A 114170-nucleotide genomic window follows, 5' to 3' on the forward strand; every position below is an offset into this window, starting at 1 on the left:
AGGTCAGGAACCGCTGGTCGCCCTCCAGCCGGGTGTCCATGACACGGCCCGGCAGCAGGCGCTCGTGCACGGCTCCGACATCGCGCAGCACATCCCAGATGTGCTCAGGGGACGCGTCGATGACGATCTCGTGGCGGATGGAGGCCATGACGTCGGGAACTCCTCTTGGGATGGGGTAGCTCCCTAGCCGGCAGGCAAGGAAGGCGACCCATGGCTGACATCTTCTTCGGCTGCCCTGGGCACCACGCCCGGCGCAGACCAGAACAGCCGTATCCGTCCTGTGACGGCTGCGAACCTGTACTCGCGTTCAGCTCTGTACGGTCCTCGGCACACCGACACCAGCCACCCGCGATGCCGCCGCCGCGGACACCTCGCCGCGGAAGCGGGCCTCGTGATAGCCGCGCACGGTGCGACGGGTCTGTTCCTGAGCTGTCGTGGTCATGGTTGCTGTCCGATCTGGCGCAGGTGATCGGCGAGGCGATGCTGGTTGGCGGCCAGCCGCAGGCACAGGTCGCGCAGAACGACCAGTTCTTCGGGAGCGAACCCGTGGAACATCGCCCGCATGGCAAGCTGCGACGGCCTGCGGAACGCCTCCATCCACGCCCGCCCGGCAGGTGTGATCTCGGCCAGAACCGAACGTCGATCCTTCGGGTCGGCGACCCGGCGGGCCAGCCCGTCGTGCTCCAGCGTGTCGACCAAGCCGGTGACATTGCGGGAGCTGACCCCGGCGGCCCGGGCCAACTCGCCGATGCTGATGCCCTGCTCGCTGCTGTTGAGGCGGATCAGCAGGTCGAGCGCGCCCGCGCTGACCCCCCGTCCCTGGGAGCCGTGGGCGCGCATGCGCTCGACGGCATGGTTGGCGGTGCGGACGGCGGCGCCTGCCTCGAAGGTGAGCAGGTCTCCGTCGTCATCGGTGAACTGGGTCATCGCGGCCCTGACCCGAGGGTCGTAGAGGAAGCCGTCAGGGTCGCTCTCGTAGATTGTTACGTCCTTCATTATGAAGGAGGATAATAGTACGTGCTTCCAGTCTTTGCCACCCGTTGCTTGACGCCCACTCTCGGGTAGATCGACAAGGGCCGCCACCGGGATCTTCCCCACCGGCAGGACCGACCTCGTCGGCACGATCGGCCGTGCCATCCCGTGGCCTTTCGCGGAGCGCTGTCCCCTGCGGCCTTGCCTGGGCCGGGACGCGTGTTCGCCGGCGGGGCCGGCCAGGGGCGAACGGCGACCGGCCGCCGAGGTGGGTGCCTGGGCGGCCGGGAGTGTCGGAGGGTTAGGGGAGGTTGAAGTCGTCGGCCTTGATGGTGTTGATGAAGGTGGTCCACTCGGTGGGGGTGAAGAAGAGGTTGGGGCCGTGGGGGTCTTTGGAGTCGCGGATGGCGATCAGGTGGGGGTGTCCGGGTTTGTGGGTGGGGCCTTCGGTGAGGTTTTCGAGCTCCGCGACCTCAACACAATTGCCGCCGTTGTTGCCGCTGAGGCTTGATTTGCGCCACCGTGCCTTGCTCGGGTCCATACCCCGCTGATCAGGCACTCGCTGAAGTGGATCAGCTCGGCGAGCTCTCCCTAGGTGAGGCCCGCCGCCTTGTCGCCGCGCAACAGGTCGGCGACCGACCAGATGAAGTCCGCGTACTTCTGGTGGTTACCGCTCAAGATTTTTCCTTCATGTCGTTCTCGGAGTTCTCGTCGGTGGACGGCCGGACGGCGCCGTGGGTCAGGCCGTCGGATATCAGCTGGAGCAGATCCTCGCCGAGGGCGGCGGCCCGGCGCAGCGAAGCCTCGAATTCCGCCAGCTTCCGGAACGCCTCGCCGTACCCGCGCTGCTCCTCGATCGGCAGCAGCGGGAGTTCCGCGCGACGTACGTCCACCTGGGCGCGGCTGCCCACGGTGGCGTAGTTGCGCAGGTTGACCGAGCCGCTCAGGAAGCCCGCCACGAAATGGGGATCGAGCAGGGCCGGGTCGGGGCGGAGCAGGGAGAGGCGGAGGCCGAGGACGGGGCCGCCCTCCCCGGCGACCCGCGCCACCGGGCGCCGCGCGATGTTGGGTACCAGCACGTCACCGGGCCGCACGATGATCTCGTGCTGTACGGCGATGTCCGGCGTGGTCGCGGTCGGCGGGGTGCCGTCGACGACGTCCTCGGCGGTGAGGACGGTCAGCCCGCCCGCGACCTCGGACGGCTCGCCGGGTCTGGCCGGGCTCTGGTGGTGGATCGTCAGCATGCCGCGCCGCAGGAGTTCGGCGAGCGGGACCATCGGGAGGTCCTTCGGTCCCCGAGACGACTCGACGGTCGGCACCAGCTCCGCGGCGAGGCGGAGGAGGTCGGCCACTCGGTTCCGCTGCCCGGTGACGCGCGCGGGCGACAGGTCCGCAGGCGGCGGCGCGAGATATCGGGCGGGGGTGAGGTCGACGTCGTCGTCGAGCAGTTCGACGGCGGGGACGGCCCGGCTCACGCCCGGTTCATCGATGTCCGCACCGGCCTCGAAGCGTTCCCAGGCATCGGCGGCGACCCGCGCGAAGTCCTCCGGCCGGTCGGAGGTGTCGACCATCAGGACATGGCCGGGCGTACGGGAGTCCGCCGGTCTGCGCAGCACCCACAGGGCCAGGGCGACCGCCATGTTGGGGATGCTGCCGAGCGGGAGCGTGATCACCGCGCTGAGTGCTCCCCGGCGGATCAGCTGGGCGCGGATGCGGCGGCCGGATCTGCGGCCGGCGACGGCGGGCGGCATGAGCATGACGGCGGTGCCGCCGGGTTTCAGATGGCAGAGGGCGTGCTGGATCCAGGCGAGTTCCGACTCCATCCGGGGCGGTAGACCGTACTCCCAGCGGGGGTCGGCGGTCAGCTCCTCGTATCCCCAGGCGCGGTCGTTGAACGGCGGGTTGCACACGACCGCGTCCACCAGCGTGCCGGGGAACGCGTCCTGGCGGAGTGAGTCTCCATGCGAGACGCGTACGGTGGCGGCGTGCAACGCGAGATGCGCGGCGGTCAGCCGGGCGGTCGCCGCGTCGGCGTCCTGGCCGAGGAGCAGGTGTACACCGCGGTCGCGCAGTGCCTTCAGCAGCGCTCCCGAGCCGCAGGCCGGGTCGAGGATGACCTCGGGGGAGGGGCCGCAGAGCTCCGCCATGAGCCGGGCGACCGGCTCGGGGGTGGCGTACATCCGCTTGGTGTGCAGTTCGAAGTAGCGCTCGCGCAGGAAGGCGAAGGTCCCCTTCGTGCCGTTCTCGACGGCGAGGGCGGCCACCCGGCGCAGCAGCGGCAGCCGGTCCCGGATGAGGCATTCCGGCGGCAACGGGCTCCGCATCGGCCCGGCGCACGCTTCTCGGACGCGGTCGGGAAGCACGGCGGCCACGGCCGCGTCGTCGGCGGCGGAGAGGGCCGTCCAGTCGTCGCCCTCCCGGTCCAGGTAGACCAGGAAGGCGCCGAGGTCGGCGATCAGGTCGGCGAGATCCTCCTCCGGCACGCCCGCGCGCAGGTCCTGCCAGAGCCACTCGCGCGCCGGGAGCGACCTGCCCTCGCTGTGGCCGAGCAGCCACTCCTTGATCTCGCCGAGGGAGAAGGCGGGGCTGGTCGCGGTGCCGCCGACGGGCTGGGGGAAGTCGTCGTGCCGACGGCGCCAGTTGCTCACCGCGGCCCGGCCCACATCACCCAGCCGGGCGATGTCCGCCGCGGTCACCTGGACGTCCCTGTCCACCTGGTCCTCCGTGTCGGTCGCGGTCGCCCGGACGTCCTTGTCCACCGGCTCCCCATTATCCGCCGTGGTCACCTGGACGTCCCAGTCCGTCCGGTCCTCCGGCCGGCCGGACGTCCCGGTTCATCGGCTCCTTCATATCGGTCTCGGTCTGCCCGGTCGTCCCGTTCACCGGTTCTTCGGGCTCGGTGTCCGTGTCGATTGGAACGTACCTGAGTTTGTCACCTCCATACAGCGTCCCCAAAATTATTGGTCGATTCCATCAACACGTGTTTTACTGAACTTCATTGGACACTAAAAATCATCGTCATGGAAGGAACCGATGACCCGTGATCACCCCCACCACGCGCATCGACCGGTTCCAGGCCTCCACGTCACGCGGCAGACGGCGCCTTCGCTCAGGGCGGGCCATGCACCTGCTGGACATCGAGAACCTGACAGGGGCCAGTCGCCCCACCACCTCCGAGGTCGCCGAGGTCATGGTCCTCTACCGGCGGATCGTCCCGATCGGCCCGATGGACCAGTTCGTCGTCGCGGTCAACCACGGCGCGCTCGTCGCGGTCGGGATCGCCTTCCACGGTGTGCAGTTGCTGGCCCGTTCCGGCCCCGACGGCGCGGACCAGGCCCTGGCCGAGGCCGCCCGGGGCGACCGGATGGACCAGCGGTTCGACCGGGTCGTGATCGGCTCGGGCGACGGCTACTTCGCCGACCTGGCCTGCTGGCTCGCCGAGTGCGGTGTGCACGTCACCGTCGTCTCCCAGCGTGAGTCACTCAGCCGCCGCCTGCGCGCCGAGGTGTCCGCCGTCATCACGCTGGAACCGCCGGCGGCACAGGTGGCCTGACCTTCGGGAGCGTCGTCACGACCGGGGCGCGGCCGATTCCAGGATCTTCGCGATTCTGCCGAGGTCGGCCTCGGTGGTGCGCCAGTTGCTGAACGCGGCACGCAGCGCGGGCACCCCGGCGTAGACCGTCGGGGTGAGGAAGGCCTCGCCGGACTCGATGATCGAGTCGACCACCTCCCCGATCCGTTCGGGGGAGGGGGAGGAGGCGAGGGTGAAGCAGACCACGTTGAGCCGTACCGGGGCGAGCAGCCGGTAGGCGGCCATCGAGGCGATCCGCGCGCCGAGCCCGGCGGCGAGGGCGATGTCGCGGCGGACGATCTCCGCGTGCCCCTCGCGCCCGTAGGCGGCCAGCGTGAACCAGGCCGGTAGCGCACGCAGGCGCCGTGAGTTCTGCGGGGTCAGGTGCGCGAAGTCGGGCTCCTCGCTCAGCGGGGTGAGATAGGCGGCCGAGTTCAAAAAGACGCGGGCCTGCAGGTCGCGGCGGCGGGTGAACTGGATCGCGCTGTCGTAGGGCACGTTCAGCCACTTGTGCAGGTCCGCACAGACCGAGTCGGCCTCGCCGAGGCCCGCGACGAGGTGGGCGTGCTCGGGGGAGAGCGCGGCGAAGGCGCCGAAGGCGGCGTCCACGTGCAGCCAGAAGGGATGATGCTCGCGCAGGGCGGCGATGGCGCGCAGGTCGTCGAAGTCGACGGTGTTCACCGTGCCGGCATTGGCGACCACGATCGCCGGTGCGCCGTCCAGCCGGTCGAGTTCCTCGGCGAGCAGGGCCACGTCCACCGCCTCCCGCCCCGGCAGGACGCCGACGTGCCGGATCGCCGACCGTCCCAGCCCGAGCATGGACAGCGACTTGACGATGCTGGAGTGCGGGCTCGCCGACAGCACCGTCACCGGCCCGAGCGCGGCCGCGCCCGCCTCGGCCACCGACACGCCGCGCAGTTCGCCCAGCCACTCCCTGGCGATCGCCAGGCCCGCGAAGTTGGACATGGTCGCGCCGCTGACGAACGTCCCCTCGTGCTCCGGCGGCAGGCCGAAGAGGTCGCGCAGCCAGGCGACCGTCTCCCGTTCGAGGTCCGGGGCGAGGGAGTCCAGGCCGGAGGTGGGGTTCTGGTCGAGGGTGCCGGTCAGCCAGTCGCCCGCCAGCGCCGCAGGTGTCGCGCCACCCGTGACGAAGCCCAGGTAGCGGGGGCCCGCGCTGGCCGCGAAGCCCGGTTCCCAGCGCCGCGCGAACATCTCCATCGCCCCCTCCAGGCCGACCCCCGTCTCCGGCAGGGACTCGGGCGCCGGTCGCACCGGCGTCCGCGCCGCCGGGCGGTCGTCGAGCCCGGCGAGGAGACGCACGGCGTACGCGCGGGTGGCCTCCATCAGTTCGGGTACGCGGGCGCGATCGGCTCCCAGGGGTCCGCGGATGTGATCGGCCTCCGGCACACCGGACAGGTGGTCGTTCCCGCCGCCGGACGGTCCGGGCTCCTGGTCGCCGTCGGCGCTCGATGGTCCGTGCCGATACTCTCCGCCGCTGTGTGACGGTCCGGGCCGGGGGCCGCCGCCGAGGTGCGGAGAGCCGGGAATGGGAGCGGTGCCCGCGTCGGGTCTGGTGTTCATGCTTCGACGCTAGGAAGCGGAGCATGTTCGCGTCGTGGTCCAATCACGGCAAACTGGACTAGTGCTCAAGGATGTTCTGGCAGGATGGCGGCGATTCGGCGGCCCTCTCGCGGGTGCGCTGGCCGCCGCGCTGCGCGAGGCGGTGCTCGACGGGCGCGTACGCGTCGGGGACCGGCTGCCCTCGGAGCGGCGCCTGGCCGGTGAGCTCGGGGTGAGCCGGGGAACGGTCGTCGCCGCCCTGTCCCGGCTGCGCGAGGAGGGCTGGCTCGTCACCGAGCGCGGCAGTGGCAGCAGGGTGCGGCTGCCGCGGAACCTCGGTGAGCGCTACGCGCCCCTGTCGGTGGACGGCCGGGGCTCGCTTCTCGACCTGCGGCGCGCCGTTCCCGCCGCCCCGCGCGCGATCGTCACCGACGCCGTCACCCGCGCGCTCGGCAGGTCGGCGGGGCTGCTGCTGGAGAGCGGCGAGCCCGGACCCGGCCTGCCCGAGCTGCGCGAGCTGATCGCCCGGCGTCACACCGGAGAGGGATCGGCCACCCGCCCCGAACAGATCCTGGTCACCTCGGGAGCCCGTGCCGCGCTGGCGCTGCTCGTCACCCATCTCGGCCCGCGCAGAATCGTGGTGGAGAACCCCACCTTCTTCGACACCCTCGCCACGCTCAGGCGCTTCGGCATCCGTACCGTCCCCGCGCGGGTCACCGCGGCGGGATGGGACGGCGACCAGCTCGCCACCGCGTTCCGCGAGGCCGCGGGGGGAGCCGCCCTGCTGACCCCCGACTTCCAGAACCCGACCGGGGTGCTGATGGGTTCCGAGGACCGCCGGAAGGTCGCGGAGCTGGCGGCCAGGTACGGGGTGACCGTGATCGTGGACGAGACCGTGCGCGACCTGGACCTGCGCGACCATCCGGTGCCCGAGCCCCGGATCGACCGGGCCGTCACGATCGGTTCCCTGAGCAAGACCGTGTGGGGAGGGTTGCGGGTGGGATGGATCCGGGGTCCGGCCGCGCTGATCCGTGAACTCCTCCTCGACCCGATCAGCGGTCTGTACGCCCCGCCGCCCATGGAGCAGCTCGTGGCCTGTGAGGTCTTACCCCTCATGGGCCGCTTGCTGGGCCAGCGCAGGAGCGAGCTGCGGCGCCAGCGCGACCATCTGGCCAGAAGCCTGGACGGGGACGACGCCTGGAGCTTCTCCCTCCCGCAGGGCGGCCTGGCGCTCTGGCTGCGCCTGAACGGTGTGTCCGGTGAGGCACTCGCGGGGAAGGCGGCCGAGGCAGGGCTCAGCCTGCTCCCGGGGCCGGTGTTCTCACCTGACGGCACCCGGGCCAACCGGCTGCGGGTGCCGTACACAGCCCCGATCGAGACCCTCGACCGGGTCGTCGAACAGCTCAGGCGAGCCCACCGGTCCTGAAAGGCACGTGTCGACGCCCGGTGCCTTCGGCGTGGTTCGGCTCCGGGGTCGTCCTGCCGACCGGTGGCGGGGGCCGGTGCCTTTCACCCGGCGCCCCGGCCAACCGGCGGCCGGTGCCTTCAGTACGGCGGCCCGGCTAACGAGTTCCAACAGGCGTGGTGGGGGCACAGGCGGTTTCACATGGTTGCCCGTCCTCGATTCGCAGGATGGGTGCGCCGGCGAGATGCCGTAGCGCGCTCCTCAGCGCCGCCCGTACCGGGGCGTCGAGATCGGTCAGCAGCTGGTCCTCGATCGCCTTGATGTCATCGCGGGCGGCCTCGAGCGCGAGGCTTCCTTGAGGCGTGACCTCGATGATGCGGGCCCTGCGGTCCGCGGGATCCGGCCGACGGAGAACCAGGCCGGCGCCTTCCAGCTCGTCGAGGATGACGACCAGTTTGCTCTTGTCGACCGACACGGCCTGGGCGAGGGCGAGCTGAGTGCGGGCGGGAGCTTCGACGACCGCCATCAGCACCGTGTAACCCCAGAGGCTCATGCCGTGCTCCCGCACCGCTACGGCCTCCGCCCCGGCGAGGCCCTGCTTCAACCGGGCGAACAGCCAGTGCAGATCCTCGTGCAGCCGGCTGCCGGGCGAGCTTTCGGAGGCAGGAGAGATGGCCATGGCTCCATGATAGCGAGTCGATATGTTCTTGACTTGAAACTATCTTGTTCTATATTGATTGCGAATCCAGATCATATTGAATGTGAGGCAATCTTGTGACGCATCTGCTGCACCTGGACGCCAGCGCACGAAGCGACTCGTTCTCGCGCAGGCTCGGCGAGAGTTTCGCAGCCGCCTGGAAAGCGGCCAATCCTGAAGGGATCTACACCTACCGCGACCTGGTCGCGGAACCGGTACCGCCCGTCGACGAAGCCCGTGTCCAACTCGCCACCCAGTCCTCCCTGAACGGGGTACGCGGCATCCAGGCCATGGACGAGGTGGCCAACACCACCTCCGAACTGGCCGGGGCCTGGGCAGCCACCCGCCCGCTGGTGGAGCAACTGCTCGCGGCGGACGTCCTGCTCGTCGGCGCCCCCATGTACAACTTCTCGGTGCCCGCCGCGCTCAAGGCATGGATCGACCGGGTGGCCCTGCCCTGGTTGCCGCTCCGGGGAAAGTCGGCCGTGATACTGAGCGCGCGCGGCGGCGCCTACGGACCGGGCACTCCCCGGGAGCCCTTCGACTTCCAGGAGCCTTACCTGCGCGCCTTCTTCTCCTCGCTCGGACTGGACGATGTGGAGTTCGTCCATACCGAGCTCACGCACGCCAGGGTCATGCCCTTCCTCGTCCAGTTCCGCGAGACGCACGAGGCATCCCAGGCCGCAGCGCTCGACGCAGTGCACACCCTGGCCACCCGGGTGCGTGCCAAGGCGCCGTCTTGAGCCTGACGTACATCCCGCACTGGCCGTACCCGATCAGCAAGGACGAGAGGACCCCCCACACAATGGACACCGAACTCAGAGACCGCGTGGTCCTGGTCACCGGCGCGTCGAGCGGGATCGGAGCCGCGACCGCCCGCGCCTACGGGCGGGAGGGCGCCCGGGTCGCGATCACCTACCGAAACAACCCGGACAAGGCCGAGAAGGTGGCCGCGGACATCGAGGCCCTGGGCGGGCAGGCGCACGTCGTACGTCTCGACCTCGAAGACCTGCCGACCATCGACCAGGCCGCCGCAACCGTCATCGAACGCTGGGGCGGGATCGACGTCCTCGTCGCCAACGCCGTCCGCTGGGGCGGTGACGGCCCGCCGGATCCCAGCGTCCGGTTCGAGGACGTACCGATGAAGGAGTGGGAGGCGATGATCAACGCCAACCTGGTCGGAACCGCCGCGTCGATCCGCGCGGTCCTGCCCGGCATGCGCGCCAGGGGCTGGGGCCGCATCGTGCTGATCTCCTCAAGCGTCGCGGAGGAGGGACTGCCCGGGCCAGGTCCGTACGGGACCGCCAAATCGGGCCTGTACGGACTCGCCCGCAGCCTCGCCTGGAACGGCGGCCGGGACGGAATCCTGGTCAACGTCGTGGCCCCCGGCTTCACCCTGACCGACAGCCGGGACGTTCCGGAGTTCGTCACCGATGCCCTCGCCGCCGCCACGCCCAGCCGCCGACTCTCCAACTCCGGCGACGTGGCCAAAATTATCGTTTTCCTAGGCTCGGGAGCCAACGGCAACCTCACCGGTGAAGTGATCCGAGACGGCTCCTCCGCCGCACGCGCACCACACCTCGGCGGGTAACCGGCCGCGACCTGGTGGCGGCGGAGCGACTCCTCGCGGAAGACCTTGTTCCGCGCGTCGTCGCGGCGGCCGTGGGAACCCTGTCGGTCACGACCAGTGCCACTCGATCGAGGCCGTGGCGCGGCGCTCGGCCAGCCATTCGGTGAACGCCACCCGCCCGGCCGCGGCCAGGGTCCGCTCGTCCGCCGACGAGGCCGCACGCCCCAGGATGACCCCGGCGAGGAAGGCGGTGCCATGGGCCGTCGGCCCGACGACGTCTCCGGGCGCGCCCTCCTGCAACGGTTCGGGCAGCTCGAAGGCGAAACGCTCGGCGATCGTCGTCTCCACCTCGCCGGCCGGACCCGCGAGCGCGGGGAGGAGGCCCTCCGGTGAGTCACCGCCGAGGTCCTCGAGGGCCCGCTCCGGCCCGATGCTCCAGAGCGCACGCACCCGGTCGAAGCGCTCGGCGTGCGCGGCCAGGTAGGCCGGGCCGAGCTCGGCCTCCCTGCGGCGGCGGAAGCTCCGGCGCCTGGCGATACCGCCGATGTAGGCGTCGAACTGCTGGAGGGTCATCCCCATCTCGGCCGGCCAGGCCGGCATCGTCGCGCGGTCGTGCAGGCCCCGCCCCCGGCGGAACTCCTCCGAGGCGGCCTGCAGGTCCTCGTCGCTGACCGGCGTGTCGTCGTGCTGGATCTCGTTCAGGATCAGGCACTGGTCGACGATCTCGTCGTGCGGCGTCGCGTCGCGGCATGACAATGAGCGGATCATGGTGAGCGCCTGGGCGACCGACAGGTGTATCTCGTCCACGCTGACCAGCCGGCCCGCCGCCCAGCGCGTGGAGTGGTCGATCAGCCAGGGGACGCCGTCGCTGGCCCGCGCGGTGAGCGCGATCGTCCCGCCTTCCGGGTCCTGGAGCAGCAGATCGAAGTCGACCACCGAGGTGCCGGGACGCTCGTCGACGACGAGTTCCGCCTTCAGCTCGGGGTGGTCGGCCGCCCATGCGGCGGCCGTCCGACGGGCCTGCTGCACCTGTGCGTGGCCGCGAGGCAGGCCGCGCAGCAGCCGCACCCCGGAGGCGAGCGTCGTTCCGAGGTCAATCATCGAATACCTCCAGCGTGGAGACCCCGAGCCTTGGCTCCGGGAAATCAGGCTCGTCTCGTCATGAAGGCGCGGCGGAACGGGAATCCTGCTCCGCCGCGCCAGATCGATCAATATCCCGTCCGGCCGGCCCGTGCCGGGAGAGCGGCGTGTGCCGCGCCTTCCTCTCTCCCGGCACGGCCGGTTCGGCGCCTTCCGAAAGGAAGGGCGCCGGGCCGTTTGTCAGCCGATGTACCTCCGGCGGGTCTGGCACCCTGGAAGAGGTTTCTCTCCCGGGCGCCCGACGTACCTTTCGGCACCCTCGGCCGGTGGGGCGCCGCCCCGGGCGGGGTCTGATCCCACCCGGGGCGGCGAGCCGATCGTCAGCTGACCCACCACTCGCCGGCCTGGCCCTTGCTGTTGCGCCAGGACACGGTCATCCGGCCGCCGGCGACCTCGTCCAGCTCGGCACCCTCGAACGGGATGTCGTCAATATTGATCCCGGACATGCCCGGTCCCCTCCGTGGACCGGGTGCGGCGTGCGGCGCCCGGTGTTCTCCGTTACGTCGAGAACGCTAGGTACCGGCTCTTGTGGTCATCTGAAAAATAACTTGGTAACCACTGGCCGCGCTGGTCACGACGGCGAACTGGGCCGTGGTGGGGCGGTGCGGCGGGGGTGACGCCGGAGTGAGCCCGGAGCCCCGAGGGCGGGTGATCCTTACTCGTCCCCACCACAACTGTGTTCTCTTCTGTCACTCGCGTGAGCGCCTGTTTGGCGAACAGCGCGCCGACATTCTGGAATGATCGCCTAGATATCCTGTCGGACATCGAGACTGACGGACAGTGACTGATGCCCCCCATCGATCAAATCACCACCTTCGCATCCGACCAGCCGGTGTTGACGAGCTTCATCGGCGTGTTCGCTCTCGTCCTCCTGGTCGCGGCCTACTTCGCGCTCCGCGCCATCCAGCGAATGGCGGTCCGCTTCTTCCACTCTCACGTCGCGCCCCGTCCGGTGGAGGACATCCTCACCATCGTCGCCGCCAGCATCGCGACGGGTGTCTCCGCCCAGGGCATGTGGCGCTTCTCCGGTGACGTGCTCGGCTTCGACGGTCCGCTGCGGCTGCTGCTCTTCGCCTTCATCGAGGTCGCCGTCATCACCAGCGCGGTCCGGGCCCGCCGCAACATGCGGGAGAACTTCTCGGCAGGCATCGACGGCATCGCCGTGTGGGCGCTCACCGGCCTGACCGCGGTGCTGTCCAGCATGGACGCCCGCAGCATGGCCGAGGCCATCTTCCGGCTCGCCGCGCCCCTGGTGGCGGCGTGGCTCTGGGAGCGCGGCATGGCGATCGAACGCCACCGGATCAGCGGGCGCTCGCGCATCAACTGGCGGCTCACTCCCGAGCGGGCACTGGTCCGCATCGGGCTGGCCGAGGTCAGCGACCGTACGGCGAGTGAGGTCGACGCCCACCGCAGGCTGACCCGGGTCGCGCTGGCGGCCAAGCGCGCCCGCGCGCTCCGCGAGTCCGGGGCGTCCGACCGGAAGATGCGCGCGGCCCTCACCAAGCTGGACCGTGCCATGGACCGGGCGGTGGAGCACACCGGCCTGGCCGTCGACTCGGTACGCCAGGAGGCCCTGCTCTCCCAGATCGGCGCCCTCTACAACACCTCCGCGCTGATCGACCTGACCCCGCCGGTGCCGTGGGACCCGGAGCCTGAGCCGGTGCGTCCCGCGGTGGCCGCGGGGCGATCGGTCATCGACGATGACGATGACGAGGTCCAGGTGCTGGACGGCCCGCCGCCGGTCGTCGACACGGCACAGCGCGCGGCCCTGATGCGTGCCGCGCGGGAGTACTGGGACAAGCAGATCGAGCGGAAGTTCGTGCCCCGGGCGACGGACATCGCCCACGAGACCGGCGTCTCCCTGGCCACCGCCCGGGAGTACCGGGCGCTGTGGAAGCTGGAGCCCAAGGCTCACGCGTTGCTGGAGGCGGCCTTCCACGAGCACGGGATCATCGACACCGGCACCTTCCCCGCCATCGAGACCGAGCAGGTCCTGACCGTGAACGGCTCGTCCGCCGCTCGCTGACCTCGCGCGGAACGACGTACAGCACGACACACCGCACGACTCGCCACCGCCCTCCGTCCGCGTACCCCGGCCGGGGGGCGGTCCGCGTCGCGGGCCGTCCGCTCACACCGGCTCAGGTCGACTCGCGGACGATGAGGTCGGTGGGCAGTATCACCGGCTCCACCTGCTCGGCGCCGTCGATCAGGGCGAGCAGCAGGCGGACCGTCTCCTCGGCGACCCGTTCCAGGGGCTGGCGGATGGTGGTGAGCGGCGGATGGGTGGTGAGTGCCACCGCCGAGTCGTCGAAGCCGCCCACCGCGACGTCCTCGGGCACCCGCCGCCCGGCGGCGCGCAGCGCGGAGAGCGCGCCCGCGGCCATCAGGTCGGAGGCGACGAACACCGCGTCGATGTCGGGGGCACGTTCCAGCAGCCGGGCCATCGCGCTCTCCCCGCCCAGCTGGGTGTAGTCGCCGTGCTCGATGAGCCTCCTGCTCGCCTTCCTGCCGAGGATGTCGGCGAAGCCCTCCAGCCGCAGCGCGCCGCCGGGGGTGTCGAGCGGGCCGGTGATGGTGGCGATCCGCCTGCGGCCCCGCTCGACCAGGTAGCGCGTCATCTGCCGGGCGCCCTCGCGGTCGTCCGCCGCCGCGTAGGGGATCACGTTCTCCCTGCCGATGACAGCCCCCTGGGCGACGGCGGCCACCGGGATGTCCACCAGCGCGTCCACCAGCCTGTCGCCCGCGTGGGTGGAGACCAGGAAGACCCCGTCGGCGTGGCCGCCGCGCAGGTAGCGGACCACCCGGTCGCGGTCGCCGTCGTTCCCGGCGATCATCATCACCAGCGATATGTCCCGCTCGGCGAGCCGCCGGGTGGCGGTGCGCAGCAGCACGCTGTAGTTGGGGTCCTCGAACAGTCGCTCCTGCGGCTCCGACAGGACCATCACCACCGAACCGGTCCGCTGGGTGACCAGGCTGCGGGCGGCCCGGTTGAGCACGTAGCCGGTCTCGGCGATGGCCCGCTTGACCGCGGCGTGCGCCGCGGGACTGACGTACCGGTCGTCGTTGAGCACCCGGGAGACCGTTCCCCGGGAGACCCCCGCCACCGCCGCGACGTCATGGATGGTCGGACGCTTCGCCATGCTCCCATTTTCCCCTCGACCGGGCGAGGCCCGGTCGGGCCCGGCCACTAGCTTTTCACGGCCCCGCCGGCCAGGTCGGTCCGCCAGTAGCGCTGCATGGTGAGGAAGAGCGCGATCAGCGGGATGATCGACAGCAGGGTGCCGGTGAGGATCAGGTTGTACAGGGAGGGCTGGTTGGCGCCGGCCGCGAGCAGCGTGTAGAGCCCGACGGTCAGCGGGAACCTCTGGTCGTCGCCCAGCATGATGAACGGCAGCAGGAAGTTGTTCCAGATCGCGACGAACTGGAACAGGAAGATGGTCACCATGCCCGGGATCATGAGGGGCAGCGCCACCCGGCGCAGCAGCAGCCAGTGCCCGGCGCCGTCGATGCGCCCGGCCTCCAGCAGGGCGTCGGGGACGGCGGCGGTGGCGTAGATGCGCGCCAGATAGATGCTGTACGGGTGCAGGATCTGCGGGAGCAGGACCGACCAGTAGGTGTCGGCGAGCCCGATCCGGGAGAAGAGCAGGTACTGCGGGATGGCCAGCACCACGGCGGGCACCAGGATGCCGCCGATCAGCAGGTTGAAGATCAGGTTCCGGCCCCGGAAGCGGTACTTGGCCAGCGTGTAGCCGGAGACCGCGGAGACGCCGGTGGAGAGCAGGGCGCCGCCACCGGCGTACAGCAGCGTGTTGAGCATCCACAGCCAGAACACGCCGTCGCGGTAGGCGGCCAGGTCGGCGAGGTTGGCGAGCAGCCCGGTGCCGGGGGCGAAGGTCGAGGTGGAGAAGAGCTCCGCCTTCGACTTGGTGGCGGCCACCAGCACCCAGCTGACCGGCAGCAGGCAGTAGAGCGCGCCCAGCAGCAGGATCGCGGTCGGTGCGATCCCGTACGGGCGGCGTCGCGCGGCCGCTCTCCGGCGTCCCCTCGTGGTGAGGGTCGTGGTGGCCATCAGCTCTCCCCGAAGGCGCGGTCGCGGACGACGCGCAGGAAACCAAAGGACAGGACGAGGGAGATCGCCGCGATGACGATCGAGGTGGCGGCGGCCGAGTAGAGGTCGCCGGTGACGAAGGCGTCGCGGTAGACCTTCATGAGCGGGCTCCAGGTCGAGCTGATCGTGTTGGTCAGCGGCCGCAGCGTGGTCGGCTCGGTGAACACCTGGATCGTGGCGATGATGGAGAACACGGTGGTTAGGATGATCGCGGGCAGCAGGATCGGGATCTTGATCCGCAGCGCTATCTGGATCTCGCTCGCCCCGTCGATCCTGGCGGCCTCGTAGTAGGTCATGGGCACGGCGCGCAGGGCGGTGTAGAGCACCAGCATGTTGAAGCCGACGCCGCCCCAGACCGCGATGTTCGCCATGGAGAGGACCACGGTGCCCGAGCCGAGCAGGTCGACGTCGAGCACCTGGCGGATCGGGCTGAGGCTCGGCAGGTAGAGGAAGCCCCACAGCAGGGTGGCGGCCACCCCGGGCACCGCGTACGGCAGGAAGACGGAGACCCTGGAGAAGCGCGCGAGCCGCACGTGCGCCGAGTCCAGCAGCAGCGCGAAGAGCAGGGCGAGCCCGAGCATGACGACGAGCACCAGCAGGCCGTAGCCGAGGACGCGCAGCCAGCCGGCCCACAACTCGCCGTCGGCGAGCGTCGCGGTGTAGTTGTCGAGGCCGGCGAAGACCTCGCGGCGCGAGCCCTTGCCCAGGCCGAGCCCGGAGACCTTGGTGCGCCGCAGGCTGAGGTAGGCCGTGTAGACGATGGGGACGGCCATGAAGAGCGTGAACAGCGCCATGGCCGGTGCGAGGAAGAGGTAGGGGACGGCGCTCGCGGTGCGGGCGCCGCCGCCGAGGCGTCGTGTCATTGGGCGAGCTGGAATCCGGACTTCTGCATGTCGGCGACCGTCGCCTCCTGCATCTTGCCGATGGCGTCGGAGAACGCGGACTTGTCCTGTACGGCCTTGTCGAAGGCGTCCTTGAAGGCGTTGTACGTCACGTTGACGTTCGGCCCGAAGGTGAAGCCCCGCGCGGTGGCGGAGATCGCGGCGGCCTGCTGCCAGAAGTCGGGCTGGTTGGAGAAGTAGTCGGGGGCCTCGCCGAGCATGGTGCCGCCCTTGGCGGCGGCCGGGTAGACCGCGCCCTCCTTGACGAGCAGGCCGAGCGCCTCGGGGTCGGTGTTGAGCCAGGTCGCGAACTTCGCGGCGGCGGCCCGGTTGGGGGACTTGGCGGCGACCGCGGTGGAGGAGCCGCCCCAGAAGCCGCTGGCGTTCTCGCCGGCGCTCCACTGCGGCAGCGGGGCGATCGCCCACCTGCCCTTGGCCTTGGGGGCGTTGCTGGACAGCACGCCCGGCGCCCAGACGGCCGAGGGCCAGGTCAGCAGCTTGCCGTCGTTGAGCGCCTTGTTCCACTCGGGGGTGAAGTACGGCTGGTCGTCGATGGCGCCCTCGGCGACGAGACCGCCCCAGTAGTCGGCGACCTTCCTGGTGGCGTCGTCGTTGACCGCGACCTTCCAGGACTCGCCGCTGATCGACCACCACTGGGCGCCGGCCTGCTGGGCGAGGCCGACGAAGGCGCCGGGGTCCTTGCTGGAGAAGGTGCCCAGGAAGACCTTGGGGTCCTTCTTGCGTACGGTGCGGGCGGCCTCGGCGTACTCGTCCCATGTCTTGGGGACCTCGATGCCGTACTTGTCGAACAGGTCCTGGCGGTAGTAGAGCATCATCGGGCCGCTGTCCTGGGGAAGCGCGTAGACGGCGTCGGTGCCGAGCGTGACCAGCCCCCAGATGCCCTCGCCGAACTCGCCCTTCGCCTGCGCCACGTCGCCGGAGAGGTCGGCCACCGCGTCGGCGGCGACGAAGGAGGGCAGCATCTGGTACTCGGCCTGGACCAGGTCAGGGGGGTTTCCCGCCTTGGCCGCGGTCAGGAACTTGGCGGCCGCGTCGTCGCCGCCGGCCTGCTTGCTGACCGTGACCTGGATGTCGGGGTTGGCGCTGTTCCAGGCCGCCGCGATCTTGTCCATGTTGGGAACCCATGTCCAGTAGGTGAGCTTGACCGGCCCTGCGGGGGCCGAGCTCTGCGCGACCGGGACGGCCGGCTCCTGGGCGGCGCCGGAACATCCGGCGGCCAGGGTGGCGGCGAGAGCCGCGGCCGCCACTGCGAGCCGGTTTCTCTGCATGCGTTCCTCCGTGTCAGGGATGCCGTGTCGGGGGGTGCTGTGCCGGGGGTGCTGTGCCGGGGGTGCTGTATCGGGGTGTCGCGCCGGGGCTCGGGGGCCTGCCATGCGGACATGTCTGTGAACGTTCACAGACTGAAATCCGAGATGTCGCCCTGTCAATGCTCGTTACGCTCTTGTTAATCGCCTGTCCGCGCTGGCGTTCCCGTGGCGACTCTTCCCTGGGTGTCGGGTTTCGATTACTGTGCACGTTCACAGAGATGAGCCAAGGGGGAGCAGTTGCCTGGATATCCCGTCCTGCCGGAGGGCATCGCGTACGGAGGGGACTACAACCCCGAGCAGTGGCCGGAGGAGGTCTGGCACGAGGACGTCCGGTTGATGCGTGAGGCCGGGGTGAACCTGGTCAGCCTCGGCATCTTCGGCTGGAGCCTGCTGGAGCCGGAAGAAGGGGTCTACGACTTCGGCCGGCTGGATCGGATCATCGACCTGCTCGGCTCCTCGGGCATCAGGGTCGACCTCGCGACACCGACCTCCTCCCCGCCCACCTGGTTTCGGGCCGCCCACCCGGGCAGCCACCTGGTCGACCGCGCGGGCCATGTCATCGCCGGAGGCTCCCGGCACAGCTTCTGCCCCAGCTCCCCGGAGTACGCCGCCGCCTCGGAACGGATCGCCGGCCGGCTCGCCGCCCGCTACGCCGGGCACCGGGCGGTCGTCATGTGGCACGTCCACAACGAGTACGGCTGGGCGAACGCGCGCTGCTACTGCGAGACCTCGGCGGAGGCGTTCCGCGACTGGCTGCGCGAGCGGCACGGGGACGTGGCGGCGCTCAACGCGGCGTGGGGGACCACGTTCTGGGGGCTGACCTACGGCTCGTTCGACGAGGTGGAACCCCCGAGGCTCGCACCGGTCGGCCAGCTGACGGCCCTGCAACTCGACTACGCGCGCTTCTCCGTCGACGCGCACATCGCCAACTTCCGCCGCGAGCGCGACGCCATCCGCCGCTTCAGCGACCTGCCGGTCACCACCAACTTCATGATCCCCAACTGCGAGCCGATGGACTACTGGCGGTGGGCGGGCGAGGTGGACGTCGTCTCCAACGACCACTACCTCGACGCCGGGCGGGCCGAGGGCCACATCGAGCTCGCCATGGCGGCGGACCTCACCCGCTCGGTGGCGGGCGGCCGACCGTGGATGCTCATGGAGCACTCCACCGGCGCCGTCAACTGGCAGCCGCGCAACCTCGCCAAGCGGCCGGGGGAGATGCGGCGCAACAGCCTCGCCCACGTCGCCAGGGGATCGGACTCGGTGCTCTTCTTCCAGTGGCGTGCCTCCCGCTACGGCGCGGAGAAGTTCCACTCGGCGATGCTGCCGCACGCCGGGACCGGCTCCGAGCTCTGGCGCGACGTGGTCGCCCTCGGCGCCGAGCTGCGCGAGCTGGCGCCGGTGCGCGGCTCCCGCGTCGAGGCCGAGGTCGCGCTGGTGTGGGACTGGGAGTCGTACTGGGCGCTCGAACTGGAGTGGCGGCCCTCGGTGGACCTGAGGTTCCGCGAGCGGGTGGAGGCGTACTACGAGGCGCTCTGGCGCGAGCACGTCACCGTCGACTTCGTCCACCCCGCGGCCGACCTCTCGGCGTACCGAATGGTCGTCGTACCGAGCTCCTACCTGCTCACCGAGGCCGCGGGCAAGAACCTGCACCGCCACGTGGAGGCCGGGGGCCACCTGGTCGTCTCCTGCTTCTCCGGGATCGTCGACGAGAACGACACGATCCACCCCGGTGCCTACCCCGGCGTGCTGCGCGACGTGCTCGGCCTGTCGGTGGAGGAGTTCCACCCGCTGCCGGAGAACGGCACGGTCGCCGTCGGCGACGACGGGCTGACCGGCCGGATCTGGTCCGAGCGGGTCCGCCTCGCCGGAGCGCGTACCGTGCGCGCCTTCACCGGCGGACCGGACGCGGGCCACCCCGCGGTGACCCGCCACGAGCTGGGAGCGGGCACCGCCTGGTACGTCGCCACGGCCCTCGACCCCCGGGCGGGCCAGGACACGGACGGAGACCTGCGCGCGATCCTCCGCGCGGTCCTCGACGCCGCGGGTGTGTCCCGCCCGCGCGGCCTGCCCGACACCCTCGAACTCCTGCGGCGGGGCCGCCACCTCTTCCTGGTCAACCACGGCGACGAGCCGGTCACCGTCCCGGGTGTGAGCGGGGCCGGGGTTCTCGACGGCGCCGAGCACGCGGGTTCGGCGACGGTACCGGCCGGCGGCGTCACCGTCGTCGAGCTGGCACCGGACGCATGAGCTCCCCCGGTGCCGTGCCGGCCACCTGACCGCGGCACGTCACCGGGGGTCTTCGGGGGTTGTCCGCACCACTCCATCCCAGAGCGAGGACAGATGAAGAAGATCCTGGTGGCGCTGCTGCTCTGCGCCGCCGCAACGCTCACCCCCCTGGCGGCCCTGGCCGCCTCGACGGTCACCAACGGCGGCTTCGAGACGGGAAGCCCGACCTCCACGCCGACCGGCTGGAGCACCACCGTCGGCAGCGGTTCCGCCGCCGCCGACTTCACCGAGGCGGGCGGCCACGCCAGCTCCTACCGCCTGTCCCACTGGGCCTCCGGCGCGTACACCGTCGAGACCCACCAGACACTGACCGGCCTGACCTCCGGCACCTACACGCTCCGGGCCTGGGTCAGGTCGGGAGCCGCGAGCCAGAGCTGGATCGCGCTGCGGAACTGCGGTCCCGCCGAGAGGAGGACCTACCTGCCGGTCAGCTCGTCCGAATGGATCCAGATCGCGGTCACCCAGACCGTGACGGGCGGCCAGTGCACGGTGAGCCTCGGCTCCGCCGCCGCGGCGGGCGGCTGGGCCAACTTCGACGACGTCACCTTCGCCACGGGGTCGGCGACGTTGGCGATCAAGGGCGCCGACACCTCCAGCCTGCCCAAGTCCGAGGCCCTCGGCGGGAAGTACCACAGCGCCACCGGCGCGCAGGGTGACGCGCTGGCCATCATGCGCTCGGCCGGGCTCAACTACGTCCGGCTGAAGGTCTGGGTCAACGCGGCCGACGGCTACAACGACAAGGCGCACGTGCTGGCCCTGGCGCGGCGGATCAAGGCCCAGGGCATGGGGCTGCTGATCGACTTCCACTACTCCGACACCTGGGCCGACCCCGGCAAGCAGTACAAGCCCGCCGCGTGGGCGGGGTACACGCTCGCCCAGCTCAAGACCGCCGTCTACAACCACACCTATGACGTGCTGAACGCGCTGAAGGCGCAGGGCACGACCGCCGACATGGTCCAGGTCGGAAACGAGATCAACGACGGCATGCTCTGGGAGGAGGGCCGCAGCTCCAACTTCGGCAACCTCGCCCAGCTCCTCAACTCCGGCCACAGCGCGGTCAAGGCGGTCTCCGGCTCGACCAGGGTCGTGCTGCACGTGGCCGAGGGCGGCAACAACTCGCTCTTCCGCTGGTGGTTCGACAGCGCCGCCGCCCACGGCGTGAACTACGACGTGATCGGCGTCTCCTACTACTCCTACTGGCACGGCACGCTCGGCGCGCTGCAGACCAACCTCAACGACATCGCCTCCAGGTACGGCAAGCCGGTCCTGGTCGTCGAGACCGCCTACCCCTTCACCACGGGCAACGACGACGGCCTCACCAACATCATCACCGCGGCGACGCCGTACCCCGGCTACCCGGCCTCCGCCGCGGGCCAGTCGGCGATGCTGCGCGACGTGATGAGCGTGGTGCAGGCCGTGCCGAACGGCCGGGGCCTGGGCGTCGTCTACTGGGAACCCACCTGGACCGCGGTGCGCGGCAACGGCTGGGACCCGGCCGACGCGTCCTCGGGCAACGGGTGGGAGAACCAGGCACTGTTCGACTTCTCCGACAGGGCGCTGCCCGCGCTCACCCAGTTCACCCACCAGTGATACGTACGGCTCCCGCGGGCGATGCCCGCGGGAGCCGTTGGAGGTGTTCCGTCTCAGGCCCTGACGGGCCCGCGCCAGGTCCGGGTCAGGGGCAGACCTGGAGCAGTCCGGATCAGACCGAGATCCGGCCGGCGCCGGCGCCGCCGGTCACGATCGACTTGACGCTGGAGGCGGTGTCGAGCGAGTAGGAGTAGGGGATGGAGGCGACGCTGCCGCCCGCGTCCCCGGCACCGGAGTTGACGAAGTGGTTGTTGCGGGCGACCAGGTTGGCGGCGGGAGAGGAGCCCTCGCCGCGGTGGTAGGGGTCGGGGGTGTTCTCGAAGTAGTTGCCCTCGACCAGGACGCCGGCGTTCTTCGTGGACGCCACGCCGTACCCGCCGCCGCTGCCGACGTTGCCGTAGTAGTTGTTGTAGACGTGCACCGGGTTGCCGAAGCGGACCCGCGGGTGGCGCTGGTTGGTGCCGTCGAACCAGTTGTGGTGATAGGTGACGCGCAGCTTGCCGGTGTCCTCACTGGCGTTGCCGTCGTCATGGCCGAGCAGCATGGTCTTGTCGTGGCTGGAGACCCGGTTCCAGGAGATCGTGACGTAGTCGCTGGCGCGCTTGACGTCCACGGCTCCGTCGTAGCCGTTGCTGAAGGAGTTGTGGTCGATCCAGACCCGGGTGGAGTACTGGACCTGGATGCCGTCGTCGTTCCAGTTGCGGAAGGTCAGGTTGCGGACGATGACGTTGGACGCCTCGGAGATGTTGAAACCGCAGCCGGAGATGACGGCGCCGGAGTTGCCGAGGATCGTCTTGTTGGAGGTGACCTTGAGCATCCCGGAGCAGGAGATCGTGCCCGACACCCGGATGACCGCCGCGCCGCTCGCCGAGAGCGCGCTGGTCAGCGCGGAGGCGCTGCTGACCGTGGTCGCCGGGGTGTTGCCGCCGCCGGTGGTGCCGCCGCCCTGGGTCGCCCAGCCGACCAGGCCGGTCTGGCCGCTCGGCGGAGGCGTCGTGGGATTGGAGGTGGGGGTGACGGTCGGCGTCGGGTTCGAGCCGCCCGCGGGGACGAGCCGCCACTGCTTGGTCGCCACCGAGTCGCAGGAGTTCTGCTGTACGAGGGCGCCGGAGGAGGTGGAGTTGTCGGCGGTGTTGAGGCACTTGCCGCCGCCTGCGTTGACCACCCGGTAGTTCGACCCCGACTCGGTCAGGTTCCAGGTCTGGGAGGACGCGCCCGAACAGCTCTCCTGCTGGACGGCCTTGCCGGCGGAGGTGCTGGCGTCCTTGACGCCCGCGCACTTGCCGCTGTGCGTGGCCTTGAGCTGGGTGCTGCCTCCGGACACGGCCCAGGTCTGCCCGGCGCCGCCGCAGCCGCTCTGGGTGAGCTGGACGCCGTCGGACGAGCTGCCGCCCGGAACGGTCAGGCAGAGGCCACTGCCGTCGTTCACCAGTGTGTAGTTTCCCGCGGCGGGAGCGGCGGCCGCGGCGGCGGAGACGCCCGCCACCGTTCCCGACAGGGCGAGGGCCGTGGCGGCGATGACCGCACCGGCCGTTTTCCTGTTGAATCTGTACAGCACAGTTGAGCTCCTTGCTGGTCCGGCAGGCCGGTGCGGCCTGCGTTTCGGAGTCCCCCCAGCGAGCACTCGCCGTTCACATATGCGATCCGCGGACATGTGAGCGAACAATCCACAAGCTAGGTAAGCGCTTTCCCGCTGTCAACCCGCCAGTGAAACTTTCATGACAGATGCTGTTGCCGCGTCGTTCGCCGTCACGTTCCGTGACCGGCGGAGGCGGCCGGGCGGAGGAGGTGACGGCGCCCGGATGCTCTTTGGATCTTCCGCCTACCGCGGTCGGCCGGACCGCGCCTCGGTGTCGTCGCCGGTCACGGCGGCCTCGGGGGCAGGGCCTAGTCGACCTCGGCACTCCCGTTGACGCGGAGCTTGCGGCGGGCACGCTCGTAGAAGCTCGTGGTGCCGAGCCGGACCACCCACGCGGCGGCGCGCATCGCGGTGACGGTGAGCTCGTCCCCCGGCGACAGGTGCGCGCCCACCGCGCCGTCCACCTCCAGGGCCAGCCGGCCGCTCGCCGGCAGCAGGCCGAGCACGACCCGCTCGTCCGCCGACAGCACGAGGGCCCGGTTGAACGACGAGTGCGCCGCGGCCGGGACCACGAGGAAGCCCTCGACCGTCGGCGACACGATGGGGCCGCCCGCGGAGAAGCTGTAGGCGGTCGACCCGGTGGGGGTCGCGACGATCACCGCGTCGGCCGCGTAACGCACGAAGGGATGCCCCTCCACGGTGATCGACATCGCGGACAGCCCGTGGCCCGGTATCCGCACCAGGGCGATGTCGTTGAACGCGGTCACCGAGGTGCCGTCGGGCAGGGTGGCCCGCACCGCCATCCGGGGTTCGACCGTGTAGGCGTTGTCGTCGATGGCCGACAGCGCGAAGGGCAGCTCGTCGACGTCGATCTCGGCGAGGAACCCCAGCTTGCCGAGGTTGACGCCGAGGATCGGAGTCCGCCGCCCTGAGATGAGCCGCATGGTGCGCAGCATCGTGCCGTCGCCGCCGAGGCTGACGAGCAGGTCGGCGCGGTCGACCAGGGTGGCGCCGTCGACGGACACCGCGCTGCAGTCGATGCGCCCGACCTCGTCGGGCAGCCCGAGCACCGTGACGCTGCGGGCGCGGGCCCACTCCACGATCGTGTCGATGGCCACCTTCGAATCGCGCTGCGGGTGCAGAACCAGTCCCACGGTCTTGACCATCCCCATGGCTCACACTGTACGGCGATTCGCCGTCGGTCCCGCGCGGTGAAACCCCGGCGCGCTGCCACCCGCCCGCGGCCCGGTGCTCGCCGGGGCCCGGCGGGAACGGGGGGTGTTCCAAACTGAACACACAGTGAAATGCCAGGAAAGATGGGTAGCCTGCCTGGGCATGAAGTGGCAGCGTAAGGCCAACGACGCCCTTGTCAGGCTTACCGGATTCCAGCTTAATCGAGTAGGAAAAGTCGGCTCGTCGGCGGATGCGGGGGCCCCGGCCGCGGAGGAGCCGTTCGGTCCGCCCGCCGACCCGAAAGTCGACCGGCTGCTGGTGGCGCCGGTCTTCGTCCTCTCGCCGGTGAGGTCCGGCTCCACGCTCCTGCGGGCGATGCTCAACGCCCACTCCATGCTGCACGCCCCGCACGAGCCGCACGTGCGGAGGCTGAGGGTGGAGTTCGGCACCTCGCTGGCGGAGCGGGCGATGAAGGCGCTCGGCCACAACCGGGCCGACCTGGAACACCTGCTGTGGGATCGGGTGCTCCACCGCGAGCTGGTCAGGAGCGGCAAGACGTTCTTCGTGGACAAGACACCGGCCAATGCCTTCGCCTACCGGCGCGTCGCCGCGTGCTGGCCGGACGCCAGATTCGTCTTCCTGCTGCGCCACCCGGCGTCCATCGCCAGGTCGTGGTACGAGGCGGGGGCGGGCAGGCGGACGCCGGAGGAGGCGGCACTCGACGCCCTGCGTTACATGAAGGCGGTGCAGCGGGCGCGGGGGGCACTCAGCGGGTGCACCGTGCGTTACGAGGACCTGACCGCCGACCCCGAGGCCGAGGCGCGCCGCGTCTGCGACTTTCTGGGAGTTCCCTGGGAGCCGGAGATGCTGGCCTACGGCGAGCAGACCGTGCTGGAGAAGGGGCTCGGCGACTGGAAGGACAAGATCCGGTCGGGACGGGTGCAGCCCGGGCGCGACCTGCCGGGGCCGGAGGAGATACCCGACTCGCTCCGGCCGATGTGCGAGAGCTGGGGATATCTGCCGCCTGTCACGGAGCCCACATGACGGCGCCGGAGACCACGAGGATCCGCTACCTGCTGCTGCACGCGTACGGCATGGGCGGGACGATCCGCACGGTGATCAACCAGGCGAACGCGATGGCCGCGGCCGGCCATGAGGTCGAGATCGTCAGCGTGGTACGGCGGAAGGAGAGACCCCAGTTCGAGATCGACCCGCGCATCCGTCTCCTGACGCTGTCGGACCAGCGTGAGGGCAGGCCCGTCGACTCCATGGGGCGGCGGGTGTGGCGGTGGATCCGAGGCAGGATCGTGCCCGCCGGCGAGTTCGCGGCCTCCTACTTCACCGAACGCGTGGAGCGGGCCGTCATCGACTACGTCTCCGCGCTCACCGACGGCGTCCTGGTGACCACCCGCCCCGCCCTGAACCTCATCTCGGCCCGCCGTGCTCCCGCGAGCGTCGTCAAGGTCGGGCAGGAGCACATGAACCTGGCCACCCACTCCGAGGCGGTCCGCTCGGAGATCGGCCGCCATTACGGCAGGCTGGACGCGGTGGTCGTGCTCACCGAGACCGACAGGAGGGAGTACCAGGCGCTCCTGCCCGCCACGCGCGTCGAGCGCGTCCCCAACGCGGTCGGCTCCGTGCGCCGGACACCCTCCAGGAAAGACGACAGGCTCGTGGTCGCGGCCGGGAGGCTGGTCGGGCAGAAGGGCTTCGACCTGCTGATTCCCGCGTTCCGGCAGGTTGTGGCCCGTCACCCGGACTGGCGGCTGCGCATCTACGGCACCGGCAAGAAGAAGGGGCAGTTGCGCGCGCTCCTGAAGGAGTACCGGCTGGGGGACAACGTCACCCTGATGGGACGGACCGATCGTCTCGACGAGGAACTGGCCAGGGCCTCCTTCTACGTCCTCAGCTCGCGGTTCGAGGGGTTGCCGATGGTGATGATCGAGGCGATGACCCACGGGCTGCCCGTGGTGGCCTTCGACTGCCCGACCGGCCCGGCCGACGTGCTCACCCCTGAGGTCGACGGGCTGCTCGTCCCTCCCCGCGACATCGACGCGTTGGCGGCGGCGATGGTCCGGCTCATCGAGGACAGGGAGCTGCGGCGGCGGATGGGAGCGGCCGCGGCCGTCGCCGCGCACGACTACACCCCCGAAGCGGTCATGCCGCTCTGGGAGAAACTGTTCGCCGAACTGCTGGACCGAGGACCGAAACAGTCAGGCTGACCTGATCCGCTGGCTTCCCTCGCTTCTCGTGAATTTAGCGAAAAATCCATTCTTTAGTGCCTGCCGGCGCCCTGCTGCGAGGGTGCCTGCGGGATGAAGGCGACCTCCGTGCCGCGGACCCTGCCGATCGTGGGTGCTTCCTGGCGTTTTCCCTGTTCTGTCGGTGAATGACGGGTGCGTGGCTGAGATGAGAAATATCAGCCGGCCTGGCGGGCGGGGGGAATCGAGGCGGATCCGCAGCCTGCCGGGACTCCGGTACGGGCCTGGGTGGCGTCGAGAATAAGACATTCAATATTTTTCGGGCATTTGACGATGGAGTCTTTGTTTATTGTTGGCTCGATCGTATTCAATGCTTGACAATATATTTAAGGGCAACCCAAAATTGAGGCGTCCATGATGGCGGGTCGAATTCGGATCCGCGCATCGGGAGGTCAGTATTTTGCCGTTTCTGTCGCGGTTGACTGACGTTTCCTCCTGGTTGATTCATGTCTTCGCTTCCCCTGTTGGTACGAGCACGGATCGGTGGTGTGTGTTGTGACGGAGTTCGAGGCTGGCCGGTCGCAGCTGAGTCTGAGTACGGACGCCGCGCGTAACCTGGCGACGACGACCAAGTCGACTCCCCAGATGCAGGAGATCACCTCGCGGTGGCTGCTGCGGATGCTTCCCTGGACGCAGGTGTCGGGCGGCACCTACCGCGTCAACCGGAGGCTGACCTACACGATCGGCGACGGGCGGGTGAGCTTCACCAATGCCGGATCGCAGGTGGCGGTCATCCCCGCCGAGCTGTGCGAGCTGCCCCTGCTGCGCGGGTTCGACGACTCCGACACCCTCGACGCGCTGGCGGGCCGGTTCGTCCAGCGGGAGTTCCGGGCCGGCGACGTGCTCGCGGAGTCGGGGCAGCCGGCCGACGAGGTGGTGCTCATCGCGCACGGCAAGGTCAACAAGGTCGGCACCGGGCCGTACGGCGACGAGATCGTGCTGACGGTGCTGGCCGCGGGTGACCACTTCGGCGACGAGACGCTGGTCGGCACGGACGGCGAGTGGTCGTTCACCGCGAGGGCGGTCACCAGCGGCACGGCGATGGTCCTGCCCCGGCACGCGTTCCTGGAGCTGGCCGAGCGTTCCGAGGAGCTCCAGGCCCATCTGCGGCGGCGGGAGACCGCCACCAGCGGGCCGCAGAACAAGTACGGCGAGGCCGCCGTCGAGGTGGCCGCCGGGCATGCGGGAGAGGCCGACCTGCCGGGCACGTTCGTCGACTACGAGCTCAGCCCGCGCGAGTACCAGCTGAGCGTCGCGCAGACGGTCCTGCGGGTGCACAGCCGGGTGGCCGACCTCTACAACGACCCGATGGACCAGGTCGAGCAGCAGCTCCGGCTGACGATCGAGGTGTTGCGCGAGCGGCAGGAGCACGAGCTGATCAACAACCGCGAGTTCGGGCTGCTGCACAACGCCGACCTCAAGCAGCGGATTCACACCCGCAGCGGGCCGCCCACCCCCGACGACCTCGACGAGCTGCTCAGCCGCCGCCGGAGCACGAGCTTCTTCCTGGCACACCCGCATGCCATCGCCGCCTTCGGCCGCGAGTGCAACGCGCGCGGGCTCTACCCGCAGGGCGTCGACGTCGGCGGTAGCGGGGTGCCCGCCTGGCGTGGCGTCCCCATCTTCTCCTGCAGCAAGATCCCCATCACCGGCACCCGCACCACGTCGATCCTGGCCCTGCGCGTCGGCGAGGACAACCAGGGCGTCATCGGCCTGCACCAGACCGGCATCCCCGACGAGTACCAGCCCAGCCTGTCGGTCCGGTTCATGGGCATCAGCGAGAAGGCGATCATCTCCTACCTGGTCAGCGCCTACTACTCCGCGGCCGTCCTGGTGCCCGACGCGCTCGGCATCCTGGAAGACGTCGAGATCGGCCACTGAGGCCGGAGTCTCCGGTCCTGACGGACGCGTTTCCCGCGGGCCCGCCCGGGCCCGGCACCTCGGCCGTGCTGGCCGCATCGCTTCTTGGAACGGCCGAGTTAGGAAGAGCAAGGATGACGACCACTGAGATGAGGACGGACGGGCGGTCCGCGGACGAGGTGCTGATCTGGAGCCGGAACATGGTCGAGGCGACCCTGCGTCCGGCGATCGACAGGCTGTCGGCCCCGATGAGGCGCATCGCCGGTTATCACTTCGGCTGGTGGGACGAGCAGGGCCGGTCGTCCGCGACCGGTGGGGGCAAGGCGCTCCGTCCCGCGCTGGCCCTGCTGTCGGCCGAGGCCGTCGGGGGTGCCGCGGCCCTGGCGCTTCGACCGGCGGCGGCGGTCGAGCTGGTGCATGACTTCTCCCTGTTGCACGACGACGTGATGGACGGTGACCGGACCCGCCGCCACCGTCCCACGGCCTGGGCCGTCTTCGGTGTCAGCCCGGCCATCCTGGCCGGTGACGCGCTGCTGACGCTGGCCTTCGACGTGCTCGCGACCGGCGGGCACGCGATCACCGCCGAGGCGACCCGGGTCTTCGGCACCGCGGTTCAGGAACTGCTTGAGGGCCAGAGCGCGGACGTCGCGTTCGAGGAACGTCACGACGTCGGGCCGGCCGAGTGCCTGGGCATGGCGGCCGGCAAGACCGGCGCCCTGCTGGGGTGCGCCTGCGGGCTCGGCGCCCTGTTCGGGGGTGGCGGTCCAGAGCAGGTCGAGCACTTCACCGCCTTCGGCAGGGACCTGGGGCTGGCGTTCCAGCTCGTCGACGACCTGCTGGGCATCTGGGGAGATCCCGAGGTGACAGGCAAGCCAACCCACTCGGATCTGCGTAGCCGGAAGAAGTCCATCCCGGTCGTCGCCGCCCTGACCTCGGGCACCCCTGCCGGTCATGAGCTGGCCGGTCTCTACCACCGGGAGCGGCCGCTCTCCGGCACCGACCTGGTCCGCGCGGCCGAGCTCGTCGAGGCCGCGGGTGGGCGGGCCTGGACCCAGCTGGAGGCCGATGAGCTGCTCGCGCGGGCCCTGCGTCACCTGGGGGCCGCAGGCGCGCTGCCCCGGCCCGCCGCCGAGCTGGCCGCACTCGCCCGTCTCGTCACCCGCCGCGACCGCTGATCGGAACCGTCACAGGTTCACGTCACCTGCCGTGACCGTGGGCCGGAGCCGTTCCACGGTTCCGGCACGGTCGCGGCCGCCGGTCGGCGCCGCTACCGGGCGGCTTCCCTCCGGTCGTCGTGCCCGCTCACCTGCCCAGGAGGTGGGGGATCAACCGGTGACACCACTCACAGACCACGGGCCGGGCCATCACCGTCAGGAGACGACGGCGGAGGCCCGGGTCGCCCCGGGCCTCCGCGTCGGCTGCCGTCAGGCGGGACTACCGGCGGTAGTAGTTGTACACGCGTACCCGGTCGGACCGGCTCCTGCTCTCGGAGAGGTCGTCGGTCCCGTCGAAGATCGCGCGGTACTCACCGCTCTTGGTGGCGCGGGCCTTGGCGCGGAACGTGCCCTTCCAGCCGGTGTCGGCGGAGGTCACGAACTTCCAGGCACTGGAGCCGCGCTTGCGGAAGTAGATCTCCACCTCCTCGCCCCGCACGTCCTTCCAGCGGTGGTCGTTGACCTGGAGGCGACCGGTGAAGTAGACCCAGCGGCCCTTGCGGACGGACTCGGGACTGGCGGAGAACTGGTAGACGCGGGTCTCGGCCTTCTCCTTCTTCTCGTGCTTGACGGAGAAGTTGACCTCGTCGGTGACCTTCTTGCCGTCCTTGTCGTACGCGTCGGCGATGGCGACCCAGCGGCCCTCGAAGTCGGAGGCGTCGAAGCTGGTCGTGAAACGCCACAGGTCGCCCTGGTGGAAGATCCGGGGCTCGCGCGCGTCCTGGGTGCGCAGCTGGTCGGAGACCGGCTTGAGGCGCAGTTCGACGCGCTCGGCCTCGGTGGTGCGGACCTCGATGGTGACCCTCGTGTCGTCGTCACCCTGCACGACGACCGGATTGGGGTTGACGCTGTCGATGCGCACACTGAGGGCGGCTCGCTCCGCGTAGGCCGTTCCGGCGGACATGAGCAGCGAGCCGCTCACGGCTGCGGACAGCAGGCCGATGGCGATTCGTTTCATCAAGATTATTTCCTTTTCTCCCCGTTGGCGGAGGCGGTCGGGAGTGACCGTCTCCTCCCCATAAGACGGCTCAGAAGTAAGTGATGTTGCCCAAAGCCCCAAAAAAAGTAGCTTTAAGTCTCCGTAAGGTAATGTTTCTCTGCGGGAATGGGCAGGTCAATGGCCGGTCGCCGCCGTCAGAAAAGTTTTTTCCACAAAAAGAGATATGTCCGATTTGCCGGGAATAAGGGCCGGGGTGGCGCGCGGTGCCCGCTCGGGGTGGCCCGACACTAAATCGGACATATCGGACATGACGTCGCGGCCGCCGAGGGCGGATAACGTTTACGCATGAGTGCCACCATCGTCGCCAAGGATCTGGCCGCCGGACACGGCGACCGAGCGCTTTTCACCGGGCTCGACCTGGTGGTCGCCCCAGGCGACGTCGTCGGCCTGGTCGGGGTGAACGGCGCGGGGAAGTCCACCCTGATGCGGATCCTCGCCGGGCTGCTGCCTCCCGAGCACGGCGCCGTACGGCTCAGCCCGCCCTCGGCGTCGGTCGGCTACCTGCCGCAGGAGCGCGAGCGCCGGGCGGACGAGACGGTCGCGGACTTCCTGGCCCGCCGCACCGGGGTGGCCGCCGCGCAGCGCGCGCTGGACGCCGCGACCCAGGGGCTGGTCGAGGGCCGTCCGGGGGCCGACGACGAGTACGCCGCGGGTCTGGAGCGCTGGCTGGCCCTGGGCGGTGCCGACCTGGAGGATCGCGCGGGGGAGGTGGTCGCCGAACTCGGCCTCGCCGTGGAGCTCGACCGGCCGATGACGGCGCTCTCCGGGGGGCAGGCGGCGCGGGCGGGCATGGCCTCCCTGCTACTCAGCCGCTACGACGTCTTCCTGCTGGACGAGCCCACCAACGATCTCGACCTGGAGGGGCTGGAGCGGCTCGAACGCTTCGTCACCGGTCTGCGCGCCGGGACCGTCCTGGTCAGCCACGACCGCGAGTTCCTGGCCAGGACCGTGAACCGGGTCGTCGAACTCGATCTCGTCCAGCGGTTGATCCGCCTGCACGGCGGCGGCTACGAGGCGTACCTCGCCGAGCGTGAGGTCGCCCGCCGGCACGCTCGCGACGAGTACGAGGAGTACGCCGGCACCGTCGCGGCCCTCAAGCAGCGCGCCGGGATCCAGCGTGCCTGGATGGAGAAGGGCGTCAGGAACGCGCGGCGCAAGGCGACGGACAATGACAAGATCGGCCGTAACCTCCGTGCCGAGACGACCGAGAAGCAGGCCGCGAAGGCCCGCCAGACCGAGCGGATGATCGAGCGGCTGGAGGAGGTCGAGGAGCCCCGCAAGGAGTGGGAGCTCCGGATGGAGATCGCGGTCGCCCCCCGCTCCGGAGCCGTCGTCGCGACGCTGCGCGAGGCCGTGGTCCGGCGCGGCGCGTTCGCTCTCGGCCCGGTGAACCTGCAGATCGGCTGGGCCGACCGGGTGGCGGTCACCGGTGCCAACGGCTCGGGCAAGTCCACGCTGCTCGCCGCGCTCCTGGGCCGGATCCCGCTTCAGGAGGGAGGTGCCTCACTCGGTCCCGGCGTGGTCGTCGGCGAGGTGGACCAGGCACGCGGGCTGTTCCTCGGAGACGAGCCCCTGGTGGACGCCTTCGGGGCCGCCGTGCCCGACATGGCCCCCGCCGACGTCCGTACGCTGCTGGCCAAGTTCGGGCTGCGCGCCGCGCATGTGCCGCGCCCGGCCGTCACCCTGTCGCCGGGGGAGCGGACCAGGGCGGCGCTGGCGCTGCTCCAGGCGCGCGGGGTGAACCTGCTCGTGCTCGACGAGCCGACCAACCACCTGGATCTGGCCGCGATCGAACAGCTGGAGTCCGCGCTCGCCTCCTATCCCGGTACGCTGCTGCTGGTCACCCACGACCGCCGGATGCTGGACGCGGTGCACACCACCCGGCGCATCCACGTCGACGCCGGTCGGATCACCGAGAGCTGAACGGGACGGCTACCGGCACCTTGACTCTTGACGTAACTTTCGCAAGTTTACGCAAGTAATTGCTTCCCTTGCCTTATAGTTTCATCATGACGCGACGGCTTGCAGAAGTGGCCAAGAAGGTCGGGATGAGCGAGGCGACGGTCAGCCGCGTGCTCAACGGGAAGCCCGGGGTGTCCGAGGCGACCCGCGAGGCCGTTCTCACCGCGCTCGACGTGCTCGGCTACGAGCGGCCGACCCAGCTGCGGGGTGACAGGGCGAGGCTGGTCGGGCTCGTCCTCCCCGAGCTGCAGAATCCCATCTTCCCCGCTTTCGCCGAGGTGGTCGGCGGGGCGCTGGCCCAGCAGGGGTTCACCTCCGTGTTGTGCACCCGCACGCTGGGCGGCGTCTCCGAGGCGGAGTACGTCGACCTGCTGCTCCAGCAGCAGGTGTCGGGTGTGGTGTTCGCCGGAGGTCTGTTCGCCCAGGCGGACGCCTCGCACGAGCACTACGAGCTGCTGCGGGAGCGGCGCCTGCCGACCGTGCTGGTGAACGCCGCCGTCGCGCATCTCGCCTTCCCGCAGGTCTCCTGCGACGACGTGGCCGCCGCCGAGATGGCGCTGGGCCATCTGCGGTCGCTGGGCCACGAGCGGATCGGCATGGTGCTCGGCCCCCCCGATCACGTGCCCTCGCGGCGCAAGCTGGACGCGGCGGGGCTCGACCCGGAGTTCGTGGAGCACACCATGTTCTCCCTGGAAGGCGGGCACGCGGCGACCGCGCGGCTGATCCGCAAGGGCGTGACCGGCGTCATCTGCGCCAGCGACGTGATGGCCCTGGGGGCGATCAGGGCGGCCCGCAGGGCGGGGCTCTCCGTGCCCGGAGACGTCTCGGTGATCGGCTATGACGACTCCGCGCTGATGAACTGCACGGACCCGCCGCTGACGACGCTGCGCCAGCCGATCGACGCGATGGGGCGCGCGGTCGTCGACCTCCTCGCGGCCCAGATCGACAAGGCGCTGGTCCCGGCCGACGAGCTGCTGTTCGAGCCCGAACTGGTGGTCAGGGCCTCGACCGGCCCGGTGAAACGCTGAGGGAACTCGCTGTTCCCACAGTCGCTTGTCGCTGACTTCCTTATTTGCGTTAAAGCATTGCGGAAACATGCTTTAAAACAGGGATTTAGTGTTCAAGAATTCCTGAAATTTGCAGCTCAGGTGTTGGCCTCCGCCGCCGGTCAGTCCATCGGCGGGCGATGTGCTCACTCTGGGACGTCGTGGGGCTTGTCCGGCACTTTGGTCGTTACTGAGCCATCTACGGGCCGCCCTTTTACCGTTTTGGTCACGCTGCGTAGTTACTGATCTCTTAAGGTGATCGCAGCGGGTGTGGAAGATCCATTACTTGCTCATCCCCCCGAAGACTCCGTCATTCGGAAGGAAGAGACCTTGCGTAAGAGATTCGCCGCACTCACCTCGGCGGGGGCGGGCGCCTTGCTGTTCATCCTGGCGGCGCCGGCGGTGGCGGCCCCCAGCGCCGACACCATCGTCACGTTCACCGTGACGGCGGGAAGCCTGGACATCACCGCGCCGGCCGGTCCGACCAACATCGGCTCCGCCGCTCCCGCTGGCACGGTCACCGGGCAGATCGGCCCGGTGTCGGTCTCCGACACCCGCGGCGGGGCCACCTCGCTCTGGACCGCGTCGGTGTTCGCGACGGACTTCACCGTCGACGACCTGACCGTTCCCTTCGCCGCGGTGCAGTACTGGTCCGGCCCGGCGACCGCCACCACCGGCGGCGGCACCTTCACCCCCGGCCAGCTCACGGCAGGCGACGCCGTCACGCTGACCGGTACGACGGAGACCGCCGTGACGGCCTTCGGCCACACGGGGGGCACCGGCGGTAGCACGGCCACCTGGAACCCCACGTTGATCGTCAACGTCCCCATCACGGCCGAGCTGGGCGCCTACAGCGGGACGGTGACACATCAGGTGGCGTAACCGGCTCGCTGGAGCGTTCATACCGACGCTGCTGGCCGCGCTGTTCTCCGGCGCGGCCGGCGCGAGCCCGGTCACCACCGACCCCCGGGGCACGATCGGCATCCGCCTCCTTGAGGCGCCGGTCAGCCACCGCAACGACCCGCGCGCGCTCTCCTACATCGTCGACCATCTCCATCCGGGCACCACCATCCGGCGAAAACTGGAGGTTTCCAACACCTCCAAGAGGACCCAGCACATCCGCCTGTATCCGGCCAGTGCCGACATCGTGCGGAACACTTTCAGCGCGCCGCCGGGACAGGTCCAGAACGAGCTGGCGAGCTGGATATCACTCGACCGCCCCTCGATCGACGTGGCACCGGGCGGCAAGGAGGTCGCGCAGGTAAAGATCACAGTGCCGCCCGCCGCCTCGCGCGGCGAGCGGTACGGCGTCGTCTGGGCGGAGAGCGTGGCCGAACCCGACGTCACCAACCCCGTGCGCGTCATCAATCGTGTCGGGATCCGCGTCTACCTCGACGTCGGGAACGGTGGCGACCCGCCTTCGGACTTCCGGGTCGAGAATCTGACCCCCAAGCGCGGCACGGACGGCAGCCCGCAGGTGGCGGCACTGGTCCGTAACACCGGTGAGCGGACGCTGGACATGAGCGGGACGCTGGCGCTGTCGGACGGACCGAGTGGCCTGCAGACCGGGCCCTTCCCCGCCGACCTGGGAGTCACGCTGCTTCCGGGGGCCGCCGCTCCGGTGATCGTGACCCTGGACCCGCAGGTGCCGGCAGGGCCCTGGAAGGCGAAGCTGACCCTGATGAGCGGCATGGTGAAACGGGCGGTCACCGCCACCATCACCTTCCCCGCGACGGGCACGGGCCCGCCTGTCACGCCCGACCAGGACTACCTGCCCATGGCGGGGCTGATCGCGGGACTGGTCGTGCTGCCCGCGACGGCACTCGGATTCATGGTGCGCCGCAGGCGCCGGGCCGCCTCCCCGGTGAGCTGACGCTCTCACCGGGGAGGGCGGCTCCGGCCGTCGGTCACTTCGAGACGTAGAGGACCTTCCAGGTGCCCTCGTACAGGCAGTTCAGCGAGGGCTTGGAAGCCTTGGCCTCCGAGCAGACCTTCAGCTCGACCTCGTAGAGGTCGCGCTGGGTGAACGAGAACGACTTCGGAGTGCCGTACGAGCAGTCGACGACACTGTGGTGCTTGAACGGCAGGTTCCCGTCCGCGGTCCGGTAGGTGAGGCGGAAGACCGCCCAGCCGCAGGAGGGCCCCTTGGTCAGGTCGTAGACCTTGCCGGAGATCCGGCCCGTCGCGGCGGCCGGGATGTCGGCGTGGTCCTCGCCGGTGACCGTCAGCGAGCCGTGTGTCTTGGCCTTCCGGCCGGGAGCGTACCGGACGCCCCACTGAATGGTGCCCTGGGTGGCGCTCTGCGCGGCCGTCGTGTCCTCGGTGGGGCCGGTCGAGGCCTGGGCGGCCACCGGGGCGATCGATATGAGAGCGGCGGCGAGGGCGAGTGCTGTCAGGGAACGGGCGATCGTCATGGGAGGGGTTCCTTTCCGGCTGCGATGCCCACAGTCTGAGTTGGGCTGCTTTCAACCGGGTTGACCGCCATCTGCAAACGAGTATCAGCTGCCTATCAGGGGGAAGGGGAACCGGCAGGAGGTAGGCACATGGAAGCGCTGGGAATCGACATCGGCGGGTCGGGAATCAAGGGTGCGCCGGTGGACGTCACCACGGGACGGCTGACGCGAGAGCGGTTGCGCATTCCCACACCGAAGCCCGCCAAGCCCAGAGCGGTGGCCGAAGTGGTGGTGCGGATCGTCCGGCACTTCGACTGGGACGGGCCGGTGGGTGTGACCTTTCCTGGAGTCGTGGTCGACGGGGTCGCCGGCTCGGCCGCGAACGTGGACAAGGACTGGATCGGCACGAACGTGCGAGAGCTGTTCTCCGTGGAGACCGGCCTGCCGACGACGGTGCTCAACGACGCCGACGCGGCGGGCCTGGCCGAGGTGGGGGCAGGGGCGGCCAAGGGCAGATCGGGGGTGGTCATGCTGCTGACCTTCGGCACCGGGATCGGCAGTGCCCTGCTCATGGACGGCCGTCTGGTGCCCAACACCGAGCTCGGCCACCTGGAGATCAGGGGCAAGGAGGCGGAGAAGCATGCCTCCGCCCACGCGCGAGAGGCACACGACCTCGGCTGGGACGAGTGGGCCGACCGGGTGACCGAGTATCTCGAACACCTTGAGGTGCTTTTCTCTCCCTCGCTGTTCGTCATCGGCGGAGGCATCAGCAAGAAGGCCGACAGGTTCCTGCCCCGGATCAAGATACGTACCCCGATCGTCCCCGCGGCTCTCCAGAACGAGGCGGGCATCGTGGGCGCGGCCATGGCGGCCTTGCGAAAGCAGCAGAACCGGCCCGCCTAGCCGGCCGCGGTGACGCTGCTGTCAGAACGCGGGACTGTGCCGGCCGCTGAGCGCCGCTGCCGCCGACGCCTGCTGAGCGGGGCCGGTCACGCTGTTTCGGCGCTGAGGGTCTGTGCCACGGGTCGGCGGGCCGCCAGGCGTGCGGGCAGGGCGGTGAGTGCCGCCGTCGCCAGGAGAGTCGCGAGTGCGGCGCCGAGCAGCCAGGAGGAGGGGGGTTCCGTCGCATTCCTGGCGGCGAAGAGCGAGAGCAGGCCGATGCCCAGAGGGACGCCGATGATGGCGCCGGCCAGCGCGGGCAGGAGCTGGGCGGTGGACAGTCCCGCGGTGATCTGCCCGGGGGTGGCGCCGAGCGTACGTGCGATGGCCATGTTCGCCCGGGCCTCCATGGCAGTGGTCCAGGTGAGCGTGATGGTGTTCACGACGGCGAGTGCGATCAGCAGGATGGTGACGGCGAGCATCAGCCGGCGGTCGTGCTCGCCGCGCAGGTTGGGCAGGACGGAGGAGCCATCCAGGCCGTAGCCCCTCTCCTGCTGGGCGTAGAGGGTCAGCAGGGCGACGATCGCGATCACCGTGGTGGCGGTGGAGCACGCCTGCAGCACGGCGCGGCCCGGCCGGCGGGCGGTCAGCCGCAGCCCGAGCAGCAGCGGCGTGGGCAGCAGCGCGGACAGCGCGGTGAGCCAGGGTCGGTGACGGGGCTGGTGCGCGGTGGCGGTCAGCGCCGTGACGGTCGCCGTACGACTGGCCCGCAGCGTGGGACGCAGCGTGGACAGCACCGCCACCGCCACGGCGAGGACGGTCGCCGCCGCGACGGTGGCGGCGGTCACCCCGACCGCGTCGCCGATCCGGCTGGCGGTGGGGCTGGCGATGGCGGGCACGGCCAGGCGGGCGATCACCAGCCCCAGCGCGTCGCCGACCAGCGCCAGCGCCAGGTACTCGGTGAGCAGGACGGCGGCGATCAGACCCGGGGCGGCGCCGACGGCCTTGAGCAGCCCGGCCCGGCGCGTCTGCTCGACGGCGCGTCCCGCGGCCAGCGCCGCCACTCCGGCGATGGCCAGGAAACTGAGCAGCCAGCTGCCGACGACCAGGATCGGCTGGCTGTCCTTGAGGATGACCATGTCCTGTTCGGCGGTGAACTGCCAGGAGCGGAAGTTGATCCAGATGGTGGAGTCGCGGTGTGCGTCGCGGAAGGCCTCGGTGGCGGCGGGGTCGCGCAGCTTGAGGTCCAGGGCCATGGTCACCGGGAGATCTTGGGACGATGCCAGTGTCCGGGCATCCGATCGGGTCATCCAGGCCAGGCCGCTGTAGTCGCTCCCCCCGCCGTACGGGCCGATCTGCGCCGCCCAGGGGTAGATGGAGGTGGCCGCGGTGACAGCGATCCCGACGACGGGGTACGACCGGCCGGCGATGATGACGCGGTCGCCGACGCCGACGCCCAGCGCGGTGGCGAAACCGCGTTCGAGGACCGTGCCGCCGGAGCGTACCCAACGACCCGAGGTCACCAGCGGCCGGTTGACCGCGCCGGGCGTCTCGGCGAAGCCCTGCACCACCACTGAGGACGAGGTGGAATCGCGCGCGGTCAGGTCGGCGTAGACGATGCGATAGGGGCCATGGTGGGCGACTGCTTCGGGATCGTCCGCCAGCGAGGCCAGAGCCGGGGTCACGGCCGGGCCGGAGGCGGGGGAGAGCGCCACCACGTCCGGCCCGGCGGTGGCCGCGCGGGTCTGCTCGTACAGCGCGTCGCTCACGCCGCGCAGGGACAGGCCCAACGCCAGGGTGGCGGTTGCCACGGTGACCGCGAGCAGAAGCATCGCGGCCTGGACCTTGTGCCGGCGCACGTCGGCCAGCACCAGGCGCACGACGAGCACGATGGAGCCCATGACGTTCAGCCCTCCAGCCCGATCAGGCCGCCGAGCCCGCGCGTGGGGGAGCCGGCCAACCGGGTGTCGTCGACGAACATCCCGTCGCGCATCGAGATCAGCCGGTCCGCGGTGGATGCGACCCGTTCGTCGTGCGTGACGATCACGAGGGTCTGCCCCGCGGCACGCAGATCTTCGAAGATCCTCAGCACATCGAGGGTCGCCGCGGTGTCGAGGTTGCCGGTCGGCTCGTCGGCCAGGACGACCAGCGGGTCGTTGGCCAGCGCACGGGCGATGGCGACCCGCTGACGCTGCCCACCGGACAGCTGCGACGGCAGATGCCGGGCACGGTCGGCGAGCCCGACCCGTTCCAGCAGCAGGCTCGCGCGGCGCCTGGCCTGGCGGCGCGAGCGCCCGGCCAGCAGCACGGGCAGCTCCACGTTCTCGGCCGCCGACAGCTCCTCCACCAGATGGAAGGCCTGGAAGACGAACCCCACCGACCGGCGCCGCATGCGCGCCAGAGCCCGCTCGCTCAGCGTGTCGACGCGCCGCCCGGCCAGCCACACCTCTCCATCGGTAGGCCGCTCCAGGCCACCCAGCAGGTGCAGCAGAGTGGATTTCCCGCAGCCGCTGGGGCCCATCACCGCCAGCATCTGTCCCTGCGGCACCTCCAGGTCGACCTCGTCCACCGCGCGGACCCGGCTCTGCCCCTGACCGTGCGTCTTCACCAGGCCGCAGGCCCGGACCGCGGCACTTGACACGTTCATCCACCCTCAACTTCGTCATCGACCTTGGACCAGGCCCGCTCACAGGCATCCAGCCAGCGCAGGTCCGCCTGCAACCGCAGCACGACCCCTTCCAGCAGCAGGCCGGCGCCCGACCCCGCCGGCTCGGCCAGCGCCGCCTGCTGCGCCTCACGCAAGCGGCGCAGCAACTCACGGCGCTGCGCCGCCACCAGCTCCACCGGGTCGGCCAGCCGGGCCGCGGCGGCAGCGGCGAGCTTGAGATGAAACTCCGCCAGGTCCGGTTTCGGCCAGCCCACCTCGGCCAGCCAGGCGGCCACCCGCTGCTGCCCGGCCGGCGTCAGCGCATAGACCTTGCGCTCCGGCCGTTCGGGCAGGCCGTCCGCCCGCTCACAGGCAACCAGCCCCGCTCGCTCCAACCGGGCCAACGTCACATAGATCTGACCGCGGTTCATCGACTCGCCCAGCGGGCCAAGACTCCGCCGCAGCCGAGCGTGCAAGTGGTACCCGTGCGACGGCTCCTTGGCGAGCATCGCCAGCACTGCGTCCTGCATGTCACCCCCTAACGGTTGGCCAATAGATAGCGGTTACCCATTCGAGGTGTCAAAACGCGACACCTGGCGATCTCCTGGACTGGCTCGCCGTCAGCTGAGGGATGGAGGGAAGGCCGAGGTAATGGGGCGGGCCGGTGGACCTGTCCCGGCGAGGATTCATACTCAACCGGTGAAGCGCCGGTCAGACCGGTGCGGCCCGGTTCGAGGTCGGCCGCTCAGCGCTTGTCGCGGTGATGGTCGAGCAGGCGGATGAGCAGGCTCATGGTGGTGGCGGCGCCGGCGGCTCCGCCGCTGAGCAGGGCGGTGGACCAGGCGGTGCCGGCGGCCAGGCCGACCCGTAGGAGGAGGTGGCCCGGCGGGGACGGGTACCCTCAGGGCACCCGTCCCCGCCGGGCTACGGTGTGCGGTCCCTGATCGAGCACTTGAGGACACCGCGGTCACACACGGGACCTGCGGAGCGCCCGGTGCCGGGAAAGTGGCACGTCGGTTTTCGGTGGCTCACGCCGCCGTCGAACGTCAGGTGGCGAGGAGGCCGCGGGCTTCCGCGAGGAGTTCGAAGGAGCGCAGCCAGGCCTTCCGGTCCGGGGAGGCCGAGACGGTGATCAGCTCGTCGGCCTGGAAGTTCTCGGCGAAGCGGTCGAGATAGTCCGTCACCTCGGCCGGGGTCCCGATGGCGGAGTAGGTGGCCATCTGGAGGATCTGCTGCCCCGCGGGGGAGGCGAGGATGCCGTCCGCCTCCTCCGGCGTGAACTTCCGGCCCCGGCCGAGCAGCAGGCTGACCCGGCTGCGCTTCATGGCCAGGAACTGCTCCTGCGCCTCGGCCGTGGTGTCGGCCGCGAGGACGTTGACGCCGGCGATGACGTACGGGCGATCCAGCTGCCGGGACGGCTTGAACTCGCGCCGGTAGAGCGAGACGGCGTCCTGGAGCGCGTTCGGCGCGAAGTGGGAGGCGAAGGCGTACGGCAGCCCGAGTGCGGCGGCGAGCCTGGCTCCGAACAGGGAGGAGCCGAGGATGTACAGCGGCACGTCGGTGCCCTTGCCCGGCGTCGCGTCGACGCCCGGGATCCGGGACTCGCCGGTCAGGTATCCCTGCAGTTCCAAGACGTCCTGCGGGAAGTCGTCCGCGGCCATCGGGCCGCGGCGCAGGGCTCGTGCGGTCTGCTGGTCACTGCCCGGCGCCCGGCCGAGACCCAGGTCGATGCGCCCCGGATGCAGCGTTTCGAGGGTTCCGTACTGCTCGGCGATGGTCAGCGGGGAGTGGTTGGGGAGCATGACGCCGCCGGCTCCGAGGCGGATCGTCCGGGTGTGCGCGGCCACGTGGGCGATGAGGACGCTGGTCGCCGAGGACGCGATGGTGGGCATGTTGTGGTGCTCCGCGTACCAGATCCGCCGGTAGCCCCACTCCTCCGCGCGCTGGGCCAGGGTCACGCTGGCCCGCAGGCTGTCGGCGGCCGTCTCTCCCTCGCCGATGTGCGCCAGATCAAGGATGGAGAGTGGAAGAGCCATGGAGAGCAAGCCTTTCATCGCGGGGAGGGAGGAGCGTGCACCCCTTCGAGTTCTGTGCAACGGCGCCGGTGCTGCGGTTATTTCAGCGCCGCTCGCCGGGACGGCACCGGAATCCACCGTGGTGGGGGTGAACGGTCCTCAGCTCACCACCCCCCTCAGCCTGGCCTCGACCTTCCCCGCATGCGGCGTGTCCTCCGCGAACGGCTTCCAGGTCCGTGTTGCGGTGACGGTACTCGGGAACGCGTTTTCCGGAGGCGATCTGGAGGCGAGATCCGCGGCGCCTCGGAGTTCGTCCACAGGTGGCCGGTGCGCACCATTCCGGGCCGGTCGCGGACAGGGCTCTGAAACTTTCATCGGGTTCGAAACCCGTTCGGTGAGGTCAGGGGCCAGGGCGGTCCTAATTCAGGGGCTCCGACGTGCAACAAGCTGTACACACGGGTGAAACATCCGGACTATGGGAGCGCTCCCACCATCGTCCTGGAGATGATCACGCATGAGAGTCAATTCGCGTCGCCACGCCTGGCGTAATCGGGCGGCGACCACGGCGGCACTGCTGGTGGCCGCCGCCGGCCTTGCCACCGGGCAAGCCGCCACCGCGCACGCCGCAGTCGCCTGCGACGTCGCCTACACGACCAACGACTGGCAGGGCGGCTTCACCGCAAGCGTGACCGTCAAGAACCTCGGTGACCCGCTGACCGGCTGGACCCTCGGGTTCAGCTTCCCGACGACCACCCAGCAGCTCACCCAGGGCTGGAGCGCCACCTGGGCGCAGAGCGGCCAGGCCGTCACCGCCAAGAACCTGGACTGGAACGGCAACCTGGCCACCGGCGCCTCGACCAGCATCGGCTTCAACGGCAGCTGGTCCGGTACCAACCCCAAGCCGACCTCCTTCACGATCAACGGCGTGGCCTGCGGCGGGACCACCCCCGGCAACCAGCCGCCCACGGTCAGCCTGACCAGCCCCGCCTCGGGCGCCTCCTACCAGGCCGGTGCCGCCGTGCCGCTCACGGCGACCGCCAGCGACGACGGCGCGGTCAGCAAGGTCGAGTTCTACGTCGACGGCACGCTGGTCAACACCGACACCACCGCCCCCTACTCCTACTCCGCCACGGGCCTGGCGGCCGGCTCCCACACCGCCAAGGCCAAGGCGTACGACAACGCCACCCCGGCGCTCTCCACCGAGACCGCCGCGGTCCCCTTCACCGTGGCCGGCACCTCGACCCCGTCGATCGTCGCCTCCCCGACCTCCGTCAGCGTCCCCGAGGGTGGCTCCGCGACCGTCGGCTTCAGGCTCAGCCAGGCGCCGACCGGCAACGTCACGGTCAACCTGAGCAAGACCGGTGACAGCGACATCACCATCTCGCCCTCCACGCTGACCTTCACCACCGCCAACTGGAACACGGCGCAGAACGTGACGGTCTCGGCGGCCCAGGACGCCGACCAGACCAACGGCACCGCCACCATCACGGCCGCCGCCAGTGGCTACACCAGCGCCACGGTCACCGCCACTGAGGCGGACGACGACGGCAACCCGCCGGTCGGCCACGTCGACAACCCGTACACCGACGCCACCGGTTACGTGAACCCCGACTGGTCGGCCAAGGCCGCCGCCGAGCCGGGCGGCAACGCGGTCGCCAAGATCTCCACCGGTGTGTGGCTGGACCGCATCGCCGCCATCGCCGGCTCCTCCTCGGCCATGGGCCTCCGCGCCCACCTGGACGAGGCGCTCCGCCAGGACGCAGCCAACGGCAGCAAGCCGCTGACGATCCAGTTCGTCATCTACAACCTGCCCAACCGCGACTGCTCGGCGCTGGCCTCCAACGGTGAGCTGCTCATCTCCCAGAACGGCCTGAACCGCTACAAGACCGAGTACATCGACCCGATCGCCGCGATCATGGCCGAGCCCAAGTACGCGGCCCTGCGGATCGTGTCGATCATCGAAATCGACTCGCTGCCCAACCTGATCACCAACCTCAACGTGGCCAAGTGCCAGGAGGCCAAGGACAGCGGCGCCTACGTCAACGGCGTCCGCTACGCCCTGGACAAGCTGCACGCGATCAACAACGTCTACACCTACATCGACGCCGGTCACCACGGCTGGCTCGGCTGGGACACCAACTTCGGCCCGTCCGCCGACCTGTTCGCGACCACCGTCGCCGGCACCGTCAAGGGCTTCGACAGCGTGGACGGCTTCATCACCAACACCGCCAACTACTCGGCGCTGAAGGAGCCCCACTTCAACATCGGCACCACGGTCAACGGCCAGACCGTCCGCCAGTCCAGCTGGGTCGACTGGAACTTCTACGTCGACGAGCTGTCCTTCGCCCAGGCCTTCCGGAACACGCTGATCCAGAAGGGCTTCAAGTCGAACATCGGCATGCTGATCGACACCTCCCGCAACGGCTGGGGAGGCTCGGCCCGTCCGGCCGCCGCCAGCACCTCCACCGTCCTGAACACCTTCGTCAACGAGTCGAGGGTGGACCGCCGGATCCACGCCGGCAACTGGTGCAACCAGAGCGGTGCCGGTCTGGGCGAGCGCCCGCAGGCCAGCCCCGCCGCCGGTCTGGACGCCTACGTCTGGATCAAGCCCCCGGGTGAGTCCGACGGCTCCAGCAAGGAGATCCCGAACAACGAGGGCAAGGGCTTCGACCGGATGTGCGACCCGACCTACGGCGGCAACGAGCGCAACGGCAACAACATGAGCGGCGCCCTGGCCGACGCGCCGGTCTCCGGCCACTGGTTCTCCGCCCAGTTCCGCCAGCTGCTGCAGAACGCCTACCCGGCGCTCCCGTAGCCCGCTGATCCCGGGTCCCGCTCCCGCGGGACCCGACCTGCGAAGCTCCGCCGCCCCCGCCGGGGGCGGCGGAGCCGTTCTCTTTTTCGGCGGGGCGGATATTGGGATGCGAGGAGGCGGCGGGTCGGGCAGCATGAACGGTTGGGGCTTCACGTGGGGGCCTTCGAAGGGCACGCGTGAGCCGTCAGGCGCGGGCCGAAAGTATCCTGGGTTTCAGTATGGGAACGCCTCCTTTGACATCTCCGCTCTCCGAACTGCACGCGCGCCTGCCCGAGCTCACGCTCCGTGACCAGCGGCGGCTACGACGCAGGCTCGACGGGGCTCGCAAGGTCAGAAACCGGGCCGCGCAGCAGAAGATCACCGTCGAGATCACCGCCGACGTCGAGCGGGCCGAGCGCCGGGTCGCCCGACGCCGCGCCGGCGTCCCCACGGTCACCTATCCGGAGGCGTTGCCGGTCAGCCAGCGCAAGGACGACATCCTGGAGGCGATCCGCGACAACCAGGTCGTGATCGTCGCCGGTGAGACCGGCTCGGGCAAGACCACCCAGCTACCGAAGATCTGCCTGGAGCTCGGCCGGGGCGTCAGGGGGCTGATCGGGCACACCCAGCCCCGCCGCATCGCCGCCCGTACCGTGGCCGAGCGCGTCGCCGAAGAGCTCGACACCCCGCTCGGCGACGCCGTGGGTTACAAGGTGCGCTTCACCGACCAGGTGAGCGACGGCACGCTCGTCAAGGTCATGACGGACGGCATCCTGCTGGCCGAGCTGCAGAACGACCGCGACCTCGACCAGTACGACACGCTGATCGTCGACGAGGCGCACGAGCGCAGCCTCAACATCGACTTCATCCTGGGCTACCTCAAACAACTCCTGCCGCGCCGCCCCGACCTGAAGGTGATCATCACCTCGGCGACCATCGACCCCGAGCGCTTCTCCAAGCACTTCGGCGACGCGCCGATCGTGGAGGTCTCCGGCCGGACCTACCCCGTTGAGGTGCGTTACCGGCCGATCGCCGAGGACGACGACCAGATCCAGGCGATCGGCAACGCCGTCGACGAGCTGTGCGCCGAGGGACCCGGCGACATCCTGGTCTTCCTCAGCGGCGAGCGGGAGATCCGCGACACCGCCGAGGCGCTCGCCAAGCGCAAGGACGCCGAGATCCTGCCGCTGTACGCCAGGCTGTCCGCCGCCGAGCAGCACAAGGTCTTCCAGCGGCACACCAGGCGCAGGGTCGTGCTGGCCACCAACGTGGCCGAGACCTCGCTGACCGTGCCCGGCATCAAGTACGTGGTCGACCCCGGATTCGCCCGCATCTCCCGCTACAGCCACCGCACCAAGGTCCAGCGCCTCCCCATCGAGGCGATCTCCCAGGCCTCGGCCAACCAGCGCAAGGGCCGCTGCGGCCGGGTCTCCGACGGCATCTGCATCCGGCTGTACGAGGAGGACGACTTCGTCACCCGGCCGGAGTTCACCGACCCGGAGATCCTCCGTACCAACCTCGCCTCGGTCATCCTGCAGATGACCTCGATCGGCCTGGGCGACATCGGGGCCTTCCCGTTCGTCGAGCCGCCCGACCAGCGCCAGGTCAGGGACGGCTACGACCTGCTCCAGGAGTTGGGCGCCTTCGACCAGGGGCGGCAGATGACCCCGCTCGGCCGCAAGCTGGCCGGGCTCCCCGTCGACCCGCGACTGGCCCGCATGGTGCTGGAGGCCGACCACAACGGCTGCGTCCGCGAGGTCATGGTCATCGCCTCCGCCCTGTCGATCCAGGACCCGCGCGAGCGCCCGGCCGACAAGCAGCAGGCCGCCGACGACAAGCACCGCCGGTTCGCCGACAAGGAGTCCGACTTCGTCTCGTACCTGAACCTGTGGAACTACCTGCAGGAGCAGCAGAAGGAGCTCTCCTCCAGCGCGTTCCGGCGGCTGTGCAAGGCGGAGTTCCTCAACTACCTGCGGGTCCGCGAGTGGCAGGACGTCTACGGCCAGCTACGCCAGATGTCGAAGACCCTCGGCGTCGCCCTCAACAGCACCCCCGGCGACGAGCAGAAGATCCACATCTCCCTGCTCTCCGGCCTGCTCTCCCACGTCGGCGTCAAGGACATCGACAAGAAGACCGCGGAGCCCGGCGCCCGCCGCGGCACGAACGAGCCGCGCAGGCCGATGACCGAGTACGTGGGCGCGCGCAACGCCCGGTTCGCGATCTTCCCGGGTTCCGCGCTCGCCAAGAAGCAGCCGCTCTGGGTGATGTCCGCCGAACTGGTGGAGACCTCCCGGCTCTGGGCCCGGGTCAACGCCAAGATCGAACCCGAGTGGGTCGAGCCGCTCGCCGCGCACCTGATCAAACGCACCTACTCCGAGCCGCACTGGGAGAAGAAACAGGGCTCGGTGATGGCCTACGAGAAGGTCACCCTGTACGGGGTGCCGATCGTGGCCCAGCGCAAGGTCAACTACGGCCGCATCGACCCCGAGCTGAGCCGGGAGCTGTTCATCCGGCACGCCCTGGTCGAGGGCGACTGGGAGACCCACCACGCCTTCTTCGCCGAGAACCGCAAGCTCCTCGAAGAGGTCGAGGAACTGGAGGAGCGGGCCAGGCGCCGCGACATCCTCGTCGACGACGAGACCCTGTTCGACTTCTACGACCAGCGCGTTCCCGCCGACGTCGTCTCCGGGCGGCACTTCGACTCCTGGTGGAAGAAGGTCCGCGCCGACCAGCCCGACCTGCTCAGCTTCGAGAAGTCGATGCTGATCAGCGAGTCGGCCGGCGACGTCAGCCGACGCGACTACCCCGACGTGTGGCGCCAGGGCGGCCTGCGCTTCCCGCTGACGTACCAGTTCGAGCCCGGCACCGACGCCGACGGCGTCACCGCGCACATCCCGCTCGCGCTGCTCAACCAGGTCAACGTCGAGGGGTTCGACTGGCAGATCCCCGGGCTGCGCGAGGAGTTGCTCACCGCGCTCATCCGCAGCCTGCCCAAGAACATCCGGCGCAACTTCGTCCCCGCCCCCAACTACGCCAAGAAGGTCCTCCAGCGGGCCGAGCCCACCCAGGAGCCGCTGCTCGCGGTGCTGGAGCGCGAGCTGCTCAACCTGACCGGCTTCCAGGTGACCCGCGAGGACTGGCAGCCCGGCCTGGTCCCCGACCACCTCAAGATCACCTTTCGGGTGACCGACGGCCGCAGGCAGAAGCTGGCCGAGAGCAAGGACCTGGCCGATCTCAAGCGGCGCCTCGCCCCCAAGCTCCGCCAGACCCTCTCCAAGGCCGCCGACGGCCTGGAGAAATCCGGCCTGACGGGGTGGACCGTGGGCGCGCTGCCCAAGACGTTCGAGCAGCGCAGGATGAAGGCCTATCCGGCGCTCGCCGACGAGGGCGCCACCGTGGCGGTACGGATGTTCGAGACCGAGGCCGAGCAGCGCCGGGCCATGTGGGAGGGCACCCGCAGGCTGCTGTTGCTCAACACCCCGTCCCCGGCCAAATGGGTGCTCGGCCGCCTCGGCAACCAGTCCAAGCTCGCCCTGAGCCGGAGCCCGCACGCCGGTGCCGTCGCCCTGTTCGACGACTGCATCGCCTGCGCCGCCGACCATCTCATGAACGAGTACGGCGGGCCGGTCTGGGAGGAGTCCGCTTTCACCGCCCTGCACGAGGCGGTCCGCGCCGAGCTCTTCGACACCACGGCCGAGGTGGTGGCCAGGGTCGAGAGCATCCTCAAGGTCTGGCACACCGTCTCGACGCTGCTGCCCGAGTCCCGCTCGACGCCCGCGATCGAGGACATCCGCGACCAGGTGGCCAACCTGGTCTACCCGGGCTTTGTCACCGAGACCGGCCACAAGCGCCTGCCCGACCTGCTCCGCTATCTCAAGGGAGCCGAGCGGCGGCTGGAGAAGGTGCACGAGGACGCGTTCCGCGACGGGGAGCGGATGGGCAAGGTGCACGACATCGAGGACGACTATCACGAGCTGGTCGAGAAGCTCCCCCCGGCCCGCCGTTCCGACGACGACGTCCGGCAGATCCGCTGGATGATCGAGGAGCTCAGGGTCAGCTACTTCGCCCAGACCCTCGGCACCCCGTACTCGATCTCCGACAAGCGCATTCGCAAGGCGATGGAGAAACTCTGAGCCGGTTCGCCCGCCTGGGCGGGGGAACGGCTGCCGGGGCATCGAGATGGAGGACGGCCGAGCCGGTCGGCGGTGGTCCCTCCTCCCCCCGGGGAGGCCGGCCCGAAATCGTCGCCCGGGTGGCCTGCGCTCCTGGCGAGCGGCGGTTCATGGTTTGTGGAACCGCCGGACGCGAGGCCAGGGCCGGTTTCTCTCAGGCGGCTCCGGCCAGGCCCCGGATGGCCAGGCCCAGGCCGAGTACGATGACGACGGCGGCGGTGCCGACCGGGGCGAGAGACGACAGGCGGGCAGCCATGCCGTGTCCCCTCGTCGCCATCCGGTCGAGTCGTCCCGCCAGCTTGACCAGGAGCAGGCCGGTGGCGGTCAGGGTGCTCGCCATGCCGATGCCGTAGGCGAACACCAGCGTGATCCCGAACCAGGTGCGGCCAAGCCCGATGGCGCCGAGCAGGACGACGAGCGCGGAAGGGCTGGGCACCAGGCCTCCCGCCACCCCCATCCCCACCAGCCCGCGCCGCGAGCGGGTGGCCTCGGTCTGTGCGGGCCGCTCCCGATCCAGCACCGCCGTCCGGACGACTCCACGGCCCGGATCGGTGTGGCCGTGCCCGTAGCCGGATCTCTGGTCGTGCCCTTCGGCGGAGGGCACATGTCCGTGCCCGTGCCCGTGCCTGTGGCCGGAGGGCTCGCCGCTGCGGTGGGCGCGCCAGGCCGATCGCAGGAGACCGGCGCCGATGACAGTGATCAGCAGGCCGCTGGCCAGGCCGAGCCAGCCGAGCACGGACTCCCCGGTGAGGGCGGAGAAGGCGCTCAGCAGCAGGCCGACGACGAGAACACCCAGCGTGTGGGTGGCCGTCACGGTGGCGCCGACGACCAGCGCGTCACGTGGGCGGCCGCTGCGGCCGGCGAGGTAGGCGGCCATGATGGTCTTGCCGTGACCGGGGATGAGCGCGTGGCCGGCGCCGAGGACCGCGGCCAGCGCCACGGAGAGCAGGCCCAGCGGCACGGTCAGCGACGCGGTGCCGATCAGGTTGGTGAACAGGCGGTCCAGCGCGGCCAGTGCGTCTGCGACGGGTCCGCCGGACACCGGCGGTATCGCGGTCGCCGCCGAGCCGGTTCCCGGCGTCACGCCCAGTTTCACCGCCCGCTGGTCCAGTGGGTCGGCCAGCAGGTCGCCGGGGTAGGACCGCAGTTCCCGGCTCACACTCGTGCCGGGCACCGAAGGGCGCACCAGCCGTAGCCCCGCGGCGGACACCGCGGTGATCTCCCGCCAGCCCAGCCGGTCGGCCAGGAAGCCGTCACTGAATTCGACCGTCCCGCTCCCCTCGGACGTCACCGAGGTCCCGGAGCCGGAGGCCGCGGCGGCGGTGGGTGCCTGGAGCGGTTTCGCGGCGGCGTGCAGGCGGCATGTCAGGCGGCTGGTCTGCAGGCCGCCCTGACCGGGCTCGTAGGCGAAGACGGCCTCGGAGATCTGCCACACCGTCGCGGTCCCGTTCACCGTCAGACGCTGTGCGGTGGCGAGTTCGCCACACCGGGCGGTGCCGTACGCCGACCGTTCGGCGTCCGAGACCGTTCCTGAGCGGTCGGCGTCCACCGCGGGGCGGGCCTGCAGGGTGGGCAGCTCGGCGCTGTCCACGACCGCCAGGTTCTCCACCCGGTCCGGGGCGATCCGCAGGCCGTTGTAGTGGTTGACGGTGAAGTTGCCCAGTGGGTGCGCCATCTCCGCGTTGGAGGGCGCGGCGCCTGCGGCGAGCGTCGCGCACATCGCCAGGCCGCAGGCGGCGGTAGTGACCGCAAGCATCAGGAGAACCTCGCTAGGGCAGGGAGATCGGCGGAGAAGGTGGGGTCGGCGTCGCGGGCCCGGGCGGCGGAGCGCCTGGACTCCTCGGTGCGGCCGAGCGAGCGTTCGATCTCGGCGCGGTGGTGATGGAACAGGGCGTTGCGCCAGCCGGTGGCGGTGGCCTTACGCGCGTACGGCAGGGCCTCCCGGTCACGGCCGTCGCGGTGCAGGGCCCAGGCCAGGGCGTCGGCGGCGACCACGTTGGGGTTGCGGGCGTATTCGGCCTCGGCGTGTTCGACGGCCCGTGCGGGAGAGCCGTGGTCGGCCTCGAACTCGGCCCAGGTCAGGTCGTCCTTGACCCCGGCCGCTTCCATCAGGGTCCGCTGCGCGCGCAGCAGCGCCCACTGCTCGGCGGGATCCCTGCCCGCCGCGACCAGCACCTCGGCGTACTCGATCACGTACTGGGCCAGGGGCAGGCGCCCGACAACGGTGGCGTAGAGGTCGGCGGCCTCAGCCGGCCGGCCGTCGAGCGCCGCCGCTCTGGCCGTTCCGGCCAGAGCGGCGGTGAAGTCGGGGGCGGCCTTCAGCGCGAGGCGGTACTGCTCGGTGGCGCCGCGCGGATCACCGGAGCGCAGGGCCAGCTCGCCCAGGTAGTGACGGCAGTAGGCGATGTCGTCGGGGGAGAAGGCGTCGTCAAGGGCGTGCTCCAGCATGCGGCGTGCCGTCGTGCGATCCCCGCGGAGTTCGGCGTCGTAGGAGGCCCGGGTGAAGGCCGCGACACCGGGGCGCAACTCCATCATCCTGCTGATCGCCCGGGTGGCCTCGTCGTAGCGGCCGAGCTGGGTGTAGGCGTCGGCCAGCACCGCCTGGGCGCCTTGGCCGTAGGGATTGGCGGTCTGTGACAGCTTGGCCAGTCGTACGGCCTCGGTGAAGTCGTGCCGACCGGCGGCGAGCGCTGCCTGGCCGGTCAGCGCGGCGAAATTGCCGGGGCTCAGCGCGGCGGAGCGGGCCAGCGCCTGCTCGGCCTTCGGATAGAAGGACGGGTCGGCGCTCAGGCGTGCCTGCTGGACGTAGGCGGAGCCGAGCCGCGCCCAGGCCTGGTGGTCATCGGGCAGCCGCCGCAGCCGGGCGGTCAGCGCCTGGATCGCGCTCTTGAGGGAGCCGGCCGAGACCGGGATCTCGGCCGACTGCTGGGGCGGTGCGGTGGCGGGCGACGGCGTTCGATCGCCGGGGATCAGGGCCGCCCCCGAGGTCAGTGCCGTCGCCAGGCCCAGCACGCCCACGGCGAGCCGTGCTCTTACGGATGTCTTCACGGTGGTTACCCCCAGGGCCGGGTGCGGGACCCGGGCAGGCCGGGTCCCGTACCGTCGGATCAGCTCGCGTTGACCGACGTGTTGCCGGGCAGCGGGATGTAGGGGAACCGGGTGCCGAACGGCTTGTCGTTCCGGTCCACCTTGTCGCCGGCGGCCAGCGCGTCGACGAGCTCGCCGCTCTGGGCGGCGCCGGCCATCGCCTGCAGGGCGATGTCGATCACGTCGTCCCCGAGGCGGCGGCCGTTCGGGAAGCCCTGCAGGTCGCCGGCGATCACGCCGAGCCGGTTCGGGTTCGCGGCGGGCGCGACGGCCATGTTCAGCCGCAGCATCTCCGCCGGGCGCAACCTGCCCGCGTCCTTGTTGAGACTCTGCGAGTTGAGGTCGGCCTTGATCGGGCCGTTGGCCTTGGCGATGCCGGTCAGGAAGATCTCGACCAGGTCGGCCCGGGGGGTCTTCGGCGCCTTGAGGCCGTAGATGGCCTCAAGGAGCTTGGGCACCTCCGGGTTGGTGACGCGCTTGACGACGGCCGGGACGTCGGCGTCCTTGTGCGGGGGCAGCGCGTTGAAGGCGTCCTTCAGTCCGGCCGGGACCACGACCTCGTTGACCAGCGGCTGGCCCAGCCGGGAGACCTGGACGTAGCCCTGGGGGCTCCACTTGTCCACGGTGGACCAGACGCCGATGACCGGGTTGCGGTCGGCGTCGCCCTTCAGGGCGACCTCGTCCTTGGGCACCTGCAGGGCCAGGCTGTGCACGTTGTAGCCCCTGAGGGTGTCCTGGCCGACCTCGGACAGGTCGCCGCCGTAGAGCAGGTCGAAGACCCGCAGGTCGGCGAAGAACGCCTCGTCGGCCTGGCCGGCGAATGCCTTCCCGCCGCCGGGCAGGTTCTTGATCGACTGGGTGCGCAGCGAGGCGTAGTCGGGCATCGAGGCCGGGCCGGTGTTGCTCGGGGCCACCACGCCGTCCTTGACCAGGGTCCGCGTTCCTCGATGGGTGATCTTCTTGACCGTGTAGCGCTGTCTGAACAGCAGGTTCTTGTCGTTCAGCGAGGTGACAGGGCCGTTGTCGTACAGGAAGGTGTCCGTGCCGCGCCTGTCCTCGTCACGGAACGTCCACTGGTAGACGGTGTCGGGCTGTGCGTCGCCATCACTGTCGATCTTGATGTTGTAACGTGACCCGGCGTCGAACCGGTAGAAGTTCGGCCCGCCGTTCGGCTCCTCGAACGGGATGAAGTTCGCCATCAGGGTGACGGTGTCGGGCTTGTCCGGGCTGACGAACGCGTACACGTCGGTGTTGTCGTTGCGCGGGTCACCCGCGATCATGGGCGCCTCGCGGTGCGAGGACGCCGCGCCGGTCTCTGCTCTGAGCAGGGCGAGGGAGGAGGCGGTGAGTACTCCCGCGACGCCGATGCCGATCAGGGCGCGCCGACTGATTCGGAGCTCCATGTTTCGTTGGTCCTTTCGGCCGCCGGTCACACCTGTGACCGGCCCATGAGGGCTGGGGGAGGCATCCGGTCGGGTCCTTCTCCCCTGCGCCGTATTCGTCGCCGGACCGCCCTCGGATTGGTCGATTTTTCGGGCCGTGGACCATCCCTGATTTCGCTGGTTGAGGCACTGGTATGCCACTGGTTCGGCGTACTGACCCACGCCATGCTGTCGACGATGTGAACGGTGGCGTTGTGGGCTGAGCCGACAACACGACCACCCCGCCAGGGCGGTCGGCGGGGTGGTCGTACGGAGGCGCTGTCGTGCTCAGGTGGCGGGCAGGTCGACCAGGAGCAGGGGCCGGGTGGTGGGCTGGGCCGAGCCGCCTTCGGGCTCGATGGTGACGCCGAGCTGGGTAGTGGCGGCGAAGGGGGTGGTGACGACGAGCGGGGTACGGCCGGAGTCATCGGGGCGTATCAGCCCGGCCGAGCGGATGCCCGTGGGGCCGATCTGCCAGAGCTGGTAGGTACGGCTGTCGGGCAGGGCGGCCAACCCACTGGCCAGGAACACCATTTCTCCCTCGGCGCGGGAGAACACCACGGTGGCGGTGCCGCCCCGCTGCGCGGTCGCGGTGAGGGTACGGGCATCAGGCGCGGCCAGGACGGCGGAGATCCGCCGGTCGCGCTGCTGGATCTGCTCCAGCTGATCCTGGGCGCGGACGGCGATCAGACCCAGCGAAACGGCGGCGGCCAGTCCGGCGGCGGCCAGTCCGACGGCCAGGCGGGGCCACCACGGGGCCTTCCTCCTCCTCGCGTCGGGTGCGTACGCGATGAGGGAGGGCGGCAGCTGACGGACCTGATCTATCTGGGTCATCACCCGCTCGCGCAGTCCCGGCGGCGGGTCGGTGGCCGTGGCATGGCCGAGCCTGGCAGCGGTCTCGGCCATGCCACGCACCTCTTGCGCGCACTCGGCGCAGCGGCCCAGGTGCTCCTCGAAGCGCAGCCGGTCGGCAGGGTCGTCGATGGCGTCCAGGACGTAGGCGCCGGACAGGGTGTGCGGGTCGTGACCGCTCTCGACGCTGTTCATCGTTCCACCCCCAGGCAGTCGCGTATGCGGATCAGCCCGTCACGCATCCGGGTCTTCACCGTGGCCAGTGGCACCTTCAGCAGCTCGGCGACTTCACGATAGGAATATCCACCGTAATAGGCGAAAGTGACGGATTGGCGTTGCAGCTCGGTGAGCCCGTCAAGGCAGCGGCGCAGCCGTTCGCGTTCCAGGCGGGCCCCCACCGACTCGGCGACCTCGTCGAAAGGACGATGCACCTCCAGCCTGGCCACCCGGTCCTCGCGGTCGACGGCGCTCTGGACGGCGCGGACGCGATCGACGGCGCGGCGGTGGGCGATCGTCATGACCCAGGCCATCGCCGAGCCGCGGGCGCGTTCGTAGCGAGCGGCGCTGCGCCACACCTCGACGAGGACCTCCTGGGCGACCTCCTCGCTCTGCGCGGGGTCGCGCAGCACGCGCAGGACCAGCCCGTAGACGGGGCCGGCGACCAGGTCGTAGATCCGTTCAAAGGCGGCGCGATCTCCTCGCGCCACGTGTTCGAGCAGGTCTTCCAGCCCGCTCTGGAGGGAGTCGCGGTCCTCTGCCGACCTCAGCGCCCGTCTAGGTCTCATGCATCCTCCCCGCCATGAGCAAAGCACGTTTCGCCGCTTCTTCGAAGCGGAACGGCACGTGGATTGGTCGGCGTCCCGTCCGGTGCCACCGGCACATCGGACAGGAGCGAGACGTGTTCACCGGCTGGTGGCTCCGTCGCGCCTTATCCCGGTGCCGACGCCTCGCTGGGTGGGGCAGGCCGCGGCGTCCGTCGTCGCCAGGTCCGTGCCCGCGGGCATCCGCCGGCTGATTGAGACCGTGTCCTGCCCCGAGGAGTCGAGTCGGTGTCGTTACAGGAAGATCGAGGTGTCCAGGTCGAAGTCGACGGGGGAGGGGATCCGGAGCGGCTTGCCCATCTCGGTGTGGGTCATGGTCCGGTAGCTGCCGTCCTCGGGGTCGCTGAGGACGGTCACCGCGGGCGGTGAGGCGACGGGGTCGACGATCAGCATGATCGGGATGCCGCAGCCCGCGTAGATCCGGGGCTTCGTGGCGCGGTCCATCTCCATGGAGCCGGGCGAGACGATCTCCGCCACCAGGATCAGCCCCGAGGAGAGGATCTCCCGATCTCCCCAGAGTGGAGCGTCCACGGGGACCAGGCAGTAATCGGGGACGATGGTGTCTCGTGGACCTTCGACGCAGATGTCGACATCACCGGAGAAGCTCTCCCAGTCGTTCTTGTCCTCCACAGGGATCAGGGCTCTGCTGAGGCATCTTGCTATACGCGCGTGCCGGGGGGTCGCGGAAGGACTCACGATCAGGTTCCCGTCGACGACTTCGGCCCGTAGGCCACGGATAGGGGGAAGAGACTCGAAGATCTCCCTCGGGGTGCGAGGTAGTGGACGGTCCTCAGGTGCGGCGGGCTGAGCGGGCGGCTGGGGCGCGGTGCGCGAGGCGGATCGCTGAGACGCTGTCATCACCATGGGCGTGTATCCCTTCGTGTCCGAACATGCACTCTAAGTGTTCCATGAGGCGCCGTCGGTCATGAGCGAAATGCGCGGCGATCATGGATCGGCTGCGGGCTGCGGCACGGTCGGGAGTGATGCCGGTGTTCGGGCGCGTTCGTGCGAGGGTGTTCGCTCTGAAACGGTCACCGGGTGTCCGTTTTGCCGGGGCGGGCTACGATCGGACGGGCTTGGGAAGGGGGCGGCGTGGTCAAGGCGCTGGTGTTCGATGTGGGTGAGACGCTGATCGACGAGACGCGGATCTGGTCGCGCTGGGCCGACCGGCTCGGCGTCACCCGGTTCACCATGCTCGGCGTGCTGGGCGGCATGGCCGCGCTCGACCGGTCGTTCGAGGACGCGTTTCGGCTGCTACGGCCCGGGTTCGACGTCGAGGCCGAGCAGGAGGCGTGGAAGCGGGACGACCCCGCCGGGCTCCGGGTGAACTTCGACGCCGACGACCTCTATCCGGACGTACGGCCCGGCTTGGCCGCGTTGCGCGGGCTCGGATACGAGCTGATCATCGCGGGCAACCAGCCGCCGCAGGCATATGACGCGCTGGCCGCGATGGATCTGCCCGTCGACGCGATCCACACCTCAGACGGCTGGGGTGTGTCCAAGCCCGATCCGGGCTTCTTCGCGAAGGTCGTCGCGGTGTCGGGGCGCGAGGCCGGCGAGATCCTCTACGTGGGAGACCGGCTCGACAACGACGTCCGGCCCGCCCGCGCGGCCGGAATGTGGACCGCCCTGGTCCGCCGGGGCCCGTGGGGTCACCTGCACGCCGCCCGCCCCGAGGCGGCCGAGGCCGACCACGTCATCGACGACTTCCCCGGCCTGGTCGCGGCACTGGGAGGCAGGGCCGCAGGTTGATCGCGGACCGCTCGCGGAGTAGGGGGCGGGGTCGTGCACCTCAGGCCATGTGCCTACGCGGAATCGGCTACCCGGTCGTGGATACTTCGCGGAGCCAGGCACATGGCTTCGACGGCGTCCTCGGTGAGGACACCGCGAAGGACCTCCCTGACGAGCCGGATCAGTCGGGTTCGATGTGGATGGCGCGCTCCTCGGCTGACAGGTCTCCGCTGTCGGGGCCGACGTCCCGGGCGTACTCCTCGGATGTCTCGTCCGGGCCGAGGCCCTCATCCGGCGCCACCAGGCGGTCCTCCTCGCGTGGGGGCCGCCGTTCGTGGTTCGGGGCCTCACGCCAGAGACGTTCGTCAAGCGTGTCCTGGTGTCCGGGATCGTCCGGAAGGATCTCGTGGTGAAGGCCGAGGTCATCGGTCCACTCCTCGACTTCGACCGCCTGCTCGTCGCTTAGACCTTTACGGTCCGGGGGCATTTGACTCATATTGCGGCCCTACCCGTTTTACGCCCGAAAACCCACAGGTCAGAGCATGGCTCGGCGGCCGCCGAGCCATGCCGTGCCAGGCGGGTACGGTCACCCGTCGCCGTCGCCGTCGCCGAGCCAGACGAGGTCGGAGCCGAGCCGGTACGCGGCGCTCCGCGCGCTCGTCCACCGGCCGAATCCCCTGACAGCGCCGACGGTGGCCGCGTCGCCGCCCGGCAGGGCCAGCCCGTACGCCACCACCCGCGCCATGATCTCCTCGTCCTCGGCCTCCCGGACCAGCGCGAACACGCGGGGCAGTCCCCCGGCCAGCGCCCGAACATCTTCTCTGTCAAGAGCCGAATCGGACTGCCAGGACAAACCGCTTCCGCCTCCTCCGGTCTCGCCGCGCCACGAGACCATGCCGTGGTAAACAGTCGGGTAGTCGGAACCGTTGAAGTGCTCCATCTCGGGTGCTTCCTTCCGGCATCGGGGCCGGGGCGGGCGTGGCCTGTCAGCGAAGCCCGCCCCGGTCTCCTGTCTTCCCTGGTGTTCCTGTGACCACGTGACCGTCCCGTGGTCGGATGCTGCCATTTCTTGCGCTCTCTGTGAGCGGGTGGCTACGTTGGGTATAGTGACACACGGTTACTGAAGTTCACAAGCTGTATTTGCCAGGCTGGTGAAGCCATGGCCTGTACAGCCCAGCCTGGAAGGTGGGTATGGCTGCTCCGAAGTGGGTGACGCTCCGAGCGCAGTGGCTTGGTCAGCAACTCCGCGAGTTACGTGAGGCCAACTCTCTGTTGCTCAAGGACGTGGCCGAGTATCTCCAGCGAGACCCGTCCACTGCGGGCCGCTTCGAATCGGGGGAGTATCCGATCCGGCGCCCGGACCTGCTGGCTCTCCTCGATCTGTACGGCGTGGCCGACGGCAGGCGACGCGAGAGCCTGATGAAGCTCAGCCAGGAGGTCTGGCAGAAAGGCTGGTGGGACGGGTACGCCAACGAGGTCGCCGGTGCGTTCGTCGACTATGTGTGGCTGGAGTCCCGTGCGGCCGAAATCCGCACCTTCGACAACACTCTGCTCCCGGGTTTGCTGCATACCTCGCAATATGCGCGGGCGGCGATCACGGCGGCTGAGTACGACGCGAAGAGCGAGCAGATCGATCGGTGGGTCGAACTCCGTATGACTCGCCAAGGGATTCTCGAAAGAGAAAATCCACCGCGGTTCTCAGCGATCATCGATGAGGCCATCTTGCATCGCGAGGTTGGTGGCGCAGGGTGTTTGTCAGCACAGCTGCGACACCTGGCCGGTCGTATCGCCGAACCGAACGTCGAGATTCGGGTGCTGCCGTTCAGTGCCGGGGCGCACGCCAGCCCAACCGGTGCGTTCCGTATTTTCTCGATGGAGAAACCGTTTCCTGAGATCGGCTATGCGGAGACCCCAAAAGGAGCTATCTATGTGGAATCACCCGATACTCAACGCTTCATGCAGACGTACGATGAATTGCGAGAGCTGGCTCTCACGCCTGAGGAGTCGGCTGAGTTGATCTCCATGACGGCAGAGGAACTGCTGCGGTGAAACCGATGGAAGGGCATGGCATGCCTGCTCCCGAGGACCTGGCCGGTGTGGCCTGGCACATCAGCACGAAGAGCGACAACGGCGGCGGAAGTTGCGTGGAGGCCGGGCCGTTGGCCGATGGTAGTGGGCGGGTGGCGGTGCGGCACAGTCATCGGCCTGATGGTGAGGTGATCGTCTATACCCGCGCGGAGTGGGAGGCGTTCGTCGGTGGCGTCAAGGACGGGGAATTCGACTTCTCCGGCACCTGAGCCGTATGCACAAGCCGTACAGATTCCCTTACGGCAGAAAAGTTGCGGTGAAACCGATGGAAGGGCATGGCATGCCTGCTCCCGAGGACCTGGCCGGTGTGGCCTGGCGCATCAGCACGAAGAGCGAGAACGGCGGCGGAAACTGCGTGGAGGCCGGGCCGTTGGCCGATGGTAGTGGGCGGGTGGCGGTGCGGCACAGTCATCGGCCTGATGGTGAGGTGATCGTCTATACCCGCGCCGAGTGGGAGGCGTTCGTCGGTGGCGTCAAGGACGGGGAGTTCGACTTCTCCGGCACCTCGGGCTGAGGCGAGGGGCCTGAACGCGACGATGGCCCGCCAGGTCCGGTCCGTCGGTCACTCGTCCGACAGGTAGGCGGCACGTCCTTCGTGCCGGGCGCGGCGGGCGGTGAGCAGGCGGGTGGCGGCGTTCTCCCCAAGGAGGGTGGTGGCGGTGTGCCACGGGAGGAACGCCACCTCGTCAAGCTCCTCTGCTTCCGGGCTGATCTGGCCGGGATCGCTCAGCACGCCGCCGTCGAACACGAAGTGGATCAGCGGGCGGGGGCGTTCCCCCGACGGTGGACTCCAATGGACCACGAGGAGGTCACCCACCTCGACGGGCACGCCGAGTTCCTCGGTCGCCTCACGCCTCGCGCACGCGTGGGGCGCCTCGTCCTCTTCCACGACCCCGCCGGGGAAGTCCCAGGTCGGCCGGTAGTTGGGTTTGACCAGCAGCACCCGGTCCTCGGGGTCGGTGATCAGCAGGCAGGCGCAGGCGAACACGGTGGGCAGGGTGGCGTACCAGGTGACGGGGTCGAGGTAGGGCTTGCTCACTCTTGCCACGCTACCGCCGCGAGCCGCCCGTCCCGGGCAAGGCCCGCCGAGGCGTCATCGGTCACTCACATCCGGAAGGCCGGACGTCACCGCCGCCCGGTCGAGTTTCCCAAGCCGGCGTGCTCCCCTCCTCGGCCCTCCCCGACGGCAGGTGTCCCGGTGGACGATCCTTCTACTCAGCCGAACTTCTTGACCAGCACCTCGAACTCCAGGTCGTCCCTGGTCGGCAGGCCGAAGCTCTCGTCGCCGTAGGGGAACGGGGCCGTCTCGCCGGTGCGGACGTAGCCTCGGCGCACGTACCAGGCCAGTAGTTCCTCGCGGGCCGAGATCACCGTCATGTGCATCTCGTCCACCCCCCACTCGTCGCGGGCGAGACGCTCGGCCTCGGCGAGGACCGTCTTGCCGAGGCCGCCGCCCTGCAGCGTGGGGCGTACCGCGAACATCCCGAAGTACGCGTGCCCGCCCCTGCGCTCCACCTGGCAGCAGGCGATGATCTCGCCCTCCGACTCCGCGACCAGCATGCGGCCGTCCGGGTTCTCCATCGCGGCGGTCACGCTCCGGGCGTCCGTCCGCTGCCCGCCCAGCAGACTCGCCTCGCTCGTCCAACCGATCAGGCTCGACTCGCCCCGGTAGGCCGACTCGACCAGGGAGACCAGAGGGAGGACGTCCGCGCCGGTGGCGGTGCGGAAGGTCGGCTGCGAGGTCTGCGAAGAGCTGTTCATATGGGTGATTCTCTCAGCGGTCGCCGGGGTCGTGCGGACAGAGGGAGGCCATGGCGGCTTGCGGGGGACTACTCCCCGAGAACCAGGTAGCGCCAGCTGGTCATGAGCACACCCCTGGTCGGATGGTTCAGCCGCTGCCACTCGTAGGTGCCGTCCTTGAGGATGTAGCGGGGCAGGTGCGCGACGGCCGCGAGAGCCTGCTTGCCGGACAGGTCGTTCACGTGCACCCCGTCGAGGCCCGGGGCGGGGTCGAGCCGCGGAGCGTCCTTGGGCCAGTCAAGGATCCGTTCCACGGCCTGGTCATGGGGCAGGCTCGTGTCCTTGGAGGGATCCCATGCCTTGGTCACCACACGGACACGGTCGGAGGTGTACGGCATGTCGGTCGTGATGCCGTTCAGCCGCGCGTAGGCGTCGTGTATACCTTTCGGGTACTTTTCCGGCATCTCGGAGGCGCCGTAGCCGTACGCGTAGAGGGAGATCCGGCGCATGCCCTCACCGGCCACGTAGACGCTCATGTTCAGGGTCGAAGAGTCGCTCGGCATGGTGGTCTCATCGGGCAGGTCCGTTACCTCAGCGGGCAGTTCCCTGACGAGCTGCCCGACGAGCTTCTCGGTCTCGGCGGGGGAGAGCCGAGTGAACTGCCTCGCCTCCCGGACGACCAGGCCGTCGCTGTAGACGAGCAGGTCTGTCGGCCTGATCGCATTGAACTGGCTCGTTCCCCAGAATCCGGGACTGAAGTCCAAACGCGCGACGATCTGTACACCCTCGATCCCGTCCAGCGGCAGCAGGGGCTCCCGGCCGCACCCGGCGGAGAGCGGCAGAAACACGGAGAACAGGGCGAAGACAATCACTGAGCGGCTCATGCCTGGTAGACGTCGCCCGAATGCGATCCGGTTCACGGGCCGCGGGCGCCGATCCGGGCGCCTGCGGGACGTGAACACCGATCCTCACCCGCCCAGCGGGGCGATGTCAGACGGTCGAGGACCAGTACGGGCGGGTCGCGCAGCAGTGTCCTGGCGACGGCCAGGCGCTGTTTCTCGTCGCCGGAGAAGCGGTGGCCGCGCTCGCCGTCTCATACCTCTCGGGCAGCGAGGCGATGTGGTCGTGGATCCGGGCGGCCCGAGCTCGGACGCGTCGTCGCCGGCCGTTCATCAATTTTTCCTGACAGCGGATTGTTGATCTATCCGAAAGTGATCTATAACGTCATTTAGCGTGACTCGTCCCCCCAAGTTGCTTAAAGTGCTGATCGCCGCAGTTGTGCTGATCCCTATCGGTCTCGCCTCCCTGCCCGCCTCCGCCGACCCCGCCCCGGACCCGGAGCACCCCTGGCGCCTGGAACACTGGCCCCAGACCCAGCCCTGGCAGCAGGACGCCCCCGAGGCCTCGGCCGCGCGGCGCGCCGAGCCCGGCACCCCGGCACCGATCGACCCGCAGAACTGGAAGAACCCGGACCACATGACGTGGGCCGACTACCGCAAACCCCCCGGCACCAACTGGGCCGACCCCGCGGTCAAGGGTTCCAAGCGCACCTTCCGCGGCGCGCTCGTCCTGGCCGACTATCCCAACCAGCCGTTCGTGGTCACCCAGCCCAAGGGCTCGACGGTCTTCAGGAACCCCAGCGCCGAGGCCCACGACATTCCCCGCGACCAGGTCGCCGGCTTCTACCGGGACTTCCTCAACACCCCCAACGACCTCAACCGGGGCCACACCATCCACGAGTACTGGATGGAGGACTCCGGGGGTCGTTACGGCGTGGAGCTGACCGAGTTCGGCCCCTACCAGATGCCGGGCAAGTCACACGAGTACGCCATGGAGTTCCAGGGAGGCACCGCCTGCCCGGCCGGTGACGCCTGCAACCGCAACATCAGGACCGACGCGCGGGCGGCGTGGATCGGCGACGTCGGCCAGGAGGTTCCGGCGGGCTTCGACTTCGTCTTCTACCTGAGCGCGGGACAGGACGAGTCGGCCACCTGGCAGGAGTTCGGCCCGATCAAGTTCCCCACCAAGGAGGCGGTGACCGACGACTTCGGCCCGCCCGACCCGGCCCTGCCCAACTGGGCCAGGACCCGCTACGTGGAGTGGACGTCCTGGGCCTCGGCCGCCTCCATCTGGCCCAACGCCGGGGGCGGGTCCTCCACCCAGGCGGAGAGCTCGGGGCAGGGCGTCTACGCCCACGAGCTCAGCCACATTCTCGGCATCGGCGACAACTACAACAACCCGTTCGGGGTACCGCCGCGCCGGGCGTACACCGGGATCTGGGAGATGCTCAGCCGGGGCAGCTTCAACGGCCCGGGTGGCCCGCACAGCCGCTGGCTGATCCCGCCCACCTCGGGCGGCTCCATGGGCGCCCAGCACATGCTCCGCAACAAGATCAAGCTTGAGATGGTGGACGAGAACAACGTGCTGCGCCTGTCCCGTGAGGCGCTGGCCGAGTCCGGGGTCGTCGTGGCGGAGGTGACCGCCCGGGTGGTCCAGCCGGGACCGGCCGGTCTGTCCGGGGTCAACATCGCCTTCGGTGACGGCGACCGCAGCCCGGCCTGCGACGTGCGCACCGACCCGTTCTGCGACGGCGGCGGATACCACAACTACACGCTCGAGGTCGTGGACAGGATGGGCGCCGACTCCTTCACGCCCGACTCGGGGGTGCTGCTGGCCAAGACCAAGAACGCCGACCAGGCGCCCTTCGAGTGGGTGATCGACGCCAACCCGCAGGACATCGGCATGACCGACTACGTCCTGCCGGACGGCACCGCCGTGCCCATCACGATCGGCGACTACCGCCAGTTGTCGGACGCCCTGTTCCACGCGGGCACCGGCTCGGGCTCCGAGTTCGAGTACGTGGACGAGGCCAACCGGCTCCACTTCTACGTCCTGGATCTCAAGCGCGACCGCAAGGGCGTGCTCTCCTACACGGTGGCGATCCGCTCACTGGACGGCGCCGGCCCGAACAAGCGCGGGGTGAAGGTGCTCCCGTCCGTCGCCCTCCCGTCCGGCGACGGCCTTTCCACCTGCCGCTTCCCGCTGTTCAACACCGGCAGGGCCGCCCAGGCCGCCGGGCAGCACCCCGAGGATGTGAGCGCCTATCTCAAGAGCGACGTCTACCGGCTGTCGGTGAAGGTCGAGGGCCGAGGCTGGACCGCCTCGCTGCCCAACGAGCTCGCGACCGCGGGCTCGGGCAAGAGCACGCTGGTCGCCGTCAACGCCCTGCGGGCGGCGGGCGGCAGCCACCTCGCGAAGGTGACCCTGACCGCCACCTCGGAGAGCGATCCCACCAAGACCGCCAAGGCGACCTGTCAGGCGCTGGGGCGCTGAGGCCCGGACCGCGTCACCCTCGGCGGGGGTGACGCGGAAGGTGTTCGGAGCGAGCGCGCGCGGAGCGTTCCTCGTGGAGAATGGAGCTGATCGTCCGGTGGCCGGGTCACCCGGCCACCGGACGGTCATTCGCAGGGCGTGTCGTGCTCTTCCTACGAGGGGTGTGAATGGCCGGTCCGTCGAACGTGCCTGATCGGCGTGGCTCCAGACCGCCGAGACGCCGGATCCCGCTGGCGGCGCCCGCGGTGGCGGGGATCGCCGCGGCCGTGGCCAGCGTCCTGGCGACCTCGCTGGACGTGTGGGAGCTGCCCACCGAGGCCAAGGTGGGCGCCACCGCGGTCGCCGGCCTCCTGGTCGGACTGCTCACCTGGGCGACGACCGGCAGGCGGTCCGAGGAGCAGGGCGCGGCCGCCACGGCGCCGTGGCGCCCGCCGGACCAGTGGCCGCCGGTCTCCGCGCACTTCACCGGCCGTACCGAGTCGCTGGCCGAGCTGCGCGAGGTCTTCACCGCGCGCCGCCGCTCCAGGGACCACGCGGAGAACGCCTCGCCGCTGGTCGTCTCGGTGTACGGCAGGGGCGGGGTGGGCAAGTCCGTGCTCACCGCCAGGTTCGGCCACGAGATCGCCGGGAGCTTTCCCGACGGCCGCCTCTACGCGGACCTGCGCGGCGAGGTGGAGGCTCCGGTCGGTCCGGAGGAGGTGCTGACCGGTTTCCTGCGCGCGCTCGGCGTCCGGCTCACCACCGACCCCGGAGGTCTCGCCGAGCTCCGCACGCTCTGGCTGACCTGGACCAAGGGCAGGCGCATCCTCATCTGCCTGGACAACGCCCACGACGGCGACCAGGTCAAGGACCTGATCCCGGCCGAGCCCGGGTGCGCGGTCCTGATCACCTCCAGGCAGCCGCTGTTCCTGCTCAACACCTACGACAAGCGGCTGTCGGTGTTCAGCGAGGCGCAGGGCGTCGAGCTGCTGGCCCGGCTGGCCGGGGACGACCGGGTCGCCGCCGACCTGGAGTCGGCCCAGGAGATCGTACGGATGTGCGACCACCTGCCGCTGGCCATCAGCATCTGCGGCGGACGCCTGGCCACCCGGGAGAACTGGACGCTGCGCCGGCTCGCCGACCGGCTGCGGGACGAGCGCCGCCGCCTGGACCAGCTTGAGATCGCCCGCAGGCTGGACAAGAGCGTGCGGGCCTCCCTCCAGCTGAGCCACGACGACTGCACCGGCCTGCAGCGCCGCCTGCTGCGCCTGCTCAGCCTGCTGAGCGCTCCCGATGTGCCCGGCTGGGTGGCGGGGGAGCTGCTCGCCACCTCGGAACCCGAGGGCGCCGACCAGCTGGAGGCGCTCATCGACGCCCAGCTCGCCGAGTGCTCGGGTACCGACCTCTCCGGGGTGATGCGCTACCGGCTGCACGACCTCGTCAGGATCTTCGCCCGTGAGCTGGCGTTCTCCGACGATGACGACGGTCACCGCCGGGCCGCCATCGAGCGGGTCCTGTCCGGCTACCGCCGCCGCGCGGAGGCGGCGGCCGTGGCCCGCTGGCCACAGGACTGGGGCCGCAGGGTCAGGCCCGCCGGGCCGGGAGCGGTGACGCAGGCCCAGGTCTCGGCGGCCGACTGGCTCAACGCCGAGCGGCTGACCCTGGTCGCCGTGATCGGCCAGGCCAGGAGCATGGAGATGTGGGAGCTGGCCTGGGGGCTCGGCCGGGCCTTCTGCTCGCTCTGCCACTCGCTGCGGGCCTACTGGTCCGATTGGCGGGCGGTCGCCGAGATCCTGTGCGAGGCCGCGGAGCGGATGGACGACCGGCGGGCGCTGGGCATCGCGCTGCTGGACCGGGCGGCGGTGGCGGGCGGCCAGGGCGGCCACCACAGCGCCGCGGCGGACGCCGAACGGGCTCTGGAGATCTTCACCGACCTCGGCGAGTCCTGGTGGGCGGCGCGGGCGATGCGCACGGTCGGCATGACCCTGTTCAACAACGGCAACCTGGACCGGGGACAGGGCTACCTGATCGGCGCGGTCACCGCCTTCAAGGGCGAGGAGGACCGCTGGTGGACGGCCAGGACCCGGCGCAACCTCGCGGAGCTCAGGCTTGCCCAGCGCAGGCCCGAGGAGGCGCGCGAACTGCTGGAGGAGGCCCTGGAGGTGTTCGAGCGCGACCGAAACCGCTACTCGGAGGCGCAGACGCTGCGCGCCTACGGGGAGGTGCTCGGTGTGACGGCCAGGGGATCGCACGCCGCCGGTGACAGCCGCGCTGCCGAGGAGGCATTCGCCAGGGCCGGTTTCAGCCTGGACCGGGCGGCCGAGATGTTCCGGCTCCGCGGCGAGCTGTGGGAGGAGGCCAGGTGCCTGCGCGCGGCAGGGGAGGTCGGCAACCCGGCCAACGCGCTCCGCGAGCTCACCTACGTGCGCCGGGCCACCGAGATGCTGACCGCGCTCGGCGACTCGTGGGGCGTCGCCAGGGCCGAGCTGTCGGCGGGACGCGCCCACGGGCGGCTCGGCCGCACGCGAGAGGCGCAGGAGTCGCTGCTGCGGGCGGTGCGCGACTTCGAGGAGCTGGGTGACCGCTGGTGGATGGCCAGGAGCCTGCGCTACCTGGGGGAGGCGTATCTGGAGGCGGGTGAGCGGCAGGCCGCGGTGGACGCCCTGCGCCAGGCCCAGGACATCTACCGCAGCCTCGGCAACCAGGCGGGGATGGGCCGCACCCTGGAACTCCTGCGCCGTGCGGAGGGCTGAGCGTCCCCCTTCACGCCTGGCCGAGAGCGCGGCCAGGGGCCTCAGGGGTCGGCGGTCGTCAGCAGGTGCCTGGCGGCGCCGCGGGCCTCGTCGATGCTCTTGTGGAACAACTCCCTGATCTGCCGGGCCTGCTCGGTCAGGCGTTCCAGGTCGGGGACGGCCAGCGCGTCCTCCGCCGTCTCGGCGACCAGCGCCTCGTACTGCGGGGTCCGTTCGGCGAGCACCTGAAGCTGCCGGTGGGCGAGGTAGAGGCCGTCGGCCTTGCGGACCTGCCCGGCGTACTCCTCCAGCGCGCGGATCCGCCTGGTCAGCGAGCTCTCGGCGGCCTTCAGCGCCCCGACATAGGGGGTGAACGCCTCGGCCACCTCCGGTGGGGGCGCGTCCGGTACGAGGCGGCGGTGCTCGGCCCTCAGCTTCGACAACCGCACCAGTTTCGTGGCGATCTGCCAGGTCTGCGCGGGCAGTGTCACCGCGTTGTCGATCGTGTCGAGCAGCCCTGCCCGGTTGATCCGGGAGTCGAGCACCGTCTTGGTGGCGTCCTGCGCGCGGCGGAGCAGGTCGCCGCAGTCGGCGTCGAGGTCCTCGGGCAGGACGAACCGGTCGCCGTGCTCCACGGCCAGCCGGACGCGCCGCCGCTCGCGCAGGCTCCGGGGGTCGTCGCTCAGGCTGCGCAGCGCGGTGATGAAGATCAGGATGAGGGCGGCGAGGAAGCCTCCCGTGCTGCTCAGCCACATCATGAGCAGCATGAGCCCGGCGATCGCGAGCGCCTTGACGGGATCGGGTATCCAGGACCGGGGGACCTGTCCCAGCCGGGCCGCGCGCAGCGCCTGCGGGCCGGCGCGCAGGACCGAGGAGATCGATTCGGGCAGAGCCGGATCGATCAGCAGATGCGGGGCGCGTCTCCTCGGATCCACGCGATCTCCTTGCGTCGGGACACGGGCGGGCACCTTCACTCTTCCTCATGGAGAAAAATGCGGTGCATTTACGGACGCGGTACATGGACATCGGCAATTACGGAAATAGGTCCTATGTGTTAACTGGCCATACGTAAAGGGGCGTATAAACTTGGCGGCGATGAACGACTTCACGCGTTGGATTGATCTTGAAGGTGCCGTCAACGTACGCGACCTCGGCGGGCTCGCCACGGTGGACGGCGGGACCACACGCTTCGGCCGCATCTACCGGGCCGACAACCTGCAGGGGCTGACCGAGCGGGACATTCAGCTGCTCGTCGCCGACCTGAAGCTCCGCAACGTCGTCGACCTGCGCTCGGGTCCCGAGGTGCGCCTGGAGGGGCCGGGGCCGCTCACCGGGGTGCCGGAGGTGAGCATCCACCACCTCACCCTGTTCGCCGAGGGCGGCAGGTACACCGATGTCGAGGCCGACACCATCGAGGGCGACCGGGTGCTGCCCTGGACGGCGCGGGACGAGGAGGACCTCGCCGAGTTGCGGGTGACCGGCTACTACTACGCCTACCTCCGCGACCGTCCCGACTCGGTCCTGGCGGCCCTGCGCGCGATGGCTCGCGACGACGGCGCGGCCCTCGTGCACTGCGCGGCGGGCAAGGACCGCACCGGTGTCGTCAGCGCCCTCGCGCTGGAGGTCGCCGGTGCCACCCGTGAGGCGATCGTCGCCGACTACATCGCCACGGGTGACCGCCTGGAGGGCATCCTGGCCCGGCTGCGTTCCAGCGCCACCTATCGCGACGACCTCGACAACCGCCCGGCCGACGACCACCGTCCGAGGCCCGAGTACATCGAGCAGTTCCTGCACGTCCTGGACAACCGTTTCGGCGGCCCGCTCGAATGGCTCGCCTCGCACGGCTGGAGCGATAGCGACTCCGGTCTCCTCCGCGCCCGCCTGCGCGACTGAGGACCCTTGTCAGGTCGCGCGACCGGCCCGCGCTTCCAGTACGGAGGCGCGGCACCCGGACGCGACCGCCTTGAGGGTGGTGCGTCGTCAGGTCGTCAGAGGGTGACGACCCGGCGCTCGGCGGCCGAGCGCCGGGCCGCCTCCAGCACGGTGAGAGCCTCGACGACCTCCTCGGGGTCGACCGGTGGTGGAGCGCCCTGGCGCAGACTGGCGGCCACGGCCCGGTAGAACCCGGCGTAGGCGCCGGGTTCGGTGGGGACGACGCGGTTGTCGTCGTCGGTGCCGAGGGTGCCCCACCGCTCCGGAGGCTCCGTACCGAAGCCGGGAGAGGCGGGGGTGAGACCGGCGCGCAACTGCTCCTCCTGCACGTCCAGCCCGTACTTCAGGTAGCCCGCCCGCGAGCCGAGCACCCGGAAGCGGGGGCCGAGCCGGGGGGCGACCGCGCCGGCCCACAGGTGGGAACGGGCCCCGCTCGAGTGGGAGAGGGCGATGAAGGTGTCGTCGTCGGCGTTCACCCCCGGGCGCCGCACGTCCGACTCGGCGTAGACGTCGACGACCGGGCCGAGCAGGCGCAGAACCTGGTCGGCCAGGTGGCTGCCGAGGTCGTAGAGCAGTCCGGCGACCTCGTCGGTGCCGCCCGTCTCGCGCCAGCCGCCCTTCGGCACCGGTCGCCAGCGCTCGAAGCGCGACTCCAGCCGGGTGATCTCGCCGAGCTCGCCCGCCGAGATCAGCCGTCCGAGCGTCAGGAAGTCGCCGTCCCAGCGCCGGTTCTGGAACACGGTCAACATCAGGCCCCTCGCACGCGCCAGCTCCACCAGGCCGCGCGCCTGTCCGGCGGTCGCGGCCAGCGGCTTGTCCACCACGACCGGCAGGCCCGCCTTCAGGGCGGCCTCCGCCAGCGGAACGTGGGTGCGGTTGGGGGAGGCGATCACGACCAGGTCGACCGGGTCGGCGCCGTCCCACAGGGCGGCGGCGTCGCCGACCACCCGCGCGCCGTACTTCCCCGAGGCCTCGGCGGCCCGGCCGGGATCACCGGTGACCACCGCGGACAGCCGCATGCCGGGGGTCGCGGTGATCAGCGGGGCATGGAAGAACGCCCCCGCCACCCCGTACCCGACGAGGCCGACGCGCAGCTCAGTCACCGCGATGCTCGTCGCGTTCGGCCAGGAACGCCTCGAACTGGGCGGCGAGCTCGTCGCCGGTCGGCATCTCCGTGGACTCGGCCATCAGGCTCTCGCGCTCGGAGCCCGCGGCGAACGCGTCGTACTGCTGTTCCAGGCCGGTGATGGCGGTGGACAGCTCCTGGGAGGCCTCGATCTGCTCGGCGATCTCGGCGTCGGTCTTCCCGGCGGCCTCGCGCAGGCCGTCCAGCGGGAACACCAGCCCGGTGTTCTTGGTGACCGCCTCCAGCGCGGTCACCGCGGCCGAGGGGTATTCGGCCTGCGCCAGGTAGTGCGGAACGTGCACGGCGTAGCCGAGGGCGTCGTGCCCCTTGGCGCCGAGCCGGAACTCGATCAGCGCGGTCGCGCTGCCGGGCACCTGGACCTTGCCGAAGGCACTGGTCTGACCGGCGACGAGCTCGGGCCGGCTGGCGTGTCCGGTGACGCCCAGCGGGCGGGTGTGCGGGACGGCCATCGGGATGCCATGGAAGGTCACCAGCCTGCCGACACCCAGCCGGGTGACCAGCGTTTCGACGGCAGAGGTGAACAGTTCCCACTCGCGGTCCGGCTCGGGGCCGCTGAGCAGCAGGAACGGTGTGTCCGTGCTGTCCTGGACGAGGCGCAGCGTGATCTCGGGGCTCTCCACGGACACCCAGCGGTCACTGTCGAAGGTCATGGTGGGCCGCCGGGAGCGGTAGTCGAGCAGGCGGTCCACGTCAAAGGTCGCCACGACCCGGTGCTCCAGCTCGTCGAGCAGATGGGTGATGGCGAGCCGTCCGGCGCCACCGGCGTCCACGAACCCGTCGAAGTGGTAGAGCAGCACCGGATCGGTCAGCTCAGGGACGTCTCCGCTGAGCCGGTAGAGATCCGTCGGGTCGAACACCGTTTTCCAGCCTTTCGTCGATCGTCTCTTCAGCTCAACCCACGGGGGGGCCGCTGAATTCCGGATGCCCTCGGCGGTCACAGGCACCCTATCGGGGCACAATGGGTCACATGCAGCCTGACCCTGAGCTTGAGGAGTTCGCAACCCGTCTGTTCGACCTGGCGAGAGCCGGTGAGACGGAGACGCTCCGTGCCTATGCCGAGGCCGGGGTGCCGGCCAACCTCACCAACGACAAGGGTGACACGCTGCTGATGCTCGCCGCCTGACACGGCCACGCCGAAACGGTCCGGGCACCCGCCTCGCTGGGCGCCGACCCGGGCAGGGCCGACGACCGGGAACAGACGCCGCCGGCGGGTGCGGTCTTCGAGAAGGAGCCCGACGTGATCAGGATGCTCCTGCCGGCCGGTGCCGACCCGGATGCCGGAACTCCCTCGGCGACGGACGCGGCCCGGAGGTTCGGCCAGGACGAATACCGGAAATGGTCCGGGCATTAACCTGAAAATTGCGATATCCAGGTGTTTACCGATGTATAGGAAAACTATCGCCCTTCGGCCATCCTGGAGGAGTGGGAACTACTACTACGCGTAGGTCAGGCCTACCACTTCGCGTCCCCCCGTTACCCTGCCCCTTTCCCAGCGAGGTCAGCCCCCATGTCGAAAGGGTCAACGCCGAGACCCTCGACTGGCTGGTGGACACGGGCATCCTGGATGATGCCGAGACCGTGGAGCGCTATCGGCGGGCGAAGTACGGCTGGCTGGGGGCCCGTACGTACCCCTACGCCGAGCACCACACGCTCCGCCTGGTGACCGACTGGTGCGTGTGGCTGTTCGCCTTCGACGACGCCTTCTGCGAGTCGGGCCGCGGCGCAGGCGAGATAACCCGCGCCCTGCCCCGGCTGTTCACCGTCCTCGACGACCTGGAGGCCGGGCAGGAGGTCGACGACGTCTTCGCCAGGACGCTCCTGGAGATCAAGGGCAGGATCGCCAGGTACGGAGACGACGACCAGCTCGACCGCTGGTGCTCCGTTACCAAGGACTACCTATTCGCCCAGGTGTGGGAGGCCGCCAACTGCGAGGCCGACGTGGTTCCGCAGGTGGACGACTACCTCTTCATGCGGCGGCGCACCGGCGCCATGCTCACGGTCTTCGCCCTCATCGACGTCGCGAGCGGACGCGCCCTCACCCCCGAGGAGTGGCGCCACCCCGACGTCAAGGCGATCACCGAGAGCGCCAACGACGTCGTGGTCTGGGACAACGACCTCATCTCCTACGCCAAGGAGAGCGAGGGCGTCAACTCCCGCAACAACCTGGTAAGCGTGCTCGCCAGGCACCGGGGCTACTCCCGGCAGCAGGCGATGGAGGCGATCGGCGCCATGCGCAACCAGGCCATCGCCGACATGGTGGCGCTGCGCCCCTCCCTTGAGGCGCTCGGCTCCGAGGCGGTGCTCGCCTACGTGCGCGGCCTGGAGTTCTGGATCAGCGGCAGCGTCGACTACTCGCTGACCAGCTCCCGCTACACGACGGCCTGGCAGCAGGGGGGAGAGTCCGCCGGGTGACTCACTCGGAGAGCACCTGACCGTCCTCGTGGTCTCCGAGCGCGAGGACGATCAGCTCCTCCAGGTTCAGCTTCCTGCCCCGGGAGAAGGCCTCCTCGTGTGCCTCGTCGCCGAGGACGCGCCGGCACTCCTTGACGCAGCGGTCGTGCTCGGAGTTGAAGAACGGGGAGCCCATCTGTGGCATCCCGAAGGTCCGCCAGTTGGCCTGACCGCCGCCCATCAGCAGGGAGGCGAGCACCGGCTGGCCGTCCTCCAGCGCCTGCCTGGCGACCACCTCGATCGCCAGGCCGATGCCGAGCACGTCGTGGAAGTAGCGTTTGAGGCGGAGCGCCTCACGGGCGTTCGACGTGGCCTCGGGCGAACGGCCCATCGCCTGGCACACGCTGGCGAGCGCGTAGATGGCGTACGAGCGCAGCCACAGCTCGCCGCGCTGGGTGCAGACCGCGATGCAGTCGCGCAGCAGCACCTCGGCCTCGGCCGGCTCGTTCTGGATGAGCAGCACCATGGACAGCTCGACGATCGAGGGGAGCAGACCCGGGTTGAGCTCCCGCCCGCTCTTGTGGAACTCGATCGCCACGCCCAGCAGCGCGCTCGCCTTCTGCAGGTCGTTCTGGAGGAAGGCGGCGGTGCCGAGCATCTTGGTGGCCAGGATGACCGCGCCCGAGTCGCCGACCCTGACGGCGTCCGAGCTGCACTGTTCCGCGGCCTCGATGGCACCGCTGATGTTGCCCTGCGCGCTGTTGATGTAGGACAGCACCCAGAGCGCCTTGCACCGCTCGGCGCTCGGCTGGCGAGCCAGCTCCAGGGTCTTCTCCAGATAGAGCCTGCCCTCGCGGGCCAGCCCGCAGGCGACCCACATGAACCACAGGGAGGACAGCAGCTTCAGCCCGGACTGCACCTCGCCGGGAGTGCGCAGGCAGTAGTCGAGCGCGACGCGGATGTTGTCGTGCTCGTGGCGCATCCTGACGTACCAGTAGACCTGGCGGGCGCCCGACCAGGCGTCCTCGCTCCTTGAGGCCAGCTGCAGGTAGTAGTCGCGGTGCTTCTCCCTGATCCGGTCGCGCTCACCGAGCTTGTCCAGCCACTCCTCGCCGTACTGCCGCAGGGTGTCGATCAGCTGGTAGCGGTGCCCGGACGGCGTGCCGTCGCTCAGCAGGATCGACTTCTCCACCAGGCTGGAGATGAGATCCATGATGTCCTCTGAGGGGAGACTGTCCCCTGAGCAGACGTAGCGGGCGGCATCGAGCTCGAAGTCTCCCGCGAAGACCGACAGCCGTGCCCACAGGAGCCGCTCGGCCGGCTCGCACAGCTCGTGGCTCCAGCCGATCGCGGCCCGCAGCGTCTGGTGCCTGGGCAGCGCGGTGCGGCTGGCCCCCGCGAGCAGGCTGAACCGGTCGGCCAGCAGGCCGAGGATCTGCTCCACGGAGAGCGCGCGCATCCGGACCGCGGCCAGCTCGATGGCGAGCGGGATGCCGTCGAGACGGCGGCAGAGTTCGGCCACCGGGCCGATGTTGCCCTCGTCCAGCATGAAGTTGGGCACCACCGCACCGGCCCGCGCGACGAAGAGCTGAACCGCCTCGTTGGTGAAGACGTCCTCGCCCGGGGAGTCGCCGGGGACGGTCAGCGGCGGGATGGTGACCGTGTGCTCGCCCTTGGCGTTCAGCGACTGGCGGCTGGTCGCCAGGATGGTCAGGCCCTTGGCGCTGCGGAGCAGGTCCTCGAAGAGCGCGGCGCACGCGTCGACCAGGTGCTCGCAGGTGTCGATGATCAGGAGGATCTCGCGGTCGCCCAGCCACTCGATCAGCGTCTCGTCCGCCGAGCGGGCGGACTGGTCGGCGATCCCGAGGGCCGAGGTGATCGTGTGGCGCACCATCCCCGAGTCCTGGAGGCGGGCCAGGTCGGCGAACCAGACGCCGTCCTTGAACTGGCTGCGCATCAGATGCGCGATCCGCAGGGCGGTGCGTGACTTGCCGACCCCTCCGATGCCGGTCACCGTGACCAGGCGGTGCTCGCTCAACCGCTGCCTGAGCGTGGTGAGCAACCTGGTGCGCCCCACGAAGCTGGTCAGCTCGTTGGGGAGATTGCCGTCTCGCCGCCATCCTGCTGGCGTTGTCATGGCGCCTCACGGGGGTTGCGGAAACCTGCCCTCGCATCGTACCCGCTGGGCTTTCACCTGTCCCCGGCGTCGCCAAGCCCCGCCCGCCTTCTCTGCGAAGAGACAGGCCCGGCCTGTCTTCTTCGCGGAGCGAGAAGACAGGCCGGGCGGATGGCTAGCATGGGCACGTGACAGTGCTCGAACCCGATGACCTGCGTCCCGTCGACCTCGCCGACGACGGCCTGCCGGTCCTGCCCGACCAGACCGCCGACGACACCGACGTCGGCTGGAGCGAGTGGCGCGAGGCCGACGACGACGCCCGCCTGATCGAGGAGCGCCCCCCGCACTGGGGCTAGGAGACCACGTCCTTGCTCCGGAAGCGGCGGAAGGCGAACGCGATCATGATCACCGAGTAGGTGACCGAGACGGCCACCCCCTTGAGCATGCCCTCGTACGAGGGCTGGGCCGCCAGGGCGTCCAGCCACGCGTTGCTCCAGAAGGTCGGCAGGAACTCCCTGAGCGAGCCGAGCGCCTCGACCGCCTGCAGGATGTTACTGACGATCACCAGGCCGACCGCCCCGCCGACCGCGCCCAGCGGGGAGTCGGTGCTGACCGAGAGCAGGAAGGCCAGGGCCGCGACCACGAACTGGCTGACCAGGACATAGCCGACCACCACCCCGAACCGGGGCAGCACGTCCAGCGCGGCGATCGTCTCGCCGGTCTGCGGCACCCGGACGTCGTTCCAGCCGAAGGCGAGGGTGCCGGCCAGCAATGCCATCACCGGCAGGCAGATCACCGCCGCCGCCGAGTAGCCCATCGCGACGATCAGCTTCTGCCGCAGCAGCCGGTCGCGCGGGATCGGGGCGGCCAGCAGGTAGCGCAGCGACGACCAGCTGGCCTCGCTGGCCACGCTGTCGCCGCAGAACAGCGCCACCGCGACGGCCAGCAGGAAGTTCGCCGACGTCAACAGGGCGAACGCCGCGAAGTTCAGCCCGCCCTGGGTGGCCAGGTCGACGACGCGCAGCCCGGTGGCGCCTGACTGCCCGGGCCCGGCGCCGAACTTGAAGGAGATCACCAGGATCCATGGCAGCGCGAGCAGCAGGCCGAACACGACCAGCGTGCGGCGCCGCTTGAACTGCCGGACGATCTCCACGGCGAGCGGCAACGTGCGCCCCGGCGCGTACCCGCGCGCCGAGCCGGTCGGGGTGGTGAGGGCGGCGTTGGAGTCGCTCATACCTTGTTTCCGATCAGGTCCAGGAAGACGTCCTCCAGGCGGGTGCCCGAGCCGTTGACCGGGGTGTGGCTGGCCAGCAGCTCGCTCACGGTCCCGGCGGTGACCAGGCGCCCGCGGTGCATGACCACCGCGTGGCTGCAGGTCTGCTCGACCTCCGACAGCAGGTGGCTGGAGACGATGACGGTGCGGCCCCCCTCCGCGTAGCGGATCAGGACCTCGCGCATCTCGCGGATCTGGGGCGGGTCGAGCCCGTTGGTGGGCTCGTCCAGTACCAGCAGGTCGGGCAGGCCGAGCATGGCCTGGGCGATGGCCAGGCGCTGGCGCATACCCTGGGAGTAGGTACGGACGGCGCGGTCCAGGGCCTTGCCGAGCCCGGCGATCTCCAGGGCCTCGGCGAATCCGGCGTCCTCGGCGGGCCGTCCGGTCGCCTTCCAGTACAGCTCCAGGTTCTCGCGGCCGTTGAGATGCGGCAGGAACCCCGGGCCCTCGACGAACGAGCCGAGCCTGGACAGGACCGGGGCGCCGGGCACCACCCGGTGACCGAAGATCCGGATCTCGCCGCCGTCCGGCCGGATCAGGCCCATCAGCATGCGCAGGGTGGTGGTCTTACCCGCCCCGTTGGGGCCGAGCAGACCGAGCACCTGGCCGTGCTCCACGGTGAACGACAGGTCGTCCACCGCGCGCTCGCCGTTCCGGTACGCCTTGGTCAGCCCACTGATCCGCAGCGGTACGGAGTCCAGTTCGGGATCGTGCTCGTCGGTGGTGCGGCGGCGCCCGGCGAGCAGCAGGACGGCCGCGACGACGAGGGATGCCAGCGGCAGCGCCCAGATCCACCAGGCGGGGCCGGTCTGCGGGGTGCGCAGGGTGGCGTGGGTGGGGACGGTCACGGCCGGCGAGGCCAGGGCGACCTTGTGGACGGCCGGGGCCGCCGGGGTGCTGTAGGCCAGGTCGGTGGTGGTGAACGCGACCCGCAGCCGGTGTCCGACGTCGAATCTGTGGTCGATGGCGGGCAGGGTCACCGTGGCCTCGCCCGAGCCGCCCGCACCGATCGCGATCCTGAGCGGGGCGACGAGCCCCTCGGGCAGGATCGGCGCCTGGGTCGCGCCCGCGACGTCGTAGAGCTTGGCGAACAGGGTGACCTCGCCCGCCGGGCTCTTCGTCCCGTCGCTCCCGGTCCGCGCGTCGGGCGCGGGTTCCGAGGTCACCCGGACCCGTACCGTCGAGCTGCCGGTGACCTGGAGCGGGGTGGTCAGCGGGGCGGAGTCGAAGACGGCGCTCTGCCCCGTCATGTCGATGGACAGGTTCACCGTGGCGCCACCGCCGAGGCCGCCGAAGCCGGGCACCGCGGAGATCGAGGAGGGAGAGCCGCCGGGCGGGGTGGCCACCAACTGGTCGGGGCCGCTGAGCGGTACGGAGGTCTGGCCGCTGCCCGACAGCCCGGGGTAGCGGTCGGCCGTGGCGTGCAGCTGGATCGGTTGGCGGGTGCCGGGGTCGCGGCCGCCGTTGCGGGTGACCGTGAAGGCGCCGCCGGCCTGAGCCGCGTCGCCGGTCTCCTTCAGGTAGCGATCGAACCAGCCGAGCGTCCTTTCGTGCAGCCAGTCGACCTCGCCGTCGCCACCGTCGTGGCCGCCGTCGAACCAGGCGACCTGTACCGGGGCGCCGGTGGCGGCGATGGCCTTGGCGTTGGCGTCCGCGTGGCCCAGCGGGAACAGCGAGTCGCGCTGTCCCTGCAGCAGCAGCGTCGGAATCCTGATCTTCCCGGGCAGCGAGATCGGGCTCGACCTGCGCAGCGTCTCCACCGCGCTCGCCGTCGCCCGGCCGCTCTGGGCCACCTGCTGGTACATGTCGCAGATCTCCGGCAGGAACCGGCCGCAGCGCACCTCCTCGGCGGTGAGCGGCCGCTCCTGCGCCTGCCGCTCCGCGCCTCCGCCGTTCCCGCCACCGAGGGCGGCCGGGCCGGCGACGGCCGGTGCGGGGCCGCCCCTGCTGAAGAAGAGCCCGGCCCACATGCGCTTGAACACCCCGTTCTGGGGCCCCTGCCCGGTGGCGTCGGGGAACAGCGCGTCGGCCAGGTCGTACCAGGTGATCTGCGGGACGATCGCGTCGATCCTGGGGTCGTGGGCGGCGGCCATCAGCGCGATGGCCCCGCCGTACGAGCCGCCCGCGATGCCCACCCGCGGGTCGCCCGCCGCGTCGAGCCGGACCTCGGGCCGCTTCGCGACCCAGTCGACCAGCTGGCGCACGTCCTTGACCTCGTAGTCGGGGGAGTTCAGCGCGATCTGCCCCGAGGAGCGGCCGAAGCCCCGCGCCGACCAGGTCAGCACGGCGTAACCGTCCTGGGCCAGCCGCACCGCGGCGTCCCTGACGCTCTGCTTGCTGCCGCCGAAGCCGTGCGCGAGCAGCACCGCCGGAGCCCTGCCGCCTCCGGCGGGAGGGAAGAAACTCGCGTCCAGCGTGACCCGCTGGTCGTCGCCCGGCCCGTCGAGCACTGTGATCATCTGCTCCTGGGCCCGTACGTCCGGTGCGGACGGCCAGACCAGCCAGGCCACGACGCCGACGGCCAGCACGGTGACCACCGCGATCCAGGTGGCCGACCTTGCCCCACGTTTCACCAGTTCTCCTTGAGCGTGGGAATCCCCTCCCTTCGAAAGAGGGAGGGATGTCACGGCGTGAGCTTACTGATCCAAGCTGAGATGCTCCTGAGACGACTCTCAGGAGCGTCCCCGCCGGTCATCCGAGCAAGGATGATCACCTGTGCCGGAAGGGTGACGGTCGCCCCGATGGCTCGGGGATGTCCCTGATTGCGGACTGAGGTGGAGGGCGGCATCATTTCGACACGTGAAGCCAGTAGAAAGCCTCCGAAGAAGAGCCACTCCGGTCATCGAGTGGGCTCTGCCGTATTGGACGCGAGGAAAGGCCGGCAGGGAGACCCCGGAGGACCTGTTCAGGCTCCTCTACTTCGGGTGGCTGGTGGCTTTCTCCTTCAAGGTGCTCGGGGCGTCCTGGGACGTCTCCTGGCACTTCAAGTGGCTCCGTGACGACCTGGCCCCGCCGCACCTGCTCAACAGTGTCGGCACCGCCATCGCTCTCGCGCTCACCATCATCCACATCTACACCGGTTACGGCGTCGACAAGCTCGCGCAGCGCCTCATCACCTGGGGCACGGCGGTCTTCCTGATCGCGGTACCGCTCGACCTGATCAACCACCGGGTCAACGGGCTCGACATCACCTCGTGGAGCCCGTCCCACCTGATGCTCTACATCGGCACGCTCTTCATGGTCTGCGGCGTCCTCTGGGGCTGGTTCATCCGGGCGGTTCCCGGCCGGACGCGCACGCTGGTCCTCGGCGGGCTCTTCGTCTTCCTCTTCGAGAACGTCTGGTTCCCGGAACAGCACCAGGAGTACGGGGTCTACGGCCTCGCCGCCTGGGACAGGGGCGAGCCGGACGCGGAACCGATCCTGATCAGGTTCGCCGCCGACCAGATCGGCCTGCCGGTGGACGACAGGGCGGTGGCGCTCCACTTCACGCTGCCCGTGCCCGACCAGCTCTACCCGCTCTACGCCGTGATCGCCGCCATGCTGGTGGCCGTCTGCGCCCGGGCGATGATCGGCCGGATGTTCTCCGCCACCGCGGTGGTCGGCGCCTACGTGGCCTTCCGCGCCCTGATCTGGCCCCTGCTCGCGGTCGCCGACTTCCCGCACTCGGCGGTGCCGGTCTTCCTGATCGCCGGGGCGCTCGCCGTCGATCTGGCGTTCCTGATCAGGATGCCCGTGGTCAGGGCGCTGGTCGGCGCACTCGGCGTCACCCTCGTCGTCGACCAGGCGCTCCGCTTCCAGCACGAGATGCTCATGGCGCCCCCGCTGGTGCCCCCCGCGACCATGCTGATCGGGGGAGCGGGACTCGCCGTCCTGTGGCTGGCGGCCGAATGGGCGTGCGGCCGCTACACGCTCCGGGCTCAGGACAGGGAGGCCGTGGTCAGCGCCACCGCCACCCCGTAGGCGAGCCCCATCACGGTGATCTCGGCCGCCGCCCACGCGACGACCGCCGTCGCCCGCCGCTCCGCGATGTGCGGCAGCAGGCGGAAGCGGATGTGGGCGGCGAACGGGATCAGCAGCGCCACGCAGGCGACCTTGGCCACCACCAGCGGGCCGTACTCACCGCTCAGCAGCGCCCCCGGCAGTTCCACCCCGGGGGTGAGGGCCATCGTGGCGAGCCCGTTCACCAGCCCGGAGACGCTGACCAGGACCAGCGCCAGGGTGGCCAGCCTGGAGAACTTCGGCAGCACCCGCGCCAGCAGCTCCCGGTCCGCGGCGACCAGCAGGATGATCGTGAGCAGGCCACCGGTCCAGGCCGCCGCGCCCATCACGTGCAGCTCCATTGAGATCATGATGGGGTCGTGCCAGACCGAGTCGACGGCGTGGCCGGTGACCGGGATCGGCAGCAGCCCGAAGAAGGCGATCACGATCCGCAGCTCGGCGGGGACCTTCTCGCCGTACCGCACGGCCAGCAGCCCGATCCCGGCGTAGGAGAGCGCGCAGGCGGCGGTGAAGAGCATGCCCTGACCGGCGCCGACGCCGTCGACGTACTCGGCGATCATCGACGGAGTGGGGATCAGCCCGGGGTTCAGCTCGGCCGTCTGGAAGACGATGATGACCAGTGCCAGCAGCGCCCATGCCCAGGCGAAGGTCACGGCCATCGGCCGCGCCCGGCGCATCACCGGTTCGGTCCGCTCGGGGTCGTCGAACCCGAGCATCTTCGGCAGCAGGCTCAGCCCGACCACCGCCACCGTCGCCAGATCCAGTAGCACCCGCAGCACCGGCAGGCCGTACTCCACCAGCGGCCCGGGGATGACGATTCCCGGCACCGCCTCCTGCGCGGTGAACGCGGTCGCGGCCAGCACGGCCAGCACGGCACCCGACACGAACCCGCCGGCCACCAGCCTCCTGGCGGTGCCGGCCTCGGGGACCCGCTCGGTGGTCACGGTCATCTCGCGCCCCCCTCCTTCGTACGGCGCATCGCCACGACGGTGGCCCCGCCGAGCAGGACGATGGAGGCGGCGATCCACAGCACCGCCATCCCGGCCCCGCCGTTCTGCGCGGCCTCGGCGGCCTGGGCGCCCAGGTCGGGGCCCTGGGCCGCGGCGGCCGAGGCCGTCGGTGCCGGGTCCGTGGGTGCCGGGTCCGCAGGCGCCTGCTCGGTACCGGCCTGCTCCGAGGAGGCCGGGCCGGGTGCCGTCAGGGTGAAGGTGATCTTGCTGGAGACCGGGTGGCCGTCGGCGGAGAGGATCCGGTAGCCCACCACGTACTCCCCGGCGGGGCCGAGGGCCTTCACGCGGACGCTGGCCTTCGCCCTGTCGACCGCCGTCTTGCCGTCCTCCCACCGCGTGCCGTCGGGACCGGTCACGCTGATCTGCGCGAAGCCCTGCCGGACAGGCTGGTCGAAGGTGAGCGTGATCGTCTCGGGTCCGGTGGCCAGCTCGGCACCGTTCTTGGGGTCGCTGTCGATCAGCACGTTGTGGGCCTGCGCCGGGGTGACCGCGCCGAGCAGCGCGGCGCACGCGAGCAACAGGACCGTGAGTAGCCGCCTCACCGATCATGGCCTTCCGTTGGGTGCTTCATGACCTCGACATGTTCCCACCTTCACCTCGCGCTGGGGAATCGCGCCCGGCGGCAGGGGCGGCCGGGGCGTCGGACGTCGCCGGTTCCCGGGGGCCCGGTGGCAATGAGGAAAATTCCAAGGTAATAGTGGCTCATGAGTCAGCTGGGTGACCGGGTGGCGGGGGGCGAACCCGACCAGGTACGGGCCTGCAGGTGCGTCCAGGTCGACGGCGCCCCCCACCTGCGCTGACGTCCTGCTCGAGGCGTTCACGACCTCGAGCGGGACGGAGGGTCAGAAGGGGTAAGGGCCGAAGCGGCCCCAGGCGATGACAGCGGCCGGCGCGAGCAGTACCACGTTGACGGCGATGGCCGACGGCTCTTTACGGCGGGCGTGGGTGGCTGCGGCGCCGAGCATGGTGATGGCCAGGCCGGTGGCGGCCAGCGGGGTGAGGATCGGGGCGATGCCGGTGACGGCGGGCAGGAGCAGGCCGAGGGCGCCGAGAAGTTCGACCATGCCGATCAGGCGGATCTGGGTGGGGGTGAAGTCCTCCACCCAGGGCAGCATGGGGCGCAGTTTCTCCCTGGGCCGGCCGGCATGCATGACCCCGGCCAGGCCGAAGACGGCGGCCAGGAGGGCCTGCAGAATCCACAGGAACACGTTCACGTCAGGTGCTCTCTTTCTTTCGGGTTCTTGGCCTAGTAGCGGCCGAGGGTGCCGCGGTGCCGGGCGAGGTGTTCGAGCCGGTTGAACAGGACCACCCCGGCGGTGGTGATGAGCAGCGGCTGGGCCAGCAGCCACGCGAGGCCCCAGCCGGTTGGGAGGGTGGCCAGGGAGTGGCCGCCGAGCAGGATGTCGCGCATCGCCTCGATGCCGGGCGCGATGGGCACCAGCAGCCGGCTGAGGAAGGCGATCGGGTCCGGCATGGCGGCCAGGGGGACCAGCGTGCCGCCCACGATGGCGTAGACGGCCACGGACAGCTGGGTGATGATCTCGATGCGTTTGAACACCAGGGTCAGCCCGCACAAGATGAGAGCCAGCCCGCAGGTGCCCAGCACGATGGCGGCCAGCGGCACGATCACCTGCGCGTCGAAGGGCAGCCGCCCGCCCTGAGTGGTGATGGCGACGACGCCGGTGGCCAGCACGGCCAGCGCGGTGGGCAAGGCCGAGATCACGGCGGCCACCTGACGGCCGAGGATGCTCGCGGCCGAGGGCAGCGGGGTCAGGTAGGTCTGCTCCAGAACACCGGACTGGATGTCGCCCAGATAGCTCCAGAACACCCGGTTGACCTGCTCATGGATGAAGGTCAGCGCCACCATGCCGACCAGCACCGGCAGCAGCAGTTCCGCACGTAGCTGCCCGCGCCCCATGAACAGCACGATGAGCAGGTAGAACAGCGGGAACGTGATCATCTGGATGAGGCTTTCGCGCCATCCGGCGGCGAGGTTGAGCAGGCCCTTGCGGACCTCGGCGGCGAATCCGCGGGCGAAGGTCATGACGACTCCTGCAGCGCTCGGCGGTGGTTGCGGACGAACAGCAGGCCGCTGACGACGGTGAGCGCGAGGGTGTGGGCGAGCAGCCAGGGCAGTGTGCCGGCGTTCCAGACCTCGGCCAGGCTCCGGCCCTCGAACAGCGTCTGGGTGATCGCCTCGATGCCCAGCGTGGTGGGCAGGACTCTGGCCAGTACGGCCAGCCAGTCCGGATAGAGGGCCAGCGGCAGGAACGAGCCGTTGAGCAGCAGTATCAGCGAGGTGAACAGCGACTGCAGGGCGCCGATCATCGGGGAGACCAGCGCGAGGGCCGCCAGCAGGAACGTGAAAGCCAGCACGTTCACCCCCAGCAGCACGGCCGGCAGGAGCGCCGCCCAGCGCAGCGGGATCGAGATCCCGGCCACCAGCATCGGGACGAGGGAGGCGACGGCCGCCACCGCCAGTCCGAACACCGAGGCGGTGATCAGCCGGCCGAGCATCGGCAGCCACGGCGGTGCCGGGGTCATCTGCGCCTGGGCGAAGGTGCCGGCGCGTTTCTCCTCGATGAGGTCGGCCACCATCACCAGGCCGGCGTACTGCAGGAACCAGTAGCCGCCGATCGCGACCAGGGTCTGCGGCAGCAGATCCTGGCGCAGCTCGCCCTGGCCCAGGACGAACTGCAGGCCGAGGTACATCATGGTGCTGATCAGCAGCGTGATGACGTGTCCGACCGGGTGGGCCAGCTGAACGCGCAGGCCCTTGCCGATCTCCGCGCCCAGGACGTTAAGCAGCATGGGACGGCTCGTTCACCAGGGTGAGGAACACATCCTCCAGATCGGGTTGCACCTGGGTCAGCGACTCCAGGACGACCCCCTGCGTGCGCAGGCGCTCGACCACGTCGTACACCTCAATCGGATCGCTCACCCGCACGCTGATCGTGGTGACGCCGTCGCGGGTGACGGCGTCGAACCCGGGTGGCGCCACTCCTTCGACGCGGATCTCGTACCTGTCGCGTTCGCGGAAGCCGGCCAGCAGCTCATGCGTGGGCAGGTCGGCCACGAGCCGCCCTTGGCGGATGACGGCCACCCGGTCACACAGCTCCTGGGCCACATCGAGCTGGTGCGTGGTGATCAGGATGGTGGTGCCGAGCTCGCGGGCCTGCTCGGTGATCCAGTTCTTGACGGTGCGGGTGGCCTCGACGTCGAGGCCGAGCGTCGGCTCGTCCAGCAGCACGATCGGCGGGGCCGCGATCAGGGCGACGGCGATCGCGACCTTCTGCTGCATGCCGCGCGAGAAGCCGCCGACCCTGTCGTCGCGCCGCTCCCACAGGCCCAGATCGGTCAGCAGACCCTTCGCACGCTCGGCGACCTGGCCCTTGCGCAAGCCCTTGAGCCGGCCGAAGTACATCAGGTTCTGCCAGGCCGACAGGCTCCAGTAGACGTTGCGCGAGCCTTCCAGCACGGCGCCGAACTGCGCCATCGCGGCCGAACGCTGGCGGGTCACGTCGAAGCCGCCCAGCCGGGCCTGTCCCGAGGTGGGGGTGAGCAGCCCGGCCAGCATCTTGATGGTGGTGGTCTTGCCGGCGCCGTTGGGTCCCAGGAAGCCGAAGACCGATCCGGCGGGGATGCGCAGCGACACCTCGTCGACCGCTCGGACCTGCGCCGACCCGTACACCTTTGTCAACGCGTCAATTTCGATCATGTCATCTCCTCGTGGGGGGTCCCGGCCCCTTCCGCGGGCCGGGACGGGGGATCAGTGCTCGTCCAGGACCTCGATGTCCTCCACCGCGGCATCGCGGGTCAGTGAGAAGGCCGCGGTGGCCTCGGCGTTGCCGGGTACGGCCTGGCGGGCCGCCCGCAGGCTCGCGGCCGAATCCCAGCGCCAGATGCCCACCCACGTCTCGTCGCCGAGCCGGCCGAGGCGCGCTTCGGTGAGTCCGGGAAAGGCGGCCCGGGTGGCGGAGACCAGGGCGGCGTGCCGGGTCCGGAGTTGCTCGGCGTCGGCGGGATCGGCCTGGAAACGGGTGACGGTGATGACCGGCATAACTGGACCTGCTCTCTAGAGTTGACTTCTAGTTATCGAATCTAGAGATAGACTCTAGCCATGAGTGATGTCAAGCGGATGAGCAAGCGGGCACAAAAGGCGCAGGAGACGCGTCGGCGCATCCTGCAGGCGGCACTGGAGCTGTTCGTGCAGGACGGCTACGGTGCGACGAACCTGCAGGACATCGCCGCCAAGGCCGGGGTCGCGGTGCAGACGATCTACTTCGTCTTCGGCAACAAGCGCACCCTGCTGAAGGAGCTGGTCGACGTCACCATCGCAGGCGACGACGAGCCGGTCGCCACGATGGACCGGCCGTGGTACACCGGCGCGCTGGCCGCCGGCACCGCCCAGGACATGCTGCGCGCCTACGTCGCCGGCACGACCTCGGTCCTGGAACGGGTCGCGCCGATCGGCAAGGTTTTGGAGGCGGCGGTCGCGAGCGACCCCGAGGTCGCCGCCCTATGGCCCAACGACGTCGATCCCCGACATGTCGTCCAGCGGAGAGCGGCCAAGGCGCTCGTCGGCAAACCCGGCGCGCGGGCCGAGATGTCGGTGGAAGAAGCCGCCGACCTGCTGTACGGCCTGCTCAGTCCCGAGCTGTACCTGCTGTTCGTGCACGAGCGCGGCTGGCCGCGTGAGCGCTGGGAGCGGTGGGCCTGCCAGACCCTGAGCGCCCAGCTCTGCTCAGGTTAGGGCGTCAGCCCCGGTTTCTCCAGGGCGGCCCTGAGCGCGCCGAGGAACTCCGCCGCCTCGCGGCCGTTGGCGAAGCGGTGGTCGTAGGCGAGGCCGAGGGAGATCACCTTTCTGGTGACGAAGGCGCCCTCGCGGGTCTCCACCACCTCGGGGCGCGGGGCGCCGAGGGAGAGCGCGCAGATCTGGCCGGGGAAGACGATCGGGATCGCGGTGATCACCGAGGTGTCGGTGTGCAGGGTGAGCATGATGTTGCCGCCCACCAGGTCGCGTTCCCTGAAGGTCCCGCTCAGCGCGGTCTTACGGAAGCCTGCCAGGTCGCGGGCGATCTCATCGAGCGGGCGCCGGCCCGCGTCGCGCACCACCGGTACGTACATGCCGCCTCCGACGTCGACGGTCACCCCCACCTCCGCCGTCGTGGCGCGGCGGGCGCGGCGGCCGTCGACGGGTGTGGCGAAGAAGAGGGGGAAGCGGTCGAGCAGCCGCCCGGTCGCCTGGACGAGCAGCTCGGGCAGGCCGATGAGAGCACGTAGCCGCCTCGTCTCCGCCCGGGCGAACGGCAGCGCGTCCGTCACGTCCACCCGCATGACCGTGAAGGAGGCGGGGATCTCCCGGTGCGACCGCTCGACCACCTCGGCGGTACGCCGCTGTGCCCTGGACGGCTCGATCAGCTGGGAGTCGTCCTGGTCCGGTGGGATGAGCGGGGCGGTACCCCTCATCGGTTCGATCGGGGGAAGGGTGACGCTCACCGCGCCGCTCGTTCTGGCCCGCGAGGTGTGGAGCGGGACCAGGTCGGCCCGCCTGACCACCTTCCTGCCGAGGGCCCGGACCTGGTCCATGGAGATGCCGTACTCCTCCATGGCCCGCCGGGCGGGGGCGGTGATGACGATCTCCTCCTGCCCCGCGCCGGTCTCGGCGGGTGCGGGTGCGGGTGCGGGATCGTCTCCGGGGTCCTCGCCGTCGGGCGTCAGGCGGGCGATGACCTGGCCGGGAGAGCACTCGGCGCCCACCTGAAGCAGGTGCCGCAGCGTCCCGTCCCGTTCGGCGGTCAGCTCCTCGGCCGCCTTGGAGGTCTCCAGCACCGCGAGCGGCTCCCCGGCCCGTACGGCCTGGCCGTCCTTCGCCTCCCACTCCACCAGCAGGTACGAGGCGTCGTTGTTGTTGAGCTTGGGTACCCGGACCTCGGTCAAGACAGGGCCTCCGCGACGGCGTGCCGGATCCGGCCGGACTGGACGAGGATCTCGCGCTCCAGGTGGGGGGCGGCCGGGATGACGCTGTCGGCCGCGCTGATGAGGCTGATGGGGCGGCGCAGGGTGGACCAGAGCCGAGGGTGGAGCACCCGCGCCACCTCGGCGCCCCAGGTGCCGCCCTCCGAGCCGTCCTCGACGACGCACACGTGCCGGGCACGGTCGAGCCCGGGGAGCGTGGGCAGCGGATAGAGCCGCGCGGGAACCAGCAGCTCGCAGGCCACGTCCTCCTCCATCAGCAGGGCGCGCATGGCGTCAAGCGCCCGGTGGGTCATGCCGCCGTGGACGATCAGCGTGCAGTCGGGCTCGGTCACGCCGTCCACGAAGACCCGGGCGACGCCGTCGGTCAGCTCGTAGCGGAACAGGTCGTCCACGACACCGCCCTCGTACATGCGCCGGGTGTAGAGGACCTTGTCCTCGAAGAACAGGCAGGGCTGTTCCAGGGCGAACATCAGGGCGAACAGCTCGCCCGCGTCGTGGAAGGGGGTCATCTCGAACAGCGAGAGGCCGGGCACGCCGATGAAGTGCTTCTGCGGGCTCTGGCTGTGGGTGGGGCCGTAGCCGCGGTTGCCGCCCGACGGGCAGCGGACGACCAGCGGGATGGGGACCCCCCTGCCGTACATGGAGGTGGACTTGGCGGCGAAGTTCACCAGCTGGTCGAAGGTGAGCGCGGCGAAGTCGGCGAACATGATCTCGACGATCGCGCGGTCCCCGGCCAGCGCCAGGCCCGCACCGATCCCGGCGATCGCCCCCTCGCTCAGCGGGGTGGACCGGACGCGGTGGCCGAACCGGGTGGACAGGCCCCTGGTGACCTTGAAGGCCCCGCCGTACGGATCGCTGACGTCCTCACCGAGCAGGTGCACGCGGGGGTCGGCCTCCATCAGGTCGTGCAGTGCCCGGTTGAGATGCTCGGAGACGCGGGTCACGGGCGCTCCCAGACCGACGGGGGACGGGCGGCGACCTCGGCGGCGATCCGCTCGACCCGCTCGCGGGCCGCCAGGTCCAGGGCGGCGAAGTGCTCGGGGAAGTCCCGCGCGTAGCGGGCGTACCAGTCGTGGCCGGCGGCCAGGGCGATCTCCTCGGGGGTGCGGGTGTCATCGCCCTTGCTGTGCGGGCCGATCCGGTGGGTGACGAACTCGACCACCAGCGGGCGCGACTCCCCGCGGACCACGCCGAGCAGGGGCGCCAGCTCGGCGCGGATCTCGCCGACCTCGGTGGAGGTCACCCGGTGGTGCGGGATGTCGAACGCGGCGGCGCGGGCCGCGATGCTCCCGGCCATCTGCGCCGACGTCGGGGTGGACTGGGCGATGCCGTTGTTCTCGACGACGACCAGCAGCGGGACCCGCCAGAGCCGCGCGATGTTGAGCGCCTCGTAGACCGCCCCCTCGCCCCAGCTGCCGTCACCGACGTAGGCGCAGGTGAGCGCGCCCGTCCCGTTGAGCTTCAGGGCCACGCCGACCGCGACGGGCAGGCTCTCGCCCTGGACGCCGGTGGACAGGAAGCGGCGGTGGTAGACGTGCTGGCTGCCACCGACCCCGGCGCAGAGCGCGCCCTCGCGACCCATGATCTCGGCGAGCAGTCCGTGCGGCTCGGTGTACCTGGCCAGGAAGTGCCCGTGGCCGCGGTGGTTGCTGAGGACGAAGTCGTCATCGCGGAGCAGCGGCGAGAGCGCGACCGGGATGTACTCCTGGCCCAGGCAGGTGTGGGTGGTCCCGCTCAGCTCACCCGCCTCGAAGAGCCTGAGCAGGGTCAGCTCGAAGTGCCGGATGAGCAGGAGGAGTTCCAGGTCCTTTCGCGGCGGTGGGGACGGCGGCTGCCGCAGGCACGGGGGGATTGGGGCGGTGACGACCACGTGTGCGCTCCTGGCATCGAACGATCTTGGGGAACACGCTCGGCCACTGGGGCGGAGGCGGCATGGGAGCGCTCCCATCCGGAGCGTAGGAGGCGCACGAATGAGAGTCAATGACTGTGCGGATGACAGATATTCAAGAAATGAAGAATAGGGGTATTCATCTGCAAAAAGGGTCTAAAAGGCGGTTTGTTTCGGTTCATGGTGCTCGAAAACAACGCTGTAACCTTGACGAATTCGGCGAGAGATCTCTAGCCTCCTCCGTGGGAGCGTTCCCACGACGCCGTGCATCCACGCGGTGACATGAGGCGCCCGGTCGGGCGCCCCCACTCGCCCGAACGCTCACATCTTTCGGCGCCGGGGTGACTCCGCGCCGCGCAGGTCTCCGGGCCGCGCCGATCCGGCCGGCCGACATGGGATCGCACACTCGGGCGATCCCGTTCCCCGCCGCGGGGGAACGCTCACGGGTTCCTCTTCGCCAGTACGGAGGTGTCTTGACGCGAACCGGCCTCTCACCGGCCAAGAAAGCACTGCTCGCCCAGCGACTGGGCGGCCGCGTCGTCACGGCGGCGATTCCGCCGCGCCCTTCCGGAGCGGTGCCCCCGCTCTCCCCGGCGCAGGAACGGCTCTGGTTCCTGGAGCAGTACGCCCCCGCTACCTCCGCCTACACCGTGGCCTTCGCGGCCACGCTGGAGGGGGAGATCGACGCCGAGGCACTCGCCCGAGCGCTGACCGAGGTGGCCCTCCGGCACGAGAGCCTGCGCACCCGGCTGGTCACCACCCCCGACGGCGGTCCCGCGGTCGTCGTCGACGACGCGCCCGCGGTCGTGCTGCGGACCGCCGGCGACCTCGCGGAGATCGACGAGGAGTTGGCCAGGCCCTTCGACCTCGCCGCGGGCCCGCCGCTGCGGGCGCTCCTGGTCCGGCTTGGACCGTTCGAGCACGTACTGCTGCTCACCATGCACCACGCGATGACCGACGGCTGGTCGTGCGACATCGTCATGGAGGAACTCCTCACCCTGCACGCCGCGTACCGTGCGGACCGCGACCCGGAGCTGCCGCCGGTGCCGGTGAGCTACGGCGACTACGCGCACTGGCAGCGGGAGCGCGACCACGCCGAGGAGATCCGCTACTGGCGGCGGCGTCTGGACGGGCTGCCCCCGCTGGAGCTCCCCGCCGACCGTCCGCGTCCTGCCGAGCAGAGCTGGGAGGGCGCCGCCTGTGGCGTGGCCCTGGACGCCGAGCTCAGTGCGGCGGTCGCCGCGCTGGGCCGCGCCCACGGCGCCACCCCGTACATGATCCTGCTCGCCGCCTTCGAGGTGCTGCTCTCGCGCTACTCGCGGCAGTACGACTTCGCGGTCGGCTCGCCCGTCTCCGGGCGGGACCTGCCCGAGCTGGAGCGGGTGGTCGGCGTGTTCGTCAACTCGCTGCCGATGCGCGCGGACCTGTCCGGCGACCCCACGTTCGCCGAACTGCTGGCCAGGGTCAGGGAGACGGCGCTGGACGCCTACGCCCACCAGGAGCTCCCCTTCGACCGGCTCGTCAGCGAGCTGGGCGTGGAAAGGGACGTCAGCAGATCACCGGTGTTCCAGGTGATGTTCGCCCTGCAGAACTACCGCTCCAGGCCGCTGGACACCCCGGGCCTGACCATGACCCCCTACCCGGTGAAGGCCACGGCCAGCCGGTTCGACCTGGCCCTCTACCTGTTCGAGACCCCCCACGGGCTCGCCGGTCACCTCACCTACAGCACCGCGCTGTTCGACCCCGGCACCGTCGCGCGGATGGCGGCGTGCTTCGAGAACCTGATGAGGTCGATCGTCGCCGACCCCGGCGCGCCGATCTCCGAGCTTGAGATCCTCCCGCCGGACGAGCGTCGCCGGGTCCTGGCACTCGGCGAGTCCACCCCCGTGACCCCCTTCGGCACCGGGCTGCTGCACGAGGCCGTGTCCGAGCGGGCCCGGCTCACCCCGGACGCCGTCGCGGTCGTGGCGGGCGACACCTCGCTCAGCTACGCGGAGCTCCAGGGGCGGGCGGAGCGGCTCGCGCGCCTGCTGCGGCGGGCCGGCGTGGGCCGCGGCGACCGGGTCGCCGTCTTCCTGGAGCAGTCGGCGGACACGGCCGTCGCGGTGCTCGGCGTGCTCAAGGCGGGCGCCGCCTATCTCCCGCTGGAGCCCGACCATCCCGGTGACCGGATCGCCTACGTGCTCTCCGACGCCGGGGCGCGGGCGGTCGTGACCGCGTCCGACCTCCGTGACCGCCTGCCGGAGGGGCTGCCCACGGTCGAAGTCCCCGCCTCGGGCGACCCGGAAGGCGCCGAGGACTCCGACGGGCAGGACGCCGGGCCGGTGGAGAGCGGCGTGACCCCCGACGACCTGGCGTACGTCATCTACACCTCGGGGACCACCGGGCGGCCCAAGGGCGTGGCCGTGCAGCACCGGCAGGTCATGGTCTATCTCGCCGGGGTGCGGGAGCGGCTGGAGATCGAGCCGGGCGGGGTGTTCGGACTGCTCCAGTCGCTCGCCTTCGACTTCGGGGTGACGATCTTCTACCTGTGCCTGATGACCGGGGGCGCGCTGCACCTCATCCCCCCGCGCACGGCCGCACCGGAACTGGCGGCCTACTTCCGCAGGCACGGCGTCGACTATCTCAAGATCACCCCATCCCACCTGGCGGCGCTGCTCGCCGACGCGACCCCGGACGAGCTGCTCCCCGGCAGGCTGCTGATCCTCGGCGGCGAGGCGGCACCGCGCGCCTGGGCCGCGGAGCTCGCGGCGGCCGGGCGGTGCCGGGTGATCAACCACTACGGCCCCACCGAGGCCACCGTCGGTGTCACCACCTACTCCGTCGAGCCCGGCACCGCTTCCGGAGCCGTGCTGAACGGCGCCGCCCCCGCCCCCCGGGCCGCCTCGGGGGCCGCTCCGGGGGCAGGGACGGCGCTGCCCATCGGATCGCCCATGCCCGGGGCGCTGGTACACGTGCTCGACGACAACCTGCGGCCGGTCCCGGCCGGGGTTCCCGGCGAGCTCTACCTGGGCGGCGACCGCCTGGCCCGCGGCTACCTGGGCCGTCCCGGGCTGACCGCCGACCGCTTCCTGCCCGACCCGTACGGCGCCCCCGGTGCCCGGATGTACCGCAGCGGCGACCTCGGCCGCTGGCTGCCCGGCGGGGAGCTGGAGTTCCTCGGCCGGCGTGACCTGCAGGTGAAGGTCCGCGGCTACCGGGTGGAGCCGGCGGAGGTGGAGGCGGTGCTCTCCGAGCATCCGGGGGTGACGGGCGCCGTCGTGGATCTGAGAGGCGGGCGCCTGGTCGCCTACCTGGTCGGACAGGCCGGCCCGGCTGCCCCGGAGGCCGCCGAGATGCGGTCCTGGCTGGCCGAGCGGCTCCCCGACTACATGATCCCGGCCCGCTACGTGTGGCTGGACGAGCTGCCGCTGAAATCCCACGGCAAGGTCGACAGGTCGAAGCTGCCGGATCCCGCCGCCGAGGTCTCGGCCGCGGGGTTCGTGCCGCCGGAGACCGCGCTGGAGGAGACGGTCGCCGGGATCTGGGCCGAGATCCTGGAGGTGGAGCGGGTCGGCGCGCTCGACGACTTCTTCGATCTGGGCGGCCACTCGCTGCTCGCCATGCGGGTGATCGCCCGGCTGCGCGCGCAGGTCCCCGAGCGGGCGGTGACCGTGCTGGAGCTGTTCAAGAACCGCACGGTCAGGGAACTGGCCCGGCTGCTGGAGACCGGCGGCGACGGCGGGCGAGAGCTGCTGCACCGGCTCACCCCGCCCCGCGCCGCCAAGGCCACCATGGTCTGCGTGCCGTTCGGCGGCGGCAGCGCCGTCGTCTACCAGCCGCTGGCCGACGCGCTGCCCGCCGACTGGGCGCTGTACTCGGTCGCGGTCCCGGGGCACGAGCTCGGCGAGCGGTCGCGGCCCTTCGACGAGGTCGCCCGCGAGTGTGCCGAGGAGATCCTCGCCGGGGTGCGCGGGCCGCTGGTGCTCTACGGGCACTGCGGGCTCGGCGTCATGCTGATCGTGGAGATCGCCCGGCACCTGGAGGCGGCGGGCCGCCCGGTCGACGCGATCTACCTCGGCGGCGTGTTCCCCTTCGCCCGCCCAGGGCGCGGCCTGGGCTGGCTCGGCACCCTGATGGACCGGATGACCAGCGACCAGGGCAGGATCAACGCGCTCTCCGCGGCGGGGCTCGACGTCGAGGAGTTCGAGCGTGACCAGCTCAGGCTGATCATCGAGAACCGCCGCCTGGGCACCCGCATGGCGGAGCGCTACTTCACCCGGCTGTTCGAGGAGGAGGAGACCCGGCCCTTCACGGCACCGGTCATCGCGGTGGTGGGGGAGCGGGACCCGGCGACCGAGTTCTACCAGGAGCGCTACCGCGAGTGGCTGCGCCTGTCCGGCACCGCCGCCTGCGTGGTGCTGGACGAGGCCGGGCACTTCTTCGTGAAGTACCGGGCGCGGGAACTGGCCGACATCCTCACCGGTACCCACCTGGCCCTGGCCCGAGGACGGACCGCGCCGCTGGAGCGCACCGAGGACTCCACCTGGTGGCTCCAGGGCGTCTCCGGCGAGCCCCACTGCTCCGACTCGCCCCCCGCCCCCGCCCTCGTCCCCGTGCCCGAGTCCGGCGCCGCGGAGGGCTCCGACGGCGCCACGCGGACCGGCGGCCGGGCCGACCTCCGGATAGTCGGCCCCGACGAGCCCGGCCCCGACGAGCCCGGCACCGGCACTGTCACCGCCCCCGCCACCGGCGGGCCTCCGCCCGGCATGCGGCGGTTCCTGCTGGTCTCGGTGGGGCAGCTGGTCTCGATCACCGGGTCCGCGCTGACCGAGTTCGCCATCCCGATCTGGATCTACCTGACCACCGGGTCGCTGGCCAGGTTCGCGCTGTTCGCGGTGCTGGGACTGGTGCCCGGCATGCTGGTGGCGCCGCTCGCCGGAGCGATCGTGGACCGTTACGACCGGCGCAGGGTCATGCTGTGCGGGGACATCGGCGCCGGGAGCACGCAGCTCGCGCTGGGCGTGCTGCTCTGGACCGGAAATCTGCAGATCTGGCACATATATCCGTTGCTCGTCTGCCTGTCGATCGCGCTGACCTTCCAGCGGTTCGCCTACGGCTCGGCGATCCCGCAGCTGGTCCCCAAACGGTTCCTCGGCCACGCCAACGGCGTCGTCCAGATGGCCACGGGCACCGCCCAGCTCGTCGTGCCGCTGATCGCGACCGGGCTGATGGCCACGATCGGGCTGGAGGGCATCCTCATCATCGACGTCGCCAGCTACCTGGTCGCCACGCTGGTCCTGCTGTTCGTCCGCTTCCCGACCGCCATGCCCTGGCGCCGCAGGGAGAGCGTCCTGGCCGAGATGGCGAACGGCATCCGCCACTCGTGGGGCAACCCCGGCTTCCGCGGCATGCTCGTGTTCTTCGCGGTGCTCAACGTCTTCCTGTCGCCGCTCTTCCTGATGATCTCCCCACTGGTCCTGTCGTTCGCGACGCTCGACGACGTCGGCAGGGTCGCGTTCGCGGGAGGGCTCGGGGTCTTCCTCGGCGGCCTGCTGATGACCGTCTGGGGCGGGCCCCGCAGGCGGCGCCTGTACGGGGTGCTGCTCGCCACGCTCGCCCTGGCGGTGTTCTGCGTGCTCACCGGATTCCAGCAGAACCTCGCCCTGATCGCGGTCGGCTCGTTCGGCATGTCGTTCTGCCTGACCCTGCTGAACGGCGTCTACGCCACGATCATCCAGGTCAAGGTGGCACAGCGGTTCCACGGCCGGGTCATCGCGCTCAACACCCTCGTCGCCTGGTCCACCCTGCCGATCGGCTTCGGCCTGGTCGCGCCGTACGGCAGCGCCCTGTTCGAGCCGCTGCTCGCCCCCGAAGGCCCGCTGGCCGGCACCGTCGGCCTGCTGATCGGCACCGGCGAGGGCCGCGGCATCGGTTTCATGTACGCCTGCTTCGGGCTGGCCATCGCCGTCATCGCGCTCGTCGCCATGCGCGTGCGGGTGCTGGCCCGCTTCGACGCCGACGTACCCGACGCGCTCCCCGACGACCTGGTCGGTTTCGAGGCTCTGCGGAGCCGTACCCGCAAGAAAGAGGAGGTTGGGTCATGAGTTTCCTGGTGGTGCTCAACGACGAGGAGCAGTACTCGATCTGGCCGGCGGGCAGGGAGCTGCCCGCCGGGTGGCGGGCCGAGGGTTTCGAGGGGGACAGGGAGGGCTGCCTCGCCCACATCGACGAGGTGTGGACGGACATGCGCCCGCTCAGCGCGCGGGGGGAGGTGGCATGACCGACCCGCTGGCCTCCAGGATCGCCGGGATGATCTCCGTTGCCTGCGACGGGCGGCTCACCGCCGACGAGATCGTCGGCTCCGAGACCTCCCTGTCCGCGCTGGGCGTCACCTCGCTGGCGCTGCTCCGGCTCATCGACGCCGTCGAGGACGAGTTCGACGTCGCCCTCGACCTCGGCGGGGGCGCCGCCTACCTCGACAGCTTCCCGCTGCTGGTCGGTTACGTGAGCGAGCGGACCTCGTGAGCCCGGAGACCGTGCCGCAGATGCTCGCGCTCCGCGCCGAGCAGGACCCCGAGCGGGAGGCGGTGATCGTCGAGGGCGTCGCGTCGATGACGTTCGGCGAGTGGGACCGGCGCTCGGACGACGTCGCGCACGGGCTGCTCGACCGCGGCGTGCGGCGGGGCGACCGGATCGGGCTGCTCTTCGGGAGCCGGGACTGGGTCGACTTCGCCGTCGCCTACTGCGCGGTCCAGAAGACCGGCGCCGTCGCCGTGCCGCTCTCCGACCGGCTCGCGCCCGCCGAGGTACGGCACATGCTGGAGCACTGCTCGGCCTCGGCCCTGCTGTGCGGGCGCGACCTCACCCCGCCGGAAGGCGACCGCTGGAGCGCGGCCGTCGCGGAGCTGGAGGGGGGGACGGCGGGGCCGCCCGGGGTGCGGGTCGAGCCCGCGGACCTGGCCCAGATCCTCTACACCTCGGGCACCACGGGGCTGCCCAAGGGCGTGGGCGCCAGCCACGCCAACCTGGCCTTCGGCTGCGAGACCCGCCCCAACCGCCGCAGGTTCGGCCATTCGCGCCACCTGCTGCACGCCTTCCCGATCGGTACCAACGCCGGTCAGACGATGCTGATGAACGCGCTGGACGCCCGTCCGGCCATGCTCACCCTCGGGCGCTTCACCCCCGGCCGCCTCGCCCGGCTGATCGAGTCGCGCCGGGTCGGCACCGTGTTCGTCGTACCCGCCATGGCCATCGAGTTCCTCAACGCGGGACTGCACGAGCGCCACGACATGTCGAGCGTCCTGCTGCTCGGTTCGGCCGCCTCGGCCCTGCCGCCCGCGGTGGCCGCGCGTCTGGCCGACGCCTTCCCCAACGCGACGGTCACCAACTACTACACCTCCACCGAGGCCGCTCCCGCCCAGACCATCATGATCTTCGATCCGTCCAGGCCGGGGGCGCTGGGACGGCCCGCGTTCGGCGGGGCCCTGCGCATCACCGACGCGCACGGCGACCCGCTGCCCCCGGGAGAGGCCGGCGAGGTCTGGATGCGCTCACCCACCGCCACCCGCTTCTACTACCGGGACGAGCAGGCGGGCGCCGAGGCGTTCAGGGGCGGCTGGGTGCGGATGGGGGACATCGGCCGCCTGGACGCCGAGGGCTACCTCCACCTCGTCGACCGGGAGAGCGACGTGGTCAAGTCGGGCGCGTTCAAGGTCTCCACGCTCCAGGTGGAGGCGGCGCTCCACGAGCACGAGGCCGTCGCGGAGGCCGCGGTGCTCGGCGTCCCGCACCCGGTACTCGGCAGCGTGCTCGCCGCGGCGGTGGTGCTGCGGTCCGCCGGGACCTCCGGCGGGGATCTACGGGCCTTCCTGATGGACCGCCTGGCCGGGCACGAGCTCCCCGAACGGGTGCTCGTCGTCGACACCCTGCCCAGGAACCAGTCGGGAAAGGTCGTCAAAAGGGAGCTGCGGGGCCTGTTCGAGGTCGCCGCGACAGGTCAGACGGAAGGCACGTGAAAATGTCGATGTCGCTCACAGCGGGATGGGACCGGGCGACCTTCGCCCAGCACGGGATGTGGATCACCGAGCGGATGGGCGCCGGTGGCCGGGTCTACGCGATGCCGCTCACCCTGCGGCTCGACGGCCCGCTCGACACCGGCGCGATGCTCGCCGCCTGTGCCGCGGCCGTCGAGCGACACCCCGTGCTCGCCGCGGTCCTGGCGGAGCGGGACGGCGAGGTCCGCCTGCTCCCCGGCAAGGTGCCCCCGCCGATCCGCTTCGAGGAGACCCCGCCCGAGCCCGGCCGGCTTGAGGCGGAGGTGGCGCGCCCCTTCGACCTGGAGTCGGGTCCACCGGCCAGGTTCACCCTCTTCAGGCTGGGGGCCGAGCGGCACCTGCTGCAGATCGTCGCCCACCACGCCGTCTTCGACGGCGTCTCCAAGGACCTGCTGCTCCGTGACATCGCCGCCGCCTACGGGGGCTCCGCCCTCGCCCCCCTGACGCTCTCCTGCGACGAGATCGCCCGCGCCGAGCAGGGCCGGGTCGCCGCCGCGCTGGAGGAGGCGGCGGAGTTCTGGCGGCCGAGATGGCAGGACGGGCAGGACCTGCTGCTGCCCGGCCTCACCCGCACCTCGCTGCGCGCCGCGCCCGGCGACACCGTGGAGTTCCGCCTTGGCGGCGAGGTCGCCGCCATCGCCGCCGACCTGGGCCTGACCCGCTTCGAGGTCGTGCTGGCCGCACTGCACGCGCTCCTGTACGGGTACGGCAACGCCCGCGTCACGGTGGCGGTGGACCTGTCCACCAGGACCGAGGAGACGCGCGAGCACGTGGGAGCGTTCGTCAACGAGCTGCCCGTGGCCTCCAGTCCGTCCGGGACGTTCGCCGAGTTCGCCCTGTCGATCAGGGAGGAGCTACGGGCGATCTACCGCTATCGCGAGATTCCCCTGGCCAGGGCGCTGGGCGGGATCAGCCCGCGCTCCGCGCTCACCCCCGTCTCGGTCAGCTACCGCAGACGCCCGGCCGGTGACCCCTCCTTCGCGGGACTGGACGCCTCGGTCGACTGGGCGGCGTCCAACGGCGCGGTCCGCAACACCCTGCACCTGCAGGTCGTCGACGGTGCCGACGGTGTCGACGGCGCCGAGGCTCGCCTGCGGTTCAACCCCGAGATCCTGGACCGCGCCGCCTGCGAGGGCGTCGCCGAGCAACTGCGGGTTCTGCTCGCCGGCATCGCGGCCCGCCCCGGCGCCCCGCTCGACGAGCTGCCCCTGCCTCCCCGGGTCGTCCCCGCCGGCCAGGCCGATCAGGCCGATCACAGCCTCGTCACCGGTCCGGTCTCCGGCGGCGAAGGCGCCAGAGGGGAGGACGCCGAGCTCCTCGGGCAGGTCACGGCGATCTGGTGCGAGGTGCTCGGCGTGGACACGGTCCAGCCGGACGACGACCTGTTCGACCTCGGTGGTCACTCGCTGACGATCACCCAGATCATCTCCCGTGTCCGGGACGGGATGGGCGTCGAGCTCTCCTTCGAGGTGTTCATCGACTCCCCGACCGTCGAGGGCGTCGTCGAAGAGATAGCCAGAGCCCGATGACGGCCGAATCCGGACGGCCATCGGTGGTGACCGTCGAGTTCTCCGGGGCGCGGGGCGGCGAGTCGCCGCTCACCTGGGGCCAGCTGGCCATCTGGAGGATCACCCGGTGGCTTGAGGACGGCGACCCGTACTTCAACATGCCCTGGGTGCTGCCCGTCTACGGCAGGCACACCCAGGACGCCGTCATCGGCGCCCTGCGCGGCCTCGTCGAGCGGCACGAGACCCTCAGGACCACCTGCGAGGACGCCGCCGACGGGCCGGTCCAGCGGGTGGCGAGCCGGGGCCGGTTCGACGTCGAGGTGGTCGACGCCGGGGAGGACAAGCCACTCGCCGCCGCCAAGAAGGTGTCCGCCGAGCTGGCCGCCAGGGGCTTCGACTACGCGGTCGAGCTGCCGTTCCGTTGCGCCGTCGTGACCGTCGGCGGCCGCCCGCGCGCGGTGGCCTTCGCGCTGTCCCACCTGGCGGTGGACGGCTGGGCGCTGGACGTGCTCGCGGGTGACTGGCGGGCGCTGCTGGCCGGGGACGAGCTGCCCGCTCCCGGGTGGCAGCCGCTGGACCAGGCCGCCTTCGAGCGTGAGGGGGCGGGAGCGGCCCGCGGCGAGCGGGCGCTCCGCCACTGCCGCGCCGAGCTTTCGAGGGCGCCGGAGACCATGTTCGACTTCCCCCGCGTCACCGCGGAGGAGCCGAGGTTCGTCCGGGTCGGCATGGAGTCGGTGGCCGTCGCCGCCGCCGCCGAGATCCTGGCCGAGCGGTGGTCGGTCAGCACGGCCAGCGTGCTGACCACGGCGAGCGCGGTGCTGCTGGGCGTGCTCACCGGGCACCGCCGGGTGGTCATGCAGCTGATCGTGGCCAACCGGCACGACCCCAGGACCGCGGCCATGGCCGGTACCGCGGTGCAGGACGGGCTCCTCGTCCTCGACCTGCCGGACGGGACGTTCGCCGACGTGGTCCGTGCCGGGCACCGGCGGGCGTTGATGGCCTACCGCAACGCGCACTACGACCCGTACCGGATGATGGCGCTGCGCGAGGAGATCGGAAGGGAGCGTGGCGGTCCCGTCGACCTGTCCGCCTACTTCAACGACACGCGGACCACCGCTCACTGGCCCAACCTGCCCAAGGTGGAACCGGCGGGGGATCCGGCCGCGGTCGCCGCCCTCACCGAGCGGACCAGGTTCTTCCTGGTCGGTGCCTGGGACGCGGTGGACGCCACGGTCTTCTTCGCCACCGGGCCCGCCACGAACACCTGCCGGCTCTACCTGCTGACCGACACCGCCTGCCTGCCGCGCTCCACCGCCTACGCGCTGCTGGGCGGGGTGGAGAGGCTGCTGGTCAGGGCCGTGGCCGAGGAGGTGGCGCTGGACGAGGTCGCCGAGCTGTGCGGCATCGTCCCGATCGAGCGCCCCGCCGTCCGGGAGGCGGCCCTTCCCGGTACGCCGGAGAGCGGCCCGGCGGAGACCGAGCAGAGCCCGGCGACGGCGAGATCCAGGGAGGTGGCCGGTGACCACGCCTGACCCCCGTGTCGCCGCGGAGACGGACCTCGCGGTGCGGGAGTCCGCGCCGGAGCACGCCCAACGGGAGCACGCGGCGCAGGACCGGCGTGAGGAACTGCTCGGCCGGCTGGCGCGGCTGTCGCCGGAACGGCGCGCGGCGCTGCTGGCGGAGGCGCGGGAGCGGGACGGGGGCAGGCGGTGGCCCCTGTCGTTCGGGCAGGAGCGCCTCTGGTTCCTCAGCAGGTTCGACCCCGGCGACACCACGTACCACACCCCCTGGTGCGTGCGGCTGCGCGGCCCCGTCGACGTGCAGGCGCTCGCCGCCGCCTTCACCCGCGTCGCCGAGCGGCACCACGTGCTGCGCACCCGGTTCCGGCTGGCCGGTGACCGTCCCGTCCAGATCGTCGTGCCCGTCGCGCCGGTGCCGGTGGAGCGGGCGGACGTCACCGGCGACCCGGCCCCGGCCGTCGTGGAGTTCGTGAACCGGCCGTTCGACCTCGAAGGCGGCCCGCCGCTGCGCGTGGCGCTGCTGCGGCTGGGCGAGGAGCACTTCCTGCTCTGCATCGTCCTGCACCACATCGTCGTCGACGGCTGGTCGCTGGACGTCCTCATGCGGGAGGTGACCGAGTGCTACGCCGCCCACCGCGAGGGCAGGCCGCCGGCGCTGGAGGAGCTCCCGGCGCAGTACCCGCAGCTCGCCGAGGAGGACAGGCGCCGCGCCGAACGGGACGAGGACGCCTCCCACCTCGACCACTGGACCCGCACGCTCGCCGGGGTGCCGGCGCTCGACCTCCCCGCCGACCATCCTCGTCCCGCCCGCTGGAGCGGGCGCGGCGGGCAGGAGAGCCTGCTCGTGCCCGACGAGGTGATCACCCGGCTGGAGGACGTCGCCAGGAGCGCGCGCTGCACGCTCTTCATGGCGCTGCTCGCCGCCTACCAGGCGACCCTCTCGCTGGCCTCCGGGCAGCGGGATCTGTGCGTCGGGGTGCCGGTCTCCGGCCGGGACCGTACCGAGATCGAGCCGCTGATCGGCTACTTCGCCGGCACGCTCGTGCTCCGTGCCGACCTGTCGGGCGACCCCACCTTCCTCGAACTGATGAAACGCACCCGGCTGACGCTCTTCCGGGGACTCCAGCACGCCGGCACGCCGTTCGAGCGGATCCTCGCCTCGTTGCGCCTGCCCCGTGACCTGAGCAGGCCGCCGCTCTTCCAGGCCATGTTCAACCTGCACAACCTGCCCAAGGACGACCTGCTGCGGACCACGATGGGCGACCTGTCGGCCGAGGTCTACCCCGTACCCGCGACGGGCCGTACCAAGGCCGAGGTGTCCGTGGACGCCTGGCGGGGGCCCGAGGGCCTCGGCGGCGTCCTCGACTACAGCAGTGACCTGTTCTCCGCCGGAACCGCGCGGCGCCTGGCCCGCACCTTCACCGACGTGGTGGAGCGGGCCGGAACCGACCCGGGCCTCCGGCTGTCCGACCTGAGAGGTGTACGACCGTGGTGATGTCCTCCCCGGCGCGAGAGCCGGGACTCACGGCACCAGACCCGCAGGGAGAGGGCATGGTGACGGTGCCGGAGCTGATACGCGACCGGCTGGAGACGGCACCCGACGCGGTGGCGGTCAGCGGGCCGGGCGGCGAGCTGACCTACCGGGAGCTGCACCGGCGGGTCGACGACCTCGCCGCGGTGCTGCGCGAGTGGGGAGTGGGCCCCGAGGTCCCGGTCGGGCTGTGCATGGAGCGCACCACGGGGATGGTCGTCGCGGTCCTGGCGGTCTGGGCCGCCGGAGGCGCGTACGTCCCGCTCGACCCCGCCTTCCCCGAGGACAGGCTGCGGCTCATGCGCCAGGACGCCGGGATCGGCCTGGTGCTGACCCAGGCCGGCGTGGACCGGCGCCTGCTGGCCGGAGTCCCCCGGATCCTCGTGCTCGCCCCGGACGGTACCGCCCCCACCGCCCGCCGCGACACGCCGCGGGGACCGCGGGGCGACCTGGCGTACGTGATGTACACCTCGGGCTCCACCGGGCGGCCCAAGGGGGTGGAGGTCCCGAGGCGCGCCGTGCAGAACCTGCTCGGCTCGTTCGCCGAACGGCTGAAGCTCACGCCCGAGGACCGCTGGCTCGCCGTCACCACCCTGTCGTTCGACATCTCCGTCCTGGAGTTGCTGCTCCCCCTGGCGTGCGGGGCGCGGGTCGTCGTGGCCTCCGCGAGCCAGGCGGCCGACGGCCAGAGGTTGCGGGCGCTGGCGGTCGCCGAGCGGATCACGGCGCTGCAGGCCACCCCGGCCACCTGGCGCATCCTGCTGGAGGCCGGCGGAGTGCCGGAGACGATCCGCACCCGGCTCTGCGGGGGAGAGGCGCTGCCGCGCGACCTCGCCGACGCGCTCCTCGCCCCGGGGACGAGCCTGTGGAACGTGTACGGGCCGACCGAGACGACCGTGTGGTCCACCGCGGGGATCGTCGCGCCCGCACCGGCCAGGGTCGTGCTGGGGGAGCCGATCTCCGAGACGTCCCTGTACCTCCTGGGCGACGACGGCCTGCCGGTCGCGGACGGCGAGGCCGGGGAACTGCACATCGGCGGGGCCGGGGTGGCCCGCGGCTACCGGGGCATGCCCGCCCTGACCGCCGCCCGCTTCCTGCCCGACCCCTTCGCGGCCGGCGGGGGAGGGCGGATGTACGCGACCGGCGACCTCGTCCGGCGCACCCCGGACGGCCGCCTGGAGTACCTGGGCAGGGCCGACAGCCAGGTCAAGGTGCGGGGGTTCCGCATCGAGCTGGAGGAGATCGAGACGGTCCTGCGCTCGGTGGAGTGGGTGCGCCAGGCCGCCGTCGGTGTCCACCAGGGACCGGACGGCCTGCCCACGCTGGTGGCGTACCTGGTCGGTGCGGAGGGAGCGGCACCGGAGGGGCCGTGGGAGGCGCTGCGCGCCAGACTCAGGGCGAGCCTGCCCGAGTACATGGTGCCCGCGCACCTCGTCACCCTCGACGCCCTGCCGCTCACCCCCAACGGCAAGCTCGACCGCGCGGCGCTGCCGGCACCCGACCGGGCCCGGGCGTCGACGACCCCCTACCGGGCGCCGTCGAGTTCGGCGGAGGACGAGCTCGCCGCGATGTGGGAGGAGGTGCTGGGAATCGAACGGCCGGTCGGGGTCGACGACGACTTCTTCGAGCTCGGCGGGCACTCGCTGACGGCCGCCCAGATCATCGCCAGGGTCCAGTCGCGCTTCGGCGTCGCCGTGCCGCTGGTGGCGCTCTTCGAGCATCCGACCGTCGCCGGGCTCGCCCGGCAGCTGGACCGCCTGGACGACGACGACCTGGACCTCGTCGAGGTCGCCGCGCTGCGCGAGCAGCTCGACGGCCTCGGTGCCGAGGAACTCGCGGCGATCTTCGACGAACTGGGGCCGGGCGCATGAGGGCGCCCCTGTCCCCGGCGCAGGAGCGGCTCTGGATCCTGCAGCGCGTCGATCCGGACGACGCCTCCTACAACATGTATCTCGTACGCCTGCTTCGCGGCCCCCTCGACCAGGCCGCGCTGATCTGGGCGCTCACCGACGTGCTGACCCGCCACGAGAGCCTGCGCACCAGTTTCACCGAGGAGGACGGTGTTCCCTGGGCCGTGGTGGAGAGCGGGGCACCCGGGATCGAGTGGCTGCGCTCCGGGAGCCGCGAGGACGCGGAACGCCTGGTGGCCGAGCGGACCAACGAGCCGTTCGATCTGGAGGCCGGGCCTCCGCTGCGGGTGGCGGTGATCCGGATAACCGACGACCGGCATGTGCTCTGCGTCACGATGCACCACATCATCTCGGACGGCTGGTCGCTCAACGTCATCCTGGACGACCTGGCCGACTGCTACACCGCGCGCCTCGCCGGGGCCGAACCCCGGCTGCGCCCGTTGCCGGTCCAGGCGGGCGACTACGCGCGCTGGCAGCGGCGCAGGGCCGAGCGGGCCGTGCCGTACTGGCGGGAGAGGCTCGCCGCGCCGCCCCCGGTCGAGCTGCCGTTCCGCCGGGAGGGGGCGGGGAGCGGGCGGGGCGAGTTCCAGCGTGTCCGGTTGTCACCCGAGACGGCGCGGCGGCTGGAGCGGCTGGCCGCCGAGCAGCGCACCACCCTGTTCACCGTGCTGGTCGCCGCGTACCAGACGTTGCTGCTGCGGCACACCGGGCAGACCGACGTCCTGGTCGGCACCGTCGTCGCGGGCCGGGACCGGGTCGAGCTGGAACCGATGGTCGGATACGTCTCCCAGACGGTGATCCTCCGCGGGGACCTGTCGGGCGACCCGCCGTTCACCGGCCTGATCGGCCGCAGCCGTGGCGAGGTCCTCGCCGCGCTGGGCAACTTCTCGGTCCCCTTCGAGCAGCTAGGCCACCCCGTGGAGTCGCTGCTGTCCTCCATGCTCATCCTGCACAACCAGGACGCCGGTCCCCGGCGGGCGTTCGGCGAGCTGACCGTGACCGACATCGACGCCGGGTTCCGGCAGGCCAAGGTGGACCTCCTCGTCGAGGTGTGGTCCGACGAGAACGGGCTCGGCCTCTCCCTCTGCCATGACACGGGCCTGTTCGAGGCGGCAGAGGTCGGCCGCCTGGCCGCCAGGTTCGCCCTGCTCCTCGAATCCGTCGCGGCCCGCCCCGACACCCCGCTCTCCGCCCTGCCGATCTGGACCGACGCCGACCACGCCGACATCCACATCCTGTCGGCCGGGCCGTCCGGCGCCGAGCTCGCCGGGGACGTCCTGGTTCCCGAGATGATCCGCCAGGCCGCGCGGCGGACGCCCGAGGCCGTCGCCGTGGTCTGCGGGCGGGAGAGCGTCACGTACGGCGAGCTGCTGGCTCGCGCGGGCACGCTCGCCGGGGTCCTCCGTGACGGCGGGGTCGGCCGCGGCGACGTCGTCGGGGTCTGCCTGCCCCGCTCGATCGAGGCGATCACCGCGCTGCTCGCCGTCTGGTGGGCGGGGGCCGCCTACCTGCCGTTCGACCCCGACGTCCCGGACGAGCGGCTGGCCTTCTCCATGGCGGACGGCTCGGCCACCCACCTGATCACCCTGCGCGAACCGCCGCCGGGCCGCGTCGCCGTCGCCCCCGCGCCACCCGCGCCACCCGCGCCACCCGCGCTTCCCGGGGGCGCCGTCGGCGCCCCCACCCCCCTCCGGGGCGCGACCGTGCCGCTGGACGCCGCGTACGTCATCACCACCTCGGGCTCCACCGGCGTGCCCAAGGGCGTGCTGGTGGAGCACGGCGCGGTGGCCGCGCGGGTGCGGTGGATGCGCGCGGACTACGGCCTGACCTCCGGCGACCGGGTCGTCCAGTTCGCCTCGCTCAGCTTCGACGCCCATGTCGAGGAGGTCTTCCCGGCGCTGGCCGCGGGGGCCACGCTGGTGCTCCTCCCCGACGGGGCGACGAGCCTGCCCGACCTGCTGGCCTCGCCGGAGGGCGAGGCGGTCACCGTGCTCGACCTGCCGACCGCGTACTGGCACTCACTGGCCGAGGAGCCGGGCGAGACCGCCTGGCCCGCCTCGCTCCGCCTGGTGATCCTCGGTGGTGAGCAGGTCTCCGCGGCGGCGGTGGAGCGCTGGCGCGGCCTGCTCGGCGACCGGGTCCGGCTGGTCAACACCTACGGCCCGACCGAGGGGACGGTGATCGCCACCGCCGCCGACCTCGGGGCGCGCGACGTCGTGGGCCGCCCGCCGATCGGCGGCCCGATCGCGGAGACCACCGTCCGGGTGCTCGACGACAGGGGAGAGCCCCTGCCACCCGGCGCGGCCGGGGAGCTGGTCATCGGCGGGGCCGGGGTGGCCCGCGGCTACCTCGGCAGGCCGGCGCTCACCGCCGGCGCCTTCGTCCCCGACCCGTACGGTGCCCCCGGGGCGCGCCGTTATCGGACGGGGGACCGGGCGCGGTGGCGCTCCGACGGGCGGCTGGAGTTCCTGGGGCGGCTGGACGCGCAGCTGAAGATCCGAGGTTTCCGGATCGAGCCGGGTGAGGTGGAGAGCCGCCTGCTCGCCCATCCGCAGGTGGGCCAGGCCTTCGTGACCGGCCGGGGCGAGGAGCTCGTCGCCTACGTCACCGGCACCGCGGATCCGGCGGACCTCAGGGAACACCTGGGGCACTCGCTCCCGCGCCAGCTCGTCCCCACCGCCTGGGTGAGCCTGGAGGCGTTCCCCCTCACCCCGGGCGGCAAGATCGACCACGCCGCGCTCCCCGAACCGGTCGCCGCCTCCTCCGCCGAGCGGGTCGCGCCGCGCACGGACGCGGAGAGGCTGGTGGCCGGGATCTGGGACGAGCTGCTCGGCACGGGGGCGGTCGGTGTCTTCGACGACTTCTTCGCACTCGGCGGGCACTCCCTGCTGGCGACCCGGGTGGCGGCGCGGATCAGGCGGGCCACCGGCATCGAGGTCCCGATCCGGACCGTCTTCGCGATGAGCACCGTCGCCTCACTCGCCGAGGCGCTGGAGGAACTGCTGATCAAGGAACTGGACGCCCTGACCGACGAGGAGGCCATGGATCTGCTCGCGGGCACCGACCATTCCTGATCCCGCCGGTGGCGCTCTCGGGCGCGCTCCCGGCGGGAATCCGGTATCGGCCGGGGGCTGTTGATAAGGGAGGGAGGCGGCGTAGCATCCGGGCACGCCTCGTGTTGTCGGGCGCTTGTTCGGAGTCGTGAGTCACGAGGATGCGAGGCCCCATGAGCGTTGTGCAGCCCGTTCCCGACCCGAGGTCGGCGCTCGCGGAGCCGACGCGCAGGGTGGGGCCCTGGTGGGTGGCCGGCATCTCGCTGGCCAACCTGGCGCTCTGGATGGGGTACTTCGGGCCGCTTCAGGTCCTGCTTCCCTCGCAGGTGGCGGTGGTCGACCCGGCGGGCAAGGAGGGGGCGCTGGCGCTGGTGACCGGGCTGGGGGCCGCCGTCGCGATGCTGTTCAACCCCATCGCGGGGGCGTTGTCCGACCGCACGGCGGGGCGGTTCGGGCGCAGGCACCCGTGGTCGCTGGCCGGGGCGCTGGTCGGCGCGGGGGCGCTGGTCCTGCTGGCGGGGCAGGGGACGATCGTCGGCCTGGCGGCCGGCTGGTGCCTCGCGCAGGCGGGGCTCAACGCGATGCAGGCCTCGCTCAACGCCGGGGTGCCCGACCACGTGCCGGTGAGCCAGCGGGGTGAGGTGTCGGGCTGGATCGGGATTCCCCAGTCGCTGGGGGTGGTGCTCGCCGTGGTCCTGGTCACCATGGTCGCCACCACCACCGAATCCGGATATTTCCTGATAGCGGTGCTGATCCCGCTCTGCGTGCTCCCCTTCGTTCTCACCACCCCCGACCCTCGCCTGGCGGCCAGGCCCCCCTTCGAGCTCGGGGCCTTCCTGAGAGGTTTCTGGATCAGCCCCCGCGCCCACCCCGACTTCTTCTGGGCCTGGCTGACCCGCTTCCTGATGCAGCTCGGCAACGCCGTCGCCACGCTCTACCTGCTGTACTTCCTCACCGACGCGGTCGGCTACGAGCGGCTCTTCCCCGGCAAGCGGGCCGAGGACGGCCTGCTCACGCTGATCCTGATCTACACCACGACGGTCGTGCTCACCACCGTCGTCGCGGGCGTCGTCTCCGACCGGCTCGGCCGCCGCAGGGCGCTCGTCACGGCCTCCGGCCTGATCAGCGTGGTCCCTGCGGTGATGCTCGCGTTCTGGCCGCTGTGGCCGGTGGCGACGGTCGGCGCCGCGATCATGGGGGTCGGCTTCGGCATCTACCTCTCGGTCGACAACGCCCTGGTCACCCAGGTCCTGCCGGCCGCCGAGGGACGTGCCAAGGATCTCGGTGTCATCAACATCGCCAACTCGGGACCCCAGGTGCTCGGCCCGGTCATCGCCGGTCCCATCGTGGCCGGTCTCGGCGGCTATCCGGTCCTCTACCTGACCTCCGCGGCCCTCGCCCTGCTCGGCGCCGCCCTCGTCTGGAAGATCCGCTCGGTGCCCTGACCGTACGGCCGGACGCCGTCCGCCGCCGGGAGCCGTGCCCCGCGCGTGCGCGGCACGGCTCTTCAGGGGCGCCGACCGGCCGGTCGGCGCCCCTTCAGCGCCCGCTCAGGCGGCGGACGGCGAGGGAGGCCACCCGGACGGCGGCCGAGGGGGAAAGGCGGGTACCGCGCCAGGCGAGGCGGCCGGTGGCGGGCGCCACGATGAGGGCGCGGTTGCGGGCCATGCCTCTGATGATGTCGGCGGCCAGCGCGTCGACGGAGTAGAGACGGCCCATGGTCCTGCTCGCCGACTCGCGGGCGCCGGCGCCGGTCGGGGTCTGCGGCAGGCCGGGATTGGCGTTGTCGAGCAGCGGGGTGTCGGTGAACCCGGGGCAGACCACGCTCACCCGGACACCGTGGGCGGCGGCCTCGGCGCGCAGGGCGAGCGAGAGCCCGACCACCGCGTGCTTGGTCGCCGTGTAGGGCGCCATCAGCGGAGCGGGGACCAGTCCGGCCAGGGACGCGGTGTTCACGATGTGCCCGAAGCCCTGCCGCTTCATGATCGGGTAGGCCGCGTGGACGCCGTGGACGACGCCGCGCAGGTTCACGTCGATCGTCCGGTTCCAGTGGTCGAGGGTGAGCTCGTCGACGGTGCCGCCGACCGCGATTCCGGCGTTGTTGAAGACGACGTCGAGCCGTCCCCGCTCGGCCGCCACCCGCTCGACGAGGTCGGCCACGGCCCGCGCGTCGGAGACGTCGAGCGTCGCGGCCGAGCCGCCGAGCTCCTTGGCGGCACGCTCGGCCCCGGCGCCGTCCAGGTCGGCGATGACGACGTGCGCGCCGCGCCCGGCGAACTCGCGGGAGACGGCCAGGCCGATGCCGGAGGCGCCCCCCGTCACGATCGCCGTTCTCATCTGCCCGCCTTCCCGGTCCGTGTCGTGCCGGGCGCCGGGGGCGCCCAGATGCCCATCGCCTTCCACATCCGGCGCTGGACGGGGTTCATCAGGCCCAGCTCGGCGCAGAGCTCGCGGGTCTTGCCGATCGAGTCGCGGATCTCCGCGGCCATCTCGGGGTTGCCGGTGTAGACCTCCCTGACGACGTCCTCGGGGATGCCGAACGTCCTGATCATCGAGCCTGGCGGTGAGAGCATGATCCGGGCCATGATGCCCAGGATGACAGGGGAGACGAGGCCCAGTGTGAAGCGCCGGTAGCGGGGCATCCGGGGCACCCGGCGGCGCAGGTAGTGGCGGGCGAAGGAGATGTGCCTGGCCTCCTCGGCGATGTGAATCCGTATGATCGTCTCCTCCAGCGGATGCCGGGCCCTGCCCGTTTTGATCATCTTGCGCTGCACGTGGTCGATCGGGTCCTCGCCGCCGAGGACGAAGACGAAGAAGAGCTCGGTGGAGATCAGCGGGATCCACGGGGTGATCTGCGCGAGCAGGCTCAGCGGCCCCGGCATTCCCCTTATCGGAAGTTTCGTGCGGTTCACGAACTCTTGGAACATCATCCCGTGATGTCCCTCTTCGATGGTCTCGTGGTAGACGTAGCGGAACTCGGGGGAGCCGTTCGGCAGCCGGTACGCGTAGTTCAGCAGTCCGCGCTTGAGCAGGTTCTCGAACTGCAGGCCGATCTTCATGGCGGTCGCCACCCGCCACAGCCCGATCCTGGCGCGGATCTCGGGAGGCTGTGCCCGGTACCAGGCGTGGCCGCCCAGCCTGTCGACCTCGGGCAGTTCCCAGCGCGGGTCGTCCTGGAAGACGAGGAACTCCTTCTCGTCCCAGGGGATGTCGACGTACGGCTCCCAGTGCTTGTCGACGGACGCCTTCGAGAGGCGCTCTATGACCGCCTCGTACGCGCGTCTCTCGGTGACCTGCTGGTCGCCCTCTCTGTCCGCAGCGGTCTCTGGGGCTGGTGTCATCGCTGTCCTCCCATCGGATGTCTGCGCTAATTGTACGAAGCATCCAATAAGACGGAAAGCCCCGCGGAGGTATGAGGTCCCTCGCGCCGGTGTGACGTCCTTCACTCAGCGTTGTATTAAGGCCACTCCCGCTCCGGTCGGTGACCTGTCCGTCGCTGCAGGTGATGTAACCCTTCGACTATGGCAGTGGTTGCAGCCCCCCGGCCCCTCCTGGGAATCGCGCTCCTGACCTTCGTCAGCGCCGCCTGGGGGTCGGCTTTCCCGCTGATGAAGGACCTCATCGTCCGCATGCCCGTGGCGGACCTTCTCGCCGAGCGGTACGGCATCGCCACGGTCGTGCTGGTCGCGCTCCGCCCGAGTAGCCTGCGAGGGCTCTCCGAGAGCACCTGGCTGATCGGCATCCTGCTCGGCCTGCTGTTCGGCGTCGGCCAGACGGTCCAGGCGGTCTCGCTGCACGACCTGCCCTCGTCGGTCTCGGGATTCACGGTCGGCTCGTACGTGGTGATCACCCCGGTCCTCGGGCTGGTCCTGCTCGGTGCCAGGACCTCGGCCAGGATCTGGGCCGCGGTGGCGCTGGCGGCCGTCGCGATGACCGTGTTCACCCTGCTGAAGGGCGTGGAGGGCGACATCTCCCCGCCCGCGCTGGTCGCCACCCTGGTGTCGGCCGTCCTGTACGCGGCCCACACGCTGGTGCTCGGCAACTCCGCCGAGGCGCGGCGACACGCCTACGCGGTCACGGTCATCCAACTCGGCGCCATCGCCGTCATGACGGGCGTCCTCGCCCTGCCGGGCGGCCTGACCCTGCCCGCCACGCCGGTCGACTGGGTGATCCTCGGCCACCTGTCGATCGTGGCCTGCGCCCTGGGTTTCCTGGCCCGCTCGTGGGGCCAGGTCCACGTGCCGCCGGTGTCCGCCACGGTGATCCTGTCGACACAGCCGCTCTGGGTGACCGTCCTGGCCGTCGCGCTGTACGGGGAGTCGCTCACCCTGAGCGTCTTCCTCGGCGGAGGGCTGATCGCCCTCGCCATGCTCCTGGTCGTGCTGCCCAGGGGGCTGTTCAGCTCAGTTCGGCGGGGGAGAGGCCCAGTTCCGCCGCGGCGGCCGTCTGGATGAACTCGGTCATGCGCGCACGGGAGAGCAGCCGCCTGTGCACCGTCACCTGGGTGGCCAGGCCGTCGATGAGAGACATGATCCGCCAGGTCGAGCCCTCGGGGTCCGCGCAGACGAAGGTTCCCGCCTCGACGCCGTCGTCGATGATCGCGTGAAGCGCCTCCTTCCACCGCGTGTCGATCCTGCGGGACGTCTCCTCAAGCTCGGAGTTGCGCATCGACTCGGCCCAGGCGTCGATCCACAGGGCCCACGACTTGGTCTTTCCGCCGGGGGGATAGAACCTGAGCAGGGCCCGCAGCCGGTCGAGGGGTGAGCCGTCCGACTCCTCCACCCTGGCGAGCGCGTCCAGATGGAGTTGGGCCGCGTAGGAGAATGCCTGGGCGAACAGCTTCTCCTTGGTCTCGAAATGGTAGAAGAGCAGCGCCTGGCTGACGCCGGCCGCCTGCGCGATGTCCGCGGTTCGGGTGTGACCGAACCCCTGGGCCGCGATGACATCGCAGGCGGTTCGGAGCAGATCTTCACGACGTAATCGCCCAAATCCCCTTGCCACAAGGGAACACTAGCGGGTCAGGGGGCGCCGTCCTGGTCGGGGTGCAGGGGGATCCGCAGGACGAACCGCGCGCCCCGGACGCTGTCCTCCAGCCTCAGGATGCCGCCGTGGGTGCGGGCGATCTCCCTGGCGATGGGGAGTCCCAGTCCGGTGCCTCCCTCGTCCTTGTTGCGGGAGGCGTCCAGCCGGGCGAACCGCTGGAAGACCAGCTCCCGCTGCTCGGGCGCGATCCCGGCGCCGTCGTCGAGCACCTCCACGACGGCCGTTCCGTCGTCCCTGGTCACGCTCACCGAGACCTTGGAGTCGGCGTGCCGTTCGGCGTTGTCCAGCAGGTTCGTCAGCAGCCGGGCCATCCGGAGCCGGTCGCCGGTGATCGCCACCCCCGGCTGCAGTTCCCTGTCGATCCGGACGTTGCGCCGGTGCCTGTCCAGCTCATCGCAGACAAGCACGCCCAGGTCGATCCGCTCGTAATGGGCGGGCACCCCGGAGTCGAGCTTGGCCAGTGTCAGCAGGTCCGAGACGATCGCCTGAAGCCGGTCCAGGCTGGTGAGCATCGCGTGGGCCTTCGCCGTCCAGTCGACGTCGTCGGGGTAGCGCAACGCCTCCTCCACCTGGGCGCGCATGGCGGTGAGCGGGCTGCGCAGGTCGTGCGAGGCGTCGGAGGCGAACCTGCGCTGCTGCTCGGCCGAGGCCTCCAGCCGGTTCAGCGTCTGGTTGATCGTCTCGGCCAGTTGCCTGATCTCGTTCCGCGCGGCCGGCACCGGCACCCGGCGGCCGATGTCGGTCGCGGTGATCTCCTCCAGCTCACGTCTGATCGCCTTGACCTGCACGAGCGCCGTCTTCACGGCCCTGAGTGTCACGATCGTGAAGGCGGCGCCGCCTATCACGATGGTCGTCGTGACGGCGGTGAGCGTCAGTCGACGCCGTACCGACCGCGCGTTCCCCGCGAACACTTCACTCCTCGGCGCTGAATAGAGCCACTAGACGGATTAATTGCCGTTTCCTGGTGATTGATGGCCAAGAAGGGGCAAATATCCTTTCACCTTCCCCTGTAGAGCATTGCTCTGTACGGCTGATCGGGTGCTGGCTAGAGTAAGTGAGCACTGATTGGAGCGGACATGAATCTTCAGGAGTACCGGCGGCGTGCCAGGACCTGGCTGGAGGCCAACGCTGGAGACGTCGAGGCCGAGGCCACCCCGGACGCGGGTGGGGTCGCCGCCGCGAAGGCCTTCATGGCGCGCATGTACGACGCGGGCTATTCGGGGATCACCTGGCCGAGCGAGTGGGGTGGCCAGGGACTGACCCAGGCGGAGGAGCGGGCCTTCGCCGAGGAGGCCGCGGGCTTCACGCTGCCGACCTACGTCTTCTCCATAGGACTCGGGATGTGCGGGCCGACCCTCGTCGACCTCGGCACCCCCGAGCAGAAGGCCAGGCACCTGCGTCCGCTGCTGCGTGGCGAGGAGATCTGGTGCCAGCTCTTCTCCGAGCCCGGCGCCGGCAGCGACGTCGCCGCCCTGCAGACCCGGGCCACCCCGGCCGAGGACGGCTGGACGGTCACCGGGCAGAAGGTCTGGACCTCGGTCGCCCAGCACGCCTCCTACGGGCTGCTGCTCACCCGCACCGACGTGGACGCGCCCAAGCACAAGGGCCTGTCGATGTTCATCGTGGACATGCGCGCCCCCGGCGTCACGGTCCGCCCGCTGCGGGACATGACAGGCCGCGCCCACTTCAACGAGATCTTCTTCGACGACGTGCACATCCCCGCGGAGAACCTGGTCGGCCAGGTCAACGACGGGTGGAGCTGCGCGGTCACCACACTCCTGCACGAGCGCCTGTCCATCTCCAGCGGCGTCGGCATGGGCGGCCGCAAGGACAACCCGGTCGCCTTCGAGGTGCTGCGCCACACCGCCGACACCGCCGACCCGGTGGTCAGGGACCAGCTCATCGAGCTGCACATCCGCTCCCGCGCGCTCGCCCTGTTCAACGAGCGCCTCTCCCAGGAGACCAAGGCCGGCGTCTTCCCCGGGGCCAGGGGCAGCGCGGCCAAGCTGCTGCTGGCCGAGCTGACCATGTTCCAGGCCGACCTCGCCACCTCGCTGGCCGGACCGGGGGCCGTCGCCTACGAGGAGGGTGGCGGGCGGCTGGCCGAGGCCGTCTCACTCGCTCCCGCCATGGCCCTCGGCGGCGGCACCAACGAGATCATGCGCAACATCATCGGCGACCGGGTGCTCAACCTGCCGCCCGAGCCGCGGGTGGACAAGAACGTGCCGTTCAAGGACCTCAAGGTGAACGGGTGACCTCCGGGCTCGCGCAGAAAGGCGGAAACACATGAAGCTCGTGCTCACCGAGGAGCAGCGGGAACTGCGCGGCGCGGTCCGTGCCTTCCTCGCCTCCGCCTCGCCGCTGCCCGAGGTCCGGCGGGCCGTCGAATCCGAGACCGGCCACGACCCCGAGGTCTACCGCAGGCTCAACGGCGAGCTCGGGCTCGCCGGCCTCGTCGTCGGAGAGGAGCACGGCGGCGCGGGGGCCGGGTACGCCGAGCTCGCGGTGGTCCTGGAGGAGACCGGCGCGGCGCTGCTGCCGGGACCCTTCCTGGCCACCACCCTCGCCACGATCCTGCTGACCGAGGTGGGCGACAAGGAGCTGCTGCCCGGCATCGCCGCGGGGACCACGCTCGCGACCGTCGCCCTCGACGGCGGCCGCGCGCTCAACGGTGCCGAGGCCGACGTGGTCCTGGCGATCGAGGGGCCGCGGGTCCTGGCGGTCAGAGGCGGTGACCGCACCCCGCTGACCACCCTGGACATCACCCGCAGGCAGGCGAAGGTGGATCTGGGCGCGGGCGAGGAGATCGCCTCGTCGACGGAGGGCGTGGCGAGGGCCAGGGACCTGTTCGCGGTCGCGGTGGCCGCCGAGCAGCTCGGCGTGCTGCGCGCCTCGCTGGACGCCATCGTCGGCTACGCCAAGCTCCGGGTGACCTTCGGCCGCCTCATCGGCTCCTACCAGGGCGTCAAGCACCGGCTCGCCGACATGCACTGCAAGCTGGAGCAGGCCGAGTCGATAGTCCGCTACGCGGCCTGGGCCGCGGACGAGGCGCCCGGCGAGCTCTCCTCGGCCGCCGCGCTCGCCCAGGCCTACGTCGGCAGGGCCTGCTTCGAGGTGGCCCGGGACAACCTCCTGCTGCACGGCGGCATCGGTTTCACCTGGGAGCACGACGCGCATCTCTACTACAAGCGCGCCAAGGCCGACGAGGTGCTGCTGGGTGCGCCCCGCACGCACCGTACCCGCCTCGCCGAACTGCTGGAGCTCTAAAGGAGGAACGTCCATGGCCGACATCAGCGGGCTACCCACCTTCTACCGGATCGCCGAGGCCGATCCCGGCCGCCGCGCGCTGATCCACCCCGACGGCGCCGTGACGACCTACGGAGAGTTGCTGGCCACGGTCAACCAGGTCTCACACGGCCTGCGGGCCCGCGGGCTCGGCCGAGGCGACGTGGTCGCCGGAGTGCTGCCCAACGGCATCGACGCGGTGGTCATGCTGATGGCCACCGGGCAGGTGGGGCTGTACTACGTACCGGTCAACTGGCACCTCACGGCCGCCGAGATCGACTACATCCTGGCCGACTGCGACGCCCGGGTCGTGGTCGCCGACCCGTCGTACTCCGTCGAGAAGGCCGTCGGCGTGGCCGAGCTGGCCGAGGGACAGCCCACGACCACCCCTGACGACCGCTCGGGCGGCGGCGTCATGTGGTACACCTCGGGCACCACCGGGTTCCCCAAGGGCGTGCAGCGCCCGCTCTCCAGCCACGAGCCGGAGGTGATCGTCCCGCTCTACACCTGGTTCCTGGGCGAGGTCTGCGACCTGCGGGCCGGCGACGAGATCCACCTGGTGACCTCGCCGATGTACCACTCCGCGCCGTGCGCGCACACCATGTTCGCCCTCCACCTCGGGCACACCCTGGTGATCGCGCCCAGGTTCGAACCGGAGG

At 70.8% G+C, this 114170-nt stretch carries 95 protein-coding genes (2 of these 95 cut by a window edge); 44 read left to right on the forward strand and 51 right to left on the reverse strand.

What is annotated here, in order from left to right:
* From ACWD3H_RS21370 to ACWD3H_RS21385, 4 genes are all read right to left on the reverse strand, one after another.
* Nucleotides 1-148, reverse strand: partial view of an SRPBCC family protein gene (locus ACWD3H_RS21370; protein ID WP_451956203.1) — the beginning only. Its footprint begins 263 nt before the window's first position; 148 of the gene's 411 nt are visible here — the first part of the coding sequence; the start codon lies at nucleotides 146-148; the stop codon falls past the left edge of the window.
* A 290-nt stretch (nucleotides 149-438) separates the two neighbouring features.
* The gene (locus ACWD3H_RS21375) at nucleotides 439-996 is read right to left on the reverse strand and encodes a MarR family winged helix-turn-helix transcriptional regulator (protein WP_355561691.1); all 558 of its coding nucleotides are present in this window, start codon (nucleotides 994-996) and stop codon (nucleotides 439-441) included.
* A 277-nt stretch (nucleotides 997-1273) separates the two neighbouring features.
* Nucleotides 1274-1531, reverse strand: a complete 258-nt coding sequence (locus ACWD3H_RS21380) for a DUF397 domain-containing protein (RefSeq protein WP_451956204.1) — start codon at nucleotides 1529-1531, stop codon at nucleotides 1274-1276.
* Between the two features lie 115 nt (nucleotides 1532-1646).
* The gene (locus ACWD3H_RS21385) at nucleotides 1647-3731 is read right to left on the reverse strand and encodes an N-6 DNA methylase (protein WP_451956205.1); all 2085 of its coding nucleotides are present in this window, start codon (nucleotides 3729-3731) and stop codon (nucleotides 1647-1649) included.
* Nucleotides 3732-4012: 281 nt separating this feature from the next.
* On the opposite strand from ACWD3H_RS21385, the gene ACWD3H_RS21390 reads away from it, so the two are divergent.
* Nucleotides 4013-4525: an NYN domain-containing protein gene (locus tag ACWD3H_RS21390; protein WP_451956206.1), complete on the forward strand. Its 513-nt coding sequence runs from the start codon at nucleotides 4013-4015 to the stop codon at nucleotides 4523-4525.
* 15 nt (nucleotides 4526-4540) lie between these two features.
* On the opposite strand, the gene ACWD3H_RS21395 is transcribed toward ACWD3H_RS21390, so the two are convergent.
* Nucleotides 4541-6124, reverse strand: coding sequence for a pyridoxal-dependent decarboxylase (locus ACWD3H_RS21395; protein ID WP_451956207.1), 1584 nt, complete (start codon nucleotides 6122-6124; stop codon nucleotides 4541-4543).
* Nucleotides 6125-6185: 61 nt separating this feature from the next.
* Between ACWD3H_RS21395 and ACWD3H_RS21400 the strand changes: the two genes are divergently transcribed.
* Nucleotides 6186-7529 carry an aminotransferase-like domain-containing protein gene (locus tag ACWD3H_RS21400; protein ID WP_451956208.1) on the forward strand — a complete coding sequence of 448 codons (1344 nt, stop codon included), beginning with the start codon at nucleotides 6186-6188 and terminating at the stop codon, nucleotides 7527-7529.
* Nucleotides 7530-7665: 136 nt separating this feature from the next.
* On the opposite strand, the gene ACWD3H_RS21405 is transcribed toward ACWD3H_RS21400, so the two are convergent.
* Complete coding sequence (locus ACWD3H_RS21405) at nucleotides 7666-8187, reverse strand: MarR family winged helix-turn-helix transcriptional regulator (protein ID WP_451956209.1); 522 nt, start codon at nucleotides 8185-8187, stop codon at nucleotides 7666-7668.
* A 95-nt stretch (nucleotides 8188-8282) separates the two neighbouring features.
* On the opposite strand from ACWD3H_RS21405, the gene ACWD3H_RS21410 reads away from it, so the two are divergent.
* Both ACWD3H_RS21410 and ACWD3H_RS21415 read left to right on the forward strand, forming a co-directional pair.
* Nucleotides 8283-8948, forward strand: a complete 666-nt coding sequence (locus ACWD3H_RS21410; RefSeq protein WP_451956210.1) for an FMN-dependent NADH-azoreductase — start codon at nucleotides 8283-8285, stop codon at nucleotides 8946-8948.
* Nucleotides 8945-9796 carry an SDR family NAD(P)-dependent oxidoreductase gene (locus tag ACWD3H_RS21415; RefSeq protein ID WP_451956211.1) on the forward strand — a complete coding sequence of 284 codons (852 nt, stop codon included), beginning with the start codon at nucleotides 8945-8947 and terminating at the stop codon, nucleotides 9794-9796. Before ACWD3H_RS21410 ends, ACWD3H_RS21415 begins: the two co-directional genes overlap by 4 nt.
* An 87-nt stretch (nucleotides 9797-9883) precedes the next feature.
* Here ACWD3H_RS21415 and ACWD3H_RS21420 read toward each other — a convergent pair whose 3' ends face one another.
* Entirely contained in the window at nucleotides 9884-10876 is a 993-nt protein-coding gene (locus ACWD3H_RS21420) for a TIGR04500 family putative peptide maturation system protein (protein WP_451956212.1), read from the reverse strand.
* A 359-nt stretch (nucleotides 10877-11235) separates the two neighbouring features.
* Nucleotides 11236-11361, reverse strand: coding sequence for a hypothetical protein (locus ACWD3H_RS21425; RefSeq protein ID WP_451956213.1), 126 nt, complete (start codon nucleotides 11359-11361; stop codon nucleotides 11236-11238).
* Nucleotides 11362-11702: 341 nt separating this feature from the next.
* Here ACWD3H_RS21425 and ACWD3H_RS21430 point away from each other — a divergent pair, with 341 nt between their 5' ends.
* Nucleotides 11703-12941, forward strand: coding sequence for a hypothetical protein (locus ACWD3H_RS21430; RefSeq protein WP_451956214.1), 1239 nt, complete (start codon nucleotides 11703-11705; stop codon nucleotides 12939-12941).
* A 112-nt stretch (nucleotides 12942-13053) separates the two neighbouring features.
* On the opposite strand, the gene ACWD3H_RS21435 is transcribed toward ACWD3H_RS21430, so the two are convergent.
* From ACWD3H_RS21435 to ACWD3H_RS21450, 4 genes are read right to left on the reverse strand one after another with little or no spacing between them, the layout of a single operon-like run.
* Nucleotides 13054-14055 carry a LacI family DNA-binding transcriptional regulator gene (locus tag ACWD3H_RS21435; RefSeq protein WP_355561724.1) on the reverse strand — a complete coding sequence of 334 codons (1002 nt, stop codon included), beginning with the start codon at nucleotides 14053-14055 and terminating at the stop codon, nucleotides 13054-13056.
* 47 nt (nucleotides 14056-14102) lie between these two features.
* Complete coding sequence (locus ACWD3H_RS21440) at nucleotides 14103-14984, reverse strand: carbohydrate ABC transporter permease (protein ID WP_451956215.1); 882 nt, start codon at nucleotides 14982-14984, stop codon at nucleotides 14103-14105.
* Nucleotides 14984-15886 (reverse strand): carbohydrate ABC transporter permease, encoded by a 903-nt coding sequence (locus tag ACWD3H_RS21445; protein WP_451956216.1) that lies wholly within the window; start codon nucleotides 15884-15886, stop codon nucleotides 14984-14986. Before ACWD3H_RS21445 ends, ACWD3H_RS21440 begins: the two co-directional genes overlap by 1 nt.
* Nucleotides 15883-17193 carry an ABC transporter substrate-binding protein gene (locus ACWD3H_RS21450; RefSeq protein WP_451956217.1) on the reverse strand — a complete coding sequence of 437 codons (1311 nt, stop codon included), beginning with the start codon at nucleotides 17191-17193 and terminating at the stop codon, nucleotides 15883-15885. Before ACWD3H_RS21450 ends, ACWD3H_RS21445 begins: the two co-directional genes overlap by 4 nt.
* A gap of 276 nt (nucleotides 17194-17469) precedes the next feature.
* Here ACWD3H_RS21450 and ACWD3H_RS21455 point away from each other — a divergent pair, with 276 nt between their 5' ends.
* Both ACWD3H_RS21455 and ACWD3H_RS21460 read left to right on the forward strand, forming a co-directional pair.
* Nucleotides 17470-19482, forward strand: coding sequence for a beta-galactosidase (locus tag ACWD3H_RS21455; protein ID WP_451956218.1), 2013 nt, complete (start codon nucleotides 17470-17472; stop codon nucleotides 19480-19482).
* A 93-nt stretch (nucleotides 19483-19575) separates the two neighbouring features.
* Nucleotides 19576-21111, forward strand: a complete 1536-nt coding sequence (locus ACWD3H_RS21460; protein ID WP_451956219.1) for a glycoside hydrolase family 53 protein — start codon at nucleotides 19576-19578, stop codon at nucleotides 21109-21111.
* Between the two features lie 112 nt (nucleotides 21112-21223).
* Here the strand turns inward: ACWD3H_RS21460 and ACWD3H_RS21465 are convergent, their stop codons facing one another.
* Entirely contained in the window at nucleotides 21224-22669 is a 1446-nt protein-coding gene (locus ACWD3H_RS21465; protein ID WP_451956220.1) for a pectate lyase family protein, read from the reverse strand.
* A gap of 329 nt (nucleotides 22670-22998) precedes the next feature.
* Complete coding sequence (locus ACWD3H_RS21470) at nucleotides 22999-23862, reverse strand: NAD(+)/NADH kinase (RefSeq protein WP_355556627.1); 864 nt, start codon at nucleotides 23860-23862, stop codon at nucleotides 22999-23001.
* A gap of 163 nt (nucleotides 23863-24025) precedes the next feature.
* Between ACWD3H_RS21470 and ACWD3H_RS21475 the strand changes: the two genes are divergently transcribed.
* The 4 genes from ACWD3H_RS21475 (at nucleotide 24026) to ACWD3H_RS21490 (ending at nucleotide 29159) form a co-directional block, all read left to right on the forward strand.
* Entirely contained in the window at nucleotides 24026-24907 is an 882-nt protein-coding gene (locus tag ACWD3H_RS21475; protein WP_451956221.1) for a sulfotransferase family protein, read from the forward strand.
* Nucleotides 24904-26085, forward strand: coding sequence for a glycosyltransferase family 4 protein (locus ACWD3H_RS21480; RefSeq protein ID WP_451956222.1), 1182 nt, complete (start codon nucleotides 24904-24906; stop codon nucleotides 26083-26085). The genes ACWD3H_RS21475 and ACWD3H_RS21480 overlap by 4 nt, the downstream gene beginning before the upstream one ends.
* Nucleotides 26086-26619: 534 nt before the next feature.
* Nucleotides 26620-28005, forward strand: coding sequence for a family 2B encapsulin nanocompartment shell protein (locus ACWD3H_RS21485; protein ID WP_350923524.1), 1386 nt, complete (start codon nucleotides 26620-26622; stop codon nucleotides 28003-28005).
* Between the two features lie 113 nt (nucleotides 28006-28118).
* On the forward strand, nucleotides 28119-29159 hold the full coding sequence (locus ACWD3H_RS21490; protein WP_451956223.1) for a family 2 encapsulin nanocompartment cargo protein polyprenyl transferase: 1041 nt from the start codon (nucleotides 28119-28121) through the stop codon (nucleotides 29157-29159).
* 259 nt (nucleotides 29160-29418) lie between these two features.
* Here the strand turns inward: ACWD3H_RS21490 and ACWD3H_RS21495 are convergent, their stop codons facing one another.
* Entirely contained in the window at nucleotides 29419-30156 is a 738-nt protein-coding gene (locus ACWD3H_RS21495; RefSeq protein WP_451956224.1) for a hypothetical protein, read from the reverse strand.
* A gap of 327 nt (nucleotides 30157-30483) precedes the next feature.
* Here ACWD3H_RS21495 and ACWD3H_RS21500 point away from each other — a divergent pair, with 327 nt between their 5' ends.
* From ACWD3H_RS21500 to ACWD3H_RS21515, 4 genes are all read left to right on the forward strand, one after another.
* On the forward strand, nucleotides 30484-32121 hold the full coding sequence (locus ACWD3H_RS21500; protein ID WP_451956225.1) for an ABC-F family ATP-binding cassette domain-containing protein: 1638 nt from the start codon (nucleotides 30484-30486) through the stop codon (nucleotides 32119-32121).
* Nucleotides 32122-32207: 86 nt separating this feature from the next.
* Nucleotides 32208-33188, forward strand: coding sequence for a LacI family DNA-binding transcriptional regulator (locus ACWD3H_RS21505; RefSeq protein ID WP_030918816.1), 981 nt, complete (start codon nucleotides 32208-32210; stop codon nucleotides 33186-33188).
* A 348-nt stretch (nucleotides 33189-33536) separates the two neighbouring features.
* Nucleotides 33537-34088: a hypothetical protein gene (locus ACWD3H_RS21510; RefSeq protein ID WP_355556647.1), complete on the forward strand. Its 552-nt coding sequence runs from the start codon at nucleotides 33537-33539 to the stop codon at nucleotides 34086-34088.
* 265 nt (nucleotides 34089-34353) lie between these two features.
* The gene (locus ACWD3H_RS21515) at nucleotides 34354-35079 is read left to right on the forward strand and encodes a hypothetical protein (RefSeq protein WP_451956226.1); all 726 of its coding nucleotides are present in this window, start codon (nucleotides 34354-34356) and stop codon (nucleotides 35077-35079) included.
* Nucleotides 35080-35113: 34 nt separating this feature from the next.
* Here the strand turns inward: ACWD3H_RS21515 and ACWD3H_RS21520 are convergent, their stop codons facing one another.
* A complete protein-coding gene (locus ACWD3H_RS21520) occupies nucleotides 35114-35620 on the reverse strand; it encodes a hypothetical protein (protein WP_451956227.1) in 507 nt (168 codons plus the stop codon).
* A gap of 129 nt (nucleotides 35621-35749) precedes the next feature.
* On the opposite strand from ACWD3H_RS21520, the gene ppgK reads away from it, so the two are divergent.
* Nucleotides 35750-36502, forward strand: coding sequence for a polyphosphate--glucose phosphotransferase (gene ppgK / locus ACWD3H_RS21525; protein WP_451956228.1), 753 nt, complete (start codon nucleotides 35750-35752; stop codon nucleotides 36500-36502).
* A gap of 86 nt (nucleotides 36503-36588) precedes the next feature.
* Here ppgK and ACWD3H_RS21530 read toward each other — a convergent pair whose 3' ends face one another.
* The 4 genes from ACWD3H_RS21530 to ACWD3H_RS21545 all read right to left on the reverse strand — a co-directional run bounded on the left by ACWD3H_RS21530 (nucleotide 36589) and on the right by ACWD3H_RS21545 (nucleotide 41161).
* Complete coding sequence (locus ACWD3H_RS21530; RefSeq protein WP_451956229.1) at nucleotides 36589-38379, reverse strand: FtsX-like permease family protein; 1791 nt, start codon at nucleotides 38377-38379, stop codon at nucleotides 36589-36591.
* Nucleotides 38380-38384: 5 nt separating this feature from the next.
* Complete coding sequence (locus ACWD3H_RS21535; RefSeq protein ID WP_451956230.1) at nucleotides 38385-39125, reverse strand: ABC transporter ATP-binding protein; 741 nt, start codon at nucleotides 39123-39125, stop codon at nucleotides 38385-38387.
* Nucleotides 39122-39655, reverse strand: coding sequence for a PadR family transcriptional regulator (locus ACWD3H_RS21540; protein WP_355568353.1), 534 nt, complete (start codon nucleotides 39653-39655; stop codon nucleotides 39122-39124). Before ACWD3H_RS21540 ends, ACWD3H_RS21535 begins: the two co-directional genes overlap by 4 nt.
* Before the next feature lie 516 nt (nucleotides 39656-40171).
* Nucleotides 40172-41161, reverse strand: coding sequence for an LLM class flavin-dependent oxidoreductase (locus ACWD3H_RS21545; protein ID WP_355568350.1), 990 nt, complete (start codon nucleotides 41159-41161; stop codon nucleotides 40172-40174).
* Between the two features lie 493 nt (nucleotides 41162-41654).
* Here ACWD3H_RS21545 and ACWD3H_RS21550 point away from each other — a divergent pair, with 493 nt between their 5' ends.
* Nucleotides 41655-43955, forward strand: a complete 2301-nt coding sequence (locus ACWD3H_RS21550; RefSeq protein ID WP_451956231.1) for a glycoside hydrolase family 6 protein — start codon at nucleotides 41655-41657, stop codon at nucleotides 43953-43955.
* A gap of 218 nt (nucleotides 43956-44173) precedes the next feature.
* A complete protein-coding gene (gene hrpA / locus ACWD3H_RS21555) occupies nucleotides 44174-48067 on the forward strand; it encodes an ATP-dependent RNA helicase HrpA (protein WP_451956232.1) in 3894 nt (1297 codons plus the stop codon).
* Nucleotides 48068-48260: 193 nt separating this feature from the next.
* On the opposite strand, the gene ACWD3H_RS21560 is transcribed toward hrpA, so the two are convergent.
* From ACWD3H_RS21560 to ACWD3H_RS21585, 6 genes are all read right to left on the reverse strand, one after another.
* A complete protein-coding gene (locus tag ACWD3H_RS21560; protein WP_451956233.1) occupies nucleotides 48261-49862 on the reverse strand; it encodes a nickel/cobalt transporter in 1602 nt (533 codons plus the stop codon).
* Entirely contained in the window at nucleotides 49862-51154 is a 1293-nt protein-coding gene (locus tag ACWD3H_RS21565; RefSeq protein WP_451956234.1) for a tetratricopeptide repeat protein, read from the reverse strand. Before ACWD3H_RS21565 ends, ACWD3H_RS21560 begins: the two co-directional genes overlap by 1 nt.
* A 59-nt stretch (nucleotides 51155-51213) precedes the next feature.
* Nucleotides 51214-52596 carry a DUF4331 domain-containing protein gene (locus ACWD3H_RS21570; RefSeq protein WP_451956235.1) on the reverse strand — a complete coding sequence of 461 codons (1383 nt, stop codon included), beginning with the start codon at nucleotides 52594-52596 and terminating at the stop codon, nucleotides 51214-51216.
* A gap of 306 nt (nucleotides 52597-52902) precedes the next feature.
* A complete protein-coding gene (locus ACWD3H_RS21575) occupies nucleotides 52903-53661 on the reverse strand; it encodes an anti-sigma factor (RefSeq protein ID WP_451956236.1) in 759 nt (252 codons plus the stop codon).
* Nucleotides 53658-54251: an ECF RNA polymerase sigma factor SigK gene (sigK, locus tag ACWD3H_RS21580; RefSeq protein WP_451956237.1), complete on the reverse strand. Its 594-nt coding sequence runs from the start codon at nucleotides 54249-54251 to the stop codon at nucleotides 53658-53660. Before sigK ends, ACWD3H_RS21575 begins: the two co-directional genes overlap by 4 nt.
* A gap of 270 nt (nucleotides 54252-54521) precedes the next feature.
* Nucleotides 54522-55151 (reverse strand): Uma2 family endonuclease, encoded by a 630-nt coding sequence (locus ACWD3H_RS21585; RefSeq protein WP_451956238.1) that lies wholly within the window; start codon nucleotides 55149-55151, stop codon nucleotides 54522-54524.
* A gap of 228 nt (nucleotides 55152-55379) precedes the next feature.
* Here ACWD3H_RS21585 and ACWD3H_RS21590 point away from each other — a divergent pair, with 228 nt between their 5' ends.
* A complete protein-coding gene (locus ACWD3H_RS21590; RefSeq protein ID WP_451956239.1) occupies nucleotides 55380-56039 on the forward strand; it encodes an HAD family hydrolase in 660 nt (219 codons plus the stop codon).
* Between the two features lie 160 nt (nucleotides 56040-56199).
* On the opposite strand, the gene ACWD3H_RS21595 is transcribed toward ACWD3H_RS21590, so the two are convergent.
* Both ACWD3H_RS21595 and ACWD3H_RS21600 read right to left on the reverse strand, forming a co-directional pair.
* The gene (locus ACWD3H_RS21595; RefSeq protein ID WP_350923572.1) at nucleotides 56200-56505 is read right to left on the reverse strand and encodes a DUF5709 domain-containing protein; all 306 of its coding nucleotides are present in this window, start codon (nucleotides 56503-56505) and stop codon (nucleotides 56200-56202) included.
* Nucleotides 56506-56604: 99 nt separating this feature from the next.
* On the reverse strand, nucleotides 56605-56958 hold the full coding sequence (locus ACWD3H_RS21600) for a hypothetical protein (protein ID WP_451956240.1): 354 nt from the start codon (nucleotides 56956-56958) through the stop codon (nucleotides 56605-56607).
* Nucleotides 56959-57209: 251 nt separating this feature from the next.
* Between ACWD3H_RS21600 and ACWD3H_RS21605 the strand changes: the two genes are divergently transcribed.
* The 3 genes from ACWD3H_RS21605 to ACWD3H_RS21615 all read left to right on the forward strand — a co-directional run bounded on the left by ACWD3H_RS21605 (nucleotide 57210) and on the right by ACWD3H_RS21615 (nucleotide 58620).
* Nucleotides 57210-58067 (forward strand): helix-turn-helix domain-containing protein, encoded by an 858-nt coding sequence (locus tag ACWD3H_RS21605; RefSeq protein WP_451956241.1) that lies wholly within the window; start codon nucleotides 57210-57212, stop codon nucleotides 58065-58067.
* A 20-nt stretch (nucleotides 58068-58087) separates the two neighbouring features.
* Entirely contained in the window at nucleotides 58088-58315 is a 228-nt protein-coding gene (locus ACWD3H_RS21610) for a DUF397 domain-containing protein (protein ID WP_451956242.1), read from the forward strand.
* Between the two features lie 71 nt (nucleotides 58316-58386).
* Nucleotides 58387-58620 (forward strand): DUF397 domain-containing protein, encoded by a 234-nt coding sequence (locus ACWD3H_RS21615; RefSeq protein WP_451956243.1) that lies wholly within the window; start codon nucleotides 58387-58389, stop codon nucleotides 58618-58620.
* Between the two features lie 48 nt (nucleotides 58621-58668).
* On the opposite strand, the gene ACWD3H_RS21620 is transcribed toward ACWD3H_RS21615, so the two are convergent.
* The 3 genes from ACWD3H_RS21620 to ACWD3H_RS21630 all read right to left on the reverse strand — a co-directional run bounded on the left by ACWD3H_RS21620 (nucleotide 58669) and on the right by ACWD3H_RS21630 (nucleotide 60730).
* The gene (locus ACWD3H_RS21620; protein WP_451956244.1) at nucleotides 58669-59145 is read right to left on the reverse strand and encodes an NUDIX domain-containing protein; all 477 of its coding nucleotides are present in this window, start codon (nucleotides 59143-59145) and stop codon (nucleotides 58669-58671) included.
* Between the two features lie 176 nt (nucleotides 59146-59321).
* Nucleotides 59322-59867 carry a GNAT family N-acetyltransferase gene (locus ACWD3H_RS21625; protein ID WP_451956245.1) on the reverse strand — a complete coding sequence of 182 codons (546 nt, stop codon included), beginning with the start codon at nucleotides 59865-59867 and terminating at the stop codon, nucleotides 59322-59324.
* Nucleotides 59868-59935: 68 nt separating this feature from the next.
* Entirely contained in the window at nucleotides 59936-60730 is a 795-nt protein-coding gene (locus ACWD3H_RS21630; RefSeq protein WP_451956246.1) for a hypothetical protein, read from the reverse strand.
* A 349-nt stretch (nucleotides 60731-61079) separates the two neighbouring features.
* Here ACWD3H_RS21630 and ACWD3H_RS21635 point away from each other — a divergent pair, with 349 nt between their 5' ends.
* Both ACWD3H_RS21635 and ACWD3H_RS21640 read left to right on the forward strand, forming a co-directional pair.
* Complete coding sequence (locus ACWD3H_RS21635) at nucleotides 61080-63179, forward strand: M6 family metalloprotease domain-containing protein (RefSeq protein ID WP_451956247.1); 2100 nt, start codon at nucleotides 61080-61082, stop codon at nucleotides 63177-63179.
* Nucleotides 63180-63346: 167 nt separating this feature from the next.
* Complete coding sequence (locus ACWD3H_RS21640) at nucleotides 63347-65911, forward strand: tetratricopeptide repeat protein (protein WP_451956248.1); 2565 nt, start codon at nucleotides 63347-63349, stop codon at nucleotides 65909-65911.
* A gap of 41 nt (nucleotides 65912-65952) precedes the next feature.
* Here ACWD3H_RS21640 and ACWD3H_RS21645 read toward each other — a convergent pair whose 3' ends face one another.
* Nucleotides 65953-66825, reverse strand: a complete 873-nt coding sequence (locus ACWD3H_RS21645) for a hypothetical protein (RefSeq protein ID WP_451956249.1) — start codon at nucleotides 66823-66825, stop codon at nucleotides 65953-65955.
* 160 nt (nucleotides 66826-66985) lie between these two features.
* Here ACWD3H_RS21645 and ACWD3H_RS21650 point away from each other — a divergent pair, with 160 nt between their 5' ends.
* Nucleotides 66986-67783 (forward strand): tyrosine-protein phosphatase, encoded by a 798-nt coding sequence (locus ACWD3H_RS21650; protein WP_451956250.1) that lies wholly within the window; start codon nucleotides 66986-66988, stop codon nucleotides 67781-67783.
* A gap of 95 nt (nucleotides 67784-67878) precedes the next feature.
* Here ACWD3H_RS21650 and ACWD3H_RS21655 read toward each other — a convergent pair whose 3' ends face one another.
* Both ACWD3H_RS21655 and ACWD3H_RS21660 read right to left on the reverse strand, forming a co-directional pair.
* Nucleotides 67879-68925 carry a Gfo/Idh/MocA family oxidoreductase gene (locus tag ACWD3H_RS21655; protein WP_451956251.1) on the reverse strand — a complete coding sequence of 349 codons (1047 nt, stop codon included), beginning with the start codon at nucleotides 68923-68925 and terminating at the stop codon, nucleotides 67879-67881.
* Nucleotides 68918-69826: a proteasome assembly chaperone family protein gene (locus ACWD3H_RS21660; protein WP_350923598.1), complete on the reverse strand. Its 909-nt coding sequence runs from the start codon at nucleotides 69824-69826 to the stop codon at nucleotides 68918-68920. Before ACWD3H_RS21660 ends, ACWD3H_RS21655 begins: the two co-directional genes overlap by 8 nt.
* A 110-nt stretch (nucleotides 69827-69936) precedes the next feature.
* Between ACWD3H_RS21660 and ACWD3H_RS21665 the strand changes: the two genes are divergently transcribed.
* Together ACWD3H_RS21665 and ACWD3H_RS21670 are read left to right on the forward strand one after the other, a co-directional pair.
* Nucleotides 69937-70092 (forward strand): hypothetical protein, encoded by a 156-nt coding sequence (locus ACWD3H_RS21665; protein ID WP_355558299.1) that lies wholly within the window; start codon nucleotides 69937-69939, stop codon nucleotides 70090-70092.
* A gap of 299 nt (nucleotides 70093-70391) precedes the next feature.
* Nucleotides 70392-71381, forward strand: coding sequence for a 4-epi-cubebol synthase (locus ACWD3H_RS21670; protein ID WP_451956252.1), 990 nt, complete (start codon nucleotides 70392-70394; stop codon nucleotides 71379-71381).
* A 1-nt stretch (nucleotide 71382) separates the two neighbouring features.
* Here the strand turns inward: ACWD3H_RS21670 and ACWD3H_RS21675 are convergent, their stop codons facing one another.
* Nucleotides 71383-73497, reverse strand: coding sequence for an ATP-binding protein (locus ACWD3H_RS21675; protein WP_451956253.1), 2115 nt, complete (start codon nucleotides 73495-73497; stop codon nucleotides 71383-71385).
* Between the two features lie 167 nt (nucleotides 73498-73664).
* On the opposite strand from ACWD3H_RS21675, the gene ACWD3H_RS21680 reads away from it, so the two are divergent.
* Nucleotides 73665-73832 carry a hypothetical protein gene (locus ACWD3H_RS21680; RefSeq protein ID WP_355558313.1) on the forward strand — a complete coding sequence of 56 codons (168 nt, stop codon included), beginning with the start codon at nucleotides 73665-73667 and terminating at the stop codon, nucleotides 73830-73832.
* Here the strand turns inward: ACWD3H_RS21680 and ACWD3H_RS21685 are convergent.
* Complete coding sequence (locus ACWD3H_RS21685; protein WP_350952117.1) at nucleotides 73829-74710, reverse strand: ABC transporter permease; 882 nt, start codon at nucleotides 74708-74710, stop codon at nucleotides 73829-73831. The genes ACWD3H_RS21680 and ACWD3H_RS21685 overlap by 4 nt on opposite strands.
* Nucleotides 74707-77322 carry an alpha/beta fold hydrolase gene (locus ACWD3H_RS21690; protein ID WP_451956254.1) on the reverse strand — a complete coding sequence of 872 codons (2616 nt, stop codon included), beginning with the start codon at nucleotides 77320-77322 and terminating at the stop codon, nucleotides 74707-74709. Before ACWD3H_RS21690 ends, ACWD3H_RS21685 begins: the two co-directional genes overlap by 4 nt.
* Before the next feature lie 226 nt (nucleotides 77323-77548).
* Here ACWD3H_RS21690 and ACWD3H_RS21695 point away from each other — a divergent pair, with 226 nt between their 5' ends.
* Nucleotides 77549-78709 (forward strand): hypothetical protein, encoded by a 1161-nt coding sequence (locus ACWD3H_RS21695; protein ID WP_355558284.1) that lies wholly within the window; start codon nucleotides 77549-77551, stop codon nucleotides 78707-78709.
* Here ACWD3H_RS21695 and ACWD3H_RS21700 read toward each other — a convergent pair.
* The 7 genes from ACWD3H_RS21700 to ACWD3H_RS21730 all read right to left on the reverse strand — a co-directional run bounded on the left by ACWD3H_RS21700 (nucleotide 78667) and on the right by ACWD3H_RS21730 (nucleotide 83818).
* Entirely contained in the window at nucleotides 78667-79698 is a 1032-nt protein-coding gene (locus ACWD3H_RS21700) for a copper resistance D family protein (protein ID WP_350952123.1), read from the reverse strand. The genes ACWD3H_RS21695 and ACWD3H_RS21700 overlap by 43 nt on opposite strands.
* Nucleotides 79695-80300 carry a copper resistance CopC family protein gene (locus tag ACWD3H_RS21705; protein WP_451956255.1) on the reverse strand — a complete coding sequence of 202 codons (606 nt, stop codon included), beginning with the start codon at nucleotides 80298-80300 and terminating at the stop codon, nucleotides 79695-79697. Before ACWD3H_RS21705 ends, ACWD3H_RS21700 begins: the two co-directional genes overlap by 4 nt.
* Nucleotides 80301-80600: 300 nt before the next feature.
* Nucleotides 80601-80972, reverse strand: a complete 372-nt coding sequence (locus ACWD3H_RS21710) for a DoxX family protein (RefSeq protein WP_451956256.1) — start codon at nucleotides 80970-80972, stop codon at nucleotides 80601-80603.
* Between the two features lie 32 nt (nucleotides 80973-81004).
* Nucleotides 81005-81802, reverse strand: coding sequence for an ABC transporter permease (locus ACWD3H_RS21715; protein ID WP_355558272.1), 798 nt, complete (start codon nucleotides 81800-81802; stop codon nucleotides 81005-81007).
* Entirely contained in the window at nucleotides 81799-82569 is a 771-nt protein-coding gene (locus ACWD3H_RS21720; RefSeq protein ID WP_350923622.1) for an ABC transporter permease, read from the reverse strand. Before ACWD3H_RS21720 ends, ACWD3H_RS21715 begins: the two co-directional genes overlap by 4 nt.
* Nucleotides 82559-83476: an ATP-binding cassette domain-containing protein gene (locus ACWD3H_RS21725; protein WP_451956257.1), complete on the reverse strand. Its 918-nt coding sequence runs from the start codon at nucleotides 83474-83476 to the stop codon at nucleotides 82559-82561. Before ACWD3H_RS21725 ends, ACWD3H_RS21720 begins: the two co-directional genes overlap by 11 nt.
* Nucleotides 83477-83527: 51 nt before the next feature.
* The gene (locus tag ACWD3H_RS21730) at nucleotides 83528-83818 is read right to left on the reverse strand and encodes an antibiotic biosynthesis monooxygenase (RefSeq protein ID WP_350923626.1); all 291 of its coding nucleotides are present in this window, start codon (nucleotides 83816-83818) and stop codon (nucleotides 83528-83530) included.
* A 60-nt stretch (nucleotides 83819-83878) separates the two neighbouring features.
* Here ACWD3H_RS21730 and ACWD3H_RS21735 point away from each other — a divergent pair, with 60 nt between their 5' ends.
* A complete protein-coding gene (locus ACWD3H_RS21735) occupies nucleotides 83879-84511 on the forward strand; it encodes a TetR/AcrR family transcriptional regulator (protein ID WP_451956258.1) in 633 nt (210 codons plus the stop codon).
* Here ACWD3H_RS21735 and ACWD3H_RS21740 read toward each other — a convergent pair.
* The 3 genes from ACWD3H_RS21740 to ACWD3H_RS21750 are packed head-to-tail and all read right to left on the reverse strand — an operon-like array spanning nucleotide 84508 to nucleotide 87607.
* A complete protein-coding gene (locus ACWD3H_RS21740) occupies nucleotides 84508-85698 on the reverse strand; it encodes a 2-oxo acid dehydrogenase subunit E2 (RefSeq protein WP_451956259.1) in 1191 nt (396 codons plus the stop codon). The genes ACWD3H_RS21735 and ACWD3H_RS21740 overlap by 4 nt on opposite strands.
* Nucleotides 85695-86681 carry an alpha-ketoacid dehydrogenase subunit beta gene (locus ACWD3H_RS21745; RefSeq protein ID WP_355558256.1) on the reverse strand — a complete coding sequence of 329 codons (987 nt, stop codon included), beginning with the start codon at nucleotides 86679-86681 and terminating at the stop codon, nucleotides 85695-85697. The genes ACWD3H_RS21740 and ACWD3H_RS21745 overlap by 4 nt, the downstream gene beginning before the upstream one ends.
* Entirely contained in the window at nucleotides 86678-87607 is a 930-nt protein-coding gene (locus tag ACWD3H_RS21750) for a thiamine pyrophosphate-dependent dehydrogenase E1 component subunit alpha (RefSeq protein ID WP_451956260.1), read from the reverse strand. Before ACWD3H_RS21750 ends, ACWD3H_RS21745 begins: the two co-directional genes overlap by 4 nt.
* A 491-nt stretch (nucleotides 87608-88098) precedes the next feature.
* Here ACWD3H_RS21750 and ACWD3H_RS21755 point away from each other — a divergent pair, with 491 nt between their 5' ends.
* From ACWD3H_RS21755 to ACWD3H_RS21800, 10 genes are all read left to right on the forward strand, one after another.
* Complete coding sequence (locus tag ACWD3H_RS21755; protein ID WP_451956261.1) at nucleotides 88099-93711, forward strand: non-ribosomal peptide synthetase/MFS transporter; 5613 nt, start codon at nucleotides 88099-88101, stop codon at nucleotides 93709-93711.
* Nucleotides 93708-93887, forward strand: a complete 180-nt coding sequence (locus tag ACWD3H_RS21760; RefSeq protein ID WP_350923638.1) for an MbtH family protein — start codon at nucleotides 93708-93710, stop codon at nucleotides 93885-93887. The genes ACWD3H_RS21755 and ACWD3H_RS21760 overlap by 4 nt, the downstream gene beginning before the upstream one ends.
* A complete protein-coding gene (locus tag ACWD3H_RS21765; RefSeq protein ID WP_451956262.1) occupies nucleotides 93884-94132 on the forward strand; it encodes an acyl carrier protein in 249 nt (82 codons plus the stop codon). Before ACWD3H_RS21760 ends, ACWD3H_RS21765 begins: the two co-directional genes overlap by 4 nt.
* Nucleotides 94129-95622 (forward strand): class I adenylate-forming enzyme family protein, encoded by a 1494-nt coding sequence (locus ACWD3H_RS21770; RefSeq protein ID WP_451956263.1) that lies wholly within the window; start codon nucleotides 94129-94131, stop codon nucleotides 95620-95622. Before ACWD3H_RS21765 ends, ACWD3H_RS21770 begins: the two co-directional genes overlap by 4 nt.
* Before the next feature lie 8 nt (nucleotides 95623-95630).
* Nucleotides 95631-97190 (forward strand): condensation domain-containing protein, encoded by a 1560-nt coding sequence (locus tag ACWD3H_RS21775; RefSeq protein ID WP_451956264.1) that lies wholly within the window; start codon nucleotides 95631-95633, stop codon nucleotides 97188-97190.
* Entirely contained in the window at nucleotides 97187-98701 is a 1515-nt protein-coding gene (locus ACWD3H_RS21780) for a condensation domain-containing protein (protein WP_451956265.1), read from the forward strand. The genes ACWD3H_RS21775 and ACWD3H_RS21780 overlap by 4 nt, the downstream gene beginning before the upstream one ends.
* Nucleotides 98688-100184, forward strand: coding sequence for a condensation domain-containing protein (locus ACWD3H_RS21785; RefSeq protein ID WP_451956266.1), 1497 nt, complete (start codon nucleotides 98688-98690; stop codon nucleotides 100182-100184). Before ACWD3H_RS21780 ends, ACWD3H_RS21785 begins: the two co-directional genes overlap by 14 nt.
* A 56-nt stretch (nucleotides 100185-100240) precedes the next feature.
* Complete coding sequence (locus tag ACWD3H_RS21790) at nucleotides 100241-102091, forward strand: non-ribosomal peptide synthetase (protein WP_451956267.1); 1851 nt, start codon at nucleotides 100241-100243, stop codon at nucleotides 102089-102091.
* Complete coding sequence (locus ACWD3H_RS21795; RefSeq protein WP_451956268.1) at nucleotides 102088-105204, forward strand: amino acid adenylation domain-containing protein; 3117 nt, start codon at nucleotides 102088-102090, stop codon at nucleotides 105202-105204. The genes ACWD3H_RS21790 and ACWD3H_RS21795 overlap by 4 nt, the downstream gene beginning before the upstream one ends.
* A gap of 152 nt (nucleotides 105205-105356) precedes the next feature.
* Nucleotides 105357-106628 (forward strand): MFS transporter, encoded by a 1272-nt coding sequence (locus tag ACWD3H_RS21800; RefSeq protein WP_451956269.1) that lies wholly within the window; start codon nucleotides 105357-105359, stop codon nucleotides 106626-106628.
* 94 nt (nucleotides 106629-106722) lie between these two features.
* On the opposite strand, the gene ACWD3H_RS21805 is transcribed toward ACWD3H_RS21800, so the two are convergent.
* Together ACWD3H_RS21805 and ACWD3H_RS21810 are read right to left on the reverse strand one after the other, a co-directional pair.
* A complete protein-coding gene (locus tag ACWD3H_RS21805) occupies nucleotides 106723-107520 on the reverse strand; it encodes an SDR family NAD(P)-dependent oxidoreductase (protein ID WP_451956270.1) in 798 nt (265 codons plus the stop codon).
* Nucleotides 107517-108524 carry an AurF N-oxygenase family protein gene (locus ACWD3H_RS21810; protein ID WP_451956271.1) on the reverse strand — a complete coding sequence of 336 codons (1008 nt, stop codon included), beginning with the start codon at nucleotides 108522-108524 and terminating at the stop codon, nucleotides 107517-107519. Before ACWD3H_RS21810 ends, ACWD3H_RS21805 begins: the two co-directional genes overlap by 4 nt.
* Nucleotides 108525-108704: 180 nt before the next feature.
* Between ACWD3H_RS21810 and ACWD3H_RS21815 the strand changes: the two genes are divergently transcribed.
* Entirely contained in the window at nucleotides 108705-109637 is a 933-nt protein-coding gene (locus tag ACWD3H_RS21815) for a DMT family transporter (RefSeq protein ID WP_451956272.1), read from the forward strand.
* Here the strand turns inward: ACWD3H_RS21815 and ACWD3H_RS21820 are convergent.
* Complete coding sequence (locus ACWD3H_RS21820) at nucleotides 109582-110184, reverse strand: TetR/AcrR family transcriptional regulator (RefSeq protein ID WP_451956273.1); 603 nt, start codon at nucleotides 110182-110184, stop codon at nucleotides 109582-109584. The genes ACWD3H_RS21815 and ACWD3H_RS21820 overlap by 56 nt on opposite strands.
* 17 nt (nucleotides 110185-110201) lie before the next feature.
* On the reverse strand, nucleotides 110202-111137 hold the full coding sequence (locus tag ACWD3H_RS21825; protein WP_451956274.1) for a sensor histidine kinase: 936 nt from the start codon (nucleotides 111135-111137) through the stop codon (nucleotides 110202-110204).
* 165 nt (nucleotides 111138-111302) lie between these two features.
* On the opposite strand from ACWD3H_RS21825, the gene ACWD3H_RS21830 reads away from it, so the two are divergent.
* The 3 genes in view from ACWD3H_RS21830 to ACWD3H_RS21840 are tightly spaced (at most 31 nt apart) and all read left to right on the forward strand, a layout consistent with a single transcriptional unit that may run on beyond the window.
* Nucleotides 111303-112481: an acyl-CoA dehydrogenase family protein gene (locus ACWD3H_RS21830; RefSeq protein WP_451956275.1), complete on the forward strand. Its 1179-nt coding sequence runs from the start codon at nucleotides 111303-111305 to the stop codon at nucleotides 112479-112481.
* A gap of 31 nt (nucleotides 112482-112512) precedes the next feature.
* Nucleotides 112513-113493: an acyl-CoA dehydrogenase family protein gene (locus tag ACWD3H_RS21835; protein ID WP_350923672.1), complete on the forward strand. Its 981-nt coding sequence runs from the start codon at nucleotides 112513-112515 to the stop codon at nucleotides 113491-113493.
* A gap of 13 nt (nucleotides 113494-113506) precedes the next feature.
* Nucleotides 113507-114170 carry the 5' end (the start) of an AMP-binding protein gene (locus ACWD3H_RS21840; protein ID WP_451956276.1) on the forward strand. It continues 812 nt past the right edge of the window, so the window shows 664 of its 1476 coding nt (coding positions 1-664); it begins with the start codon at nucleotides 113507-113509; its stop codon lies off the right edge, out of view.

This window comes from Streptosporangium sp. NPDC002607 (assembly GCF_053592655.1).

What these genes read in the sequence shown, in the direction of transcription:
- ACWD3H_RS21375 (WP_355561691.1), bottom strand. Translation starts at nt 996, where the DNA reads ATGAAGGACGTAACAATCTACGAGAGCGACCCTGACGGCTTCCTCTAC.
- ACWD3H_RS21395 (WP_451956207.1), bottom strand. Translation starts at nt 6,124, where the DNA reads ATGAACACCAGACCCGACGCGGGCACCGCTCCCATTCCCGGCTCTCCG.
- ACWD3H_RS21405 (WP_451956209.1), bottom strand. Translation starts at nt 8,187, where the DNA reads ATGGCCATCTCTCCTGCCTCCGAAAGCTCGCCCGGCAGCCGGCTGCAC.
- ACWD3H_RS21420 (WP_451956212.1), bottom strand. Translation starts at nt 10,876, where the DNA reads ATGATTGACCTCGGAACGACGCTCGCCTCCGGGGTGCGGCTGCTGCGC.
- ACWD3H_RS21425 (WP_451956213.1), bottom strand. Translation starts at nt 11,361, where the DNA reads ATGTCCGGGATCAATATTGACGACATCCCGTTCGAGGGTGCCGAGCTG.
- ACWD3H_RS21430 (WP_451956214.1), top strand. Translation starts at nt 11,703, where the DNA reads ATGCCCCCCATCGATCAAATCACCACCTTCGCATCCGACCAGCCGGTG.
- ACWD3H_RS21435 (WP_355561724.1), bottom strand. Translation starts at nt 14,055, where the DNA reads ATGGCGAAGCGTCCGACCATCCATGACGTCGCGGCGGTGGCGGGGGTC.
- ACWD3H_RS21440 (WP_451956215.1), bottom strand. Translation starts at nt 14,984, where the DNA reads ATGGCCACCACGACCCTCACCACGAGGGGACGCCGGAGAGCGGCCGCG.
- ACWD3H_RS21445 (WP_451956216.1), bottom strand. Translation starts at nt 15,886, where the DNA reads ATGACACGACGCCTCGGCGGCGGCGCCCGCACCGCGAGCGCCGTCCCC.
- ACWD3H_RS21450 (WP_451956217.1), bottom strand. Translation starts at nt 17,193, where the DNA reads ATGCAGAGAAACCGGCTCGCAGTGGCGGCCGCGGCTCTCGCCGCCACC.
- ACWD3H_RS21460 (WP_451956219.1), top strand. Translation starts at nt 19,576, where the DNA reads ATGAAGAAGATCCTGGTGGCGCTGCTGCTCTGCGCCGCCGCAACGCTC.
- ACWD3H_RS21470 (WP_355556627.1), bottom strand. Translation starts at nt 23,862, where the DNA reads ATGGGGATGGTCAAGACCGTGGGACTGGTTCTGCACCCGCAGCGCGAT.
- ACWD3H_RS21475 (WP_451956221.1), top strand. Translation starts at nt 24,026, where the DNA reads ATGAAGTGGCAGCGTAAGGCCAACGACGCCCTTGTCAGGCTTACCGGA.
- ACWD3H_RS21480 (WP_451956222.1), top strand. Translation starts at nt 24,904, where the DNA reads ATGACGGCGCCGGAGACCACGAGGATCCGCTACCTGCTGCTGCACGCG.
- ACWD3H_RS21490 (WP_451956223.1), top strand. Translation starts at nt 28,119, where the DNA reads ATGACGACCACTGAGATGAGGACGGACGGGCGGTCCGCGGACGAGGTG.
- ACWD3H_RS21495 (WP_451956224.1), bottom strand. Translation starts at nt 30,156, where the DNA reads ATGAAACGAATCGCCATCGGCCTGCTGTCCGCAGCCGTGAGCGGCTCG.
- ACWD3H_RS21500 (WP_451956225.1), top strand. Translation starts at nt 30,484, where the DNA reads ATGAGTGCCACCATCGTCGCCAAGGATCTGGCCGCCGGACACGGCGAC.
- ACWD3H_RS21505 (WP_030918816.1), top strand. Translation starts at nt 32,208, where the DNA reads ATGACGCGACGGCTTGCAGAAGTGGCCAAGAAGGTCGGGATGAGCGAG.
- ACWD3H_RS21520 (WP_451956227.1), bottom strand. Translation starts at nt 35,620, where the DNA reads ATGACGATCGCCCGTTCCCTGACAGCACTCGCCCTCGCCGCCGCTCTC.
- ppgK (WP_451956228.1), top strand. Translation starts at nt 35,750, where the DNA reads ATGGAAGCGCTGGGAATCGACATCGGCGGGTCGGGAATCAAGGGTGCG.
- ACWD3H_RS21530 (WP_451956229.1), bottom strand. Translation starts at nt 38,379, where the DNA reads ATGGGCTCCATCGTGCTCGTCGTGCGCCTGGTGCTGGCCGACGTGCGC.
- ACWD3H_RS21535 (WP_451956230.1), bottom strand. Translation starts at nt 39,125, where the DNA reads ATGAACGTGTCAAGTGCCGCGGTCCGGGCCTGCGGCCTGGTGAAGACG.
- ACWD3H_RS21540 (WP_355568353.1), bottom strand. Translation starts at nt 39,655, where the DNA reads ATGCAGGACGCAGTGCTGGCGATGCTCGCCAAGGAGCCGTCGCACGGG.
- ACWD3H_RS21545 (WP_355568350.1), bottom strand. Translation starts at nt 41,161, where the DNA reads ATGGCTCTTCCACTCTCCATCCTTGATCTGGCGCACATCGGCGAGGGA.
- ACWD3H_RS21550 (WP_451956231.1), top strand. Translation starts at nt 41,655, where the DNA reads ATGAGAGTCAATTCGCGTCGCCACGCCTGGCGTAATCGGGCGGCGACC.
- hrpA (WP_451956232.1), top strand. Translation starts at nt 44,174, where the DNA reads ATGGGAACGCCTCCTTTGACATCTCCGCTCTCCGAACTGCACGCGCGC.
- ACWD3H_RS21560 (WP_451956233.1), bottom strand. Translation starts at nt 49,862, where the DNA reads ATGCTTGCGGTCACTACCGCCGCCTGCGGCCTGGCGATGTGCGCGACG.
- ACWD3H_RS21570 (WP_451956235.1), bottom strand. Translation starts at nt 52,596, where the DNA reads ATGGAGCTCCGAATCAGTCGGCGCGCCCTGATCGGCATCGGCGTCGCG.
- ACWD3H_RS21575 (WP_451956236.1), bottom strand. Translation starts at nt 53,661, where the DNA reads ATGAACAGCGTCGAGAGCGGTCACGACCCGCACACCCTGTCCGGCGCC.
- sigK (WP_451956237.1), bottom strand. Translation starts at nt 54,251, where the DNA reads ATGAGACCTAGACGGGCGCTGAGGTCGGCAGAGGACCGCGACTCCCTC.
- ACWD3H_RS21585 (WP_451956238.1), bottom strand. Translation starts at nt 55,151, where the DNA reads ATGGTGATGACAGCGTCTCAGCGATCCGCCTCGCGCACCGCGCCCCAG.
- ACWD3H_RS21595 (WP_350923572.1), bottom strand. Translation starts at nt 56,505, where the DNA reads ATGCCCCCGGACCGTAAAGGTCTAAGCGACGAGCAGGCGGTCGAAGTC.
- ACWD3H_RS21600 (WP_451956240.1), bottom strand. Translation starts at nt 56,958, where the DNA reads ATGGAGCACTTCAACGGTTCCGACTACCCGACTGTTTACCACGGCATG.
- ACWD3H_RS21605 (WP_451956241.1), top strand. Translation starts at nt 57,210, where the DNA reads ATGGCTGCTCCGAAGTGGGTGACGCTCCGAGCGCAGTGGCTTGGTCAG.
- ACWD3H_RS21610 (WP_451956242.1), top strand. Translation starts at nt 58,088, where the DNA reads ATGCCTGCTCCCGAGGACCTGGCCGGTGTGGCCTGGCACATCAGCACG.
- ACWD3H_RS21615 (WP_451956243.1), top strand. Translation starts at nt 58,387, where the DNA reads ATGCCTGCTCCCGAGGACCTGGCCGGTGTGGCCTGGCGCATCAGCACG.
- ACWD3H_RS21625 (WP_451956245.1), bottom strand. Translation starts at nt 59,867, where the DNA reads ATGAACAGCTCTTCGCAGACCTCGCAGCCGACCTTCCGCACCGCCACC.
- ACWD3H_RS21630 (WP_451956246.1), bottom strand. Translation starts at nt 60,730, where the DNA reads ATGAGCCGCTCAGTGATTGTCTTCGCCCTGTTCTCCGTGTTTCTGCCG.
- ACWD3H_RS21640 (WP_451956248.1), top strand. Translation starts at nt 63,347, where the DNA reads ATGGCCGGTCCGTCGAACGTGCCTGATCGGCGTGGCTCCAGACCGCCG.
- ACWD3H_RS21650 (WP_451956250.1), top strand. Translation starts at nt 66,986, where the DNA reads ATGAACGACTTCACGCGTTGGATTGATCTTGAAGGTGCCGTCAACGTA.
- ACWD3H_RS21665 (WP_355558299.1), top strand. Translation starts at nt 69,937, where the DNA reads ATGCAGCCTGACCCTGAGCTTGAGGAGTTCGCAACCCGTCTGTTCGAC.
- ACWD3H_RS21675 (WP_451956253.1), bottom strand. Translation starts at nt 73,497, where the DNA reads ATGACAACGCCAGCAGGATGGCGGCGAGACGGCAATCTCCCCAACGAG.
- ACWD3H_RS21685 (WP_350952117.1), bottom strand. Translation starts at nt 74,710, where the DNA reads ATGAGCGACTCCAACGCCGCCCTCACCACCCCGACCGGCTCGGCGCGC.
- ACWD3H_RS21700 (WP_350952123.1), bottom strand. Translation starts at nt 79,698, where the DNA reads ATGACCGTGACCACCGAGCGGGTCCCCGAGGCCGGCACCGCCAGGAGG.
- ACWD3H_RS21715 (WP_355558272.1), bottom strand. Translation starts at nt 81,802, where the DNA reads ATGACCTTCGCCCGCGGATTCGCCGCCGAGGTCCGCAAGGGCCTGCTC.
- ACWD3H_RS21720 (WP_350923622.1), bottom strand. Translation starts at nt 82,569, where the DNA reads ATGCTGCTTAACGTCCTGGGCGCGGAGATCGGCAAGGGCCTGCGCGTT.
- ACWD3H_RS21725 (WP_451956257.1), bottom strand. Translation starts at nt 83,476, where the DNA reads ATGATCGAAATTGACGCGTTGACAAAGGTGTACGGGTCGGCGCAGGTC.
- ACWD3H_RS21730 (WP_350923626.1), bottom strand. Translation starts at nt 83,818, where the DNA reads ATGCCGGTCATCACCGTCACCCGTTTCCAGGCCGATCCCGCCGACGCC.
- ACWD3H_RS21735 (WP_451956258.1), top strand. Translation starts at nt 83,879, where the DNA reads ATGAGTGATGTCAAGCGGATGAGCAAGCGGGCACAAAAGGCGCAGGAG.
- ACWD3H_RS21760 (WP_350923638.1), top strand. Translation starts at nt 93,708, where the DNA reads ATGAGTTTCCTGGTGGTGCTCAACGACGAGGAGCAGTACTCGATCTGG.
- ACWD3H_RS21765 (WP_451956262.1), top strand. Translation starts at nt 93,884, where the DNA reads ATGACCGACCCGCTGGCCTCCAGGATCGCCGGGATGATCTCCGTTGCC.
- ACWD3H_RS21775 (WP_451956264.1), top strand. Translation starts at nt 95,631, where the DNA reads ATGTCGCTCACAGCGGGATGGGACCGGGCGACCTTCGCCCAGCACGGG.
- ACWD3H_RS21780 (WP_451956265.1), top strand. Translation starts at nt 97,187, where the DNA reads ATGACGGCCGAATCCGGACGGCCATCGGTGGTGACCGTCGAGTTCTCC.
- ACWD3H_RS21790 (WP_451956267.1), top strand. Translation starts at nt 100,241, where the DNA reads ATGGTGACGGTGCCGGAGCTGATACGCGACCGGCTGGAGACGGCACCC.
- ACWD3H_RS21795 (WP_451956268.1), top strand. Translation starts at nt 102,088, where the DNA reads ATGAGGGCGCCCCTGTCCCCGGCGCAGGAGCGGCTCTGGATCCTGCAG.
- ACWD3H_RS21800 (WP_451956269.1), top strand. Translation starts at nt 105,357, where the DNA reads ATGAGCGTTGTGCAGCCCGTTCCCGACCCGAGGTCGGCGCTCGCGGAG.
- ACWD3H_RS21805 (WP_451956270.1), bottom strand. Translation starts at nt 107,520, where the DNA reads ATGAGAACGGCGATCGTGACGGGGGGCGCCTCCGGCATCGGCCTGGCC.
- ACWD3H_RS21810 (WP_451956271.1), bottom strand. Translation starts at nt 108,524, where the DNA reads ATGACACCAGCCCCAGAGACCGCTGCGGACAGAGAGGGCGACCAGCAG.
- ACWD3H_RS21815 (WP_451956272.1), top strand. Translation starts at nt 108,705, where the DNA reads ATGGCAGTGGTTGCAGCCCCCCGGCCCCTCCTGGGAATCGCGCTCCTG.
- ACWD3H_RS21830 (WP_451956275.1), top strand. Translation starts at nt 111,303, where the DNA reads ATGAATCTTCAGGAGTACCGGCGGCGTGCCAGGACCTGGCTGGAGGCC.
- ACWD3H_RS21835 (WP_350923672.1), top strand. Translation starts at nt 112,513, where the DNA reads ATGAAGCTCGTGCTCACCGAGGAGCAGCGGGAACTGCGCGGCGCGGTC.